The sequence below is a fragment of the Ramlibacter sp. WS9 genome (genome assembly GCF_003797765.1).
Classification (GTDB): Bacteria; Pseudomonadota; Gammaproteobacteria; order Burkholderiales; family Burkholderiaceae_C; genus Ramlibacter.
Genome location: NZ_RKMB01000009.1, coordinates 1 through 115343, shown reverse-complemented (window position 1 = coordinate 115343; position 115343 = coordinate 1). Strand labels below are relative to the sequence as shown.

General features: G+C 66.2%; 95 protein-coding genes (1 of these 95 running past the window's edge). 52 read left to right on the top strand and 43 right to left on the bottom strand.

Features of this window, described 5'->3' with window-relative positions; all coding sequences use genetic code 11:
* The 6 genes in view from EEB15_RS15370 to EEB15_RS15345 are tightly spaced (at most 41 nt apart) and all read right to left on the bottom strand, a layout consistent with a single transcriptional unit that may run on beyond the window.
* On the bottom strand, nt 1–199 hold the 5' portion of the coding sequence (locus EEB15_RS15370) for an ABC transporter substrate-binding protein (RefSeq protein ID WP_141510752.1). Its footprint begins 1130 nt before the window's first position; the window shows 199 of its 1329 coding nt (coding positions 1–199); its start codon is at nt 197–199; its stop codon lies beyond the left edge, outside the window.
* Nucleotides 196–1251, bottom strand: coding sequence for a branched-chain amino acid ABC transporter permease (locus EEB15_RS15365; RefSeq protein WP_370283637.1), 1056 nt, complete (start codon nt 1249–1251; stop codon nt 196–198). Before EEB15_RS15365 ends, EEB15_RS15370 begins: the two co-directional genes overlap by 4 nt.
* Nucleotides 1167–2090, bottom strand: a complete 924-nt coding sequence (locus EEB15_RS15360; RefSeq protein ID WP_141510750.1) for a branched-chain amino acid ABC transporter permease — start codon at nt 2088–2090, stop codon at nt 1167–1169. Before EEB15_RS15360 ends, EEB15_RS15365 begins: the two co-directional genes overlap by 85 nt.
* A 4-nt stretch (nt 2091–2094) precedes the next feature.
* On the bottom strand, nt 2095–2868 hold the full coding sequence (locus EEB15_RS15355) for an ABC transporter ATP-binding protein (RefSeq protein WP_141510749.1): 774 nt from the start codon (nt 2866–2868) through the stop codon (nt 2095–2097).
* Entirely contained in the window at nt 2865–4328 is a 1464-nt protein-coding gene (locus EEB15_RS15350; RefSeq protein WP_141510874.1) for an aldehyde dehydrogenase, read from the bottom strand. Before EEB15_RS15350 ends, EEB15_RS15355 begins: the two co-directional genes overlap by 4 nt.
* Before the next feature lie 41 nt (nt 4329–4369).
* The gene (locus EEB15_RS15345; RefSeq protein ID WP_141510748.1) at nt 4370–6055 is read right to left on the bottom strand and encodes a tannase/feruloyl esterase family alpha/beta hydrolase; all 1686 of its coding nucleotides are present in this window, start codon (nt 6053–6055) and stop codon (nt 4370–4372) included.
* 200 nt (nt 6056–6255) lie between these two features.
* Between EEB15_RS15345 and EEB15_RS15340 the strand changes: the two genes are divergently transcribed.
* The gene (locus tag EEB15_RS15340; protein ID WP_141510747.1) at nt 6256–6891 is read left to right on the top strand and encodes a helix-turn-helix domain-containing protein; all 636 of its coding nucleotides are present in this window, start codon (nt 6256–6258) and stop codon (nt 6889–6891) included.
* Nucleotides 6892–6907: 16 nt separating this feature from the next.
* On the opposite strand, the gene EEB15_RS15335 is transcribed toward EEB15_RS15340, so the two are convergent.
* Nucleotides 6908–7885 carry a tripartite tricarboxylate transporter substrate binding protein gene (locus EEB15_RS15335; protein WP_141510746.1) on the bottom strand — a complete coding sequence of 326 codons (978 nt, stop codon included), beginning with the start codon at nt 7883–7885 and terminating at the stop codon, nt 6908–6910.
* A 211-nt stretch (nt 7886–8096) separates the two neighbouring features.
* Between EEB15_RS15335 and EEB15_RS15330 the strand changes: the two genes are divergently transcribed.
* From EEB15_RS15330 to EEB15_RS15320, 3 genes are read left to right on the top strand one after another with little or no spacing between them, the layout of a single operon-like run.
* Nucleotides 8097–8975 (top strand): SDR family oxidoreductase, encoded by an 879-nt coding sequence (locus tag EEB15_RS15330; protein ID WP_141510745.1) that lies wholly within the window; start codon nt 8097–8099, stop codon nt 8973–8975.
* Nucleotides 8972–10498, top strand: coding sequence for a class I adenylate-forming enzyme family protein (locus EEB15_RS15325; RefSeq protein WP_158290122.1), 1527 nt, complete (start codon nt 8972–8974; stop codon nt 10496–10498). Before EEB15_RS15330 ends, EEB15_RS15325 begins: the two co-directional genes overlap by 4 nt.
* Nucleotides 10498–11889, top strand: a complete 1392-nt coding sequence (locus EEB15_RS15320) for a CoA-binding protein (protein ID WP_141510743.1) — start codon at nt 10498–10500, stop codon at nt 11887–11889. The genes EEB15_RS15325 and EEB15_RS15320 overlap by 1 nt, the downstream gene beginning before the upstream one ends.
* A 22-nt stretch (nt 11890–11911) precedes the next feature.
* On the opposite strand, the gene EEB15_RS15315 is transcribed toward EEB15_RS15320, so the two are convergent.
* Together EEB15_RS15315 and EEB15_RS15310 are read right to left on the bottom strand one after the other, a co-directional pair.
* Nucleotides 11912–12550, bottom strand: a complete 639-nt coding sequence (locus tag EEB15_RS15315; RefSeq protein ID WP_158290121.1) for a TetR/AcrR family transcriptional regulator — start codon at nt 12548–12550, stop codon at nt 11912–11914.
* A gap of 10 nt (nt 12551–12560) precedes the next feature.
* Nucleotides 12561–13478 (bottom strand): LysR family transcriptional regulator, encoded by a 918-nt coding sequence (locus EEB15_RS15310; protein ID WP_141510741.1) that lies wholly within the window; start codon nt 13476–13478, stop codon nt 12561–12563.
* Nucleotides 13479–13582: 104 nt separating this feature from the next.
* On the opposite strand from EEB15_RS15310, the gene EEB15_RS15305 reads away from it, so the two are divergent.
* The 14 genes from EEB15_RS15305 (at nt 13583) to EEB15_RS15240 (ending at nt 26640) form a co-directional block, all read left to right on the top strand.
* Nucleotides 13583–14443 carry a MaoC family dehydratase N-terminal domain-containing protein gene (locus tag EEB15_RS15305; RefSeq protein WP_141510740.1) on the top strand — a complete coding sequence of 287 codons (861 nt, stop codon included), beginning with the start codon at nt 13583–13585 and terminating at the stop codon, nt 14441–14443.
* 8 nt (nt 14444–14451) lie between these two features.
* The gene (locus EEB15_RS15300; RefSeq protein ID WP_141510739.1) at nt 14452–15612 is read left to right on the top strand and encodes an acyl-CoA dehydrogenase family protein; all 1161 of its coding nucleotides are present in this window, start codon (nt 14452–14454) and stop codon (nt 15610–15612) included.
* 99 nt (nt 15613–15711) lie between these two features.
* Nucleotides 15712–16866, top strand: coding sequence for a CaiB/BaiF CoA-transferase family protein (locus tag EEB15_RS15295; protein WP_141510738.1), 1155 nt, complete (start codon nt 15712–15714; stop codon nt 16864–16866).
* Nucleotides 16863–18227, top strand: a complete 1365-nt coding sequence (locus tag EEB15_RS15290) for an MmgE/PrpD family protein (protein ID WP_141510737.1) — start codon at nt 16863–16865, stop codon at nt 18225–18227. The genes EEB15_RS15295 and EEB15_RS15290 overlap by 4 nt, the downstream gene beginning before the upstream one ends.
* The gene (locus EEB15_RS15285) at nt 18224–19066 is read left to right on the top strand and encodes a CoA ester lyase (protein WP_141510736.1); all 843 of its coding nucleotides are present in this window, start codon (nt 18224–18226) and stop codon (nt 19064–19066) included. The genes EEB15_RS15290 and EEB15_RS15285 overlap by 4 nt, the downstream gene beginning before the upstream one ends.
* A 56-nt stretch (nt 19067–19122) precedes the next feature.
* Complete coding sequence (locus tag EEB15_RS15280) at nt 19123–20184, top strand: CaiB/BaiF CoA-transferase family protein (RefSeq protein ID WP_233259493.1); 1062 nt, start codon at nt 19123–19125, stop codon at nt 20182–20184.
* 49 nt (nt 20185–20233) lie between these two features.
* Complete coding sequence (locus EEB15_RS15275; protein WP_141510734.1) at nt 20234–21256, top strand: AraC family transcriptional regulator; 1023 nt, start codon at nt 20234–20236, stop codon at nt 21254–21256.
* Nucleotides 21257–21618: 362 nt separating this feature from the next.
* Nucleotides 21619–23133 (top strand): class I adenylate-forming enzyme family protein, encoded by a 1515-nt coding sequence (locus tag EEB15_RS15270; protein ID WP_141510733.1) that lies wholly within the window; start codon nt 21619–21621, stop codon nt 23131–23133.
* Entirely contained in the window at nt 23130–23558 is a 429-nt protein-coding gene (locus EEB15_RS15265) for a PaaI family thioesterase (RefSeq protein ID WP_141510732.1), read from the top strand. Before EEB15_RS15270 ends, EEB15_RS15265 begins: the two co-directional genes overlap by 4 nt.
* The gene (locus EEB15_RS15260; RefSeq protein WP_141510731.1) at nt 23555–24526 is read left to right on the top strand and encodes a tripartite tricarboxylate transporter substrate binding protein; all 972 of its coding nucleotides are present in this window, start codon (nt 23555–23557) and stop codon (nt 24524–24526) included. Before EEB15_RS15265 ends, EEB15_RS15260 begins: the two co-directional genes overlap by 4 nt.
* A gap of 4 nt (nt 24527–24530) precedes the next feature.
* Entirely contained in the window at nt 24531–25340 is an 810-nt protein-coding gene (locus EEB15_RS15255) for an SDR family oxidoreductase (RefSeq protein ID WP_141510730.1), read from the top strand.
* Complete coding sequence (locus EEB15_RS15250) at nt 25337–25762, top strand: PaaI family thioesterase (protein WP_141510729.1); 426 nt, start codon at nt 25337–25339, stop codon at nt 25760–25762. Before EEB15_RS15255 ends, EEB15_RS15250 begins: the two co-directional genes overlap by 4 nt.
* A 39-nt stretch (nt 25763–25801) precedes the next feature.
* Complete coding sequence (locus tag EEB15_RS15245) at nt 25802–26134, top strand: hypothetical protein (RefSeq protein ID WP_141510728.1); 333 nt, start codon at nt 25802–25804, stop codon at nt 26132–26134.
* Between the two features lie 101 nt (nt 26135–26235).
* Nucleotides 26236–26640 (top strand): phosphopantetheine adenylyltransferase, encoded by a 405-nt coding sequence (locus EEB15_RS15240; protein WP_141510727.1) that lies wholly within the window; start codon nt 26236–26238, stop codon nt 26638–26640.
* A gap of 183 nt (nt 26641–26823) precedes the next feature.
* Here EEB15_RS15240 and EEB15_RS15235 read toward each other — a convergent pair whose 3' ends face one another.
* The 20 genes from EEB15_RS15235 to EEB15_RS15140 form a co-directional block, all read right to left on the bottom strand.
* The gene (locus tag EEB15_RS15235) at nt 26824–28182 is read right to left on the bottom strand and encodes a sigma-54 dependent transcriptional regulator (RefSeq protein ID WP_141510726.1); all 1359 of its coding nucleotides are present in this window, start codon (nt 28180–28182) and stop codon (nt 26824–26826) included.
* Nucleotides 28179–29960: an ATP-binding protein gene (locus EEB15_RS15230; RefSeq protein WP_233259492.1), complete on the bottom strand. Its 1782-nt coding sequence runs from the start codon at nt 29958–29960 to the stop codon at nt 28179–28181. The genes EEB15_RS15235 and EEB15_RS15230 overlap by 4 nt, the downstream gene beginning before the upstream one ends.
* A gap of 56 nt (nt 29961–30016) precedes the next feature.
* Nucleotides 30017–31012, bottom strand: coding sequence for a cytochrome d ubiquinol oxidase subunit II (locus EEB15_RS15225; RefSeq protein ID WP_141510724.1), 996 nt, complete (start codon nt 31010–31012; stop codon nt 30017–30019).
* Nucleotides 31013–31070: 58 nt separating this feature from the next.
* Nucleotides 31071–32432 (bottom strand): cytochrome ubiquinol oxidase subunit I, encoded by a 1362-nt coding sequence (locus EEB15_RS15220; RefSeq protein WP_141510723.1) that lies wholly within the window; start codon nt 32430–32432, stop codon nt 31071–31073.
* A 41-nt stretch (nt 32433–32473) separates the two neighbouring features.
* Nucleotides 32474–33157 (bottom strand): DUF6781 family protein, encoded by a 684-nt coding sequence (locus EEB15_RS15215; protein WP_141510722.1) that lies wholly within the window; start codon nt 33155–33157, stop codon nt 32474–32476.
* Nucleotides 33158–33170: 13 nt separating this feature from the next.
* Entirely contained in the window at nt 33171–33917 is a 747-nt protein-coding gene (gene phbB, locus EEB15_RS15210; RefSeq protein WP_141510721.1) for an acetoacetyl-CoA reductase, read from the bottom strand.
* 123 nt (nt 33918–34040) lie between these two features.
* Entirely contained in the window at nt 34041–35222 is a 1182-nt protein-coding gene (locus tag EEB15_RS15205) for an acetyl-CoA C-acetyltransferase (protein WP_141510720.1), read from the bottom strand.
* A 49-nt stretch (nt 35223–35271) separates the two neighbouring features.
* Nucleotides 35272–36867, bottom strand: a complete 1596-nt coding sequence (locus EEB15_RS15200; RefSeq protein WP_141510719.1) for an alpha/beta hydrolase — start codon at nt 36865–36867, stop codon at nt 35272–35274.
* Nucleotides 36868–37221: 354 nt separating this feature from the next.
* Nucleotides 37222–38574, bottom strand: coding sequence for an NAD(P)/FAD-dependent oxidoreductase (locus EEB15_RS15195; protein ID WP_141510718.1), 1353 nt, complete (start codon nt 38572–38574; stop codon nt 37222–37224).
* 23 nt (nt 38575–38597) lie between these two features.
* On the bottom strand, nt 38598–39992 hold the full coding sequence (locus EEB15_RS15190; protein ID WP_141510717.1) for a dicarboxylate/amino acid:cation symporter: 1395 nt from the start codon (nt 39990–39992) through the stop codon (nt 38598–38600).
* Nucleotides 39993–40024: 32 nt separating this feature from the next.
* A complete protein-coding gene (lipA, locus tag EEB15_RS15185; protein ID WP_141510716.1) occupies nt 40025–40963 on the bottom strand; it encodes a lipoyl synthase in 939 nt (312 codons plus the stop codon).
* 7 nt (nt 40964–40970) lie between these two features.
* On the bottom strand, nt 40971–43265 hold the full coding sequence (locus EEB15_RS15180; protein WP_141510715.1) for an NADP-dependent malic enzyme: 2295 nt from the start codon (nt 43263–43265) through the stop codon (nt 40971–40973).
* A 32-nt stretch (nt 43266–43297) separates the two neighbouring features.
* Nucleotides 43298–44104, bottom strand: coding sequence for an alpha/beta fold hydrolase (locus tag EEB15_RS15175; protein WP_141510714.1), 807 nt, complete (start codon nt 44102–44104; stop codon nt 43298–43300).
* A 13-nt stretch (nt 44105–44117) separates the two neighbouring features.
* Nucleotides 44118–45911 carry a dihydrolipoyl dehydrogenase gene (gene lpdA / locus EEB15_RS15170; protein ID WP_141510713.1) on the bottom strand — a complete coding sequence of 598 codons (1794 nt, stop codon included), beginning with the start codon at nt 45909–45911 and terminating at the stop codon, nt 44118–44120.
* A gap of 13 nt (nt 45912–45924) precedes the next feature.
* On the bottom strand, nt 45925–47535 hold the full coding sequence (gene aceF, locus EEB15_RS15165; RefSeq protein WP_141510712.1) for a dihydrolipoyllysine-residue acetyltransferase: 1611 nt from the start codon (nt 47533–47535) through the stop codon (nt 45925–45927).
* A gap of 160 nt (nt 47536–47695) precedes the next feature.
* Nucleotides 47696–50377, bottom strand: a complete 2682-nt coding sequence (aceE, locus tag EEB15_RS15160; RefSeq protein ID WP_141510711.1) for a pyruvate dehydrogenase (acetyl-transferring), homodimeric type — start codon at nt 50375–50377, stop codon at nt 47696–47698.
* 229 nt (nt 50378–50606) lie between these two features.
* Nucleotides 50607–52937 carry an NADP-dependent malic enzyme gene (locus EEB15_RS15155; protein ID WP_141510710.1) on the bottom strand — a complete coding sequence of 777 codons (2331 nt, stop codon included), beginning with the start codon at nt 52935–52937 and terminating at the stop codon, nt 50607–50609.
* A gap of 18 nt (nt 52938–52955) precedes the next feature.
* Complete coding sequence (locus tag EEB15_RS15150) at nt 52956–55661, bottom strand: CoA-binding protein (protein ID WP_141510709.1); 2706 nt, start codon at nt 55659–55661, stop codon at nt 52956–52958.
* Between the two features lie 51 nt (nt 55662–55712).
* Nucleotides 55713–56501 (bottom strand): substrate-binding domain-containing protein, encoded by a 789-nt coding sequence (locus EEB15_RS15145; protein WP_141510708.1) that lies wholly within the window; start codon nt 56499–56501, stop codon nt 55713–55715.
* Between the two features lie 11 nt (nt 56502–56512).
* Complete coding sequence (locus EEB15_RS15140; RefSeq protein ID WP_141510707.1) at nt 56513–57787, bottom strand: ATP citrate lyase citrate-binding domain-containing protein; 1275 nt, start codon at nt 57785–57787, stop codon at nt 56513–56515.
* A 214-nt stretch (nt 57788–58001) separates the two neighbouring features.
* Between EEB15_RS15140 and EEB15_RS15135 the strand changes: the two genes are divergently transcribed.
* The 5 genes from EEB15_RS15135 (at nt 58002) to cax (ending at nt 63146) form a co-directional block, all read left to right on the top strand.
* A complete protein-coding gene (locus tag EEB15_RS15135) occupies nt 58002–58973 on the top strand; it encodes a tripartite tricarboxylate transporter substrate binding protein (RefSeq protein ID WP_141510706.1) in 972 nt (323 codons plus the stop codon).
* 62 nt (nt 58974–59035) lie between these two features.
* Nucleotides 59036–60013 carry a tripartite tricarboxylate transporter substrate binding protein gene (locus EEB15_RS15130; RefSeq protein WP_199236542.1) on the top strand — a complete coding sequence of 326 codons (978 nt, stop codon included), beginning with the start codon at nt 59036–59038 and terminating at the stop codon, nt 60011–60013.
* On the top strand, nt 60010–60498 hold the full coding sequence (locus EEB15_RS15125) for a tripartite tricarboxylate transporter TctB family protein (RefSeq protein WP_141510705.1): 489 nt from the start codon (nt 60010–60012) through the stop codon (nt 60496–60498). The genes EEB15_RS15130 and EEB15_RS15125 overlap by 4 nt, the downstream gene beginning before the upstream one ends.
* A 1-nt stretch (nt 60499) precedes the next feature.
* Nucleotides 60500–61999 (top strand): tripartite tricarboxylate transporter permease, encoded by a 1500-nt coding sequence (locus tag EEB15_RS15120; RefSeq protein ID WP_141510704.1) that lies wholly within the window; start codon nt 60500–60502, stop codon nt 61997–61999.
* A 58-nt stretch (nt 62000–62057) separates the two neighbouring features.
* Complete coding sequence (cax, locus tag EEB15_RS15115; RefSeq protein WP_141510703.1) at nt 62058–63146, top strand: calcium/proton exchanger; 1089 nt, start codon at nt 62058–62060, stop codon at nt 63144–63146.
* 48 nt (nt 63147–63194) lie between these two features.
* On the opposite strand, the gene EEB15_RS15110 is transcribed toward cax, so the two are convergent.
* Together EEB15_RS15110 and EEB15_RS15105 are read right to left on the bottom strand one after the other, a co-directional pair.
* Nucleotides 63195–64103 (bottom strand): amidohydrolase, encoded by a 909-nt coding sequence (locus EEB15_RS15110; RefSeq protein WP_141510702.1) that lies wholly within the window; start codon nt 64101–64103, stop codon nt 63195–63197.
* 336 nt (nt 64104–64439) lie between these two features.
* Nucleotides 64440–65513 (bottom strand): ABC transporter substrate-binding protein, encoded by a 1074-nt coding sequence (locus EEB15_RS15105; RefSeq protein WP_141510701.1) that lies wholly within the window; start codon nt 65511–65513, stop codon nt 64440–64442.
* 110 nt (nt 65514–65623) lie between these two features.
* Between EEB15_RS15105 and EEB15_RS15100 the strand changes: the two genes are divergently transcribed.
* Entirely contained in the window at nt 65624–66304 is a 681-nt protein-coding gene (locus EEB15_RS15100) for a response regulator (protein ID WP_141510700.1), read from the top strand.
* On the top strand, nt 66288–67670 hold the full coding sequence (locus tag EEB15_RS15095) for a sensor histidine kinase (RefSeq protein WP_158290120.1): 1383 nt from the start codon (nt 66288–66290) through the stop codon (nt 67668–67670). The genes EEB15_RS15100 and EEB15_RS15095 overlap by 17 nt, the downstream gene beginning before the upstream one ends.
* 51 nt (nt 67671–67721) lie before the next feature.
* On the opposite strand, the gene EEB15_RS15090 is transcribed toward EEB15_RS15095, so the two are convergent.
* Nucleotides 67722–68699 (bottom strand): tripartite tricarboxylate transporter substrate binding protein, encoded by a 978-nt coding sequence (locus EEB15_RS15090; protein WP_233259491.1) that lies wholly within the window; start codon nt 68697–68699, stop codon nt 67722–67724.
* A gap of 258 nt (nt 68700–68957) precedes the next feature.
* On the opposite strand from EEB15_RS15090, the gene EEB15_RS15085 reads away from it, so the two are divergent.
* The 14 genes from EEB15_RS15085 (at nt 68958) to EEB15_RS15020 (ending at nt 82971) form a co-directional block, all read left to right on the top strand.
* Entirely contained in the window at nt 68958–70142 is a 1185-nt protein-coding gene (locus tag EEB15_RS15085; RefSeq protein WP_199236552.1) for a lipid-transfer protein, read from the top strand.
* A 7-nt stretch (nt 70143–70149) separates the two neighbouring features.
* Nucleotides 70150–70593, top strand: a complete 444-nt coding sequence (locus EEB15_RS15080) for a MaoC family dehydratase N-terminal domain-containing protein (protein WP_141510697.1) — start codon at nt 70150–70152, stop codon at nt 70591–70593.
* 117 nt (nt 70594–70710) lie between these two features.
* Nucleotides 70711–71136: a MaoC family dehydratase gene (locus EEB15_RS15075; protein WP_199236541.1), complete on the top strand. Its 426-nt coding sequence runs from the start codon at nt 70711–70713 to the stop codon at nt 71134–71136.
* A 47-nt stretch (nt 71137–71183) separates the two neighbouring features.
* On the top strand, nt 71184–72011 hold the full coding sequence (locus EEB15_RS15070; RefSeq protein ID WP_141510695.1) for an SDR family NAD(P)-dependent oxidoreductase: 828 nt from the start codon (nt 71184–71186) through the stop codon (nt 72009–72011).
* Complete coding sequence (locus tag EEB15_RS15065) at nt 72008–73165, top strand: acyl-CoA dehydrogenase family protein (RefSeq protein WP_141510694.1); 1158 nt, start codon at nt 72008–72010, stop codon at nt 73163–73165. Before EEB15_RS15070 ends, EEB15_RS15065 begins: the two co-directional genes overlap by 4 nt.
* Nucleotides 73162–74853, top strand: a complete 1692-nt coding sequence (locus EEB15_RS15060; RefSeq protein ID WP_141510693.1) for a long-chain-fatty-acid--CoA ligase — start codon at nt 73162–73164, stop codon at nt 74851–74853. The genes EEB15_RS15065 and EEB15_RS15060 overlap by 4 nt, the downstream gene beginning before the upstream one ends.
* Entirely contained in the window at nt 74850–75689 is an 840-nt protein-coding gene (locus tag EEB15_RS15055) for an enoyl-CoA hydratase/isomerase family protein (RefSeq protein ID WP_141510692.1), read from the top strand. The genes EEB15_RS15060 and EEB15_RS15055 overlap by 4 nt, the downstream gene beginning before the upstream one ends.
* 11 nt (nt 75690–75700) lie before the next feature.
* Entirely contained in the window at nt 75701–76606 is a 906-nt protein-coding gene (locus EEB15_RS15050) for an SDR family NAD(P)-dependent oxidoreductase (protein ID WP_141510871.1), read from the top strand.
* Nucleotides 76607–76737: 131 nt separating this feature from the next.
* Entirely contained in the window at nt 76738–77124 is a 387-nt protein-coding gene (locus EEB15_RS15045) for a Zn-ribbon domain-containing OB-fold protein (RefSeq protein ID WP_141510691.1), read from the top strand.
* Nucleotides 77121–78296 (top strand): thiolase, encoded by a 1176-nt coding sequence (locus EEB15_RS15040; protein WP_141510690.1) that lies wholly within the window; start codon nt 77121–77123, stop codon nt 78294–78296. The genes EEB15_RS15045 and EEB15_RS15040 overlap by 4 nt, the downstream gene beginning before the upstream one ends.
* Nucleotides 78293–79447, top strand: coding sequence for an acyl-CoA dehydrogenase family protein (locus EEB15_RS15035; RefSeq protein ID WP_141510689.1), 1155 nt, complete (start codon nt 78293–78295; stop codon nt 79445–79447). Before EEB15_RS15040 ends, EEB15_RS15035 begins: the two co-directional genes overlap by 4 nt.
* Before the next feature lie 11 nt (nt 79448–79458).
* Nucleotides 79459–80985, top strand: coding sequence for a class I adenylate-forming enzyme family protein (locus tag EEB15_RS15030; RefSeq protein WP_141510688.1), 1527 nt, complete (start codon nt 79459–79461; stop codon nt 80983–80985).
* A 22-nt stretch (nt 80986–81007) separates the two neighbouring features.
* Nucleotides 81008–81994, top strand: coding sequence for a tripartite tricarboxylate transporter substrate binding protein (locus tag EEB15_RS15025; protein WP_141510687.1), 987 nt, complete (start codon nt 81008–81010; stop codon nt 81992–81994).
* An 8-nt stretch (nt 81995–82002) separates the two neighbouring features.
* Nucleotides 82003–82971, top strand: a complete 969-nt coding sequence (locus EEB15_RS15020; protein WP_141510686.1) for a tripartite tricarboxylate transporter substrate binding protein — start codon at nt 82003–82005, stop codon at nt 82969–82971.
* An 881-nt stretch (nt 82972–83852) separates the two neighbouring features.
* On the opposite strand, the gene EEB15_RS15015 is transcribed toward EEB15_RS15020, so the two are convergent.
* From EEB15_RS15015 to EEB15_RS14990, 6 genes are all read right to left on the bottom strand, one after another.
* Nucleotides 83853–84569: a DUF4214 domain-containing protein gene (locus EEB15_RS15015; protein WP_158290119.1), complete on the bottom strand. Its 717-nt coding sequence runs from the start codon at nt 84567–84569 to the stop codon at nt 83853–83855.
* Between the two features lie 32 nt (nt 84570–84601).
* Nucleotides 84602–84889, bottom strand: coding sequence for a hypothetical protein (locus EEB15_RS15010; protein ID WP_141510684.1), 288 nt, complete (start codon nt 84887–84889; stop codon nt 84602–84604).
* 39 nt (nt 84890–84928) lie between these two features.
* Nucleotides 84929–86089 carry a Fic family protein gene (locus EEB15_RS15005; protein ID WP_141510683.1) on the bottom strand — a complete coding sequence of 387 codons (1161 nt, stop codon included), beginning with the start codon at nt 86087–86089 and terminating at the stop codon, nt 84929–84931.
* 62 nt (nt 86090–86151) lie between these two features.
* A complete protein-coding gene (locus EEB15_RS15000) occupies nt 86152–88161 on the bottom strand; it encodes a sensor histidine kinase (RefSeq protein WP_158290118.1) in 2010 nt (669 codons plus the stop codon).
* A 53-nt stretch (nt 88162–88214) separates the two neighbouring features.
* The gene (locus tag EEB15_RS14995) at nt 88215–96527 is read right to left on the bottom strand and encodes an RHS repeat domain-containing protein (RefSeq protein ID WP_141510681.1); all 8313 of its coding nucleotides are present in this window, start codon (nt 96525–96527) and stop codon (nt 88215–88217) included.
* Between the two features lie 20 nt (nt 96528–96547).
* Entirely contained in the window at nt 96548–97450 is a 903-nt protein-coding gene (locus tag EEB15_RS14990; protein WP_141510680.1) for a hypothetical protein, read from the bottom strand.
* A gap of 267 nt (nt 97451–97717) precedes the next feature.
* Between EEB15_RS14990 and EEB15_RS14985 the strand changes: the two genes are divergently transcribed.
* The gene (locus EEB15_RS14985) at nt 97718–98464 is read left to right on the top strand and encodes a response regulator transcription factor (protein WP_141510679.1); all 747 of its coding nucleotides are present in this window, start codon (nt 97718–97720) and stop codon (nt 98462–98464) included.
* A 105-nt stretch (nt 98465–98569) separates the two neighbouring features.
* Here EEB15_RS14985 and EEB15_RS14980 read toward each other — a convergent pair whose 3' ends face one another.
* Nucleotides 98570–98983 carry a nuclear transport factor 2 family protein gene (locus EEB15_RS14980; RefSeq protein ID WP_141510678.1) on the bottom strand — a complete coding sequence of 138 codons (414 nt, stop codon included), beginning with the start codon at nt 98981–98983 and terminating at the stop codon, nt 98570–98572.
* Nucleotides 98984–99189: 206 nt separating this feature from the next.
* On the opposite strand from EEB15_RS14980, the gene EEB15_RS14975 reads away from it, so the two are divergent.
* Genes EEB15_RS14975 through EEB15_RS14955 form a run of 5 tightly spaced genes read left to right on the top strand, consistent with a single transcriptional unit; the run spans nt 99190 to nt 103749 of the window.
* The gene (locus EEB15_RS14975; RefSeq protein ID WP_141510677.1) at nt 99190–100377 is read left to right on the top strand and encodes an amino acid ABC transporter substrate-binding protein; all 1188 of its coding nucleotides are present in this window, start codon (nt 99190–99192) and stop codon (nt 100375–100377) included.
* Nucleotides 100378–100396: 19 nt separating this feature from the next.
* Nucleotides 100397–101266 carry a branched-chain amino acid ABC transporter permease gene (locus EEB15_RS14970; RefSeq protein WP_141510676.1) on the top strand — a complete coding sequence of 290 codons (870 nt, stop codon included), beginning with the start codon at nt 100397–100399 and terminating at the stop codon, nt 101264–101266.
* Nucleotides 101263–102198 (top strand): branched-chain amino acid ABC transporter permease, encoded by a 936-nt coding sequence (locus EEB15_RS14965; protein WP_141510675.1) that lies wholly within the window; start codon nt 101263–101265, stop codon nt 102196–102198. The genes EEB15_RS14970 and EEB15_RS14965 overlap by 4 nt, the downstream gene beginning before the upstream one ends.
* Complete coding sequence (locus EEB15_RS14960) at nt 102191–103000, top strand: ABC transporter ATP-binding protein (RefSeq protein ID WP_141510674.1); 810 nt, start codon at nt 102191–102193, stop codon at nt 102998–103000. The genes EEB15_RS14965 and EEB15_RS14960 overlap by 8 nt, the downstream gene beginning before the upstream one ends.
* A 17-nt stretch (nt 103001–103017) precedes the next feature.
* Nucleotides 103018–103749, top strand: coding sequence for an ABC transporter ATP-binding protein (locus EEB15_RS14955; protein ID WP_141510673.1), 732 nt, complete (start codon nt 103018–103020; stop codon nt 103747–103749).
* 30 nt (nt 103750–103779) lie between these two features.
* On the opposite strand, the gene EEB15_RS14950 is transcribed toward EEB15_RS14955, so the two are convergent.
* The 3 genes from EEB15_RS14950 to EEB15_RS14940 all read right to left on the bottom strand — a co-directional run bounded on the left by EEB15_RS14950 (nt 103780) and on the right by EEB15_RS14940 (nt 106205).
* Nucleotides 103780–104463 carry a GntR family transcriptional regulator gene (locus EEB15_RS14950; RefSeq protein WP_141510672.1) on the bottom strand — a complete coding sequence of 228 codons (684 nt, stop codon included), beginning with the start codon at nt 104461–104463 and terminating at the stop codon, nt 103780–103782.
* Nucleotides 104464–104531: 68 nt separating this feature from the next.
* A complete protein-coding gene (locus EEB15_RS14945; RefSeq protein WP_141510671.1) occupies nt 104532–105074 on the bottom strand; it encodes a cupin domain-containing protein in 543 nt (180 codons plus the stop codon).
* Nucleotides 105075–105092: 18 nt separating this feature from the next.
* Nucleotides 105093–106205 carry an alcohol dehydrogenase catalytic domain-containing protein gene (locus EEB15_RS14940; protein WP_141510670.1) on the bottom strand — a complete coding sequence of 371 codons (1113 nt, stop codon included), beginning with the start codon at nt 106203–106205 and terminating at the stop codon, nt 105093–105095.
* A gap of 223 nt (nt 106206–106428) precedes the next feature.
* On the opposite strand from EEB15_RS14940, the gene EEB15_RS14935 reads away from it, so the two are divergent.
* On the top strand, nt 106429–107598 hold the full coding sequence (locus EEB15_RS14935; RefSeq protein WP_158290117.1) for an ABC transporter substrate-binding protein: 1170 nt from the start codon (nt 106429–106431) through the stop codon (nt 107596–107598).
* 372 nt (nt 107599–107970) lie between these two features.
* Here EEB15_RS14935 and EEB15_RS14930 read toward each other — a convergent pair whose 3' ends face one another.
* Nucleotides 107971–108549, bottom strand: a complete 579-nt coding sequence (locus EEB15_RS14930; RefSeq protein WP_141510668.1) for an NADPH-dependent FMN reductase — start codon at nt 108547–108549, stop codon at nt 107971–107973.
* Nucleotides 108550–108644: 95 nt separating this feature from the next.
* Here EEB15_RS14930 and EEB15_RS14925 point away from each other — a divergent pair, with 95 nt between their 5' ends.
* From EEB15_RS14925 to EEB15_RS14900, 6 genes are all read left to right on the top strand, one after another.
* Nucleotides 108645–109505, top strand: a complete 861-nt coding sequence (locus EEB15_RS14925; protein ID WP_141510667.1) for a fumarylacetoacetate hydrolase family protein — start codon at nt 108645–108647, stop codon at nt 109503–109505.
* 23 nt (nt 109506–109528) lie between these two features.
* Nucleotides 109529–110110, top strand: coding sequence for an amino acid synthesis family protein (locus EEB15_RS14920; protein ID WP_141510666.1), 582 nt, complete (start codon nt 109529–109531; stop codon nt 110108–110110).
* A 55-nt stretch (nt 110111–110165) separates the two neighbouring features.
* The gene (locus EEB15_RS14915; RefSeq protein ID WP_141510665.1) at nt 110166–111731 is read left to right on the top strand and encodes a bifunctional 3-(3-hydroxy-phenyl)propionate/3-hydroxycinnamic acid hydroxylase; all 1566 of its coding nucleotides are present in this window, start codon (nt 110166–110168) and stop codon (nt 111729–111731) included.
* A complete protein-coding gene (locus tag EEB15_RS14910) occupies nt 111728–113158 on the top strand; it encodes an aldehyde dehydrogenase family protein (protein WP_141510664.1) in 1431 nt (476 codons plus the stop codon). The genes EEB15_RS14915 and EEB15_RS14910 overlap by 4 nt, the downstream gene beginning before the upstream one ends.
* A 23-nt stretch (nt 113159–113181) precedes the next feature.
* Nucleotides 113182–113721, top strand: a complete 540-nt coding sequence (locus EEB15_RS14905) for a VOC family protein (protein WP_141510663.1) — start codon at nt 113182–113184, stop codon at nt 113719–113721.
* A 177-nt stretch (nt 113722–113898) separates the two neighbouring features.
* Nucleotides 113899–114966, top strand: a complete 1068-nt coding sequence (locus EEB15_RS14900; protein ID WP_199236539.1) for a calcium:proton antiporter — start codon at nt 113899–113901, stop codon at nt 114964–114966.
* Nucleotides 114967–115343: the final 377 nt, after the last annotated feature.

Here is a 115343-nt window from a genome sequence, read left to right as displayed (position 1 = left end):
TGATGCCGCCCTGGCCGTTCACCAGCTTGAAGTAGTCCACATAGCCGTTGGCCATGGGGATGCCGTTGGGCGCGTAGGCCCCTGTGCGGTAGGTCAGCACCGGGAAGAACTGCTCCTTGGCCTGCGCGAACGCGGACAGCGAGGCCGTGGTGACGCAAGCGGCCGCAACCGCGTTGAGGACGAGGGATCTGATTTTCATGCTTGTCTCCTGGGGATTCGGGATGCCAGACGCGCCAGGCCATTGGGCTCGGCAATGAGGAAGAAAACGATCAGCCCGCCGAACGCCACCAGTTCCAGGTGGGACACGGTGGCCGTGGAGATCGGCAGGCCCAGCCACGCCGGCACCTGGTTCAGGGCCAGCGGCAAAAGCACCATAAACGCGGCGCCGAGGAAGCCGCCCGCGATCGAGCCCATGCCGCCGATGATCACCATGAACAGCAGCTGGAACGAGCGGTCGATAGAGAATGCCGCGGGCTCCCATGCGCCCAGGTGCACGAAGCCCCACAGCGCGCCCGCGACACCGACGACGAACGAGCTGACGGCGAAGGCGCTGAGCTTGGCCGCGACCGGCCGGATACCGATCACGCTGGCGGCGACATCCATGTCGCGGATCGCCATCCATTCACGGCCGGCGCGGCCCCGCACCAGGTTGGCAATGGCGAGGGTGAACACCGCGACGACGCCCAGGCACAGCCAGTACTTTTGCGCCGGTGTTTCGATGGGCGAGCCGAGGATGCGAAGGTCACCTACGCTCACGGATCCGGTCGGCGAATCGTGCGTCAGCCATTTGATGCGCAAAAACGCCCAGTCGGTGAAGAACTGCGTGGCCAGCGTGGCGACGGCGAGGTACAGGCCCTTGATGCGCAGACTGGGAATGCCGAAGATCACGCCGACGGCCGTGGCGCAGACGCCGCCCAGCAGCAGTGCCAGCAACAGCGGCATGCCCTCGACGCGAACGTGGAAGTTGAACGCGGCATAGGCGCCGATCGCCATGAAGGCGCCGGTGCCCAGCGATATCTGGCCGCAGTACCCCACCAGCACGTTCAGGCCGAGCGCCGCCAGCGAAAGGATCAGGAACGGAACGAGGATCGCGCGCAGGAAGTAGTCGCCCGCGACCATGGGCAGAGCCAGCGCGGCGGCGACAAGAAGAGCGAGGGCGATTCGCTTCATACGCGCTCGATCAACTTCTCGCCGAACAGGCCCTGCGGCCGCAGCAGCAGGAAGGCCAGCGCCAGCACATAGGCAAACCAGATTTCGATGCCGCCGCCCAGCGACGGTCCGAGGTACACCTCGGACAGCTTCTCGCCCGCGCCCACCACGAGCCCGCCCACAATGGCGCCGGGCACGGACGTGAGGCCACCGAGAATCACCACCGGCAACGCCTTGAGCGCAACGAGCGACAGCGAGAATTGCACGCCGAGCTTGCTACCCCAGATCACGCCCGCCACCACGGCGACGAAACCCGCCACGCACCACACCACAACCCAGACACGTTCCAGCTCGATGCCGACGGACTGCGCCGCCGGCGCGTCGTCGGCCACGGCGCGCAGGGCGCGGCCCAACGCCGTCTTCTGGAAGAACAGCGCCAGTACAGCCACCAACACCGCCGCGATGAGGGCCGCAACCACGTCTTCCGTCGAGAGCAGCAGCCCGCCGTCGAACCATTGGCCCAGCACCATGACCGGGTCCTTGGGCATGCCGACGTCGATCTTGTAGATGTCGCTGCCGAACAGCAGCTGGCCGACGCCGTCGAGAAGGTAGGCGATGCCGAGCGTGGCCATGAGCAACGATGCGCCATCCTGGTTGACCAGGTGACGCAGCACAAACCGCTCGACCGCAACCGCAACCCCGCCCATGAGCAGCAAGGCCCCTACAAAGGCCAGTAGGTTGGCGACGATCAGGCTGCCCGTCCAAGGCAACAGCCAGCCCGAGAACCGCGCCATCGCCAGCGCCGCGAACAGCATCATCGCGCCCTGCGCGAAGTTGAAGACGCCCGATGCCTTGTAGATCAGCACGAAGCCCAGCGCGATGAGTGCGTAGAGCATGCCGGCCATCAGGCCGCCGGCGAGTGTTTCGATGAGGAAACCCATGAGCTTAAGCCGGCTCCGGCGTACCGAGGTAGGCGCGGATCACCTCCTCGTTGCCGCGCACCTGTTCGGGCGAGCCGTCCCCGATCTTCTTGCCATAGTCCAGCACGACGACGCGATCGCTGATGTCCATCACCACGCCCATGTCGTGCTCGATGAGAACGATGGTGGTGCCGAACTGCGCATTCACATCCAGGATGAAGCGGCACATGTCGCGCTTCTCTTCGTGGTTCATGCCGGCCATGGGCTCGTCCAGCAGCAGCAGGCGCGGCTCCATCGCCAGCGCCCGGCCCAGGTCGACGCGCTTTTGCAGGCCATAAGGCAGCTGTGCCACCGGCGACTTGCGCCAGGGCTGAATTTCGAGGAACTCGATGATGCGTTCGGCCTCTTCGCGGTGCGCATGCTCTTCGCGACGCGCCGGCCCCCAGTGCAGCGCCTGAAGGAGCAGGTTGCTGCGCATGTGCAGGTTGCGCCCCGCCATGATGTTGTCCAGCACGCTCATGCCCTTGAAGAGCGCCAGGTTCTGGAACGTGCGCGCCACGCCCATGCATGCGACCTGGTGCGGGCTCATGTGATGGAAGGTCCGGCCGGCCAGCGCGATGGTTCCCGCTTGCGGCCGGTACACGCCGTTGATGCAGTTGAGCATCGAGCTCTTGCCGGCGCCGTTGGGGCCGATGATGGAACGGATCTCGCCCTCGCGCACGTCGAAGCTGATGTCGGTGAGCGCCGAGACACCACCGAAGCGCAGCGAGATGTTCTCCACTTCGAGTACCGCATTCATTGGAGCGTGAACGGATTGTTGATGGCGGGCCGCGGATTGATGAAGACGCTCTTGGGTTCCAGGTACTCGCGGATCGCATCGATGCCGTTCTCGCGGCCGATGCCGGACGCCTTGAAGCCGCCGAAAGGAGCCAGGTAGCTCACCACGCGGTAGGCGTTGACCCAGACCGTGCCCGCCTTCAGGCGGCGCGGCATCTCGGTCGCGCGCGCGAGGCTGCTGGTCCACACGCCTGCCGCCAGGCCGTAGGGCGTGTCGTTGGCGATGGCGACGGCTTCCTCGTCGCTGTCGAAGCTGATCACCGACAGCACCGGGCCGAACACCTCCTCCTGCGCGATCCGCATGTCGTTGAGCACGCCGGTGAAGATGGTGGGCTCGACGAACCAGCCGTTGCCGCATTCGGGCCGCGTCGCGCGCTCGCCCCCCAGCACGCATTTCGCGCCTTCGGCCTTGCCCATGGCTATGCAGCCGAGGATGCGGTCCAGCTGCGGCTCGGTGGCGATGGGCCCCACGTCCGTGTCGGGGCTGTTGGGGTCACCCAGCCGCGCGGTCTTCATGCGCTCGAGCAAACGGGAGACCACCTCATCGTGCACATTGCGATGCACCAGCAAACGCGAGCCCGCCATGCAGGTCTGTCCGCTGGCGGCGAAGATGCCGGAGATCACGCCTTTCACCGCCGCGTCGAGGTCGGCATCTTCGAACACGATGTTGGGCGACTTGCCACCCAGCTCCAGCGACACCCGCTTGAAGTTGCGCGCCGCGGCTTCCGCGATGCGCCGGCCACCGACGTTGCCGCCGGTGAACGCAATGCGCGCGACCAGCGGATGCTCCACCAGCGGCTCCCCCGCTTCGTTCCCGAAGCCCGTGATGACGTTGATCACGCCCTTGGGAAAGCCCGCCTTCTCGAACAGCTTCGCCAGGCCCAGCATGGAGGCGGACGCGAATTCCGACGGCTTGACCACCACGGTGTTGCCGGCCGCGAGCGCGGGCGCGAGCTTCCACGCGGTCAACAGCAGCGGCGAGTTCCACGGGGTGATGGCTGCCACCACGCCAAGCGGTTCGTGCGTGACGTAGTGGAACATCCCCTTCTTGTCGATCGGCGTCACGGTGCCTTCGATCTTGTCGGCCAGGCCGCCGTAGTACTGGAACCAGCGCGGCAGGTAGCGCATCTGGCCCAGCATCTCCACGCGCAGCTTGCCGTTGTCGCGTACCTCCAGGCTGGCGAGCTCCTCGGCGTTTTGGGCGATCAAATCGGCGAGGCGGTGCAGCAGCAGGCCCCGGTCGCTTGGGTGCATTTCGGCCCACGCTCCCCGCGTGAACGCCTCGTGCGCGGCGCGCACCGCGCGGTCCACATCATGGGCATCGGCGCGCGGAATGCGGGCCCAGACTTCGCCGGTGTAGGGATTCTTGGTGTCGAACCACCGCCCGGACCAGGACTCGGACCAGTCCCCGTCGATGTGCATCAGAAACTGCTCGGTACTCACTGGGTGCTTCTTCGCTTCATTCAGTTGAGGTAGGCGCCGCGCGGGCCGTCGACACAGGTGAAACTGGCGGCGTCGCTCGTGTTCCCGCTGCCCTTGTACTTTGGCAAGCCGGGATAGACGCACAGTGGCCGCGACAACTTCACGCCCTGGGCCGGGTCGTCGTTGTTGTACTTCGCGCCGACGATCACGTCGGGTGCGGCGCCCGTCTCGACCCAGGCCTCCAGCGCCGAGATCACGTCGTGTTGCGCGTCCTTGACCGTGGAAGGATTGCCGAAGGGGTTGCCGATGCCCGATGCACCCATTGCGCCGGGACCCGCCAGGTGCCCGCCACCGGGGATCATGAACAGCCGGAACGTGTCGCGCGCCGCGCCGATGTTGTTGTTGAAGGCGGGGCCCGCGACCACGCTCTCGTAGTACTCGATCACATAGCGTGGCGGCACGACCGGATCGCCCCAGCCAGTGGTCAGAATGATCTTGGCTCCGCGGCTCTTCACGCCCGAAAAGTCGGTGCCTCCGGCATCGACGATGGAAGCGATCGACTCGTTGCCGATCTTGGTGCTGATCGCCGCCGCCACGTCGATGTCGAAATTGATCGTGGTGAAGTCGAAGTTGAGCGGTGCACCGGTGCCGCGCACGAAGTCACCGAACCAGCCGTTGCCCAACAGCCCGTCGGAGTTGAGCACGCCGAAGAGCGAAGGGCCGCTGATGTAGCTGACCCAGTCGGGCGTGTTCACGCCGTGCGGCTCGTAGCCCGGAAACACGCGCTTGCCGGTGCTCGGGCTGCGCGGACCGTCCAGCACGCGGTTGAGCGATGCGATCTGCGGCGCGGTCAGGCAGGCGTCGGTTTCCGCGCCGGTGCACAGCAGTGCCTGTGCATTGAAGTTGCATGACCGCGGGTCATTGACGATGCCGTCGGTGACACCATCGGCCGCATCGCACTGCGCCAGCGCCGCTGCCTGGATCGCGGGCAGCTTGTTCTGGCCGAACGTCGACGCGGCGTTGGTGAATTGCGCCTGCTCGGTGTTGACCCAGCCGGCGGAAAGGCGGTTCCAGTTGTTCGCGGGGCCGTCGATGATGTAGCCGTCGAAGTCCTGCGGGAAGCGCTGCGCGGCCATGAAGCCTTCACGTCCGCCGTTCGACGCGCCCAGGAAGTAGGAAAACTTGGAGCCCATGGCGGTGTGTTTCGCGATCACCAATTTGGCGAAGTCCGTCGTGATCTTGTGGGCGCGCCAGCCCCAATCGACGATCTTCTCCGGATGCCCGGCCGCCCACGCCGCCAGGTCCGGCACCGCCAGCGCGTGGCCGGTGTCTGTGGATGCGATCGCGTAGCCGCGCTTCAATGCGCTGGCCATCGGGCCGTACTGATAGAACCCGGCATACGCAAGCGTGCCGACCTGCATGTACTTCTGGTTCCAGCCGGCGGCCGGGATCCAGACTTCGATGCCGATGTTTGAATCGCTGCTGGGCGTGGCCTGGGCCACAACGCGGCAGAACGCCGGCATACCGGCCAGCGTCTGGGCTGGAATGAGGCCTTGCGCCGGTGCGTCGAAGCTGCCGGCGGGCACAGCCGTCGCCGACAGTACGGTGGCGCCGGCGAGCGTCGTGTTCTTGAGGTCCGCACAGGCAACGGGGCCGGGACTCGAGCCGCCGCAGCCGACGAGGACGGCACCCGCGACGGACGCCGCGGCGATGAGGTATCGGATCATGTTGTCTCCTAATCTTCTTTCGCAGATATATGTCTACGATAGAAGAATAGTAAGAGGCAACTATCAAAACCTCAAGACGAAAACTCTTGGGGTTTTCCCTTTACTTCTCCAGAAGGAGCCCGGCAGCAAGTGGGCTGAACATGGAATGTTCTCTACTATCGTAGATAATAGGCCGGTCTTCAGGGAACTTCAAATAATCGATGAGTAAAGCCGCTATTGCCAGCCGGGCCCGGGACAACACAGCACGCGACGACGACGACGAATCCGACGAGTCTGACCAGGCCGTGGCCGCCCTGGCCGCACGCATCAAGCAGTTGCGCAGCCAGACCAACATGACGCTGGAGCAGCTGGCTGCGCAGTCGGGCGTCAGCCGCGCCATGCTGTCCAAGGTCGAACGGGGCGAGAAGAGCCCGACGCTCGGCGTGATCGTTCGCATCGCCGGTGGATTCAACATGTCACTGTCGAACTTTCTCGGCGCGCAGCCCGATCCGTCGGACGTGGCCGTGATCCGCGCGAGCAAACGCCTTTCGTTCAAGGATCCGGAGACCGGTTTCGAGCGCTCGGTGCTCTCGCCCGCCCATCTGGATAACGGCGTCGAAGTGGTGCTGCACCGCATCCCGTCCGGCCAGTCGTCCGGGCTGTTGCCCGCGTACAGCGCGCCGACCGAAAAGTACCTGGTGGTACAGGAGGGGCAGCTCACCGTGTTCGTCGATGGCAAGCCGCATGTGCTGCAAGCGGGCGACTCCATGTACTTCGAGGTCAAGGGCCCGTACAGCTTCCTGAACGAAGGCAAGGCGTCATGCGCCTATTACATGGTGATCGTCCGCAAACGCTAGGCCGCCCAGCAGCGCCCTAATCCCAAGTGGCGCCGGTTTTCTGCACGATCGGGCCCCACTTACGCGACTCGAGGTAGATCAGCGCGGTGAGCGCTTCGACCGACGACCCTGCCGTGTCGATGCCGAGCTTGGCGAACTGCTTGCGCAATTCCGCATGGCCGAGGGCCTTGTTCAAGTCGCGGTTCAGCGCGTCGACGATGTCGGTCGGCACGCCTCTCGCCGTGAACATCGCGAAGAACGCCTTCACATCGAACCCTGGCACGGCCGATTCGCCGACGGTCGGCACGTCCGGCAGCAGCGGTGAACGCCTGGCCGACGTGACGGCGATGGGCCGCAGTTTGCCGGCGCGCACATGCTCGATCAGGCCCGGCAGGTTGCCGACCATCACGGGGACGCGGCCGCCCAGCACGTCCTGCAGCGCCGGCGCGTCGCCGCGGTACGGGATGTGCCGCATCTTCACGCCCAGCGAGTCGCAAAGCATCTCGGCCGCCAGGTGCACCGATGTTCCGGCACCGGGCGTTGCGTAGGCGAAGTCGCCCTTCTTCGCCAGCGCAACCAATTCTTTCAAAGTGCGGGCCGGAACGTCGGGGCTGACGACGACCATGTTCGGAACGCTGCCCACGAGCGTGAGCGGCTGCACGTCCCGCGCGACGTCGTACGGCAGCCGCTTGGTGAGGAGGGGATTGATGGCGAACGAGTTCATCGCCGTGATGCCGATGGTGTAGCCGTCGCGCGGCGCCTTCAGTACTGCATCGACGCCGATGTTGCCGCCCGCGCCGGCCTTGTTCTCTACCAGGACGGTGATGCCGGAGAGCTCCTGCAACTTCTGTGCAATGACGCGAGCCTGGATGTCGGTGGTGCCACCCGGCGGGTACGGAACGACGAGGTGGACGGGTTTGGCGGGAAAGCGGGCCTGGCCCCAGGCCGGCGCACCGATCAGCGCGGCGGCGCCCAGAAGCCTGCGGCGCGAGATGCGGTTCAGAGTGGCATTCATCCTTGTCTCCAAAAAACAGGCGCGGCATCGTGCACCGGCCGATGCTGTTTATCTTATCGCCGATCAGATATAACACAAGCCCAGTGCGATGCGTGCAAACCCTATAGCGGATTCGATATCAGGCTTCCCTCAATGGGCTTTAATCTTGACACCGATCAGTTTGTCATTAGAATCGCTTCGACACCGATACAGCCTTGCGGAGACAACATCCATGTTCAAGAATGACCTGCTCGAGGGCAAGCGCATCCTCGTCACCGGGGGCGGTTCCGGCCTGGGGCGCGAGATCACCGCGCGCTACCTGCAACTCGGAGCGCAGGTCTATATCTGCGGGCGCCGCAAGCCCGTGCTGGATGAAGCCGCGGCCGAACTGATGGCCGAACACGGCGGCAGCGTGAAGACCTTCGCCCTCGACATCCGCAACGCCGACGACGTGCAGCGCATGGTCGACGGCATCTGGGCCGACGGCGGCGCGCTTGACGGCCTGGTCAACAACGCGGCCGGAAACTTCATCAGCCGCACGCAGGATCTGTCGCCGCGTGGCTTCGATGCCGTGGCCAACATCGTGCTGCACGGCACGTTCTACGTCACGCAAGCTGTGGGCAAGCGGTGGATCGCGGAAAAACACAAGGGCTCCATCATTTCCGTCGTGGTCACGTGGGTGCGCACCGGCGCTCCGTTCGTCGTGCCCTCGGCGATGTCCAAGGCCGGCATCGATGTGATGACCAAGTCGCTGGCTGTCGAGTGGGGACCGTATGGCATCCGCCTGAACGCGATTGCGCCGGGCATCTTCCCGACCGAAGGCGCCAACAAGCGCCTCAGCCCCACGGAAGACTGGAAAGATGGCATCGTGCGCAACCCGATGCACCGCGTGGGCCGTATGAGCGAGTTGCAGAACCTGGCGGTATTCCTGATGGCCGACGGCGTGGAGTGGTTGACCGGCGAAACCATCGCCATCGACGGTGCGGGCCACTACCAGAACGGCGCTTCGTTCACAGACCTCGCAGAGCTGAGCGACGAGCAATGGCAAGCGATGCGCGAGGCCATCCGCCGCAAGGACGAACAGGACAAGACAGGGAAAATCAGCGCATGACTGCGTTGCGCGTCGATCGTTTCGTCGATGCCATCGCCGCTACCGACGCGGGCGGCGCCACCGTCGCGCTGCTCGCCGAAGACGGCGAGGCCCTGACTTATGCCGATCTTGCCGCCCGGGTGGACGCGTGCGCGCGGTCACTGGCGGATGCGGGACTCGCCGCCGGCCAACGGGCGGTGCTGGTCGGCGAGAACTCGGTGGACATGATCGTCGTGCTGCTGGCCGCGATGCGCTTGGGCGCCTGGGCCGTGCCGCTGAACGCACGCATGTCCGCGTCGGAGATCGATGGCATCTGCGCCCACTGCGCGCCTCGCCTCGCGTACTTCTCGGCCGGATCGCCCGAGGCAGTTGCTCACGCGCTGAGACACGGCGCGATGGCCGGCTCGGCGGACGGCCTGTCGCGCGGACTCGTCGCGCTGCGCGAAGACGGCACGCAGGCCGATGGCGGCGACGACGTGGCCGTGATGATCTACACCTCGGGCAGCACCGGCACGCCCAAGGGCGTGATGCTGACGCACGCCAACCTCGACTTCGTGACGCAGGCCTCATTGGCGCAGGAGGTGCTCCTGCCGGGCGACCGCATCTTTCATGCGTTGCCCATCTCGCACTCCTTCGGATTGATCTCGGCGCTGCTGTGCGGGCTGCGCGCGGGCGCCACCTTCCAGCTCGCCACACGATTCAGCGCGGAGCAGCTTGGGCACGCGATCCTGCATGACGGCATCACCGTGTTCCAGGGCGTCCCCGCGATGTATGCACGGCTGGTCGAATGGTCCACGCAGGCGGGCGTGCCGCTCACGCCCAATCGTTTGCGCATGGCGTACATCGGCGGCTCGCAGATCGACGCCACGAAGAAGGCGCAGACCGAGGCTTTGCTGGGCATCCGGCTGCACCACGGCTATGGCTTGACCGAATCCGCCCCGGCCGCGACGCGCACCTTCGGCCACCCGCCACCCTCCGATGTGACGGCAGGCTGGCCGATCCCGGGCATCGAAGTGGTGCTGCGCGATGAGTTGGGCCATGACGTCGCACCCGGCGCCCGCGGAGAAGTCTGCATTCGCGGGCCGAATGTGATGAAGGGCTACTTCCGCGATCCGGAGCAGACGCGCGCGGCCATCGACGCCCACGGCTGGCTGCACACCGGCGACATCGGCGTGTTCGGGCCGGAGGGCGACTTGACCATCGTCGGCCGCATCAAGGACATGATCATCCGCGGCGGCTTCAACGTGTATCCGGCGGAAGTCGAAGCGGCGATCGGCGGTTTTGCGGGTGTGGCGCAGTCCGCCGTGCTCGGAAGGCCGCTCGATGGCGATGAGGAGGTTGTCGCCTTCATCGAGCCGCAAGCCGGCGCGCGGATCGATACCGAGGCGCTCGAGCGCTTCCTGCGCGGCAAGCTTGCCCCGTACAAGATTCCCCGGCGCTACGTGCTGATGGAGCGCCTGCCGGCCTCCGGCACGGGCAAGCTGTTGAAGGCCGCGCTCAAACCGTTGCTGGAGCCGGGCGCGGCCATCGAGGCGAGCCGTTGATGCGGTCGCTGCTGAATCCGCGCTCGGTCGCCATCGTCGGCGCTTCGGACAACATCCAGAAGATCGGCGGACGCCCTCTGCACTACCTGCTGAAGCACGGATTCGCGGGACGCGTGTTTCCTGTGAACCAGCGGGGCGGGGCGGTGCAGGGCGTGGCGTCCTATGAAAGCCTGGACGCCCTCCCCGAAGCGCCGGACAGTGTCATCCTCTCCGTCCCGGCGGATGCGGCCCTGGAGCAGGTGAAGGCATGCAGCCGCGTCGGCGCGGGGAACGCCATCCTGTTTACCTCCGGCTTCGGCGAAATGGGCCCCGACGGTTTGCGCCAGCAGCACGAACTCGTCGCCGCGGCAACGGCGGGCGGTGTGCGGCTGCTCGGCCCCAACACCATCGGTTCCGCGAATTTTTCCAGTGGCGCGATCCTGTCGTTCGCCTCGATCTATCAGGACTTCGCGCCGCAAGACGGCCCCGTCGCTATCGTCTCGCAAAGCGGCGCGGTGGGCGCTTCGGCCTACGCGATGCTGCGCCAGAACGGTATAGGCGTGCGTTACGTCTGCACCACGGGCAACCAGGCGGACGTGGAAGTGTGTGATTTCCTCGGCGCGGTGCTGGCCGATGCCGCCGTGCGGCTGGTGCTGCTGTACCTCGAAGAAGCGCGCGATCTGCAAAAGCTCGAAGCGACCCTGGCGCTCGCGCACACGCGCGGTGTGCCTGTGCTCGTGCTGCAGGCGGCGAGCAGCGAGTTGGGCGCACGCATGGCGGCATGCCACACGGGCGCGGCCGGCACGCGCGGCCCGGCCCTGGCAAGGTTGCTGCGCGACTACGGTTGTCGGCGAGCCAACAGCCTGGCGCAGCTCAGCGCCGGCGTTCCGCTCTACCTTGCCGACAGCCCACCCGCTCCAGGCGCAATGCGAGTCGGCGTTGTCAGCAACAGTGGGGCGTCTTGCGTGCTGTCGGCAGACGCATGCGAACTGCTGGAACTGAATCTCGCCGAACTGTCGGCACCCACGGTCGCAAAACTCGACGCATTGCTCCCGCCCTTCTCGCGCAGCCGCAACCCCATCGACCTCACCGCCATGCTGCTGATGGAGCCAGGCCTGCTGGGCAGCGCCGTCGACACCGTGCTGCGCGATCCGGGATGCAACGCCCTCTCACTCAGCCTGCTGGCACTGGCCGGCGCCGGCTACGACGTGCCGCGATTCGCGCGGGACACGGCGCGCGCTGTCCGCGACTGCGGCAAGGCCGCGGTCTTCAACTCGCCCGATGCGCGTGTGAGGGGCGCGTTCGCGGCCGAAGGGATCGCGGTGTTCGCGAGCGAATACGAGGCGCTTTCGGCGCTGAAGGAGCATCGGATTCATCGCGTCGGCATGGATGCCGGATCGAGTCCCGCATGACAACCCTCTTTGCGGAGCAGGCTCAACCGGCCGGCCGCCCCAGGCCCGCGATGAAGATCTCGAAAATCGTGCGCGCGATGCCCATCGGGTCCTTGCGCAACACGTAGCGCGGCGTGTTCTGCGGGTTGATCAGGATGGTGGCCAGGCCATGGCAGGCGGTCCATGCCGCCAGCGTTGCTTCGCGGCTGCGCTCCATCGAGCCTTCGCTCGCCAGCAGGAAGTCGGCGACCGACGTTTCCAGGATGCTATAGGAGCGGGTCGCCGCTTCGTTCAGCTCCGGGTACTGTGTCTTGTCGGGGATTTCCGGGCCGTGCATCAGGTGGAACAGCGCCGGGTGCGCCAGCGCGAACTCGGCATACGCGAGCATCACCGTCATCAGCCGCTCGCGCGGATCGCGCTTGTCCTTCAGCGCCGACATGCGGAATTCAAACAGCTTGCGAAAGCCCAGCGCGGCGATCGCCGCCAGCAGCCCGGCCTTGTCGAAGTGGTGCAGCGGCGCCGTCTGCGTGACGCCGATGCGCCGCGCGATCTCGCGCATGCTCAGGCTGCTCTGGCCTTCCTTTTCCAGCATGGCCATGCCCTCCAGCACCAATGCGTCGCGCAGGTTGCCGTGGTGGTAGGCGGTCTTGACGGCGCGCTTCTTGGCGGGAGTGGCTGGCATCGTGACGATGTTAATCGACGGTGGAAGGCTTTGCCCCGCCGCGGAAGTGGCCGCACACGGTATCGATGAGCGACTTGGCATACGCAGGCAGCAACTCGGCGTCGCGCACGAGGATGTAGCGCTCGCGCACCCGCCATTCATCGGTGAGTTCGATCTGCGCCAGCTTCATCGCGGCCAGGTTGCGGCCTGCCGCGCTTTCGGGAACGATGGCCACACCCACCCCGCCGCTCACCATACGGCACATCGCGTCGAAGCTGCCGAGCTGGATGCGCAGTTTCATCGGCTTGCCCAACTTCTCGGCCTGCAGTTCCAGAAAGCTTTGCAGCGTGCTGCCGTGATGCATGCCCACCATGTCCTCTGCCAGGGTGTCGGCAAAGGCGATGCGCTTGCGCCTCGCGAAGCGGTGGCCGCGCGGCGTGACCAGTACCAGCCGGTCGGTGCTGAAGTGGATCGCCTGCAGCCCGAGCTGGTCGATGGCACCGGCCACGATACCGATGTCGGCGCGGCCATCCAGCACGCCGCGGGCGATCTCAGCGTTCGGTTTTTCCTGAAGGTCGACGTTGACACGCGGATTGGCCGCGAGAAATCCCGGCAGCACTTCCGGCAGGAAATCGGTCACGGCCGTGGTGTTGGCGAACACCCGCACGTGGCCGCGCAGCCCACCGCCGTAATCGTGCAAGTCGCGCCGCAGCTGGTCGGCCTGGCGCAACACGCCGCGGGCATGGTGCAGGAAGGCTTCGCCCGGAGGCGTCAGCCGCACGCCACGCGCTTCGCGGTAGAGCAGTGGCAGGCCCGACTGCGCTTCCAGCGCCTTGATGCGCGCGCTGGCCGCCGCCAGCGAGAGGTGCTGGCGCGCGGCCGCCCGCGTCAGGTTGGCCTCCTCGGCCACCAGCACGAAAAGGCGCAGGTCCGTCAGGTCGAAATGCATGAGCCCCATGCTAGCGCAAAACGCCCCAGCCTTCGGCAATACCGAAGGCTGGGTTCCGGATTCGTGCATTGTGCGGCGAGCCGCATCACGCGACCATCCTTGGCATGAGCGAAATTTCCCTGGCTGCCTTGCAAGAGTGGGTCGGTAAAACCGAAGTCCACCACGACGACCTGACGGCATCACCCCTGCGCGGCCTTGCTGCCACGCTGGGCCGCAAAGACCCGCCGCCCGAGCGCGGCACACCGGTGCCGCCCCTGTGGCACTGGCTTTACTTCCTGCCGCAACACGACGCGGCCGAGATCGGCCCGGACGGCCATCCGGATCGCGGCGGCTTTTTGCCGCCGATCGCGCTGCCGCGCCGCATGTGGGCCGGCAGTCGGCTCACCTGGGAGCCAGGCAACCTGCCCCGCGTTGGCGACTCGGCCAAGCGAATCTCCCGGATCGCATCGGTCACGCACAAGGCGGGCCGCACGGGCGATCTGGTGTTCGTCACGGTTGCCCACGATCTGCACAACGCGCAAGGGCTCTGCATCGCCGAAGAACACGACATCGTCTACCGCGGCCTGGCTCGGCCGGGCGATCCCGCGCCGGCACCCACCGCTGCGGAAACGCAGGCGGAGTGGCAGCGCGAACTCACGCCCGACGAAGTGCTGCTATTCCGCTATTCCGCCCTCACCTTCAACGGCCACCGCATCCACTACGACAAGCCTTACGTCACCGACGTGGAAGGCTACCTCGGCCTCGTGGTGCACGGGCCGCTGATCGCCACGCTGCTGGTGGATCTGGTGCGCCGCAGCGCTCCCGACGCCTTCGTGCGCCGCTTCGAGTTCAAAGCCGTGCGGCCGAGCTTCGCCGGCGACGTCCTCCATCTCAAGGGCCAGCCGCAAGCCGACGGCAGCGTGCGCCTTTGGGCCCATTCCCCTGAAGGCTGGCTCGCCATGCAGGCCACCGCGCACATTGAATGACTGAATCCATGAATACACAAACCGACAAATACCAGGACATCCGCGACGCGGTGCGCGCCTTGTGCACCGAATTTCCCGATGAATACCACCGCAAGGTCGACGAGAAGCGCGCCTACCCCGAGGCCTTCGTCGACGCGCTGACCAAGGCCGGCTGGCTGGCCGCCCTGATCCCGCAGGAGTACGGCGGCTCGGGCCTCGGCCTGGCGGAAGCCTCGGTGATCATGGAAGAGATCAACCGTTCGGGCGGCAACTCCGGCGCCTGCCACGGCCAGATGTACAACATGGGCACGCTGCTGCGCCACGGCTCCGATGCGCAGAAGAAGAAGTACCTGCCCAAGATCGCCACGGGCGAGTGGCGCCTGCAGTCGATGGGCGTGACCGAGCCCAGCACCGGTACCGACACCACCAAGATCAAGACCACGGCCGTGAAAAAGGACGGCCGCTACGTCATCAACGGCCAGAAGGTGTGGATCTCGCGCATCCAGCACTCCGACTTCATGATCCTGCTGGCCCGCACCACGCCGCTGGCCGACGTGAAGAAGAAATCCGAAGGCATGTCGATCTTCATGGTGGACCTGCGCGAGGCCGAGCAGTCGGGCATGACGGTGCGGCCGATCCTGAACATGGTGAATCACGAGACCAACGAGCTGTTCTTCGAGAACCTCGAGATTCCGGCCGAGAACCTGATCGGCCAGGAAGGCCAAGGCTTCAAGTACATCCTGGACGGGCTGAACGCCGAGCGCACGTTGATCGCCGCGGAATGCATCGGCGACGGCTACTGGTTCATCGACCGCGTGACCAAGTACGTGAAAGACCGCACCGTGTTCGGCCGCCCGATCGGGCAGAACCAGGGCGTGCAGTTTCCTATCGCCGAGGCCCACATCGAGGTCGAAGCCGCGAACCTGATGCGCTGGGAAGCGTGCCGTTTGTTCGACGCTCACCAGCCCTGCGGTGCGCAGGCGAACATGGCGAAGTACCTGGCCGCGAAGGCGAGTTGGGAAGCGGCCAACGCCTGCATCCAGTTCCACGGCGGATTCGGCTTCGCGTGCGAATACGACGTCGAGCGCAAGTTCCGCGAGACGCGCCTGTACCAGGTCGCGCCGATTTCGACGAATCTGATCCTTTCTTATGTGGCGGAACATGTCCTTGGCTTGCCGCGCTCGTTCTGACGGTTTCCTGGTGGGCACGAGTGCCCATCCTACGCCGGCACTGCATCCTTCCCCCCGTAGGGTGGGCACTCGTGCCCACCGGCAATCGCGGAGCTCCTCATGACCAGACCCCTGGACGGGATCACCGTCGTTTCCCTGGAGCACGCGATCGCGGCACCGTTCTGTACGCGCCAGCTCGCCGATCTCGGCGCACGGGTGATCAAGGTGGAGCGCCCGGGTGCGGGCGACTTCGCGCGGGCGTATGACGGCCGCGTGCGAGGCCAGGCTTCGCACTTCGTCTGGACCAACCGTTCCAAGGAAAGCCTGGCGCTGGACCTGAAGGAGCCGGCCGCGCTGGCCGCGCTCAAAGCACTGATCTCTAAGGCCGACGTGCTGGTGCAGAACCTCGCCCCCGGCGCTGCTGCGCGCATGGGCCTGTCGTTCGAAGCACTGCACGAAGCGCATCCGCTGCTGATCGTGTGCGACATCTCGGGGTATGGCGAAGACGGCCCCTACCGCGACAAGAAGGCCTACGATCTCTTGATCCAGGCCGAGGCTGGCATGTTGTCGGTGACGGGCACGCCCGACACGCCTTCCAAGGCCGGCAACTCGATGGCCGACATCTCGGCGGGCATGTATGCGTACAGCGGCATCCTCGCCGCGCTGCTGCAGCGCGCGCGCACCGGCAAAGGCAGCCACATCGACGTGTCGATGCTGGAATCGCTGGCCGAGTGGATGAACTACCCGCTGTACTACGCGTTCGATGGCGCGCCGCCGCCGCCGCGCACGGGCGCGTCGCATGCCAGCATCTATCCGTACGGCCCGTTCGCGACGCGCGATGGCGCCGTGCTCCTGGGCATCCAGAACGAGCGCGAATGGGCGGGCTTTTGCGACAAGGTGCTGGGCAACGCGGCGCTGGCGGGCGATCCGCGTTTCGATTCCAATGCGAAGCGCAATGAGAACCGTGCGGCGCTGCAGGCACTGATCCTCGAGGTGTTCGCGACACTGGGCACCGCGCAGGTGGAGCAGCGGCTCGACGAAGCGCAGATCGCCAATGCGCGCATGAACGACATGGCGGGCCTGTGGGCGCATCCGCAACTGAAGGCGCGCGAGCGCTGGTGCACGGTGGGCTCGCCGGCGGGCGACATCCCGGCCCTGCTGCCGCCCGGCCGCAACAACAGCTTCGACTACCGCATGGACGCCGTGCCCGCCGTGGGCGAGCACACGCAGGCCATCCTGCAGGAGTTGGGCATCACGCTGGAGAACACCCGATGAACCCAGGCGCCGAACTCGCCGGCTTCGCGGCCGGCCTGCGCTTCGAGCACATCCCCGAACCGGTGGTGCGCAAGACCGAAGACCTATTGGTCGACTGGTTCGCATCGGCCGTCGCGGGCCACGGCTCGCGGCCGGTCGAAAGCATCTCCCGTTTCGCGAAGGCGATGGGCCCGCAGCACGGCGATGCCGAAGTGATCGCCAACCGCCAGAGCAGCAGTCCTTCCAGCAGCCCTTACTTTGCTGCGATGGCGAACGCCGCGGCGTCGCACGTGGCCGAACAGGACGACGTGCACAACGGCTCCGTCTTCCACCCGGCCACCGTGGTGTTCCCGCCGGCGCTGGCCGTCGCGCAGGCGCTGGGCGCCAGCGGCAAACAGTTCCTGGCAGCGTGCGTCGCCGGTTACGAAGTCGGCATTCGCGTCGGTGAATTCCTGGGCCGCTCGCACTACAAGGTGTTCCACACCACCGGCACCGCGGGCACCTTGGCTGCGGCTGCCGCCGTGGGCAACCTCCTGGGACTGGATGCGCAGCAGATGCGTCACGCCTTCGGTTCCGCCGGAACGCAATCGGCGGGCCTCTGGGAGTTCCTGCGCACCGCCGCCGACTCCAAGCAATTGCACACGGCCCATGCCGCCGCCGCGGGACTGATGTCCGCATACCTGGCGAAAGACGGCTTCACCGGCGCCGACCGGATCTTCGATGGCCCGCAAGGCATGGCGGCGGGCATGTCCAGCGATGCCGACGCGGCGAAGCTCGCCGACGGGCTCGGCACGCGCTGGGCCACGGCGGAAACATCGTTCAAGTACCACGCGTCCTGCCGCCACACCCATCCGGCCGCCGACGCGCTGGCGCAAGTGATGCGTGATCACGCATTGACGCCGAGCGACATCGCGCGTGTGGTCACGCACGTGCACCAGGGCGCCATCGACGTGCTGGGTCCCGTGGTCGACCCAAAGACCGTGCACCAGAGCAAGTTTTCGATGGGCACCGTGCTCGCGCTGGTCGCGCATTACCAGCACGCAGGTTTGCCCGAGTTCGAAGCGCACTTCCGTGACGACGCCATCATGCAACTGCGCGACCGCATCGAGATGGCGCTGGACGCAGAGGTCGATGGCGCCTACCCGCGCCGCTGGATCGGCAAGGTCACCGTGCACACCACGGACGGGCGCACGTTGCATGGCCGCGTGGACGAGCCCAAGGGCGACCCGGGCAACACGCTCAGCCGCGAAGAGATCACCGCCAAGGCGCTGCAGCTCGCGGCGTTCAGCGGAGGCGCGTCCGAAGCAGAGATGCGCGCCGCGGTCGAGCGGCTGTGGCAGGTCGCGCAGTGGCCGCGCGTCGGCGCCTTGTTGAACACATGAAGCCCGCCGCCTCCGTGCTGGCAAGCGCCCGCTCCTTCCTGTTCGTGCCCGCCGACCGGCTGGACCGCCTGCCCAAGGCGCTGGCCAGTGGGGCCCACGCCGTGATCATCGACCTGGAAGACGCTGTCGCGCCGGAGCACAAGGCCGACGCGCGCCGCGCGCTGGCGCGCGAATGGACTGCCCTGCCCGCCGAGCAGCGTGCGCGCACCGCGCTGCGCATCAACGCCGCGGGCAGCGCGCATCATGAAGACGACCTCGCCCTGCTGCGCCAGCTTGCGCCGAACCCGCCGGGCGCGGTGATGCTCTCCAAGGCCGAAACCGCCACGGCCATCGAGCGCGTGGCGCGCAGCGCCGTCGCACCCGTGTTGCCGTTGATCGAGTCCTCACAAGGCCTGCATGCCGTGGACATCATCGCCCGCGCGCGCGGCGTGTTGCGCATTGCATTCGGCCACCTGGACTTTCAGGGCGACCTGGGGATGCATTGCAGCGCCGACGAGCGCGAGCTGGACTCGGTGCGCCTGGCCCTGGTGCTGGCCTCGCGTCGCGCCAACCTGCCGGCCCCCATCGATGGCGTCACCGCCTCGCTGGACGACGAAGCGCGGCTTGCCGCCGACATCGACCGCAGCCGCCGCTTCGGCTTCGGCGCCAAGCTGTGCATCCACCCCAAGCAAGTGGGCGCCGTGAACGAAGCGCTTGGCCCCACGCCCGCCCAGCGCGAATGGGCGCAGCGCGTGCTCGCGGCCAGCCAACTGAACGGCGCCGGCGCGTTTCGCCTCGACGGCGAAATGGTCGATGCCCCCGTGCTGCAGCGCGCGCGAAGCCTGCTGCAACCCGCCTGATCCCACCTCACCCGATGACCTCGCCAACCCATTCTCAAGACGCCCCGCTCGCGGGCATGCGCATCCTCGACCTCACCCGCCTCTTGCCCGGGCCTCTCGCGACGCAACACCTCGCCGATCTCGGCGCCGAGGTGATCAAGGTCGAAGACACGGGCGCCGGCGACTATGCCAACCCGGCAGTGCGGGCCCTCGTCAATCGCGGCAAACGCGCGATTCGCATCGACCTGAAGCAGCAAGAAGGCCTCGCCACGCTGCTGCGCCTCTGCCGCGGCGCGGACGTGCTGGTGGAAGGGTTCCGACCCGGCGTGATGCAGCGCCTGGGCGCGGGCTATGACGCCGTGGCGGCCGTCAATCCGCGCCTCGTCTATTGCAGCATCAGCGGCTTCGGCCAGACCGGCCCACTGGCACAGGCGCCGGGGCACGACATCAATTACACCTCGCTCACCGGCGTGGCGGACCAGGTCGGCAACGCGCACGGCCCCGCGCTGTCGAACCTGCCTTTGGCGGACCTGCTGGGCGGCACCATGGTGGCGGTGAAGGACATCCTCGCAGCGCTGCTGGGCGCGGCGCGCACCGGCAAGGGCCGGCATGTCGATGTCGCAATTGCCGATGGCGTGCTCTCGCAGGCCGTGCTGCCGCTGGCGGCGCTGCATCAGCATGGGCGCGTGCAGCCCCTCGGCGAAGGAAGCCTCACCGGCGCCCTCGCCTGCTACGGCTTCTACCGCACGGCGGACGGCCGCCACATGGCCGTCGGCGCGCTCGAGCACAAGTTCTGGGACGCGTTGTGCAAGCGGCTGGAGCGCGCCGACCTCGCGCCGCTGCACCGCACCGGCGACTCCGCGACCGAGGAGCGCGTGCGCGAAGAACTGCGCGCGACGTTCGCGGCGCGGCCGCTGTCGCACTGGGCCGCGCTGTTCGCCGATGGCGAGGCTTGCGTGACGCCCGTGCTCCGGCTGGACGAGACGCTCGCGCATCCGCACTTCCAGGCGCGCGGCTTTCGCGTCGATTCCGCCGGCGGCGCGCCGCAACCCGGCGAACACACGCAAGAGGTCCTGCAAGCAGCCGGCTTCCACGCGGACGAGATCGCGGCCTTGCGCGCGGCCGGTGCCGTCGCCTGACGGGACAGCAAGCGCTCCTACAATGGTCCGGCTCCTCGCCCGAACACGGATGCCCGCACCTCACCACACCGTCGCCATCCAGCAGGTGCACAGCATCCTGCTGGGTGCCCGCGCGCGCGGGTTCGACATCGCGCCGCTGCTGGCGCGCGCGGGCATCGCGCCCGTGCTGCTGGAGTCGCCGCTGGCGCGCGTATCGCAGCAGCAATATGCCCTGCTGATCCGCGCATTGCGCCGCACGCTGCGAGACGAACTGTGGGGCCTGGGCGGCCGGCCGTTGCGCCCCGGCAGTTTCGGCCTTTGCATGCAGCAGCTCGTGCGCTGCACGACGCTGGGCGAGGCGCTGCGCAGCGGCTTCGCCTTCTACGACTTGATGATCGACGACTTCGTCGCGCGGCTGTCCGTGCACGGCGACAAGGCGCTGATCCAGTTCGTACTGCGGAGGCCCGGTGACGCGCGCCTGGACTATGCGATCAAGGCCTTCATGCTGTTCACCTTCGGTTCGGCCTCGTGGCTGGTCGCACGGCGCATCCCCCTGCAAGGCATCGACTACACGGCAGGCATGCAGTCCAGCGAAACCTCGCGCGTGTACCAGGCACCCATCCGCCAGAACCAGCCGCACGTGGGCATGTGGTTCGAGGCCCACTGGCTGGACCTGCCGATCGTGCAGACCGCGCAAAGCCTGCGCGAGTTCCTGTCCGGCGCGCCCGCCAACCTGATCGTGAAATACCGCGACACCAGCAGCCTCACCGACCGCATCCGGCGCTTGCTGCGTCGCCGCCTGGGCAGTGAGCTGCCGTCGCTGGAAGAAGTGGGCGACTCACTCGCCGTCACGCCGCAGACGCTGCGCAGGCGCCTTCGCGAAGAAGGCCGTGGTTTCCAGCAGATCAAGGACGAGCTGCGCCGCGACACCGCGATCGAGTATCTCGCTCAGACGCGCCTGCCCCTCATCGAGATCGCCAATCGCGTGGGATTTTCCGAAGCCAGCACGTTCCACCGCGCGTTCAAGAACTGGACCGGCGTCGCACCAGGGGAATACCGCAGTTCGATCGAAGAGATGTCATCCCGGGCCTGACGCGCCGTCCACGTACCGACATGGCGGCGGGATCGGGGCGGCGGGGCACTCTGCGCTGCGAATGTCCCCCGTCGCGGCAAGCCGCTCCCTCCTCCTTTATTTCGCTGCGCAGAGCGCCCCACCACCCCGATCCGGGAGACGTTGTCGGTATTCGACCGTCGCGCGCCAACTCGGTCCCCCATGGATGCCGGGTGGCCGATGCGGCGAAATAAAGGAGGCGGGAGGCCGGAGGCCGACGGGGGACATTCGCTGCATCGGCCACCCGGCGTCCATGGCTGCGCACATGGCAGCGACAAATCCGCCAATCGCTTTGGCATTTCCGGCCATTGGTGCATGGGACCTGGCGCCGCACACTGCGGGCCATGTATCTGACCCAAGGACTGCACCGCTCGTTGCAGCGCCACCCCGACAAGACGGCCCTCGTCCACCTCGACGATTCGGGCGAGCGCCGGCTGAGCTTCGCCGAGATGATGGACCGTGTCGCCAAGCTGGCCGCCGTGCTGGCGCGCCGCGGCGTGAAGTGCCGCGACCGCGTCGCCATCCTCGCGCCCAACAGCGATCAGCTGGTGCAGGCCATCTACGCCTGCTGGTGGCTGGGCGCGGTGGCCTGCCCGCTCAACACCCGCTGGAGCGCGCCGGAGCTCATCCATGCGCTGGACGACAGCGAGGCGTCGCTGTTGCTGGTCGATGCTTCGCTGGCGCAGTCCGTGCCGGACGCGACCACGTCGCGACTCACATTCGACGAGCTTGCGCAACTGGCCGAAGCCCAGTCGCCGATGGCGGACACGCGCACCGGCGGCAACGCGCTGGCGGCGATTCTCTACACCGGCGGGACCACCGGCCGCTCCAAGGGCGTGATGCTGAGCCACGCCAACTTCTGGTCGGCGTCGATGACGCGTGGCGCCGAGCTGAACAATTCGCCCGATGCGGTGTCGCTGCTCGTCGCGCCGCTGTTCCACGTCGCCGGCCTCGGCCGCCTCGTGGGGCAGACGCTGGTAGGCGGCGGCTGTGTGACGATGGCCCAGTTCCGCACACCGGCGGTGCTCGGCGCAATCGAACGGCATGGCATCGGCGACATCGTCGTCGTGCCCAGCATGCTGCAATCGCTGCTGGACGACCCGGGCTTCACGCCCGCGCGCGTGCAGAGCCTGAAGCGCATCGCTTTCGGCGCCGCGCCCATGCCGCCCGACCTGCTGGACCGTGCACTGGCCGCCTGGCCCGAGTCCGAGTTCTTCCAGGCTTACGGCCTCACCGAAACCGCGGGTGCCGTGTGCATCAACCTGCCTGCGAACCACCGTCCCGAAGCACGCGCCCTCGGCCGCCTCAACTCGGTCGGCCGCGCCGGCCTGGGCGCCGAGATCATCGTCGCGGACCCGGCCGGGCGCGAACTGCAGCGCGGTGAAGTCGGTGAAATCCTGGCCCGCGGGCCGATGGTGATGGAAGGCTACTGGCGCCAAGCCGAGACCAGCGCCAAGGCGCTCGAAGGCGGCTGGCTGCACACCGGCGACGCCGGCCGCATGGACGCGGACGGCTACCTGTTCATCGTCGACCGGCTGAAGGACATGATCATCAGCGGCGGCGAAAACGTCTATTGCGCCGAAGTGGAAGCAGCGCTGCGCAGCCACGCCTCGGTCGCCCAAGCCTCGGTGATCGGCATCCCCGACCCGCTGTGGGGCGAGGCCGTGCACGCCGTCGTCGTGCTGCGCCCGGGCGTGACCTGCGGCAACGAGCGCATGACCGACGAATTGCGCGCCTGGTGCCGCCAGCGCCTCGCCGGCTACAAGTGCCCGCGCGGCATCACCTTCGCGGAAGAACTGCCGATGTCGGCCGCCGGCAAGGTGCTCAAGAACGTGCTGCGCGAACGGGTCACGGCATGAAGCCGGTCGCCGCTGCCGATCCTCGCACGGTGTTCGGCCAGGTGCCCTTCATGCAGCTGCTGGACATGCGGCGCGAATTCTCCGAAGGCGGGCGCGCGCGGCTGGTCATCGACGAGCGAGCGGAGATCGGCAACGTGATCGGTGCCATCCATGGCGGAGTGGTCATCACGATGCTCGACGTGGTGATGGCCAGCGCCGCCGTCTCCAAGCTCGAGTTCACGCGCACCGCCGTCACGCTGAACCTCAACACCAGTTTCATCGAGCCTGGCCGCGGCCGGCTGACCGCCGACGGCGAAGTGCTTTCCCACGACGACAGCGTGGCCTGGTGCCGCGCCGCGGTCACCGACGGACGCGGCCACGTCATCGCGCAGGCACAAGGCTCTTTCCGCTACCTGCCCCTCCCCATCCCCCAGGAGACAACATGATGCTCACCTCTCTTTCGCGCCGCGCGGCGCTGGCCGCGCTCATGGCGTTCGGCGCCTGCGCTACGCCGGCGTTTGCCGCCGACCCGTTCCCTAGCAAGCCGATCCAGCTGGTGCTTCCGTTCCCGCCCGGCGGCTCGTTCGACCCGATCTTCCGCTCGCTGGCCGAAGCGGCCGCCAAAGACCTGGGCCAGCCGGTCGTGCTGATGCACAAGCCCGGCGCCGGCGGCGTGACCGGCACCGCCAGCCTCGCGACGATGAATGAGGCCGACGGCTACACGATCTCCGTGATGCACAACTCCGTGATCCGCGCGCCACTGGTGACGAAGGTGAGCTGGGATCCGCTGAAGGACTTCACCTACCTCATCGGCCTGGCCGGCCTCACCACCGGCATCGTCGTCGCCACCGACGCGCCGTGGAAGACGCTGCCCGACCTGCTGGCCGACGCGAAGAAGCGCCCGGGCGCCATCAGCTGGGGCAATGTGGGCGCGATCAGCATCAACCGCATCTACGGCGAGCGGCTCGGCAAACTGGCGGGCACCACTTTCAACATGGTGCCGTTCAAGGGCGGCAGCGAAGCCTTCACCGCGGTGATCGGCCGCCATCTCGACGTGTATGGCGACCCGGGTTTCGGCGCGCAGGTGCAAGGCGGCAAGGTGCGGCTGCTCGCCACTTTCACGAATGAACGCTTGAAGAACTACGGCGCGCCCACCGTCAAGGAACTGGGCTACGACCTGGTGATCGATTCGCCCGTGGGTTTGGTCGCGCCGAAGAACCTCGACCCGAAGGTTGCAGCGCGCCTCACCGCTGCGTTCCGCAAGGCGGCCACCGATCCGGCCTACCTGCGCCAGCTCGAGCTGTTCGACATGCAGTCAAACGTCATCAGCGGCGAGGAGTATCACAACTACGCCAGGGCCCAGTACCAGCGCGATGCCAAGATGCTGCAGGAAATCGGCTTCAAGCCGGAGTAAACACATGGACATCACCCAATTCAAAGGCCGTCACCTGTTCGTGGCCGGTGGCTCCAGCGGCATCAACTTCGGCATCGCGCAAGCGTTCGCCCGCGTCGGCGTCAACGTCACGCTGATCAGCCGCTCGGCCGACAAGGTGGCCGCGGCGGCCACGCAGCTGCAGGCGCTGGGCACACAGGCCATGGGCATCGCAGCCGACGTGCGTCAGCCCGAAGCGCTGCAGGCCGCATTCGCGCAAGCCGAGGAACGATTCGGCCCTATCGACATCCTGGTGTCGGGTGCGGCCGGCAACTTCCTGGCCACCGCGCTCGACATGTCACCGAACGCGTTCAAGACCGTGGTCGACATCGATCTGCTGGGCAGCTTCAACGTGGCCCGCATGGCGCATGCGCACCTGCGCAAGCCCGGCGCCTGCATCGTCCAGATCTCCGCCGGCCAGGCCTTCACGCCCACGCCGTTCCAGGCGCACGTGTGCGCCGCCAAGGCGGGTGTCGACATGCTGACGCAGGTGCTGGCCATGGAATGGGGACCGCAGGGCATCCGCATCAATTCCATCGTGCCTGGCCCGATCGCCGACACCGAAGGGCTCAAGCGCCTCGCGCCGACCGAGGAGACACTCACCGCCATGGCCGAGCGCGTGCCGCTCAAGCGCCTGGGCAAGATCGAGGACATCGCGCGCATGGCCATGCTGCTGGCCAGCGACTGGGGCTCGTACATCACGGGCGCGATCATTCCGGTCGACGGCGGGCTGGCGATGAGCGGCCCGCGCGATTTCACCGCGGCCGCCGCCGCTTCGCGCCGGGAGAAAAAATGAGCTTGCACGTTGTGGCCAAAAACGACACCAAGCCGCGCAGCGGCCGCGACCGCCATGTGCCGTTCACAGTCGAGGTGGGCGTGAAGGTCGAGAGCGCCGAAGCCGGGGTATCGGTCGTGTCGGTGGAACTGCGGCCCGAGCTGTTGAACAACCACGGCGCCGGCCATGGCGGCGTGGTGATGACGCTGCTCGACTGCGCGATGGCCAACGCCGCCCTCTCACGGGTGAACTACGAGCGCGAAGTCGTCACCATCGACATGCACATCGCCTTCATGCGCCCCAGTTCCGGCCGCCTGGTCGCAACCGGCCGCGCCACCGGCGGCGGGAAATCGGTGTGCTTCTGCGAAGCCAGCATCGTCGACGCCGACGGCGAGATCGCGGCCCAGGCGATGGGGACTTTCCGCTACCGTGATCCGGTCTAAGCTCATTGCTTTCGGCCACGCCAGAAAGGACCCCACCCCATGATCACTCGCTACGCCCTTTTCGAAGGCTCTGTCCACGAGGGACAGACAGAAGCCTTTCGTGCCGCCGTCCTGGCCGAAGTCCTCCCTCACTGGAATGCGTTTCCAGGCGCTCTCGCAGTTCGGGTCAGTTTTTCCAATGAGCGCGACGACGGCGCCCCGGAGCTGCCTTTGATCCTTGCTATCAGCTACGCGGATCGAGCCGCAGTTGACACGGCTCTGGCCAGTCCGGAACGTGCAGCGGCAAAGGCGGCGACCGAGTCGGTTCTGGCGCGCTACTTCGATGGCCGCATTCACCACCACATCACCGAGGCGCACGACTATCCGCACTGAGTTGCGAGTGTGAGTCGAAGACCCTGTTCCTTTACCTCCCAGGTCATCGCCTTTCGCGAAGGCTCGCGGTACAACCCAGCATCGCTTCGAAGGGTTGAACCATGCGCTTTGTCGTCCCGGCCGTCCTCATCCTGGTCGCAGTTATCCACGCATTGCCCGTCCTCGGCATGCTTGGGGCCGCCAAGCTCTCACAACTCTACGGCATCACGGTTCAAGACCCGAACCTTGAACTGTTGCTGCGGCATCGAGCCGTTCTCTTCGGGCTCCTGGCGGCCTTGCTGGCGTACGCGGCCATCCGCCCGGAACTGCAGCGCCTTGCCTTGGTGATCGGGTCCGTGAGCGTCGCCTCCTTCCTGGTGCTCGCGCAGTTGTCCAGTTCCTACAACGACGCCTTGGCAACGGTCGTCCGCGCGGACTGGCTTGCGCTGGCGCTACTTTTGATTGCGGCGGTCGCCCACGCGGCCACAGCGACGGCGGCCTTATCGGTCGAAAGACCTGTGCGCTGATAGCTCGCACCGCGAGAGCCTGCCGGACGATTTGGCGGACAGTGTCTCCCGAATCTGGGGGTGGGAAAAATGGAACTGGCGAAAGCGCCGCAGTTCGCATGCCGGCGCCGGCCATGAGCCGCTCGCCTATGGCGAGATCGCGGCGCGGGCGATGGGCACGTTCCGCTACCGCGATGCGCAACCTCAGCTCTCCAGCTTGAAATCTTCCGTCGAAATTCCCAGCCGCCGCATCTTGTCGTAGAGCGTCTGCTTCGGAACACCAAGCGCCTTGGCGCTCGTGCCCACATCGCCCCGGTGGCGCCGAAGTTCCTCCTGGATCATGGAGCGCTCGAACTGCTCGACCTGCTCGGGCAGGCTGCTCGCCGCGGCGTGGCTGCCCGCCGTCAGGTTCATCCGGTCGCCGAACAGCCCCAGCACGAAGCGGTCGGCGACGTTGCGCAGTTCCCGAACATTGCCGGGCCAGGCATGGGCCATCAGTTCGCCGAGTTGAGCGCTGGTGAGCATGGGGGCGGCTCGTTGGTAACGGCTGGCCGCCAGCAACACGAAGTGCTCGAAGAGCAAGGGGATGTCTTCCCGGCGCTCGCGCAGCGGCGGCAGCTCGATGAAGGCGACGCCGATGCGGTAGTACAAGTCGGCCCGGAATTTCTGCTTGTCGCTCAGGACTTTCAGGTCCTCCTTCGCGGCGGCGATCACGCGGCAATCCACGGCGATGGGCTTGTTGGAGCCGACGTGCTCGATGCTGCGCTCCTGCAAGGCCCGCAGGAACTTGATCTGCACCGCGATGGGCATGCTCTCGATTTCATCCAGGAAAAGCGTGCCGCCATGCGCGTGCTCGAACTTGCCGATGCGCACGCGGGTCGCGCCGGTGAAAGCGCCGACTTCGTGGCCGAACAGTTCGCTTTCGGCCAGCGCTTCGGGCAGGCCGCCGCAGTTCAGCGGCACGTAGTTGGCGCGGCGCCGGTCGCTGTGATCGTGCAGGCAGCGGGCAACCATGTCCTTGCCGGTGCCGGTCTCGCCATAGATCACCACGTCGGCCGAAGTAGCCGCCAGGTTCAGCACCATGCGCCGCACGTTCTGCATCTGCGCCGAGCGCCCGAGCAGGACCGCCTGGATGCCGTGCCAGTTCTCCAGCTGGTCGCGCAACGCCTGCACTTGCAGCACCAGGTGGCGCTTCTCGGCGGCGCGGCGAACCACCGTGACGAGGTGCTCGGAGGAGAACGGCTTCTCGATGAAGTCATACGCGCCCTGCCGCATGGCCCGCACCGCCATTGCGATATCGCCGTGCCCCGTGATCAAGATCACCGGGAGCTCCGCGTCGATGGCGCGGACCTCGTTGAGCCAATCGGTGCCCGCCATGCCGGGCAACCGGACGTCGCACACGACCACCGCCGGAACGCCCGCATGAACGCTCGCGCGCGCTTCCTCGGCGCTCGCGAAGCCGTCCACTTTCAGCCCCGCCAGTTCCAGCGCCTGGGTGCTGCCCAGCCGCATGTCGCTGTCGTCGTCGACAAAGATCACCCTGATCTGCTTTGCATCACTCATTCAAAAACTTCCTCTTGCGTCACCGCTTGCGTCAATTCGATCGCGAAGCATGCGCCCCCGTCGTCCATGTTGTGGGCTCGCAATGTGCCGCCCCACTCGCGCAGGATGTGCGCCGAAATCATCAGGCCCAATCCCAGCCCCGCGCCCGCTGGTTTGCTGGTGATGAACGGCTCGAACAAGCGCGGCAGGATGTCGGCGCGGATTCCGGGGCCGGTGTCGCACACCTGGATCCTGCAGTTGCCGCCTGCGATGTCCGAAGCAGCGGCCACGACCCGCACGCGCCGCGCGGCAGACGTGGACACGGCATCGATGGCGTTGCCCAGCAAGTTCACGAGAACCTGCTCCAGCCGTGCATCCTCTGCCATCACGGCCAGCCCGTCCGGCACCTCCACGATCATTTCGACACCGTTGTCGCGCAAGCGCTGCGACACCAGGAACTGCGCATTGGAGATCACCTGCCGCACGTTCACGGCCTCGCCCGAAGGGCCGCCCTTGTGCGCGAAGGCCTTGAGCTGGTGGGTCAGACGCCCGAGGCGATCGACGAGGTGGGCGATGCGCTCGAGGTTGCTGCGCACATCGTCGAGCCTGTCGTGTTCAAGCAGCACACAAGCGTTGTCCGACAGCATGCGCATGGCGCCCAAAGGCTGATTGAGTTCATGCACCATGCCAGCCGACATCTGGCCCAGCGCCGCCATCTTGCCAGCATGCACCAGCTCGGCCTGCATGGCGCGCAGCTCGGCGGTGCGGGCCACGACCTTGGTTTCAAGGCTGTCGTGCGCGGCCTGTAGGGCCGCGCGGTTGGCCAGCTTGTAGCGCACGGCCCGCTGCCGTTGCCACAGCACCGTGACCAGCAGCAGCAGCACCGACGTGCCCAGCGCGGCTGTGATCGCAAGGTTGCGCGCTTCGGCGGCGACAGGGGCCACGTCGTCCAGGGCGATCAGGCGCCAATCGGTGCGGCGCAATGGCCGTTCGGATGTGAGGTAGCCGGCGCGCCAATCGAGCGGCCTGAGCGCCGCGTCGCCGTAGGGCCGCGTGCTCGCGATCTCCGCCAGGACGGAGGACGCCAGTGGCGCCAGCGGCCTGAACTTCCACTCGTCGCGGGACGACAGGATCACGACGCCGCGTTCATCGACCAGCACCACGTCGCCGGGAAGGTTCTTCCACGCACGCTCTGCTTCCTCCAGGTCGACCTTCACGGTGGCGATCCCTCGCGGGAGGCCCTGCTGCCGCAGGGCGTAGGACAGGTAGTATCCGGCGCGCTTGCTCGTGATGCCCACGCCATAGAAGCGGCCGCGTCCCTGCGCCAGGGCCTGCTTGACATAGGGGCGGAACGAGAGGTCCGTGCCGACCGGCGTGCCCGACTCTTTCCAGTCCGACGCGGCCAGGGCCATGCCGGAGCGGTCCAGCACATACAGGTTGGAAGCGCCAGCCGTGACGTTGACGCCCTGCAGGTAGCGATTGACCTGATCGCGCAGCGCGGGGTTGGCGGGCGCGTCGAGCAGCGCGAAAACGCTGGGCGTCATCTCCAGCAGCGACGGCAAGTACTCGAAGCGCGCCAGGTCGCTCTCCAGGCCCGCGCCCACCATGTCGAGCCGATGGCCGGCTGCACCGCGCAGGCGATCGATGCCCGAACGCATGGCCGCATCGTGGGCCGCAAGCGCGGCGGCGCCGATGATCGCGAGCGATGCGATCCAGGTCAGGGTGCGGGTAAGCCAGCGCTTCACGCCGGTCTCGCCCCGGCTGGCGGCGTTCGGGGTGATGATTTTGGCTCCAGGCAAAGTCGGAGCCAGTGTGCCACGAAGCATGCCCCGTTCTCGGGGCAACAAATACGCATTCATGCGTACTTCAGCTCCGTCGCCTTGCCGCGAAATACGCGGTACGCGAACACCGTATAGGCCGCAATCACCGGCACTGAAATGCAAACGCCGAACAGGATGACCTTCAGCGCTGCCGGGCTGCTGGCAGCCTGCCAGATGGTCAGGCGATCGATCACGACGTACGGATACAGGCTGTAAGCGAGCCCGAGAAAGCCCAGGACGAACACGCCGATCAGCAGCACGAAAGGCAGCCAGCACAGCGGGCCACGGACCATGCGCGTGTCAAGCAGGCGGCGCACCGTCAGCAGAGCCGCCACCGTGACCAGCGGAATGGCCATCAACGCGATCACCGCCGGCAGCGTGAACCAGCGCTCGCGCACCGTGGCGCTGATCCAGGGCGTGGCCAGCGAGATCAGGCCCAGGCCGACCACCATGGGGCCCCACGCCAGCTTGGCCCAATGGATGGCCTTTTGCTGCAACTCGCCTTCTGTCTTCATCACCAGCCAGGCGGCCCCGAGCAGAACGTACGCCATCGGCAAAGCCGCCGCGATGGCCGCGGCGAAGAGCGGGTAGTTCCAGCCTTCGCCGAACCCGCTGATGTAGCGGCCGAGCATCCAGCCCTGCGCCACGGCGGCGAGCGTGGAACCGGTGAAGAACATGCGGTCCCACATCGGCTTGTGGTCGGCCTTGGCCTTGACGCGGAAGTCGAACGCCACGCCGCGCAGCGTGAGACCCACCAGCATCAACGCCACCGGCAGGTACAGCTCGCCCAGCACGAGGCCATGCGCCTTGGGGAAAGCGACCAGCAGGATGCCGACGCCCAGCACCAGCCAGGTTTCGTTGGCATCCCAGAACGGCCCGATGGAGGCGATGAGCACGTCTTTCTCGGCGGCTGTGGCGCGCGGCAGCAGCATGCCCACGCCGAGGTCGTAGCCGTCGCTGATCACGTACAGCAACATCGCGACGCCCATCAGCGCCATGAAGATGACCGGCAGGGATTCGTCGAAAGTCATCAGGAAACCTCCGCCCTGCGGGCTGCGGTGCTATGAGCCTTGGGAGCGGCCCGGCGGCTCATGCCATGCTCCCACCGACGACCGCGACCGGAACGTCGGTCGCCGGGTCGAGCACATCCCAAGGTTTCTCGGCCATGTACTTGATGACCGCGACGTAGGCGAGTATCAACGCGAGGTACATCGCGATGTAGCTGGCAAGCGTCAGCGCGATCATCGGCGCCGGCACGGCGGAAGCCACATCGGCCGTGCGCAGCAGGCCAAAGACGATGTAGGGCTGGCGCCCGATCTCGGTCACGTACCAGCCGGCCAGCGTCGCCACCCAGCCCGAAAAGGTCATGCCCGCCAGGCCCCAGAGCAGCCAGCGCGGCAGCCGCTGCGCCTGCCACCCGCGGCGGCGGTAGAGCCACCAGCCCGTCCAGCTGGCCGCCAGCATCAGCATGCCCATGCCGACCATGGTGCGAAATGCGAAGAACATTGGCGCAGCCGGTGGGTGGCGGTCACGGAAATCGTCCAGCCCCTTGATCTCGCCGTCGGGGTCGTGCGTGAGGATCATGCTGGCCAGCTTCGGGACGGCGATCTCGAAGTGATTCGTGCGCGCCTGCCCATCGGGCAGCGCGAACAGCAACAGCGGCGCGCCGCGGGTGGTCTGCCACACGCCTTCCATCGCGGCGATCTTCTGCGGCTGGTGCTTGAGTGTGTTGAGGCCATGCAGGTCGCCGACGAAAATCTGCACGGGAATCAGCAAGGCCCCGAGCGTGAGGCCCACGCGCAGCACCTTCGGCGTCGAGATGTTCATGCAGCCGCGCAGCACCTGCCACGCACTGATGCCTGCGAGCAAGAAGGCCACCGTGAGCGCCGAGGCCAGCAGCACGTGCACGAGCCGATAGGGAAATGACGGATTGAACACCACGTCGAACCAGCTCTTCACATGGAATTGCCCGGCGATCACTTCATGCCCGGCCGGTGTCTGCATCCACGAGTTCAAGGCCAGGATCCAGAACGCGCTGAGCGTGGTGCCGAAGGCAACGAAGAAGGTCGCCAGCAGGTGGACGCGCTCGCTCACTCGCCCATGGCCGAACAGCATGATGCCCAGGAAACCCGCCTCGAGGAAGAAAGCCGTCAGCACCTCGAAGGCGAGCAGCGGCCCGGCGACGTTGCCCACCTGCTCCATGTAGCCCGGCCAGTTGGTGCCGAACTGGAAGCTCATGGTGATGCCAGAGACCACGCCGAGCGCGAAGGTCAGCGCGAACACCTTGGTCCAGAAACGATAGGCCACGAGCCAGTCGCCCGCATGGGTAGCCAGCCAGCGCCAGCGAAAAAACAACAGCGTCCAGCCGAGCGCGATGCTGATGGTCGGGAACAGGATGTGGAAGCTGATGTTGGCCGCGAACTGCATGCGCGCCAGGAGGATGGGGTCCATGCGGCTTGTCCCTTATCTATCTCACCTGGCGCGCGATGACTTTAGCGGCGGCGTGCGCTGCCCGCGGCCGCCTTGGCCTGCGGCTGCAAACCCTCGGACATGCCGATCAGCACACCGCTCACCAGCGATGCATAGCTGTCCATCATGGCCTGCGCCGCATTCATCCCGGAGGTGCGGCCCGCGCGCACTGCCGTGCGAGCCTGCTCCACCAACTGTTCGACCGCCGCGCCGGCCTGAGTGCCCGTGTCGGTGCCCTTGCCCTTCATGGTCTGTAGCACTTGCTGCCACGGCGCTTGCAGCGTACCGCCGGCGCCCTGCGTGGCCTTGGAGACCGTGGTGAAGAAGACGTCCTCCATCTTCTCCAGTTGCGCCACGGCGGCTTTCATCTTCCCCTCCTTCAAGTCCAGGCCCTGGGCAACGAACCCCTGCAACGCCTTGCGCTGTGCTTCCACGGCTTGCAACAAGGCGGCATCCATGCCGGTGAAGGCCTTGCCCAGCATCGCTTCGACATCCACGGCCTTGGCCGGGTTCTGCGCCGCACCGGCGGAGGCGGCCTCGGTCACCGTCTTGAGCACCTTGCGGATGTTGTCCAGCGTCAGCTCGCGGCCCTGCAGGGCTTTGAGCGTGGCCTCGCTCACCGTCTTGCGCAAGGTCTCGCTCTGCTTGGTGGTGGCCTGTGAGAACGCCGCGATCAGCGCGTCCTGGTCGATTCCGGATTTGATCATTGTGTCTTGCCGTTCATTGCATGTGTTGGCCGCCGTTGATGGCGATATTGGCTCCGGTCACGAACGCGGCTTCTTCGGAGGCGAGGTAGATGATCAGGCCCGCGACTTCCTCGGGCTTGCCCAGCCGGCCGACCGGGATGTTCGGCAGGATCTTGGAGTCCAGCACCTCTTGCGGAATCGCCGTGACCATCTTGGTCCCGATGTAGCCGGGCGAAATCGTGTTGACCGTCACGCCCTTCTTCGCCACTTCCAGCGCCAGTGCCTTGGTGAAGCCGTGCACGCCGGCCTTGGCCGCCGAGTAGTTGGTCTGGCCGAAAGCGCCCTTGGAGCCGTTGACGGACGACACGTTGATGACGCGGCCCCAGTTGCGCTCGACCATGCTGTCGGCCACCTGCTTGGTCATGTTGAACAGGCTGTCGAGGTTGGTGCGCAGCACCGCGTCCCAGTTCACCTTGTCCATCTTCTTGAAGGTCATGTCGCGCGTGATGCCGGCGTTGTTGACCAGCACGTCGACCGCGCCCAGCTTTTGCTGGACGGCGGCCACAGCGGCATGGCAGGAATCGATGTCGGCCACGTCGCAGGGCACGGCCAGGATCTCGTAGCCCTTGGACTTCATCTGCGCCACCCACTCGGCGTGCTTGGCATTGCCGGGCGAGTAGGTCACCGCCACCTTGTAGCCGGCATCGACCATCTTGGTGGAAATCGTCTCACCCAGGCCGCCCATGCCGCCGGTGACCAGAACTACGCGTTGCTTGCTCATTTCATTGCTCCTTGTTGAAACTGTGTCTTGATCTGTTCCAGCGAACACCGCGGATCCGGCTTTGCCGGGCCGCTGGTGTTGCCCCCTGAGGGGGAGGCGCCGAAGGCGCTTCGAGGGGGAGCGTCATACTCGCTCGACGGCGAGCGCGACGCCCATGCCGCCGCCGATGCACAGCGAGGCGAGGCCCTTGTTGGCGCCGCGCCGGCGCATCTCATGCAGCAGCGTGACCAGGATGCGGCAGCCGGAAGCGCCGATCGGATGGCCGATGGCGATGGCGCCGCCATTGACGTTGATCTTGCTGGTGTCCCAGCCCATCTCCTGGTTCACGGCGCAGGCCTGGGCGGCAAACGCCTCGTTGATCTCCATCAGGTCGAGGTCTTGCGCCGACCAGCCCGCCTTCTTCAGGCACAGCTGCGAAGCCGGCACGGGGCCCATGCCCATGATGGTGGGGTCCAGGCCGACGCTGGCGTAGGCGCGAATCACGGCCATGGGCTTCAGTCCCAACGCCGCCGCGCGTTGCGCAGTCATCACCAGCACCGCTGCGGCGCCGTCGTTCAGGCCCGATGCGTTGCCGGCGGTGACTGTGCCCGCCTTGTCGAAGGCCGGACGCAGGCCCGACAAGCCTTCCGCGCTGGTCTTGCGATTGAGGAATTCATCGGCCGAAAAGACGATGGGGTCGCCCTTCTTCTGCGCGATGGTGAACGGCAGGATTTCGTCCTTGAACTTCCCCGCGTCCTGCGCCGCGGCGGCCTTCGTCTGCGAGGCCAGTGCCAGCGCGTCCTGCATCTCGCGCGTGACGCCATACTTCTTCGACACGTTCTCGGCCGTGGTGCCCATGTGGTACTGGTTGTAGACGTCCCACAGGCCGTCGGTGATCATCGAGTCGACCATCTTCCAGTCGCCCATGCGCTGCCCGTCGCGCGAGCCCAGCAACACGTGGGGGGCGGCGCTCATGTTTTCCTGCCCGCCCGCCACCACGATGTCGGCGTCGCCGCAGCGAACGGCCTGCGCGGCCAGCATCACGGCCTTGAGGCCCGAGCCGCACACGGCGTTGATGGTCAGGCCCGGCACGGCTTGCGGGAGGCCGGACTTGATGACCGTCTGGCGGGCCGGGTTCTGCCCTGAGCCGGCGGCCAGCACCTGGCCCATGATGACTTCGCTCACCGCGTCGCCGGGCACGCCCGCCGACGCCAGTAAGCCTTTGATGACGTGCGCGCCCAGGTCGGGGGCTGCAGTCTTGGCCAGGGTGCCGCCGAAGCGCCCAACGGCGGTTCGGGCGGCGGCGACGATGACGATGTCGGACATGGATATCTCCTCTTTCAGTGGGTAAGGGTGGACAACGGGGGCGGTGGCCTCATGGCGCTTTTTCTTTCACGTAGCGCCCGGGTGCCGGCTCGAGAGCGGGGAACTTGCGGCTGCCGGGTTTCTTCGGCGCCGCGATCTGGGCGCCGGCATGCTTGGCGAGCCATTTGCTCCAGGCCGGCCACCAGCTTCCGGGCACCGACTCGGCGGCGTCGAGCCAGGCCTGCGGCTCGTCCCGCACTTTCCCGACCCAGTGGTTGCGCTTACCCTTGGCGGGCGGGTTGATGACACCGGCGATGTGTCCGCTGGCGCCCAGCACGAAGGTGATGTCGCCACCGAGCAAGCCGGTGCTCTGGTAGGCCGTCTGCCAGGGCACGATGTGGTCGTCGCGCGATGCATAAAGGAACGCCGGAACGTCGATGTCGCCAAAGTCCACCGCCTGCCCGCACTGCACCGTGGCGCCCGGCTCGCACAGCTTGTTTTCCAGGTAGGCGTTGCGCAGGTACCAGCAGTACATCGGGCCCGGCAGGTTGGTGTCGTCGCCGTTCCAGAACAGGAGGTCGAAGGCAGGTGGCGCCTTGCCTTTCAGGTAGCCGTTGACGACGTAGGGCCAGATGAGGTCGTTGGCGCGCAGCGCCGCGAACACTTGTGCCAGCTCACGCCCTTTCAGCAACCCGCCCTGGCCGATGGCCGCTTCGCGCCGGGCCACCAGTTGTTCGTCGACAAGCAGGCCGATCTCCCCGGTGTCGGTGAAGTCCAGCATGGTGGTGAGCAACGTCATGCTGGAAACCTTGTCTTCGCCGCGCGCCGACAGCACCCCCATCGCGCAGGCCAGCAAGGTTCCGCCGACGCAAAAGCCGAGCGCGTTCACCTGATCAGATCCACTGATCGCGAGCGCGGTGTCGATGGCCGCGATCACGCCCTGCTCCAGGTAGTCGTCCCATCCCAGATGTCCCTGCGCAGCCGAAACATTGCGCCACGAGACCAGGAACACCGTGTGCCCCTGCGCCACGGAATGCGCGACCAGCGAGTTCTCCGGCTGCAGGTCGAGAATGTAGAACTTGTTGATGCAAGGCGGCACGATCACCAGGGGACGCTGGTGCACCTTGGCGGTGGCCGGCGTGTACTGGATCAGCTGCATCAGCTCGTTCTCGAACACGACGCTGCCGGGCGTGGTGGCGACGTTGCGGCCGACTTCGAAAGCCTGGTCGTCGGTCATCGAGATGCGGCCTTTGGCCACGTCCTGAATGAACTGCTGCATCCCCTCGGCCAGGCTCACGCCGCCCGTCTCCAGCGCAAGCTGCAGCGCCTCTGGGTTGGTGGCCAGGCAGTTGGCCGGGCTGAGCGCATCCAGCACCTGGCGCAGCGCGAACTGCGCCTGCGCCTTGGAACGGGCATCGGCCGGCGAGGCATCGATCGAGTCGCACAGCACCTTGGCGTACGACAGGTAGTTGCGCGCCATCGCGTCGAACCCGGGGTGGTTGCGCCATGCGTCGGCCGCGAAGCGGCGGTCGGTTCCCGGCGCATCGTTCGCCGCCTGGAAGAACGATGGCATCGGCGTGGCGAACGCATGCAGCATGCCCTGCTGCGCCTTCGCCAGCTCGGTCATCCAGTTGGCAGGATCCCACGGGGACGGAGGTGCGGTCATGTTCGTTGCTTCCTGGTCTGTGGTGTCGAGAGGGGGTGATCCATTGCGGGGTGCGCGCCGCCAAGGACGCCGGGCGGACGACTCCGCTCGTGTCCCCCGGCGCGGGAGGCGCCTCCTCCTTTACCTCGCTGCATCGGCCACCCAGCGCCCTCGGCGGATTCGGTGTCGGGGTGCATCCGGCGACCAAACAACCACGCCGTGTCCGGATCAGGACGGTGGGGCATTCTGCGGAGCGAAGTAAAGGAGGAGGCGCCCTCCCGGCGCCGGGGGACATGAGCGCAGCAGAGTGCCCCGCCGTCCTGATCCCGCCCACGCTGCCCGCGAGTTATTTCCATGAAGGTGGTGGCGTTCATGTCAATGCAGCTTCACGTGCGGTTCGGTGCGTCGAACGATCAGGCGCGCCAGGGTGTCCAGCGCCACCTTCGGAAAGCCGTGCAAGGCCAGCTCGTGCATCTTGTACAGCGAGACATACATCAGCCGGGCGAACAGGCCCTCGACCATCAGGCTGCCGCCGATGAGCCCACCCATCATGTTGCCCACCGTGCTGAATTCACCGAGCGAGACGAGCGAGCCGAAGTCGCGGTAGCGGTACTCGCGCAAGGGCTTGCCGGCCAGGCGGCGCCGGATCTGCCCGGCGATGTGCGAGGCCTGCTGGTGCGCGGCCTGGGCGCGCGGCGGCACCCAACCACCCTTGCCTTGATTGGCTTCGGGCCATGCGCAGGCAGCGCAGTCGCCCATCGCGAAGATGTTCTCGTCACGCGTGCACAGCAGCGTCGGGGCGACCACCAGCTGGTTGATCCGGTTGGTCTCCAGGCCCGCGATGTCCTTCAGGAAATCCGGGGCCTTGACCCCGGCCGCCCACACCACCAACTCGGCCGGCAGCACGCGCCCGTCCGCCAGGCGCACGCCGCCCGGATGGACTTCGGCCACCTTGGCATCCGTGTGCACCTCCACGCCCAGCTTGCGCAACAAGTCCAGCGTCGCCTGCGACAGGCGCGGTGGCAGAGCGGGCAGCACCCGCGGCGCGGCTTCGATCACCGTGACCTTGATGTCCTTGTCCGCATCGACGCGGTCCAGGCCGAATGCCACCACTTCCCGGGTGGTGCGGTGCAGTTCGGCGGCCAGCTCGACCCCGGTGGCGCCCGCGCCGATGATGGCCACGTGCAACTGCTCCGGACGCAAGGGCGTGGATTGTGCATGGGCGCGGATGCAGGCGTTGACCATGCGCGAGTGGAAGCGCAGCGCATCCGCCGCGCATTCCAGCCGCATGGCGTGCTCGCGCACCCCGGGCGTTCCGAAGTCATTGCTCTGGCTGCCCACGGACATGACCAGGGTGTCGTAGCCGAACACACGGCGCGGCGTGACTTCCTGGCCGTCCTCATCGAGGTAGGGCGCCACCAGAACCTCGCGCCGCTCGCGGTCCAGCCCGATCATCTCGCCGACGCGATAACGGAAGTGGTGCCAGTGCGACTGCGCGAGGTAGCCGACTTCGTGCGCGCTCATGTCCATGCTGCCCGAAGCGATTTCATGCAGCTTGGGCTTCCAGACATGCGTGCGCGTCTTCTCGATCAGCGTCACCTCCGCCGTCCCGCGCCGGCCCAGCGTGTTGCCCAGCCGGGTGGCGAGTTCCAGTCCGCCCGCCCCGCCGCCGACGATGACGATGCGGTGTGGCGAAGCGGTGGCTGAACGGGAAGAGGATGCACTCATGCTCGAAGGTTCCGGAAGATGAATCAGCGCGTCGCGGGCAACGGCATGGTCGGGCCGCGCTGGTCGGTGCGCGCCGCGTTCGCTGTCGTGGCCGGCATGTGATGCTCGACCTGGTCGAGTACGGCCTCGGGCTCCTCCGCCTCGGCCTCGGTCTCGTTGTTCAGCTGGCTGTGCATGCGCTTCATGTCCAGGTCACCAGTCCAACGGGCGACGACCACCGTGGCCACGCCATTGCCGATCAGGTTGGTGAGGGCACGTGCCTCGGACATGAAGCGGTCGATGCCCAGGATCAGCGCCAGGCCGGCGACAGGCACGCCGCCCACCGCCGAGAGCGTCGCGGCCAGCACGATGAAGCCGCTGCCGGTGATGCCGGCGGCCCCCTTGGACGTGAGCAGCAGCACGCCCAACAGCGTCAACTGCTGCGTCAGTGACATCGGCGTGTTGGTGGCCTGTGCGATGAACACCGCCGCCATGGTCAGGTAGATCGACGTGCCGTCCAGATTGAACGAATAGCCGGTGGGAATGACGAGGCCCACGACGGACTTGCGTGCGCCCAGGTTCTCCATCTTGGCCATCATGCGCGGCAGCACCGACTCCGACGAGGACGTGCCCAGAACGATCAGGAGTTCTTCCTTGATGTACTTGATGAACTTCCAGATCGAGAAGCCGTGGACCCTGGCGATGAGGCCCAGGACGATGAAGACGAAGAAGAAGCAGGTTGCGTAGAAAGTGCCCATCAGCTTGCCCAGCGAGAGCAGCGAGCCGACACCGTATTTGCCGATGGTGAAGGCCATCGCGCCGAAGGCACCGATCGGGGCCACCTTCATGATGATCCCCACGATAGAGAACAGCACGTGCGAACCCTTCTCGATCAGGTCGAACACCATCGTGCCGCGCCCACCGAACTTGTGCAGCGCAAACCCGAACATCACCGAGAACAGCAGCACCTGCAGGATTTCGCCTTTGGCGAAGGCATCGACGACGGTGTTCGGAATCACGTTGAGCAGGAAATCCGTCGTGCTCTGCATCTTGCCGGGCCCGGTGTAGGCCGCGATGCTCTTCGTGTCGAGAGCATTCGCGTCGACGTTCATCCCCACGCCTGGCCCGACCAGGTTGATGATGACCAACCCGATCACCAGCGCCACGGTGCTGACGACCTCGAAATACAGCAACGCCAGGCCGCCGGTCTTGCCGACCTTCTTCATGTCTTCCATGCCCGCGATCCCCACCACCACCGTGCAGAAGATGATGGGCGCGATGATCATCTTGATCAGCTTGATGAAGCCGTCGCCCAGCGGCTTCATCGCAGCACCCGTCTCCGGGTAGAAGTGGCCCAGCAGCACGCCAATGACGATGGCTGTGATGACCTGGAAATAGAGCGACCTGTAAAAGGGCTTGGGGATCGGGTCTTTGTCCATGATGTCTTCCTGGTTGGTTGGGGTGGGGGCGGCTAGATGCCCGCCGCCTGGGCTTGGCTGTCGGCGTGGTAGCTGGAGCGCACGAGCGGTCCGCAGGCCGCGTGGCTGAATCCCATTTCCTTCGCCTGGCGTGCCAACGTTTCGAACGCCTGGGGCGCTACATAGCGGCGCACCGGCAGGTTGCCCGGGCGCGGTTGCAGGTACTGGCCGACGGTCAACATGTCGACGTCATGCGCGCGCAGGTCGCGCAGGACCTCGAGCACTTCCTCGTCGGTCTCCCCCAGGCCGAGCATCAGGCCCGACTTGGTGAGGACCGAGGGATGCGTCTGCTTGAATTCGCGCAGCAACCGCAGGGAATGTTGATAGTCGGCGCCGGGACGCGCTTCGCGGTACAGGCGCGGCACGGTCTCGAGGTTGTGATTCATCACGTCGGGTGGGCTCTCCTCGAGCGCATGCAGCGCCGCCTCGAGCCGGCCCCGGAAGTCCGGTGTCAGGATTTCGATCTGCGTGCGGGGCGACTGCTCGCGTACGGCGCGAATGCAGGCCGCGAAATGCCCGGCGCCGCCGTCGCGCAGATCGTCGCGGTCCACACTGGTGATGACCACGTACTTCAGGCCGAGCTGCGCGACCGTGCGTGCGAGCTTGAGCGGCTCTTCGCGATCCGGCGGCTGTGGCCTCCCATGCGCCACGTCACAGAAGGGACAGCGCCGCGTGCACAGGTCGCCCAGGACCATGAACGTGGCCGTGCCCTTGCCGAAGCACTCGCCGATGTTGGGGCATGCCGCCTCTTCGCACACCGTGTGCAGGCCCTGCTCGCGCAGCACCTGCTTGACGCCGCGGAAGGTTTCGCTGTGCGACAGGCGCACGCGGATCCAGTCGGGCTTTGGCAGTGCCGCATCCGCTTCCACCTTGATGGGGATGCGGGTCTTGGCGCCGCCTCGCTGCGCTGCGGACGTGACAATCGCATTCATAGCGTGCTCAGTCCGGCGTCCACGTCTTGGCCCGCTGCGCGGCGGCGTCCACCGTGGCGAGTGCGGTCATGTTGACGATGCGTCGCACCGTCGCGGACGGCGTGAGGATGTGGACCGGCCGGTCCGCGCCGAGCAGGATGCCTCCCACCGTGATGCCGCCGCCGGCCGCGATGCGCAGCAGGTTGTACGAGATGTTGGCGGCGTCGACGTTGGGCATGACCAGCACGTTGGCTTCGCCCGCCAGCCCCGAGTCCGGGAACTCGCGATCGAGGATCTCCTTGGACAGCGCCGCGTCGCCTCGCATCTCGCCTTCCACCGCGAGGCTGGGGTCGCGCGCCTTGACCAGCGCCAGGGCCTCGCGCATCTTCACGGCCGCCGGCGCGTTCGAGCTGCCGAAGCTGGAATGCGACAGCAGCGCGACGCTGGGGACGATGCCGAAACGTTTCACGGCTTCCGCCGCCATCAACGCGATCTCGGCGACCTGTTCGGCCGTGGGCTCGATATTGACGTGGGTGTCGCAGATGAACAGCTGGCGGCCGGGCAGCATGAGCATCTGCATGGCCGCGAATGTGCGGCTGCCCTCACGCAAGCCGATCACGTCGCGCACATAGTGCAGGTGATCGGCGTAGCCGCCCACGGTGCCGCACAGCATCGCGTCCGCCTGGCCGCTGCGCACGAGCATGGCACCCAGCAGGGAGCTGCGGCTTCGCATTTCGGTGCGCGCCGCGGCGCGCGAGACGCCGCCGCGGCGGGCGAGCTGGTAGTAGGAATCTGCCGCGCTGCCGTACACCGCGGGATCCAGCAGGTCCACGCATTCGCAATCGACACCAGGCTTCAGGCGCAACCCGAACTTCTCGATGCGCTGGCCGATCACATCGGGCCGGCCCACCAGCAGCGGGCGCGCCAGGCCTTCATCCACCACAACCTGTGCGGCGCGCAGAACCCGCTCGTCTTCGCCTTCCGCGTAGATGACCCGCTTGGGCGCGCGCTTGGCGGCGGCGAACACCGGCTGCATCGCACCGCCCGACTGGTAGACGAACTGGGAGAGGCGCTGGCGGTAGGCCTCCATGTCCGCGATGGGCCGCGTGGCCACACCGCTCATAATCGCGGCTTGGGCGACAGCCGGGGCGACCACTTCGATCAAGCGCGGGTCGAACGGCTTGGGTATCAGGTAGTCGGCGCCGAACCGCAGGCCCACGGCGCCATAGGCCTGGGCGACCACTTCGGGAATTTCCGCATGCGCCAGTTCGGCGATGGCACGCACAGCCGCCAGTTTCATCTCCTCGTTGATGGTGGTGGCGCCAACGTCCAGCGCACCGCGAAAGATGAACGGGAAACAGAGGACGTTGTTGACCTGGTTCGGGTAGTCCGAACGGCCCGTTCCCATGATCGCGTCGGGACGAACTGCCAGCGCGTCTGCCGGCTCGATCTCCGGCGTCGGGTTGGCCATGGCCAGGATGATCGGGTCGCGCGCCATCACCTTGACCATCTCGGGCTTGAGCACGCCGCCGGCCGACAGGCCGAGGAAGATGTCGGCGTCGCCGATGATGTCGGCCAACTTGCGCGCCGACGTTTCCTGCGCGTAGCGGGCCTTGTTCGGGTCCATCTGCTCCTTGCGTCCGGCATAGACCACGCCGGCGCTGTCGGACACGAAAACATTGCGCATCGGCAGGCCGAGGTTGACGATCAGGTCCAGGCAGGCCAGCGCCGCGGCGCCGGCGCCCGACGCCACCAGCTTGACTTCCTTGATGTCCTTCTTGACCAGCCGCAGTGCGTTCAGGATGGCGGCCGCCGCCACGATGGCCGTGCCGTGCTGGTCGTCGTGGAACACCGGAATCTTCATGCGCTCGCGCAGCTTCTTCTCGATGTAGAAGCACTCGGGCGCCTTGATGTCTTCCAGGTTGATGCCGCCGAAAGTCGGCTCCATCCGTGCGATGGTGTCGATCAGCTTGTCCGGGTCGAGCTCGTCCAGTTCGATATCGAACACATCGATGCCGGCGAACTTCTTGAACAGGCACCCCTTGCCCTCCATCACCGGCTTGCCGGCCAGCGCGCCGATGTTGCCCAAACCCAGCACCGCCGTGCCGTTGGTGATCACGGCCACCAGGTTGTTGCGAGCCGTGAGGTTGCCCGCCTCGCGCGGATCCTCGGCAATGGCCAGGCAAGCCTCGGCGACGCCGGGCGAATAGGCAAGGCCCAGGTCACGCTGGGTGGCCATCGCCTTGGTAGGCGTCACCGAGATCTTGCCCGGCGTCGGGTAGCGGTGGTAGTCGAGGGCGTCTTGGCGCAAGCTGTCTGACATATCTTGTCTCCGTGATGGGGTTGGTATCGGTATCAGTTGGTCGCCGAGGTCGCTGGTTGGGCGACCGTGTCGCCCAGCCACTCGCGCAGCGCATTCAGCAACGCCTGGGGCTCGTCGGCATGCACCCAGTGCCCGGCATCGGCGATGTGCTGCAGCCGCGCGCGGGGGAAAAGTCGGACGATGCCTTCGCGCGATTCGGCGCGGACGTAATCGGAATGCTCTCCGGCAATGAACAAGGACGGCCCCGGGTAGTGCCGGCGCAGCAACTGCTGCGGGAAACCGCACAGGTCGCGCATGCAAACGGCCGTGGCCATGAGGTTCAGGCGCCAATCGAATCGCTCGTCCTGCCGCTGCAGGTTCTGCATCAGGAAGTCGACGGGCGCATCGCCACCGAGGTGGCTGGCCAAGGTCTGCCGGATCTCCCTGCGGCTGGTGGCGGCCGCGACATCGAGCCCGCGCATGGCGGCGACATAGGGCGAGAACTGGTCCGCGTAACTCTCGGGCGCGATGTCGATCACGGCGATGCCCGCGATCGCGTGCGGATGCTCGAGTGCCAGGGCCATGGCCGTCTTGCCGCCCATGCTGTGCCCGATCACCACCGGCCGCTGCAGGCGTTCGCGGTCGATCAACGCCAGGACGTCGTGCGCCATCTCCGGATACGACATGGTCTCGGCCCAGGGCGATGCGCCATGGTTGCGCGCATCGGGCATATAGAGCCGGTAGGTGTCGGCCAAGGCTCGTGCGATCGGCGCCCAGTTGCGGCCGGCGCCGAAAAGGCCGTGCAGGATCACGACGGGCGGGCCGTCGCCGATCGCTTCGAACGCCAACTTGACGGACATGGTGGTGCGGCCCCTACTTCTTCTTTTGCGGCGGCAAATCGGTGCACACGCCTTCGAACAGTTCGGCGGTCATGCCGATCGATTCGCCGAGGGTCGGATGCGGATGGATGGTCTTGCCGATGTCGGCGGGCTCGCACCCCATCTCCACCGCCAGGCACACCTCGCTGATCAGGTCACCGGCATGGGTGCCGACGATGCCGCCACCGATCACGCGGTGCGTCGCCTCGTCGAACAGGAGCTTGGTGAAGCCTTCGTCGCGGCCATTGGCGATGGCGCGTCCGGACGCGGCCCAGGGAAACACCGCCTTGCCGAACTTGATGCCTTCGGCCTTGCATTGCTCTTCGGTCTTGCCGGCCCAGGCGATCTCCGGGTCCGTGTACGCGACCGAGGGAATCTGGCGTGCGTCGAACGAGGATGGCTCACCGTGGGCGACCTCGGCCGCCACATGGGCCTCATGCACGGCCTTGTGCGCCAGCATTGGTTGCCCGACGATGTCGCCGATGGCGAAGATGTGAGGCACGTTGGTGCGCATCTGCCGATCGACGTTGATGAAGCCGCGGTCGGTCACCGCGACGCCGGCCTTGTCTGCGCCGATCTTGTTGCCGTTGGGGCTGCGGCCCACGGCCACCAGCACCAGGTCGTAAAGCTGCGCCTCCTTGGGTGCCTTCTCGCCTTCGAAGCTCACTTCGATGCCTGCCTTCGTCGCCTTGGCGCCGACAGTCTTGGTCTTGAGCATCACGTGGCCGAAGCGCGGCGCGTTGAACTTTTCCCAGACCTTGACGAGGTCGCGGTCGGCGCCCGGCATCAGCCCGTCGAGCATCTCGACCACGTCGATGCGGGTGCCCAGCGTCGAATACACCGTGGCCATCTCCAGCCCGATGATGCCGCCGCCCACCACCAGCATTCGCTTGGGGATGGACTTGAGCAGCAAGGCCCCGGTGGAGTCGACGATGCGCTCGTCCTTGGGCATGAAGGGCAGCTGCACCGCCTGGCTGCCCGCCGCGATGATGGCCTTGGCGAACTTCACGACCGTCTTCTTGTCACCACCGGCCGAAGACACCTCCAGGTGGTGCGGATCGAGGAAGCTGCCCACTCCGGTGAGCACTTCCACCTTGCGCGCCTTGGCCATGCCGGCCAGGCCACCGGTGAGCTTCTTGATGACGCCGTCCTTGAATCCGCGCAGCTTGTCGATGTCGATCTCAGGCGGGCCGTACTTGATGCCGTGGTCAGGCAGGTGCGCAACTTCGTCCATGACGGATGCGGTGTGCAGCAGCGCCTTGGAGGGGATGCAGCCGACGTTCAAGCAGACACCGCCGAGCGTGGCATAGCGCTCGACCAGCACGGTCTTCATGCCGAGGTCGGCGCTGCGGAACGCCGCGGAGTAGCCGCCGGGGCCTGCGCCGAGGACCAGCACTTCGCATTCGACGTCGGCCTTGCCGGCGTAGCTGGAGGCGGCGGGCGCCGGAGCACCCTCACCCCCCGCCCTCTCCCGCGCGGCGGGAGAGGGAGCCTGAATTGCCCCCTCGCCCCTTTGGGGAGAGGGCTGGGGTGAGGGGCTGGCTGCCGCCGCTTCCACGACCAGCAACACCGATCCCTCACTGACCTTGTCATTCACCTTGACCTTGATCTCCTTGATCACGCCGGCATGCGTAGACGGGATCTCCATCGAGGCCTTGTCCGACTCGACCATGACCAGGCCGGTATCGACGGCAATGGTCTCGCCGACCTTCACCATCACCTCGATCACCGCGACATCCTTGAAGTCGCCGATGTCGGGGACTTTCACTTCCACGAGTTGTGCTGCCATTTTGTTTTGAGCCTTAGAACATCACGCGACGCATGTCGGCGAGCAGGTTGGCGAAGTGAACGTTGAAGCGGGCCGCGGCGGCGCCGTCGATCACGCGGTGGTCCCATGACAGCGACAGCGGCAGCGTCAGGCGCGACGTGTAGGTCTTGCCGTCGCTGGAGTGCTGATTCCAGTAGCTCTTGCAAACGCCCATGATCGCCACCTCGGGCGCATTGATGATGGGCGTGAAGTACCTGCCGCCGATGCCCCCCAGCGAGGAGATCGTGAAGGTTCCGCCCTGCATCTGGTCGGGCTTCAATTTGCCATCACGCGCCAGCTTGGCCAGCTCGCCCATCTCCTTGGCGATCTCCGGCACGCTCTTCTTGTCCGAGTCGCGGATCACCGGCACCATCAAGCCGTTGGGCGTGTCGGCGGCAAAGCCGATGTGCCAGTAGTTCTTCAGCACCAGGGCGTCGCCATCGAGGCTCGCGTTGAATTCGGGGAATTTCTTCAGCGTGGCCACGGCGGCCTTGATCATGAAGGGCAGCATGCTGATCTTCACGCCCGACTTGTCCAGCTCCTTGTTCATCTGGACGCGGAACTGCTCGAGATCGGTGATGTCGGCCTCGTCGTGCGTGGTGACGTGTGGAATGACCACCCAGTTGCGATGCAGGTTGGCGGCCGAGATCTTCTTGATGCGGCTCTGTTCCTTGCGCTCGATCGGCCCGAACTTGGCGAAGTCGACCTTGGGCCAGGGCAGCAGGTCCAATCCACCGCCGCCACCGCCGGAAGCCGCTGCCGCCTTGGCCGGTGTGGCCGCTGCAGCCGCCGCCACGCCGCCGTTCTTGGCAAACGCCTCGACGTCTTCACGCACGATGCGTCCATGAGCGCCGCTACCCTTCACGCGGCCCAGGTCCACGCTCAGTTCGCGCGCCAGCTTGCGCACCGCCGGCCCGGCGTAAGCCAAAGCAAACGCCTTCTCGTCGATGCCTGCCTTCGCTCCATCTGTCGCAGCTGGGGCAGCAGCGGTTTTCGCTCCCTCTCCCGCAGCAGCGGGAGAGGGCTGGGGTGAGGGTGCACTCACCGCCCCCGTCGACAGCATGATGATGACGCTGCCCTCCGAAACCTTGTCCCCCAGCTTGACGCGGATCTCCTGCACCACCCCGCCCAGCGGCGCGGGTACGTCCATCGTCGCCTTGTCCGATTCGAGCGACATCAGCGGGTCCTCGGCCTTCACCGTGTCGCCCACCTTCACGAAGATCTCAATCACCGGCACGTCCTTGAACTCGCCGATGTCGGGCACGCGCACCTCGGCCAGCCCGGCCGGCGCGCTGACGGGCGCGGGCGCGGCACTGACACTGGGCTTGGCGGCCTCGGCGGGGGCAGCGGCTGTAGCAGCACCGGCCGCGCCATTGAACTGCATCACCACACTGCCCTGGCTGACCTTGTCGCCGACCTTGACGTTGATGGCCTTCACCACGCCGCCGTGCGGCGCGGGCACGTCCATCGTGGCCTTGTCGGATTCGAGCGAGAGCAGCGGGTCCTCGGCCTTCACCGTGTCGCCGACCTTCACGAAGATCTCGATCACGGGCACGTCCTTGAAGTCACCGATGTCGGGCACCGGGATGTCTGTTAGTTGACTCATTTGTTGTCCTTGGATTCAGTTCGCCATGACGCCGCATTCACCTGCAAGGCTCGAAAGCCGCGATGGAACACGTGGGCCGCCGCGGAACCGGCTTCGCCGGGCCGCTGGCGGCGCCCCCTGGGGGGAGGCGCCGCAGGCGCATCGGGGGGGGTCATTTTTTTCAAACGGTCCATGGCGCGGCGCGCTCGGTGTCCAGGCCGTACTTGGCGATGGCTTCCGCCACGACCTGCGGCTTGATCGCGCCTTCGTCGGCCAGCGCCTTGAGCGCAGCGACGGCCACGTAGTGGCGGTCCACCTCGAAGAACTTGCGCAGCTTCACGCGGTAGTCGCTGCGACCGAAGCCGTCCGTGCCCAGCACCGCGAAGCGCCGTCCCGCCGCCTGCACGTACTCGCGCACCTGGTCGGCGTAGCTGCGCATGTAGTCGGTGGATGCGATCACCGGGCCTTCGTGGCCTTCCAGGCAGGATTCGACCCAGCTCTTGCGCGGCGCCTCGGTCGGGTGCAGCAGGTTCCAGCGCGCAGCGGCCATGCCGTCGCGGCGCAGTTCGTTGAAGCTGGTGGCGCTCCAGATGTCGGCCGTGACGTTGAAGTCGGTCTTGAGCAACTCCGCCGCGGCGATCACTTCGCGCAGGATGGTGCCGCTTCCCATCAGCTGCACACGCAGGCCCTTCTTGGCCGTCTTGCCGCCGTCCTTGAGCTTGTAGAGGCCCTTGAGGATGCCGGCTTCCGCGCCCTCCCCCGCTTCAGCAAGGCCGGGGTGCGGGTAGTTCTCGTTCATCAGCGTGAGGTAGTAGAAGACGTCCTGCTGCTCTTCGTACATGCGGCGCATGCCCTCGCGCACGATCACCACCACCTCGTAGGCGAAGGTCGGGTCGTAGGAGATGCAGTTGGGAATCGTGGCGGCCAGCAGGTGGCTGTGGCCGTCTTCGTGCTGCAGGCCTTCGCCATTGAGCGTGGTGCGCCCGGCCGTGCCGCCCAGCAGGAAGCCGCGGGCGCGGATGTCACCCGCCAGCCAAGCCAGGTCGCCGACCCGCTGCAGGCCGAACATCGAGTAGTAGATGTAGAACGGGATCATCGGCACGTTGTTCGTGCTGTACGAGGTGGCCGCCACGATCCAGCTGGACATCGCGCCGCCCTCGTTGATGCCCTCCTGCAGCACCTGCCCGTCCTTGGATTCGCGGTAGTACATCAGCTGGTCGGCGTCCTGTGGCTTGTACAGCTGGCCGAGCGACGAATAGATGCCCAGCTGGCGGAACATGCCTTCCATGCCGAAGGTGCGCGACTCGTCGGGCACGATGGGAACGATGTGCTTGCCGATCACCTTGTCGCGCACCAGCGTGCCCAGCATCTGCACGAAGGCCATGGTGGTGGAGATCTCGCGCTCCGCGGAGCTGGCCAGCAGGCGCTGGAATGTGTCCAGCGGCGGGATCGCCAGTGCGGCCGACTTCTGGCGGCGCTGCGGCAGGTAGCCGCCCAGGGCCTCGCGGCGGGCCCGCAGGTACTTCATCTCGGGGCTGTCCTCGGGCAGCTTGATGAAGGGGATCTTCGGCAGGTCTTCGTCAGACACCGGAATCTGGAAGCGGTCGCGAAATCCGCGCAGCGCATCCTGCGTCATCTTCTTGGCCTGGTGCGCGATCATCTGGCCTTCGCCCGATTCGCCCATGCCGTAGCCCTTGACGGTCTTGGGCAAGATGAGGGTGGGCTGGCCGGTGTGCTTGACGGCGGCAGCGTAGGCGGCGAAGACCTTCTCCGGGTCGTGGCCGCCGCGCGTCAGGCCCCAGATCTCGTCGTCGCTCATGTCGGCGACCAGCACCTTCAGTTCTTCGTACTTGCCGAAGAAGTGCTCACGCACATAGGCGCCGCTCTTGCTCTTGAAGTCCTGGTATTCGCCGTCCACGCACTCTTCCATGCGCTTGAGCAAGAGGCCGCTCTTGTCCTTGGCGAGCAGCTTGTCCCAGCCCGTGCCCCACAGCACCTTGATGACATTCCAGCCGGCGCCGCGGAACACCGACTCGAGCTCCTGCACGATCTTGCCGTTGCCGCGCACCGGGCCGTCGAGCCGCTGCAGATTGCAGTTGATGACGAAGATCAGGTTGTCCAGGCCCTCGCGGCCGGCCAGCGAGATCGCGCCCAGCGATTCGGGCTCGTCCATCTCGCCGTCGCCCATGAAGGCCCAGACCTTGCGCGGCGAGGTGTCCGCGAGGCCACGGCCCTGCAGGTACTTCAGGAAGCGCGCCTGGTAGATCGCCATCAGCGGGCCCAGGCCCATCGACACCGTGGGGAACTGCCAGAAGTCGGGCATCAGCCACGGATGCGGATAGGAGGGAAGCCCCAAGCCTTCGGTCTCCTGCCGATAGCCGAGCAGTTGCTGCTCGGTCAAGCGTCCTTCGAGGAACGCGCGGGCATAGATGCCGGGCGAGCAGTGGCCCTGGATATAGAGCAGGTCGCCGCCGTGCTGCTCAGTGGGCGCGTGCCAGAAGTGGCCGAAGCCGATGTCGTACAGGGTGGCTGCCGACTGGAAGCTGGCGATGTGGCCTCCGAGCTCGGACGAATCCTTGTTGGCGCGCAGGATGATCGCCATCGCGTTCCAGCGGATGATGGAGCGCAGGCGGTGTTCGATCTCGCGGTCGCCGGGCGACTTCGCCTGGTCTTGCGGCTCGATCGTGTTCTTGTACGCCGTGTTCAGCGAGCGCGGCACGTACACGCCATCTTGCCGGGCCAGGTCGACCAGGCGGTTGACGAGATGGTTGGTGCGCTGCGGGCCGCGATGCTGCGCAACGGCGCGCAATGCATCGACCCACTCGGTGGTCTCGATCGGATCGAGATCGTCGTTCACATTCATTTCGTCTCCTTTTTGGTCTGGCGTATGTCGCTTCACCCGCCACACGCATGCCAAGTAGTTCGCAATCGGCATGCCAGGGCGTGTGGAGGGGTTGACTCGTTGCTAAGTCCTTGTTTTCTCAGGACATTCACAGTCCCAGCGGGTGGGACCCTGAACGAAGTGCCGGAATGACGCCGCGTGCGGCGTATGGTTTGTCGCGCGCGTGATTGCGGGTTACTACGGAGGCGCGCTACGCAAGCTCATCCGCACCGGCCCGGATCTTCGAGAGCACGGAAGTCGCCGTGCGGCTGGACCATTCCGATGCGCAATCCACTGAAGCCAGCGCCGACATGTTGACGATGCGCCGGACGGTGGCCGTGGGCGTGAGGATGTGGGCCGGCTTGGCCAGGCCCAGCAGGATGGGCCCCACGGTGATGCCGTGGCCCGCAGTGGCCTTGAGCACATTGAATGTGATGTTGGCCGCGTCCAGTGTGGGCATCACCAACAAGTTGGCGTCACGCGAGAGGGCCGAACCCGGATGCATTTGGTCCAGCAATTCCTTGGACAGGGCCGCATCGCCGTGCATCTCGCCTTCGACTTCGAAGCGGGGCTTGAGCGAGCGGATCAACTCGAGCGCGCGGCGCATCTTGCGCGCACTGGGCGTGTCGTCGCTGCCGAAGCTCGAATGCGACAGCAGGGCCACGTGCGGCACCACGCCGAAGCGGCGAACTTCGTCGGCAGCCAGCACGACGATCTCGGCGAGCTGCTGCGGGCTCGGATCGTAGTTGACGTGGGTGTCGCAGATGAACAGCGTGCGCTCGGCCAGCATCAGCATGTTCATCGCCCCCAGTGTCTCGACGCCCGGACGTTGCCCGATGACGTCGCCCACAACGTCGAGGTGGCCGCGAAAGCCGCCCCACATGCCGCACAGCAAGGCATCGGCCTCGCCGCGGTGCACCAGCATCGCGGCCAGCACCGTGGGATTGCGGCGCAACGCGGACTCGGCCGCGAGCGGCGTGACGCCCTTCAGTCGCGTGAGCTGGTAGTAGGCTTGGGCGGCCTGCGGCAGGCGGGGGTCGGTATCGGGATCGACCAACTCGAAGTCGCGGCCCGGCGCCAGGCGCAACCCGTAGTCCTGGATGCGCTGTTCCACCACCGACGGGCGGCCCACGAGGATCGGCCACGCCAGGCCCTCATCGACGACGATCTGCACCGCGCGCAGCACGCGTTCGTCTTCGCCCTCGGCATAGACCACGCGCTTGGGCGCTTTTTGCGCGGCGGCGAACACCGGCTGCATGGCCGAGCCCGAGCGGTAGACGAACCGCGCGAGGCCGGCGCGGTAGGCCTCCATGTCGGCGATGGGTCGCGTGGCGACACCCGAGTCCATGGCGGCCCGCGCCACGGCGGGCGCCACTGCTTCGATCAGCCGAGGATCAAAGGGCTTGGGGATCAGGTAATCGCGGCCGAAGCGCAGGCCCGCGCCACCGTAGGCCTTGGCCACGGATTCCGGGATTTCGGCGTGGGCCAGGTCGGCGATGGCGCGCACTGTCGCCAGCTTCATTTCCTCATTGATGGTCGTGGCGCCGACGTCCAGCGCGCCGCGGAAGATGAAGGGAAAGCACAGCACGTTGTTGATCTGGTTCGGATAGTCCGAACGCCCGGTCCCCAGGATCGCGTCGGGACGCGCCCCCACCGCCGCTTCGGGGCTGATCTCCGGGTCCGGGTTGGCCATCGCCAGGATGATCGGGTCGCGCGCCATGGTCTTGACCATCTCGGGCTTGAGCACACCGGCGGAAGAAAGGCCCAGGAACAAATCGGCGCCCTCGCAGGCATCGGCCAGGGTGCGAGCGCGGGTTTCCTGCGCGTAGCCCGCCTTGCTGGCGTCCATCCCTTCACGGCCGGCGAACAACACGCCCTTGCTGTCGACCACAAGAACGTTGCTGCGCTTCAGGCCCAGGCTGACGATCAGGTCCAGGCACGCGATGGCCGCGGCGCCGGCGCCGGAGCACACCAGCTTGACCTCGGCAATGTCCTTCTTGACCAGCCGCAGCGCGTTCAGGATCGCTGCCGCCGCCACGATGGCCGTGCCGTGCTGGTCGTCATGGAACACCGGGATCTTCATGCGCTCGCGCAGCTTCTTCTCGATGTAGAAGCACTCGGGCGCCTTGATGTCTTCCAGGTTGATGCCGCCGAAAGTCGGCTCCATCCGTGCGATGGTGTCGATCAGCTTGTCCGGATCGAGCTCGTCCAGTTCGATGTCGAACACGTCGATGCCCGCGAACTTCTTGAACAGGCAGCCCTTGCCTTCCATCACCGGCTTGCCGGCGAGCGCGCCGATGTTGCCCAGGCCCAGAACGGCCGTGCCGTTGGTGATGACAGCGACCAGGTTGTTGCGGGCCGTGAGGTTGCCCGCCTCGCGCGGATCCTCGGCGATGGCCAGGCAGGCTTCAGCCACGCCCGGCGAATACGCCAGCCCCAGGTCGCGCTGGGTGGCCATCGCCTTGGTGGGCGTCACCGAGATCTTGCCCGGCGTCGGGTAGCGGTGGTAATCGAGGGCGTCTTGCTTCAGTGTGTCACTCATGATTTTCTTCTCGCGAAGTCAAGCCAAAAACCGCACGGCCGAGGCAGCCGTACGCGTGTCCATGTTGCGGCCGCGGTTGAGGTGGTCGTCGATCTCGGCCGCGCAGCCGAGCATGCGGGCATAGAGAAAGATCGTGAACGCCGCCGTCTCCAGCGCATCGGCCTTGATCGTGCCGGCGCGGTACGCCGGCCACACGGTCTTGAGCAATAAGGCCGCGATCACCGCGTCGATGTTCACGCAATACACATTGCGCGACACGCCCTCGTCATAGAGCTTCTGGACCAACGCGCGATAGAACTCGTGAAAGACGTTGTACTCGCCGCGCTTGCCCATCAACTCCGCGATGAACACCTCGCGCGGATCGTGGTTGACCGGCTTGTCCTTGAATACGGGATGGTTCACGCCCGGAATCTTCTGGATGTCCAGGTTGCCGCTGTTCTTCTTGTCGGCCTTGTAGCGTGCATAGGATTCGACATAGCGCGCCGCCAGCGCGCCGACATCCGCGCCGTGCGACTTGCTGCCCGGATCGGTGAGGCCGCTGTCCCTGAACTGTTCCAGCAGGAAGGCCACGCCTTCGTAGCCGTTGCCCCCATGGGCGTATCCGCAGTGGGTGAGGAAACCGATCATCCCTTTATTGAGCTGCACGCGTTCGGGCTGCTCCGGCCCGTCGGATGACACGGCCCCCTTGGCACCTTGAGCGGAGATCGTGCCCGGACCGTTCGACAGCAGCAGGCCCACCAGCGTCTGGAAGGCGAACAGGTCCCCGGGGCGCGGTTGCTCATGCAGGAGCGCGACGCAAGCGACTTCGGTGAGCGAGCGGGCACCCAGCAGATCGGCTTCGGAGATCCCGCAAAAGCGCGTCGCCTCGTGCCGGGACGCATCGACCGAGGCGCCGATTGATGTGCCGAACAACTGCATCCACGCCGGCAGGCATTCCACTGTCAGGCGTGACACACGCTTGCGCATCAGAGGGCCCCACCCCAGCGTGGTGGTGATGGCGGCGAGCACCGCGTCTGCGGTGGGGTGTCCACCCAGGCGCTCGAGAAAGCGCAGGAACACCGAGCGCGCGCCGCGCACACGCAGTCCTTCGAGCATGGCCTCGGCGCGCGGATCGGGTGCGGCCCCCAGCATCGAAGCGGCGCCGGCTTCCAGCACGCCACCCAGCGCGAAGCTTTCGTCCAACGCGTCCTTCAGGCCCGCCGCCGAGAAGCGCGCGATCAGTTCGTGCGCGATCGCGCGGGCCGGATCGGTGCGCCGTGGTCCCATGATCGCCAGCGCCGCCGCCAGCACGGCGTTGGGTGCGTTGCCGGCCTCGCGGGCGGCCTGCGCGGCCGCCAGCGTGACCTCGCCATGCAGGTTGAGGTATGCGCCCACCGCGACGCTCACCAGCATCCGGTCGTTCTCTCCGCCCGGCTCCTTCAGCAGGGCCAGCCCGACGTTGCCTTCCAGCGTGTACTGCGCCGCGTCGAGCACCGACACGCCATTCAGGCGAGTCACCTGTGTCTTGGCGTCCATCTGTGAGACGCCCGATGCGTCCTTCAACGCCTCGCGTGCGAACGTGGCCCCCACCTGCAGCGCCAGTGCCTTGACCTGCACGTCGTACGGCGCCACCGCGCGCACCGTGGGCAGGTCCAGCTCGGAAGGAATCTTTGCGCCCGCATTCGAGCCGAACCAGGCCTTCAACTCCATCGTGCCTTCCGGCGCGAAGTCGGGTTTGACCCCGTTGGCGGCCATCACCGCCGTGAGTGCTGCGGGAATGTCGGCGATGTTGGTCACCACCGCGCCCTTGGCCGAGCAGACCGGACGCTCGGGCGTGTACAGCGCATCCACGCCGAACTTCTCCATGAACCAGCGCTCTTTCGAGGCCGCGTCATCGCCGCCGCCCGACATCGCGCCGGCATGGCCGACCGCGCGTGTGAGCTTGCTCTTCCAGCGCCCCACCACGCAGGCCACCACGGGCTTGGTGAACTCGGCGTCGAGTTCGTAGTAGCCGCCGGGTTCGCAGTACAGCACCGCCGCCTTGCTGCGATCGTCGTTGCCCAGTGCGAAGGCGAACTCGGGCGCGGCGTAGTGGATGTAGACGTCCTTGCCCGACGAAACCAGTGTGGTGGTGCCCCAGCCGCCCATGCGCAGGTATTGCGCGATGGTGGTGGTGAAGCCGCCCGAGTTGGACAGGATGGCGACCGTGCCCTTCTTCAGCGAGTCGCCCGGGCTGTCGCCGCCCAGCGCGCCGCCGATGCGAACCTGGTTCCACGAGTCGGCCACGCCCAGGCTGTTGCCGCCAAAGATGTCGATGCCGCGCGCCTGCGCCATCGCGCGGATCTCGCGCGCGTCGTGCACGCTCATCTTCTCGGTGGGAATGAAGATCTTGGTGAGCTCGGGATTGACGCGGATCAGCTCGACCACGCCGTCGTCGGCCGCGCTCGGCGGCAGGTAGACCACGCCGCAATTGAAACTGTGGCCGGCTTCCAGGCCCTCGCGCACGTTGTTGTAGACCGGGATGCTTCCGTGAGGCGTCTCCAGCACCTGGCCACTTCTGCCAGGCGAGGTACCGAACACCACGTTGCCGCCGCTCCAGGCGTGGCCGACCGGCGTGACCTCGCTGGATTCCCCGCCCAGGATGTTGAGCACGCACACACGGTCTTCGCGGGTCGCGATCTGGGCCAGCGACTCGATACCGGTGAAGTACTTGAAACCGCCCACACTTTTTCTAAAGGGATTCATGTCGCTCTCGCTTTCGTTCGCTTGAATGTCCGAATAGTGTCCGCACCGCGGTCATTGAGGTGCTGGCTCCAGCCCGCTCTTGACGATCGTCGGTACCGCCGCCGGCGCTCTGAAAAAGGCGATCAATTGCCGCGCCGCTTCGGGCTCACGCGCCTTCACGGTGATGCCGACGGAGAACACCGTGACCCGTTGCACCTCGGCCGGCAGCACGCCGATGAACTGGATGCCTTCGATTGGCAGCAATTCGCTGACCTGCTGCAGCCCGAGCGCGGCGTCGCCCCGCGCTACCACGGTGCCGACGCGCTCGCTCAGAACGCGCCTGCTCTTGGGTTTCACCCGCTCCTCGATGCCCAGCCGCTTCAACAGCTCGGTCTCGTAATACACGCCGCTCGCGCTCGCCGAATAGGCGACTGACGGCGCATCGAGCAGTGCGCGCTTGAGCGCTTCGACGCTGCTGATATCGGGCTTCGGCGCTCCGGTGCGCACCGCGAAGCCGATCAGGGAGCGCACCAGATCGACCTGGCTGCCCGCCACCACATGGCCCTGCGCCACGAGGGCGTCGAGCGCGGGCCGGGCGAGGATCACGAGGTCCGCGGGCTCGCCGCGCCCGAGTCGGCTCGGAATCGAATCCGCCGCCGCGCCCATCGACGCGCCATAGCCGGTGTTCACCTTGTGCCCGGTGTCGCGCTCGAACCGTGGCACGAGTTCGTTGTAGGCCGCGGTGAAGCCGCCCGAAGTCATCACATGGAGGGTTTTCGCCTCGGGCTTGGCAGGCAGGCCGCTACAGGCCGCCAGCGCCAACACGGCGAACAGGAGCGTGGCGCGTCGAAAGAGGGACATAGCGTTCACTCTCAGGCGGCGATGTTCATCGCGGTCGCCACCTGCTGGCGCCCGCCGGCCTTCATCCAGGCGTCCACCCGGCGTGCGTAGTCAACCACCTCGCTCATCGCCGAATCGAAGCCGAAGATCCGGTAGGGGATGCCGAGCGCGTCGCAGGTGTCGCGCAGCACACCCATGCCGCGCACCAGGTTCGGCCCGCCGCGCCCGACCACCAGGTACAGCGGTTGCGGTCCGTATTTGCCGAAGTGCTCGCGCAGCGCATCGGCCATGGCGCGGAAGGTCTCGAAGATGTCGGTGTTGTTGCTCTTGCCGCCGATGATGAAGAGCACGTTCGACTGCTTGAGCCAGTGCTTGAAGCAGATGCGTGCCACCGACTTCATCTTTTCGTACGGCGGGTTGCCGCCGAAGTCCGAAGAGATGATCGCGTCGTCGCCGAGCATCTGCGTGACCAGCGAGTTGGCGCCGCCGCCGAAGGTGGGCGCGAGGATCGTGCCCTTGTCGTTGATGATGTAGACGTCGCTCTGGCCCTGGTAGGTGCGCAGTTGGTTGATCTCCTGCTCGAAGTCGGAATAGTCGGCGGCGAACAGGTCGGCCGGCAGGTCCAGCCGCTGCCAGCGCGGGTCGTCGCGGTCGAATCCGCACTTGAAGTCGCAGGCCACCGGCGTGAGCCGGCCCTTGGCATCGGGCCGCAGCCGGATCGGGTTCAGCTCCAGCGTGGTCATGCCGTAGTCGTGGAACAGGTCCCACAGGTTCGGCAAGTGCTGGACCAGCGGCGAGATGATCTGCTTGGGCGCCTTCAGCTCGGACAGCGCGTTGGCCACGACAAAGGCCTTCAGCCCGGTCAGCGGGTTGAACGGCACGCTGACGATCTGCGTCTTGTCCAGCTCCTCGATGTCGACGCCGCCGTGGTGCGTCAGCGTCATCGTCGGCGCGCGAAAGCGCGTGTTGTCGGTGAGCGAGAAGTACACCTCGTGGTCGGCGGGCACGCCGGCCTCGAAGGTGACGCCGTTGGACTTGGCGAACTGGTGGCCATGCCGGTGTTCGCAAAAGTACAGCCGCTCCTTCTCCGCCAGCGCGGTCTTCAGGTCGGTGGCCCGGCCGATCAGCCCGGCCTTGCCCTTCTTGCCGACGCCGCCCTTGAAGACCGGCTTGACAAAGACCTGCCCGTGTTTGGCGATCAACGCCTTGATGGCCGATTCGCTCGCGTCGGGGCCCAGGATTTCCGGGGTGGGAAAGCCCGCCAACTTGAGGAGACGGGCGCCATGCAGCATGCCGGTGACGTTCATTGCTGTCCTTCGTTCTGAGTGGCTTGATGTGAGAGCGGATGCTAGGAGCCGGCTGCGGCGGGCCGCTTTCGAAACTCTTTCATCCGGTCCTATCGATTACCCGACTCGGGAAACCACTGAGATTGCAGCGGGCAATTCGAAAGCGCAGCGAAAGCTTGGCGCCGCGCGGCAGCAGCAAGATCGTCCGGCCACCCTTTCCATGGAGACAAGCCAAATGAAGATCGCTCAAGCAACGCGGCAGCTCTTCGCCGCCATCGCCGGCAGTGCGCTGCTGCTCACCGCCCCCAGCGCGATGGCGCTGGACAGCCTGAAGATCCTGGTGCCGGCGGCGCCGGGCGGCGGATGGGACCAGACCGGCCGCGCGCTGCAGGCCGCGTTGCAGGCCGACAAGATCGTGCCCCGCGTGACCGTGGACAACAAGGGCGGCGCCGGCGGCACCATCGGCCTGGCGCAGTTCATCAATTCGAGCAAGGGTGACGCCAACACGATGATGATCGGCGGCATGGTGATGGTCGGCGCGCTGATCACCAACAAGTCGCCGGTCAGCCTGTCGCAGGTGACGCCGATCGCGCGCCTGACCGGCGAGTACCAGGTCGTGGTGGTGCCGGCGGCATCGAAGCTACAGTCGATGAAGGAACTCGTGGCCCAGGTCAAGGCCAACCCGGGCAGCGTGGCCTGGGGCGGCGGCTCCGCCGGCGGCAGCGACCACCTGCTGGCCGGCATGATCCTGCAAGCCGCCGGTGTCGAACCGGCCAAAGTCAACTACATCGCCTATGCCGGTGGCGGCGAAGCGCAGGCCGCGATCATGGGTGGCCATGTGGCGGCCGGCATCAGCGGCTACGGCGAGTTCGCCGGTCAGATCAAATCGGGCAAGCTGCGCGCACTGGCGATCTCGGCGCCGAAGCGGCTCGCCGGCGTCGACATCCCGACCCTGCACGAAGGCGGCATCGATGTCGACATGGTGAACTGGCGCGCGATCTTCGGCGCGCCCGCCATCACCGATACCCAGAAGAAGGCACTGCAGGATGTGGTCGCGAAGGTGGTGAAAACTGCCTCGTGGCAGGAGACGCTCAAGCGCAACGACTGGGCCGACATGTACCTGCAGGGTGACGAGTTCAAGGCCTTCCTCGAGAAGGACTCGGCGCGCATCGCCAAGGCTGCGACTGAACTCGGCTTGAAGAAATAGTCCCGGCCGGCACAGGTATATCCGCCTGCGTCCGGCATCTACCCTGACCCGGAGTTACCAAGATGACCAAGACCCTGTCCATGCGCCGATGGATCACCGGCGCCGCCGTCGCACTCGGCACCCTCGCGTCGCTCGCCGCACCGGCCCAGGCGGCCGACTACAAAATCATCGTACCGGCGGCGCCGGGCGGCGGCTGGGACCAGCTCGGCCGCGCGGTCGGCCAGTCCATGCAGGGCGCGAAGCTGGCCGAGCGTGTGCAGATCATCAACGTCGGCGGTGCCGGCGGCACGATCGGCTTGGCGCAGTTGATCAACAGCAACAAGGGCGACGGAAACGCCATGATGATCACCGGCAAGGGCATGGTCTCCGCGGTGTTCATCAACAAATCGCCGGTCACGATGACCCAGGCCACGCCGATCGCGCGCCTGACCGGAGAGTACGAAGTGCTGGTGGTATCCACCGCTTCGAAACTGCAGACCATGGCCGACCTGGTCGCGATGTACAAAGCCAATCCTGGGAACGTGTCGTGGGGCGGCGGGCTGGCCGGCGGGGTCGACCAGTTGACCGCAGGGATGATCGTGCAGGCGATCGGCGGCGAGCTCGGCAAGTTCAACTACGTGGCGTTCAACAGTGGCGGCGAGGTGCTGGCGCAGACGATGGGTGGCCACATCACGGTCGGCCTGGGCGGCTACAACGAATACGCGGCGCAGATTACCGCCGGCAAGTTGCGCGCGCTGGCGATCACCGCGCCGAAGCGGCTCGCCGGCGTGAACACCCCAACCTTGAAGGAGCAAGGCATCGACGTCGAGTTCGTCAACTGGCGTGGCCTGATGGCCGCGCCGGGAATCAGCGATGCGCAGCGCCAGGCGCTGGTGAAAGCCGTGTCGGACATGGTCAAGAGCGACGGCTGGAAGGCCACCGTGAAGAAGAACGAGTGGCTCGACCTGTACATGGCCGGCGACGAGTTCAAGACCTACGTCGAGGCCGAGCAGAAGACGGTGCTGAAGACGGTGACCGATCTCGGGTTGGTGAAGAAATGAGCACGCTTCGGCCAAACTCGGTTCACATCGGCGAGATGATGCTCTCGCTGGTGCTGGTGCTCATCGGCGCATTCGTCATCTACGAGACTCAGGGCATCGCCGAGACCCAGGGCTACTCGCAGGTCGGCCCACGGCTGTTCCCGTACATCATTGGCACCGGCCTCACGCTGTGCGGCGCGGTGCTTGGTTGGCACGCGCTTGTTGGCGGCTGGCGCGACGTGCCGCTCGACCAGCCCGGGCACGACGCCCCGGACTGGATGGCGTGGGCGATCATCAGCGGCGGCATCGTGCTGCACATGGTGCTGATCGGCTGGGCCGGATTCATCATCGCGTCGACTTTGATGTACGTGCTGATTGCGCGCGGTTTCGGCAGCACGCGCGCCGCGCGCGACCTGGCTGTCGGGCTGGCGCTTGCGGTCGCGGCCTACTTCCTGTTCACACGGGCGCTGGGCTTGCGACTGCCTCCCGGCCCATTTGGAGTCTGACATGGGAACCTTCGAAGCATTGATGGCCGGCTTCGCCGTCGCGCTGACGCCGATCAACCTGATGTGGGGCCTGATCGGCGTCACCCTGGGCACAGCCATCGGCGTGCTGCCTGGCGTCGGTCCGGCCCTGACGATCGCGCTGCTGTTGCCGGCCACCGCGGGCCTGGACCCGACCGGCGCGCTGATCATGTTCGCCGGCATCTACTACGGCGCAATGTTCGGCGGCTCGACGACGTCGATCCTGCTCAACACGCCGGGCGAGTCGGCCACCATCGTCACGGCGATGGAAGGCAACATGATGGCCAAGCGCGGCCGCGCGGGGCCGGCGCTGGCGACCGCGGCGATCGGCTCGTTCGTTGCCGGCACGATCGCGACGATCCTGCTCACGGTGATGGCGCCGCTGGTGGTGCAGGTGGCGCTGAAGTTCGGGCCGGCCGAGTACTTCGCGGTAATGGTGCTGGCTTTCACGACCGTGTCCGCGGTGCTCGGCGCTTCGGCCGCGCGCGGGCTGGCGAGCCTGTTCTTCGGCCTCACGATCGGTCTGATCGGCCTGGACAGTCAGACCGGCCAGGCGCGCTTCACGCTGGGCATCCCGGAACTGCTCGACGGCATCGACGTGGTCGTCGTCGCGGTGGGCCTGTTCGCGGTCGGCGAAACACTGTACGTGGCCACCTACCTGAACAAGGTGGAAGACAAGATCGAGAAGATGAAGGGCTCGATCTGGATGACCAGGGCCGACTGGGCGCGCAGCTGGAAGCCTTGGCTGCGTGGCACCGCGCTGGGCTTTCCGTTCGGCACCGTCCCGGCCGGTGGCGCCGAGATCCCGACCTTCCTGTCCTATTCGATCGAGAAGAAGCTGAGCAAGAACCCGGAGGAATTCGGCAAGGGTGCGATCGAAGGTGTTGCCGGACCCGAGGCCGCCAACAACGCGTCGGCCACCGGCACCCTGGTGCCATTGCTGACGCTCGGGCTGCCGACCACCGCCACCGCGGCGATCATCCTGGCCGCGTTCCAGCAATGGGGCCTGCAACCCGGGCCGCTGCTGTTCGAGACCCAACCGCTGCTGATCTGGGGACTGATCGCGAGCATGTACGTCGGTAACGTGCTGCTGCTGATCCTGAACCTGCCGCTGGTGGGCATCTGGATCAAGCTGCTCGAGATCCCGCGCCCGCTGTTGTATGCCGGCATCCTGGTCTTCGCCACACTCGGCGCCTATGGCCTGCGCAACTCATGGTTCGACTTGGCGCTGCTGTACGGCATCGGCGTGATCGGCTTCCTGATGCGGCGCTACGACATTCCGGTCGCCCCGGTGCTGGTCGGCATGATCCTGGGCCCTCTCGCGGAGCAGCAGTTCCGCCGTGCGCTCGCGATCAGCCAGGGCGATCTGACGATCTTCTTCACACAGCCGATTTCGGCCGGGGTGTTCGCAGTCACCGCGCTGGTACTGATCGGCCCGCCCATCTGGAAGCGGCTCCCGGGCCGGAAATTGGTTGTGGCGTGAAGCCTTCACCTTGGCACCTAGAACAACCCGCCGGTTCTGACCGGCGTACGGGGGACTCATGAAGAAGTTTTTGACGCCAGAGAACATCCTCAACGTGCTGTTGATCTTCGTCCCTATTGCGATCGTGCTGGAGCTGATGCACGCGAGCGCGACTCTGATCTTCATAGCCTCCTGTCTCGCGATCATTCCTCTGGCTGGGGTGATGGGGAAAGCAACCGAGCACCTCGCGGAGAAGGTCGGCGAAGGTATCGGCGGTCTGCTCAACGCGACCTTCGGTAACGCGGCCGAACTCATCATCGCGATCGTGGCCCTGCGTGCCGGTCTCTACGACGTGGTCAAGGCCTCGATCACCGGCTCGATCATCGGCAACATCCTTCTCGTGTTCGGGTTGAGTGCGGTGCTCGGCGGCGTCAAGTATTCGACCCAGAAGTTCAACAAGACCGCCGCGAGCATGGGCACCACGATGCTCACGCTCGCCGTGATCGGGCTCGTCATTCCAGCCCTCTTCCACTTCGTGGTGGAGGGAAAGCCCAACGCCGGCGAGCAGGAGCTCAGCCTTGAGATCGCGGTGATCCTGATGCTGACCTACATCCTCAGCCTGTTCTTCACCCTCAAGACGCATAAGCATCTCTACGCGGGCGGACACGGCGACGATGCAGACGATGCGATCGGAACCGAGGGCTGGTCGATCCGCAAGGCGACCACGGTGCTGCTGGTTGCCACCGCATTCGTCGCCGTGATGAGCGAGTTCTTGGTGGGTGCGGTTCAGGCAACGGCCAAGACCTGGGGCATGACCGAAGTCTTCGTGGGCGTGATCCTCGTCGCCATCATCGGCAACGCGGCCGAGCACTCGACCGCCATCCTGATGGCCCTCAAGAACAAGATGGACATCGCGGTCAACATCGCGGTGGGCTCGTCGATCCAGATCGCGCTGTTTGTCGCCCCGCTGCTGGTCTTCTTGAGCTACGTGATCGGTCCGCAGCCGATGGACCTGATCTTCACCAGCTTCGAGGTCGTGGCCATCGCCCTCTCGGTCTTCATCATCACCACCGTTTCGCAGGACGGCGAGTCGAACTGGATGGAGGGCGTCCAGTTGCTCGCTGTCTACGCGATCCTGGCGCTAGCGTTCTTCTTTCTTCCCGCGTGAGCGGGTCCGTGCGTCCCGACGCTGCGGACCCCCGCTGGGACGGACGCCCTAGCTGGAGAAGGCGAACAAGCGCGCAGGCGTTTCGCGCAACACAGTCATCCGATCGGCGGCCTCCGGCAACCACTCATCGAGAAGCCGGCGTTGGGTCGAATAGTCGACGGTTTTCTCGAACAGCGTGTGGGGCCAGTCGCTGCCCCACACGAGTCGATCCAGCCCGAAGGAACTCCGCAGCAGCGGCATGGCGGCGAGCGCGGTGGCCTCGCCTCGGCCGGCGGAGCCGTTGCGGTATGCGGCCGACAATTTGACCCAGACCTTGCGAGAAGGCCCCAACGTCAGCAGGTACCGAAAGCCAGGGTCGTCGACACCGAGCCTTTCGTCGGGGCGCCCGAAATGGTCGACCACGACGTTCAGTCCCTCCGCGATCAGCGGATCGACCACCGGACGCAATTCACGGGCAGATCGATGCACTTCGACCTGCCAATTGCGCTGGCGCACTTGAGCGAGCAGCCCTCTCCAAGACGTCGATGCGAAGTCCGGCGTGGGCAACCCGATCAGATTCAAACGGATGCCTACAACGCCGGCATCCTGCAGGACCTGAAGCTGTTCGCTTGCGATGCTTGGATCGACGACGGCAATGCCACGAAAGCGATCAGGGTACTTTCTCAGCGACGCAACGAGATAGCTGTTGTCGGTACCCAGGAAGCTTGGCTGCACCAGCACGCCTTGGGTCATGTCATTGGCTGCCAGCGTGCGCACATAGTCCTCCGGGGTTGCGTCGTACCCGGCTGGGGCGCGTCGCTTGTCCGGCATCGGCAAATCACGATGAAAAACGTGGGCATGGCAGTCAATGGCCGCGAGCCGGGTGGCGACCAAGGGCTTTGCGCAGCCGGCGAGGGCGAGCGCAGCGCTTCCGAAAAGCGCCCGGTTGAAGCCACGCCGTGTGACCGGGGTTCTCATGCGACGACCTGCACTGCGATGCCGGCGTGCGTGTGTCCATGTTGCGCCCGCGGTTTAGGCAGGAGTCGGGCGCCATGCAGCATGCCGGTGACGTTCATTGCTGTCCTTGGTAGTGGCTCGAAGATGCCAGCGAATGCTAGGAGCGGCTGCGCCGGGCCGCTTTCGAAACTCTTTCATCGGACCCTATCAATTACCCGATTGGGGAAACCACTGAGATCGCCGCGGGCAATTTGAAAGCGCACCGAAAGCTTGGCGCCGCGCCGCTGCAGCAAGATCGTTCGGCCACCCCTTCCATGGAGACAAGCCAATGAGGTGTACCGCGTGCCGGCACCCGGCCTAACTGGGACGCACCGCCTGATTCCAGCGCTTCAGAAAGGCTTCCCGCCTGCTGCGGTCAAGGTGAGCCAGCAGCCCCGGCCCCAACGCAATCGGCCTGAGCGCCCTGCCCAGTCGGGACTCGAGCGCGGCGGCCGAATGCGGCCGGGCGGAATCGGCCCGGATCCCATACAAGCCGCCAGAGGCAGCCAGCAATTGCTGGCCCGGAGCCGACAGCATGTAGTCGAGCCACAAGCGGGCGCCCGGTGGGTTCGGCGCGGTGCGCGCGATGAAGGCGACGCGCGATACGACCAGCGTGTAGTCGTCGAAGTACGAAACCGCGATTTCGGACCGCTTGCGCGCGAATGCCTCCGCGTAGCTGCCCAACACGTTGTAGGCGAGCAGCGCGTCTCCGGCGGCCACTCGTTCCAGCATGCTTTGCGTGTCCTCGTGCAGGCTCGCGTCGCATCGGCCCAGCGCGCGCACAACATCCCAGGACTTTGGCGTGGCCATCGCGTCCTGGGTCGCGATCAGGAAACCGAGGCCGGCCCGCGCAATATCGTAAGTGGCGGCGCGGCCGCGCCAGTGCGGTATATCGGAAAGCAGCAGCGCGGCCAGGGCAGCCCGCGTGCGCGGCACTTCGGTTGCGGCGAGCAACCGGCGGTTCACGGCGATGCCGACCGGTTCCTGCGTGATGCCATAGGCTTCGTGCTTCCAGACCGCCCATTTCGGCAGCTGGTGCGCATGCGGGCTTTCGTGCCGTTGGGCATAGCCGTCGTTGACCAGCTTGATCTGCAAGTCCATCGCCGAACTAAACAGCACGTCAGGACGTTCTGGCGCGTCTTCCCGCTGGCGCACCGACTGCTCGTAAAGCGCCAGGCTCCCCGCATCGACGTAGTCCACTCGCAGGCCGGGGTGCCTGCGCTCGAAGTCGTCGATCAGCGGCTGTACCACGTGACGGTCGGTCGCCGCGAAAACCCGCACGAGACTGGCGCTGGAGGACCGAGCGGCCGTGCCAGCCACGGCCGGAGACGTCACGGAACTAGCCGCGAGGCCCAGCAAGCCGGCTCCGATCACCCTGCGGTTCAATGGCATTTTTTGTCTCCTGAGCAGTATTATCAGTGTGCGCGCGTACGCTTTTTGCGTGAATCCTGCATTGGCCACACCGGGCCGGTCCCGTTTGACAGAGATTTTTCCAGCATGCCATGCGTATCTTGTTGATTGAGGACCATCTGCAACTGGTGCAAACGCTCAAGCAGTCGCTCGGCGTGCTGGGCATCGAGGTCGAGTCCTGCTCCGACGGAGTGCTGGCCGATGCGGAGTTGCAGCAGCACAGCTTCGATGCGGTCGTCCTGGACCTCGCATTGCCCCGCATGGGCGGCTTCGAGATCCTGCAACGCCTGCGCCACCGCGGCAACAAGGTCCCGGTGCTGGTGCTCACCGCCAGCGGAGATACCCACGACCGCGTGCAGGGCCTGAACGCCGGCGCCGACGACTACCTCGCCAAGCCGTTCGACCTTTCCGAACTCGAAGCCCGCTTGCGCGCCCTGCATCGGCGCTCGGTCGGCGCGGTGGATTCGGTGCTGCGCGTGGCCGAACTGGAGTTCAACACCGTGTCACGCCGCTTCGCGCTCGGCACGCGGCACCTGGACTTGCCTCCGCGCGAGCACGACCTGCTGGAAGCCTTGATCGTCCACGCCGGCCGGCCGGTGAACAAACTGCTGCTGACCCAGCGCCTGCGCACCAGTGACGCCGTCCTCAGCAACGACGCGCTGGAACTCTACGTGCACCGTGTGCGCCGCCGCATCGATGGCAGTGGCGCGGCCATCCGCACGCTGCGCGGGCTCGGCTACGTGCTCGAAGCTGCCAATGACACGCCTGCGTAGCCTGCTGCTGCGCTGGCTGCTCGTCCCGACGCTCGGGCTGTGGATACTGGCTGCCACCATCGGCTACCTGCGCAGCCTGGCCCAGGCCCACGAGGCCTACGATCGCACGCTGCTCGGCTCCGCGCTCATGATCGGCGAGACCCTGGGCGTGGAAGACGGCCAGGTCGTGGCCGACCTTCCCTCCGCTGCACTGGAGATGCTGCGCACAGACGCTCACGACCGCATCTTCTATCGCGTTGCCCGCGCGGCTGACGGCGGCCACATCACCGGCTACGAGGACTTGCCGCCGCCGGCCGAACCGCCGGGCGCCGAGCCGGTGTTCTACGACGCGGTTTATAAGGGCCAGAACATCCGTGTCGTGGCGCTGGCCCGCACGGTGGTGGATTCGCCCGCGCCACGGCCGCTGGTCATCCAGGTGGCCGAGACGATGGACGCGCGGCGCCAGCTCACGCGCCGCATGGTTTCCGAGTCCGCGGTGATGCAGTTGCTGCTGATCCTGGCGGCCGCCGGCCTGATCACTTTCGGCGTCCGGCGCGGCCTGGCGCCACTCAAGCGTCTGCGCGACGAGGTGCGCTCGCGCGGCGTGAATGACCTGACGCCGATCGACACGCGCAGCGTCCCGCGCGAGGTCGCGCCGCTGATCCATGCGATCAACGCGCATACCGAAAGGCAGCGCCAGCTCAGCGACGCACAGCAACGCTTCGTCGCCAATGCATCGCACCAGTTGAAGACGCCGCTGACCCTGTTGCGCGCCCAGGTCGATCACGCCTTGCAGCAACCTGACCTGGACCGCATGCGCGCGGTGCTCAATCGCATGCACTTGTCCACCCAATCGACCCAGAGGCTGGTCAGCCAGTTGCTCAGCCTCGCCCGCAGCGAGCCCGGCCGCACGCTCGACATCGACGAGGTCGATCTCGCCGAACTCGCGCGCGAGCAGACCTTCGAGCTGCTCAACTTGGCCCGCGCGAAGTCGATCGACCTGGGCTTCGAGGGCGAGGTGGCCGTGCCGGTGCGCGGCGAACCGGTGATGCTGCGCGAACTCGTGGCCAACCTCGGGCACAACGCCGTCAGCTATACGCCGTCCGGGGGCCACGTCACCGTGCGGGTGGACACGTACGACAGGCGACCCCGCCTGTGCGTGATCGACAACGGCCCGGGCATTCCGCCCGATGAGCGGGCCAGGGTGTTCGAGCGCTTCTATCGCGGCAGCAGCTCGGGCGATCAGGGCACGGGGCTGGGCCTGGCGATCGTCCAGGAGATCTGCGATCGCCACCAGATCCAGATAGCGCTGGACGACGGCCCGGATGGCAAGGGCCTGTGCATTCAGCTGCTTTGGCCTGCGACGGAAGAGTCGCCCTCACGTTGAGAGATGCGACTCCGGCTTGGCAACACCGACCCGAAGTTGCCTGAAGGCCGTTCACTCCATCTTGATGTTGGCGGCCTTGATGATCTTCGCGTACAAGGCTGAGTCACCTCGCACGGTGCGCGCGAACTCCTGGGGCTTGTTGCCCACTGGCGTGAGGCCCAGCGCTTCCACGCGCGCCTTGTGCTGTGGCTGCTTGAGGATGCGGGCCGCCTCATCCGAAAATTTCATCACCACGGCCGGCGGTGTCCCGGCCGGCATGAACATGCCGAACCAGCCATACGCTTCGAAATCCTTGTAGCCAAGCTCCGAAAACGTCGGCACGTCCGGAAGGATGCGGCTGCGCTGGGCACCGGTCGCGGCGAGCACGCGGACTTTTCCGGTCTTGAGGTGAGGCGCCAGGGTTGCGGCGTCGACGAAGCCGGCGGTCACCTGGCCGCCAAGCAGGTCCACGATCAAAGGCGCCGAGCCCTTGTAGGGCACATGCACGATATCGAGCCCCGCCTGCATCTTCAGCAATTCGCCCTGGATGTGCGCCGATGTGCCGTTGCCGTAGGAGCCATAGCTGTACCTCTGTGGGCTGGCCTTGGTGATCGCTATGAACTGCCGGATGCTGGAAGCGAGGGAGTCCACCGGAACGACCAGGAAGCTGTTCGATCGAGCCACCTCGACCACAGGCACCAGGTCCTTCAGCGGATCGAATGGCATCTTGGCCATCATGGCCGGCAGTTGCGCGAGTGCCGTGATCCCCATCAGCACCGTATGGCCATCGGCAGGCGCCTTCGCGACGAGTTGCCCACCGATGTTGCCGCTGGCACCCGGCTTGTTGTCGACGATCACACTGCCGCCCCAGGTGTTTTGCATTTCCTGCGCGATCATTCGTGCCAGCGTGTCGGTCGCGCCCCCCGCGGGATAGGGAACGACGATGCGAATCGGCCCGCTGGGATACTTCGCTTGAGCTGCCGCGAATCCGAAAGGGAATGCCGCGGCCGCAGCGACGAATGCACGGCGGCTTGTCTTCGGTGTAGTCACGATGTCTCCAGTTCTTGTGTGTTGTGCTGGGCGCAAGAGTGCTTTGGACGGACAACGCGGGCAATCGCATTTCCCGCCATTCGGCTTGGCATAAACGATCAAGCGGCGTCGGCGTCAACCTTCAGGCGCACCTTTCCAGCGCCGGCCTGCCTGATCGTTTTCGCCAACTGCTTTGGTGCGTTTGGCGATTGAGCGCGGGTGACCTGCGAGGGAGACTACGGGCATCGGCAACACCCCAGGAGTTCCCCCATGACGCGAATGCAGCGCGCCGTCCACGTAGTGGGCGTCGGCATGATCCCCTTCACCAAGCCGGGCCAGAGCGACCCGTACACCGTCATGGGCGCGCGGGCTGCCAAGCTCGCGCTGGAAGACGCGGGCGTCGCCTACTCGCTGGTCCAGCAGGCCTATGTCGGCTACGTGTACGGCGATTCCACCGCCGGGCAGGCCGCGATCTACGGTGTGGGCCTGACGGGCATCCCCGTGTTCAACCTCAACAATAACTGCTCGACCGGCTCCAGCGCCCTGTTCCTGGCGCGCCAGGCCGTGGAAAGCGGCGTGGTCGAGTGCGCCATCGCCCTGGGTTTCGAGCAGATGCAGCCCGGTGCACTGAAGGGTGCGTACGAAGACCGGCCCTCGCCGATGGCGCGCTTCGCCGATGCGATGACCGAGAAGCAAGGCTACCTGGCCGATGCGCCCCGCGCGCCGCAGTTCTTCGGCGGTGCCGGCCGTGATTACATCGCCCAGTACGGCATCCGCAAGGACACCTTCGGCCGCATCTCGGTGAAGGCTCGCCAGCACGCGGCGCGCAACCCGCTGGCAGTCTTTCGCCAGACGTTGACGCTGGACGAGGTGATGGCATCAGCGCCGGTGTTCGATCCGCTCACGCGTTTCCAGTGCTGCCCGCCCACCTGCGGCGCCGCCGCTGCCATCGTGTGCTCCGCCGACTTCGCGAAGAAGCACAACCTCGACATGAGCGTGGTGATCGCGGCGCAGGCGATGACCACCGACACGCCCTCCACATTCGACAGCGGCGACATGCGCAAGGTCGTGGGCTACGACATGACTGTCGCCGCCGCCCAGCAGGTGTACGAAGCCGCAGGCATCGGCCCGGAAGAGCTGGACGTGGTCGAGCTTCACGACTGCTTCACCGCCAACGAGCTGATCACCTATGAAGCGCTGGGCCTTACGCCCGAAGGCACAGCCGAACGCTTCATCGTCGAGGGCGACAACACCTACGGCGGCCGCGTCGTCACCAATCCCTCCGGCGGCCTGCTGTCCAAGGGCCATCCGCTCGGCGCCACCGGCCTCGCGCAATGCTCGGAGCTGGTATGGCAACTGCGCGGCCAGGCCGACCAGCGCCAGGTGGAAGGCGCACGGCTTGCGCTGCAGCACAACCTGGGCCTGGGTGGCGCCTGCGTCGTGACGCTCTACCAGGCCGTCTGAGCAAGCCATGATCGACCGCCGCTACATCGGCCACACCCTGCCCGCCTTTTCGGTGGACGTGGAGAAGGGCCGGCTGCGCTTCTTTGCGAAGGCAATCGGCCAGACGGATCCCACTTATGTGGACGAAGAAGCCGCGCGCGCCGCGGGCCATCCCGGCCTGCCGGTACCGCCCACCTTCCTGTTCTGCATGGAGATGGAATCGCCCAACCCCGCCGCGATCCGCGACCTGCTGGGCATGGACTACAAGCGCCTGTTGCACGGCGAACAGGGGTTCACGTATCACGCCATGGCCCATGCCGGCGACACGCTGACCTTCTCGCAGCGCATCGAGGACATCTACGACAAGAAGAACGGTGCACTGGAGTTCGTTGTGCGCAAGACGCATGTCACGAACCAGCGAGATGAACTCGTCGCCGAACTGCGTTGTGTGACGGTGCTGCGAAATGGCTGAAGTGACAACCCGCCCCCCGGCTGTCATTCCGGACTTGATCCGGAATCCATGCCTCATTGACCAACGTTTTTGCCGGAGTGAGATGGATTGCGGGTCGAGCCCGCAATGACAGCCGCTATGAACAAGACACTACCCGTTTGGGAAACCCTCAACGCAGGCGATACGCTGCCGCCGCTGCAGCTGCCGCCCATTTCGCGCCTCGCGCTCGCGCTCTACTGCGGCGCATCGGGTGACCACAACCCGATCCACGTCGACACAGACTTCGCGAAGTCCGCCGGCGTGCCCGACGTCTTCGCCCACGGCATGTTGTCGGCGGCGTGGCTGGGCCGGTTGTTGACGAACTGGGTCCCGCAATCGGCGATCCGTTCGTTGGATGTGCGGTTTGCCGCGATCACCCAAGTCGGCGAGACCATCACCTGCACGGGCAAGGTCACCGAGAAATTCGAAGACCAGGGCCAGCGGCTGGCCCGACTGCAACTGACAACATCCAACCAGGACGGCACCGTCAAATTGAACGGCGAGGCGCTGGTCGCCTGGCCCTGACATCCCTGGTGGGCACGAGTGCCCACCCTACGCAAAAGGAATTGGAAATGAACAGAAAACTCGAAGGCAAGGTCGCACTGGTTTCTGGCTCCGGCCGGGGCATCGGGCGCGAAATCGCACTGAAGCTCGCCAGCGAAGGTGCGCGCGTCGTCATCAATGACCTCGACGCCGAACCGGCGCAGCAGACCGTGGCTGACATCGTGGCCGCGGGTGGCCAAGCCGTGGCTTGCGTGGGCAGCGTGACGGACGCCGGCTTTGCCGACCGCTTCGTCGGCGCGGCACTGGAAAGCTACGCCGGCGTCGACATCATCGTGAACAACGCCGGCTACACCTGGGACAACGTGGTCCAGAAGATGACCGACGAGCAGTGGGATGCGATGCTCGCCGTGCACTTGACGGCGCCGTTCCGGATTCTCCGTGCCGCATCGCACTACATCCGCGAAGCCAACAAGCGCGAAGTGGCCGAGGGCCGCGACGTGTTCCGCAAGGTCGTCAACATTTCCTCCACGTCGGGCGTGTACGGCAATGCCGGGCAAGCCAACTATGCGGCGGCGAAAGCCGGCATCAACGGCCTGACCAAAGCGATGGCCAAGGAATGGGGCCGCTACAAGGTCAACGTCAACAGCGTTGCCTTCGGGCTGATCAAGACCCGGCTGACCGAGGCGGACGCCGATGCGGGCGCCAGCATCGACATCGAAGGTCAGAAAATCCGCGTGGGCGTGAACCCGCAGATCCTGAAGAACGCCGAAGCGATGATCCCGCTGGGCCGTGGGGGCACGCCCGAGGAGGCCGCCGGCGCCGTCTACATGTTCTGCATCCCCGAATCCAACTACGTCAGCGGCCAGGTCTTGGTGTGCGGGGGCGGCCGGCCATGACCCGTGCGGCACGGGCCTGGATGGACGCCGACTTGGAGATGCTGCGCGACACCGCGCGGCGCTTCTTCGAGCGCGAATGCGCGCCGCGTGAAACGCGGTGGCGTGCCCAGCACCATGCCGACCGCGACATCTGGAACAAGGCGGGCGCCGCTGGTCTTCTGTGTGCCAGCATCCCTGAGGAATATGGCGGCAGCGGCGGCAGCTTCCTGCACGAAGCGGTGATCTGCGAAGAGCAGATGTACTCCATGTCGCAGGCGTTCAGCAACAACGTGCACAGCGGCATCGTCGCCCACTACATCCTGGCGTACGGCAGCGAGGCGCAGAAGAAGCGCTGGCTGCCGCGCATGGCCACCGGCGAGCTGGTGGCCGCCATCGCCATGACCGAACCCGGCGCCGGCACCGACCTGCAGCGCATCAAGGCACAAGCGAAACTCGAAGGCGACCACTGGCGCATCAACGGCGCCAAGACCTTCATCACCAACGGGCTGCACGCGGGCCTGGTCTGCGTTGCCGTGAAGACGGGTGCCGAAGGCGGGGCCAAGGGCATCTCGCTGCTGATGGTGGAGACGGAAGGCACACCAGGCTTCCGCCGCGGCCCGCTGCTGGACAAGATGGGCCAGAAGACGCTGGACACGACCGAGCTGTTCTTCGATGACGTGCGTGTGCCCGCCACCAACCTGCTGGGAGGCGAGGAAGGCAAGGGCTTTCCCCAGCTGATGCAGCAATTGCCGCGCGAGCGGTTGCTGATCGCCGTCGGCGCCGTCGCCACGATGCGCCGCGCCATCGACGACACGCTGGCCTATGTGCGCGAGCGCAACGTGTTCGGCAACCCGCTGATGGCCCTGCAGAACACGCGCTTCAAACTGGCCGAATGCGAGACCCAGGCCCGTGTGGCGCAGGCCTTCCTGGACGACTGCATCGCCCGCCTGATGCGCGGCGAGCTCGACGTGCCCACCGCCGCCATGGCCAAGTGGTGGACCACGGATACCTGCTGCAAGATCGTCGACGAGTGCCTGCAACTGCACGGCGGCTATGGTTTCATGAACGAATACCCGATCGCACGCCTGTACACCGACGTGCGCGTCGGCCGCATCTACGGCGGCGCCAACGAGGTGATGAAGGAAATCATCGCCCGCTCACTGGACAAGCAATGACGGTTCGGGAAGGCGCTCCCCACTTCCGCTTCTGGCCGAAGGGCGTGGCGCGCGAACTGCGCGTGCCCCAGGCCACCTTGCCGGAGTACCTGGACACGGCAGCGCGCCGTTACCCGGACAAGCCCGCGATCGTCTACTGCGGCAGCGAGACGACCTATGCGCAGCTCAAGCAGCGAGTGGATGCGCTGGCCGGGTTCCTGCAGCAGCGGCTGGGCGTGATGCCCGGCGACCGTGTGTTGCTGGCCAGCCAGAACTGCCCGCAGTTCGTGATCGCTTTCTACGCGATCCTGCGCGCGGGCGCTGCCGTGGTTCCCGTCAACCCGATGAGCAAGGCCGTCGAGGTTCGCTATTACGCGCAGGACAGCGGCGCCCGTGTCGCGTTCGTCGCGCAGGAACTGCTGGAAAACTTCGAGCCGGGGTTGTTCGAACACATCCTGGTGCATTCGTACAGCGATGCGGCCGGTACTTTTGATGACGACACTCCGGACTGGGTGCGGGAACCGCTGCGGCCCATGACGCGCAGCGATTGCCAGACCTGGCCCGTCGCCGTCGCCGTCTCGGTCATCCCCGCTGCCTCCGTCCGCGGGGATGACGCCAAGCCCGGCGATCTCGCCGTCGTGCCCTACACCTCCGGCACCACGGGCCACCCGAAAGGCTGTGTCCACACCCACGCCACCGTGCTGGCCGCGCTGGCGGCTTCGCAAGTGTGGAAGGGCCTCAACGTCGAATCCGTGGTGCTGACCGTGGCCCCGCTCTTCCACATGCTGGGCATGCAGAACGGCATGAACATGCCGATCGTGCTGGGCGCGACGGCGGTGATGATGCCGCGCTGGAACGCTGCCGTGGCGGCGTCCCTGATCGAGCGCCATCGGGTCACGGTCTGGACGGCGCCTCCGGCCATGGTGCTCGACCTGTTCTCCCACCCCGACACCGAACGGCGCGACCTCACGAGCCTCGCGCTGCTGTCCGGCGGCGGTGCGGCGATGCCCGAGGCCGTGTCGGCCATGCTGGCGCAGCGCTACGGCCTCTCGTACAACGAAGCCTATGGGCTCAGCGAAACCGCCGCCTTCCTGCACGCCAACCCGCTTGCACGCGGCAAGCGCCAGTGCCTGGGCGTCCCGACGCAAGGCGTCGACTCGCGCATCATCGACCCGGTCACCCTGAAGGAACTGCCGCAAGGCGAAGTCGGCGAGCTGGTGACGCACGGCCCGCAGGTGATGAAGGGCTACCTGAACAAGCCCGAGGCGGACCGCGAGTCCTTCATCGAGCTCGACGGCAAGCGGTTCTTCCGCACCGGCGACCTGGCGCTGATGGACGAAGACGGCTACTTCTTCATGCGCGACCGCTTGAAGCGCATGATCAACGCGTCCGGCTACAAGGTGTGGCCGGCGGAGGTGGAAAGCGCGATGTACGAACACCCCGCGATCCATGAGGCGTGCGTCATCGCCGTCCCCGACGGCAAGCGCGGCGAGAGCGTCAAGGCGCTGGTCGTGCTCAAGCCCGCCTTTCGCGGCAACGTCAGCGAACAGCAGATCGTCGACTGGGCGCGCGAGCGCATGGCCGTGTACAAAGCCCCGCGCGTCGTCGAATTCATGAGCGCGCTGCCGAAGTCCGGCACGGGCAAGATTCTCTGGCGTGAGCTGCAGGAAGCGCAGCAGGCCGCCGCACAACAGGAGCAGGACGCATGAGCGAATCACCCGTCAAACTGGAACGCCAGGACGCCACCGCGGTCATCACGCTGGACAGCCCTGCCACTCGCAACGCGTTCTCCGCGGCGATGAAGGATGCCCTCGAGCGCGCCGTGAACGAAGTCGTCGCGGACGGCAGCGTTCGCGCCGTCGTACTCACGGGCAGCGGCGGGCAGTTCTGCGCCGGCGGGGATGTTCGCAGCATGGCTTCCGCGCAGCGCACACCGGCCGAGTGGCGCGCCCGCATGCAGGAGACGCACCGCTGGCTGCGCGAGCTGATCGCGTTGGACAAGCCGCTGATCGCGGCGGTGGATGGCGCGGCGTATGGCGCCGGGTTCAGCATGGCGCTGGCGGCCGACTTCGTGCTGGCCACGCCCCGCGCGCGCTTTTGCATGTCGTTCATGAAACTCGGCCTGGTACCCGACGCCGGCGCCACCTACACATTGCCGCGCGTCGTGGGCGCACAGCGCGCAAGGGAGCTGATGCTGTCGGCGCGTGAAGTGCGCGCGCCGGAGGCGTTGAGCCTGGGCATTGCGATGGAACTGCACGAACCCGACCGGCTGCTTGCGCGGGCCCTGGAACTGGCCGCCAGCTTCGCAGGCGCCTCGGCTTTGGCTGTGAGCCTGCTCAAGCGCAACACGCTCGATGCGGGTGCGCTGGACGCGGCGCTGGATGCCGAAGCCAACGCCCAGGCGCTGGCCTTCCTCTCGCCCGAATACCGCGAGGCGGCCCGCCGCTTCATCGAAAAGGAACCGTCGGCATTCCAATGGCCGAGCCCTCACCCCAGCCCTCTCCCGCAAGCGGGAGAGGGAGCAAGACAAGGAGAAACGAAATGAGCAACACCCCCATGCTGGCCGAGAAGGTCGTCGTCGTCACTGGTGCCGGCGGCGGCATCGGCCGCGACATCGCCCTGGCCATGGCGCGCGAAGGCGCCAAGGTCGTCGTCAACGACATCGGCGCGTCGGTTGCCGGTGAAGGCAAGGATGAAGGCCCGGCACAAGCCGTGGTCAACGAGATCAAGGCTTTCGGTGGGCAGGCCGTCGCCAACACCGACAGCGTCTCCGAATCCGCTGCCGCCGCCCGCATCGTCGGCACCGCGGTCGAAGCCTTCGGCCGCATCGACGTGGTCGTCAACAACGCGGGCATCCTGCGCGACCGTTTCTTCCACAAGATGAGCCCGGAAGAGTGGGACGCCGTGATCAAGGTGCATCTGTACGGCAGCTTCTACGTCAGCCGCGCGGCCGCGCCGCACTTCAAGGAACAGGAGAGCGGCGTCTACGTGCACATGACTTCCACGTCCGGCTTGGTGGGCAACCTCGGCCAGGCCAACTACTCTGCGGCCAAGCTGGGCGTCGCGGCGCTGTCGAAGTCCATCGCGCTGGACATGCAGAAGTTCAACGTGCGTTCCAACTGCATTTCGCCTTTCGCCTGGAGCCGCATGATCGGCTCCATCCCCACCGAGACGCCCGAGGAACAGGCTCGCGTGGACCGTTTGAAGCAGATGACGCCCGCCAAGATCGCGCCGCTGGCCGTGTGCCTCGCTAGCGACGCGGCCAAGGACACCAACGGCCAGATCTTCGCCGTGCGCAACAACGAGATTTTCCTGATGAGCCAGCCGCGCCCGGTTCGCTCGGTGCATCGCAGCGAAGGCTGGACGCCGCAAAGCGTCGCCGCGCAGGCACTGCCCGCGCTGAAGGCGAGCTACTTCGACCTGGACCGCTCCGCCGATGTTTTCTCCTGGGACCCCATTTGATGGTGGGCACAAGTGCCCACCCTACGCAACCTGATGTGTCATTGCGGGCACGACCCGCAATCCATCTTGGCCAGCGCGCCGCCATGGATGCCGGGTCAAGCCCGGCATGACAACCATATTTGGAGATCGCAATGACTGAACCTCAAGGCGTGCAAGCCTTTCACCAACTCGAGCTCGACGCCGGGCGCTTCCTCATTCAGCGCTGCACGGCCTGCGCCAAACACGTGTACTTTCCGCGTGAAAGCTGCCCGCATTGCGGCAGCGGCGCGCTGGAGTGGACGGCGCCCAAGGGCACCGGCACGGTTTACGCCGTCACCACCGTGCGGCGCAAGCCGGCGGAAGGCGGCGATCTCAACGTCTCGCTCATCGACCTGGACGAAGGCGTTCGCCTTATGAGCCGCGTCGAGAATCTGGCGCCGGGCACCGTGCGCATCGGGCAACGCGTGCAGGCGCGCGTGCAGCTGAAGGAAGGTCGCGGCCTGGTGCTGTTCGACGCCATCGAAGGAGCCGCGGCATGAGCAGCTTGAAAGACTTGCGCGGCAGTGCCGCCATCGCCGGCGTGGCCACTTTCGGCTGCGGCGAAACACCCGGCTTCACCGACATGGAACTGCTGGCCCGCTCGGCCCGCGCCGCCGTCGCCGACGCCGGCCTGAAGATGACGGACATCGACGGCCTTTGCACCGCCAGCGCCTCGGCCGCGATGTGGGCGATGCCCGTCGTCGAGTACCTCGGCCTGAATCCCCGCTACATCGACGGCACCATGCTCGGTGGCAGCAGCTTCATCGCGCACCTGCTGCCCGCCATGCAGGCGATCCGCTCCGGCCAGTGCAGCGCCGTGCTGGTGTGCTATGGCAGCGCCCAGCGCAGCTCCGCGCTGGGCCGGCGCGAGATCAGCATGGCCCGGCGCCATCTCGACCCGCAGCCGTACGAGCACCCATACGAGCCGGCCATGCCCGTCGGCGCGTACGCGCTGGCCGCATCGCGCCACATGCACGAGTTCGGCACCACGCGCGAGCAGCTCGCCGATGTGGCCGTGGCCGCGCGCGCCTGGGCCCAGCTGAATCCCGAAGCTTTCATGCGCGGCCCGCTCACGCGCGAAGACGTGCTCGCGTCTCGCATGATTTCGGACCCGCTGTCCGTGCGCGACTGCTGCCTCGTGACCGATGGCGGCGGCGCCTACGTGCTGGTGAGCGCCGAGCGCGCAAAAGACTTGCCGAAAAAGCCGGTGTACGTGCTGGGCAACGCCACCGCGGTCTGGAACCGCCAGATCTCGTCGATGCACGACCTCACCGTGACCTCGGCCAGCCAGTCCGGCCGCGAAGCGTTCGCCATGGCCGGCCTTGCTCCAAAGGACATGGACGTGGTGGAGCTGTACGACGCGTTCACGATCAACACCATCCTGTTCCTGGAAGACCTGGGCTTCTGCGCCAAGGGCGAAGGTGGACGCTTCGTGGCAAACGGCGCCATCGCGCCGGGCGGCAAGCTGGCCGTCAACACCAACGGCGGCGGCCTCTCCTGCGTGCACCCCGGCATGTACGGCATCTTCGCGTTGATCGAGGCGGTGCGGCAGTTGCGCGGTGACTGTGGCGAGCGCCAGGTGCAAGGAGCCAAGACCGCTCTCGCCCACGGCAACGGTGGCATGTTGTCGAGCCAGGCGACCGCGATTCTGGGAACGGAGGAGGCACTGTGATCAGAGACCAAGAGACACTGACCCAGCTGCTCGACGCCGTCAACCGCTTCGTGCGGGAGCGGCTCGTCCCCAACGAAGCACTCGTCGCCGAGACCGACGAGATTCCCGAAGACATCGTCCGCGAGATGAAGGAGCTGGGCCTGTTCGGGCTGACCGTCCCCGAGCAGTACGGCGGCCTGGGTGTCACGATGGAAGAAGAAGTCATGGTGATGCTGGCCATGGGCCAGACTTCGCCGTGCTTCCGCTCGCTCTTCGGCACCACGGTGGGCATCGGCTCGCAAGGCATCCTCTTCGACGGCACGGAGGAACAGAAGCAGAAGTACCTTCCGCGCCTAGCCACCGGCGAGCTGATCGCATCGTTCGCGCTGACCGAGCCGGAAGCCGGCTCCGACGCTGCCTCGCTGCGCACCACGGCCGTCCGCGAAGGCAGCCACTACATCGTCAACGGCACCAAGCGCTTCATCACGAACGCGCCGCACGCAGGCATCTTCACGCTGATGGCGCGTACCAACCCGGAAGACAAGGGCGCCGGCGGCGTCTCCGCCTTCATCGTGGAGGCGAACACGCCTGGCATCACCATCGGCAAGAAGGACAAGAAGATGGGCCAGCGCGGCGCCCACACCGCCGACGTGATCTTCGAGAACTGCAAGGTTCCGGCCACCCAGCTGATCGGCAACCTCGAGGGCCAGGGCTTCAAGACGGCCATGAAGGTGCTGGAAAAAGGCCGCATTCACATCGCCGCCATCTGCGTCGGCGTGGCCGAGCGCATGCAGCGCGATGCGTTGAACTACGCCATCGAGCGCAAGCAGTTCGGCCAGCCGATCGCGGAGTTCCAGTTGGTCCAGGCCATGCTCGCCGACAGCCAAGCCGAGATCTATGCGGCGCGCTGCATGGTGATCGACGCGGCGCGCAAACGCGACGAAGGGCTGAACGTCGCCACCGAAGCCTCGTGCTGCAAGTTGTTCGCCTCCGAGATGTGCGGCCGTGTGGCCGACCGGGCGGTGCAGATCTTCGGCGGCGCGGGCTACATCAGCGACTACGGCATCGAGCGCTTCTACCGCGACGTGCGACTGTTCCGCCTGTACGAGGGCACGAGCCAGATCCAGCAAATCGTCATCGCTCGCAACCTCGTACGTGAAGCCAGTCGCTGAATGACCGCCCCATGAACACCACCCGCATCCACTCCCTGTTCGACGACTGGCTGGCGCGCGAGCCGGGCCGGGTGTTCATCCACCTGCCGGACGCGCAGTGGACCTTCGCCCGGTTGGGCGCGCTGGTGGACGCGGCTGAAGCCGAGCTGCGCGCCGACGGCGTGGGCCTGGGCGACCGTGTGCTGATCGTCGCCGAGAACTGCCCGCAACATGTGGCGCTGATCCTCGCGGTGAGCCGTGTCGGCGCCTGGTCGTGCGGTGTCAACGCGCGCATGGCACCGGGCGAAATCGATGCCTTCGCGGCCAAGGCCGATGCCAAGGTCTGCTACTTCACCTCGGCGGTCTCGTCCGCCGCGGCCGCGCACGCGCAACGCCTGCACGCGCGAGCTTCGCAGGTGCCCGGCCTCCACCGCACAGCGCTGCGGCTGGATGCGCAGCCGGAAGGCGAGCCGCTGGCCGGCAGCGTCGGCGCGATCATCTTCACGTCCGGCACCACCGGTTCGCCCAAGGGCGTTCTCATGACGCATGACGGCGTCACGCACTTCGGCCGGGTCTCGGCCGAGTCGCGGCAACTCGGCCCCGACGACCGCTCGTATGCCTGCCTGCCGATGACCCACATCTTCGGGCTGGGCACGGTGCTCACGGCCAGCCTGCATGCGGGTGCCAGCCTGGTGATGCGCAGCAAGTTCGATCCGGCCGACGTGCTCGACGCCATCGCCCACCATGAGGTGTCTCAGCTGCAAGGCCCGCCGACATTGTTTGCGCGGCTGGTGGCGTACATGGAGGAGCGCGGCATCGCTTTGCCGCCGGCGCCAAAGCTGCGCTACCTGTACGCCGGGGCTGGGCCCCTGGACATCACGCTCAAGCGCCGCGTCGAAGCCGCATTCGGAATGCCGCTGCACCACGGTTATGGCCTGTCCGAGTACGCGGGCTCCGTCTGCGTGACGCGGCTGAACGAAGGCCGTGCGGACACCGCAGCCGGCCACTTGCTCGAAGGCGCGGAGTTCCGCATCACCGACCCGGCCACTGGCGCGGAACTGCCGCCCGGCCAACGCGGCGAGATCTGGATGCGCGGCCGCGGCCTGATGCCCGGCTACTTCCGCGATGCCGAAGCAACGCAGGCCGTGATGCGCGAAGGCGGCTGGTACGCCAGCGGCGACATCGGCGAACGCGGCGCGGACGGTGCGCTGTTCGTGGTCGACCGGTTGAAGGAAATGATCATCCGCTCCGGCTTCAATGTCTACCCCGGCGAGGTGGAGTCCGTGCTCAACGCATTTCCCGCCGTGCAGCGCGCCGCGGTCGTGGGCCGCCCCGAGCCCGACGGCAACGAGGAAGTGGTGGCCTTCGTGCAACTGCGTGAAGGCGCCGCCCTGGACAGGGCTGCGCTGCAGGCGCACCTGCGCGCCAACCTCGCGCCCTACAAGCAACCCGCCCAGGTGCACGCCGTGCCGGAGTTCCCGATGACGGGCAACGGCAAGGTGCTCAAGCGCGAGCTGCTGCGGCTGCACGCAACCCCGCAGGCCCTACCGATCACCTGACAAGACCCACTGGAGACCTCCCATGACAAAACCTTCGATGCTTCGCCGCCTCTGCCTTGCAGCAGCCTGTGCCTTGATCTGCGCGCCCGCGCTGGCGCAGAACGCGCCGCCCGCTCCGTACCCCAGCCAGCCGATCAAGCTGGTGGTGCCCTACCCGGCCGGCGGCGCCACCGACACGCTGGCGCGCACCATCGCGCAAAAGCTGCAGGAGGCCTGGAGCCAGACCGTGATCGTGGAGAACAAGCCGGGCGCGGCCGGCACCATCGGCAACAACTTCGTGACCAAGGCACCGGCCGACGGCCACACGGTGCTGGTGGCGATCACGGCGTTGATCCAGCAGCCGCCCATGATGGACAAGTTGCCCTACGACCCGTTGAAGGAGCTCGCACCGGTGACAATGATCGCGCGCAGCCCCAGCATGCTGGCCGTGCCGTTGGACTCGCCGGCCAAGAACCTCAAGGACTTCATCGCGATGGTGAAAGCCAACCCCGGCAAGCACAACTTCGGCAGCTATGGCGCGGGCACCTCTTCGCACATCCAGGGCTCGCTGTTGAACCAGCAGGCAGGCATCGACCTCGTGCACGTGCCGTTCCAGGGCGCGGCGCCGCTGGTGACCAACCTGGTGGGCAACCAGCTCAGCTCGGCTTTCATCGACAGCGCTTCGGCGCGGCCACACCTGCAGAAAATGCGCCCGCTCGCGGTGACCGGCACGCAGCGCATCCCCGGAATGCCCGACGTGCCCACGTTCCAGGAGCTCGGCTACAAATCGTTCGAGCCCTACGGCTGGTTCGGCATGCTGGTTCCGACCGCAACGCCCTCGCCCGTGGTGCAGAAATTGTCCGACGAAGTCAATCGCATCCTGAAGATGCCCGACGTGGTCGCGAAGATCGAGGCGCTGGGCCTCTGGACAGCCGGCAACAAGCCCGCCGAGTTCGCCAAGATCATGCAGGACGACTACGCCATCTACGCGCGCATCGTGAAGGACGCGAACATCCGTCTGAGCCAGTGAGGTTTGCCATGAAGACTACCGCCCTGACCCGTCGCACCGCACTTGCCGGTGCCGCGCTCCTGCTGCTCGCCTCGCAGGCAACCGCCCAGATCAACACGCCTGTTCGCCTCGTCGTTGGCTATGCCGCGGGTGGCCCGGTCGACACCACGGCACGCCTGTTCGCACCGGTCTTCGCGCGCGAACTCGGCACGCAAGTGATCGTCGAAAACCGCCCCGGTGCTTCCGGCAACGTGGCAGGCGCCTCGGTGGCCAAGGCCGCACCCGACGGCCTCACGCTGTTCTTCGCGGCGAGCCCCACGCTCACCATCAGCCCGAATATCTACAAGAAGATGCCGTTCGACCCGGCGACGGATCTCACGCCCGTGGCGCCGCTGGTGAGCTACGCCAACGTGCTGGTGGTCAACAAGGATCTGCCGTTCAAGAACGTGAGCGAGTTGCTTGCCTACGCCAGGGCCAACCCCGGCAAGCTGGGCTACGGCTCGGCGGGCACGGGGGCGTCGAACCACTTGAGCGGCGAGTTGCTGGCAGCGCAATCGCAGACGCAGCTGATGCACGTGCCGTACAAAGGCAACGCGCCCGCGATGACGGACGTGATCGGCGGACAGATCGGGATGATGTTCGACATCGTCAGCACCGCGCGCGGCTACGTTGCCGGCGGCCGCGTCCGGGCGCTGGCCGTGACGTCGCGCGAGCGCAACTCCGCCCTTCCGGAAGTGCCCACCATGCGCGAGGCCGGGCTGCCGAACTTCGAAGTGGTGGGTTGGTACGGCCTGTACGCACCTCCGAAGCTGCCGGCGGCGCTGGCCACCCGCTACGCGGAGGCCGCACGCAAGGCGCTCGCCAGCGACGAACTGAAAGTGCTATGGACCGACCAGGGTTATGACCGCTGGCCCGGCACCGCCGAAACGATGGCGGCGCAGGCGAGCCGGGAGCGCGCCATGTGGTCGACGGTGACCAAGGGCATCAACGTGGAGTAGCCGGGAGGCGATGGGCGCTCAGTAAAGGGTTTCGACGTCGCTCGCCGGCCGGTAGCCGGTAGCCGGTAGCCGGTAGCCGGTAGCCAGTGTCCTGTCCTGTCCTGTCCTGTCCTGTCCTGTCCTGTCCTGTCCTGTCCTGTAAGTTCTTCGGCGTTGCGTTTCGAAGAGGCTGGCGTTCGGGGACCTCGCGGCAACGCCGTGCACGGCCGGGCCGCGGCGCGATGGCTACGGCGTCCGGCATCGCTTGCTCTCGCAAGCTCCTGCCGGAGTCCCCGCGCTGAACGGTCTTGCGGCCCGCGCGGCACAACTCACCGCGCCTTGCGCGGTTCAAACAAGTGCCGCGAGCATGAGACAGTCGCGTCGCAAGCGACGCTGGGCCGCAAGACCGTCCACCGCGGGCGCCTGAGCTTTATTCGCGCCGCGGCCCGGCCATGCACGGCGTTGCAGTGAGATGGTGGCGTGCGGCGCAGGCGTGCCGAGATCCTGGCGGACGACCAAAGCGTTGGCCTTCCACCGGGGGCGCGCCAACAGTGTCTCTGCGAAGCTGTGCGTGGGCGGGCTGCGGCGCGAATAAAGCCCAGGCGCTTGCGGCGGGTGGCCTCGCGACCTAGTACGGCTTCAGCCGTGCGACCGTCTCATGCTCGCGAAAATTGTTTGAGTCGCAGCGTAGCGGAGGCGAGTTTTTTCGCGCGGGTCGCGGGGTCTCCCGGCGCAAGGGATTCGGCAGGAGCTTGCGAACGCAAGGCGATGACTAACGCCGTAGCCATCGCGCCGCAGCCCGCCCACGCACAGCTTCGCCGCGAAGTCGCACCGAGCTACACCGAGCGAGGCCAACAAGGCGCTCTTCGAACTTGCGTCACAGCAGGCCAGGCCCCTGCGCCTCAAAGCAAGCTGAACCCATCGTTCACGCCGATCAACGCGATGGCTTGGGCGGTCGATGCTGGCGTGATCGCGGCTGCGATCTCCATGCCGTGCGTGATGCTGTCTGCGCCGGTGTTGTAGACCAGGCCCTGCGCGATGGAGAACAGCTTTCCGACAGCGACCTTGTTGTCCAGAAGGTCCGCCACGTAGCCATACGTCGCGTCGCCCTTGAAGGTGTGCGCCGAACCGAGGATGTTCGCGACGAGCGTGCCGCGGCTCGAATGGCCCGTCGCCAACTCGTCGCTCCAGTAGGCCAGGCCGCCGGCATCGGGCTCGGAACGGCCCAGCACGTTGCGGTAGACCAGCGTCACGAAGTCGCCGTTGCTCATCGAGGACGAGTAGCCGGTGAGACCGCTGAACGCGACGGCGGAGCTGTAGAACGCCTCGCCGATCTGGTCGAGCGTCTGCCCGGCCTTCAGCTGGTTGATCCAGTACGCCATGCCGTCGGCGTCGGGCACACGGTTGATGTAGGCGATGTACAGCTCGATGATGGAGTCGAGCTGCGCGGTGGAAATGGTGCCGGCGAGGCTGCCCACCGTGAGGTTGACGCTGAGATCGGTGAACTGCGCGCGCTCCACGTCGGCCAATGTGTCGGAGCCGTCGCGCGCGCCGTTGGAATCCGTGACGCCGTAGCTGGCCGCGCCCTTCTGCATGCTGTAGGCGGCGCGCGATCCCACGAAGACCGCACGATCGTCGCCGCCCTCCCCCGTCAACAAATCATCGCCACGCCCGACAGCACGTAGTTTTTCACGGCCACGGCGCTCAGCGAAAGCCCGGTGATCGAGTAGTGCTGGCTGTAGTTGGTCGACTCGGTGTAGCTGAAGAGCGTGCCGCCGACCAGGTCGTTGTTGGCGTAGCTGAACGAGCCGTTGTACGAGGCCGAGCGGCCCGCGTTGTCGCTGATGGTGATGTTGCCCGGCGAGGCGTTGGTGATGTAGCCGGCCCAGCTCGCGGTGAGCGACATGTCGATCGGCTTGTAGAAGGTGAACGTGGCCACTTGCCGGCTCCAAGGTTGAATGTAGGCCGGAAGTCTACTTTACGTGCCAACGCCGTGCGACCACCCTGGCACGTTGATGAAGTAGCGCAAGCCTTTGCCTTGGCCCTGGGTCCACAGGAGCCCTTCGGCGAGCATCTCGGCCAAATCTCGCGTAGCCGTCGCTTTCGACACCGCCGTCATCTTGATGTACTTTTCGGCGTTGAGCCCGCCCTCGAAACCCCCGTCGCCATCATCGAGAAGACGCTGTAAGACCTTCCGTTGGCGCGGCTTCAAATCGGTCCTGGCGTGGCTGGCCCAGAACCGGCTCTTCTCGATCGCGCGGTCAATCACCTCGCTGGACCGTTTGCACGCAGCGCCGATTTGCTGGACGAACCACGCGACCCACTCCGTCACATCCCCGCTACCGCGTTGTGCCTGGTTCAGCGCGTCGTAGTAGGCAGCCCGGCATTCCAGCAACTGCCGCGAGAGGCTGTAGAGCCGTAAGGGGCTGTCTTGGTCTTGTGCGATGGCCATGTCGCTGATGGCGCGCCCAATGCGGCCGTTGCCGTCCTCGAAAGGGTGGATGCTTTCGAACCAGATGTGCGCGACGGCGGCCCGGGCCAAGCCGTCCATCTTCGGGGCTTTGCCCTGCGCCGGCGTGGTGCTGGCAAACCACTTGAGGAAGCTCCGCATCTCAATGGCCATCCGGGCCGATGGCGGGGCTTCGTAGTGCACCTTCTCCTTGCCAGGGCGACCGCTCACGATCTGCATGGGGTCGGAATGATCGCGGTACCGGCCCACGGCGATGCGCGTGATGCCACGCGTGCCGCCGGGGAACAGGGCCGATTGCCAACGGTAGAGGCGGTCGTGGTCCAGCGGCATCTGGAAAGCCGTGCCAGCGTCGCCGATCACCGCGACCAGGCCGTCGACATGGCGGTCGAAGGGGCCGTTATCGCCCAGGCCCAAGTGGCGCATGACGGACGACCGAACCGCCGTCGGGTCGAGCTTCTCGCCTTCGATGGCGGCAGTGGCGATGACTTCCTGAGCCAGCACCTCCGCATCGACCTCGCCCTTTTGGTCGAGGCCGATCGCCCCGGCCTTCCCTTCCACCTCGCCTTGAAGGCGGCGGGCAGCGGCAATGTGCTGACTCACGACCGCAGGGTCGAAGGTCAGTTTTGGCCATTGCTTGTGTTGCCAGATATAGGGTTTGGACGGAGGCATGAGCCGGATTTTACCAAATACGGCTCATGCCTTGAGCCGTATTTAGAAGAATACGGCTCAACTCAGCCCACAGCCCCCAGCACCACCCCTCGATCTGGTGCTTCAGGTGACGCGGTGCGGATGGGCAATTCGATCACCATCACGGTTCCCTTCGGCAAGTTGTCCAGGGCATAGGCATTGCCTCCATGAGAGCGCGCAACCGAATACACAATGGACAGCCCCAATCCATTGTTATGCCCGCCCCTGGAGCTGAAAAAGCGCTCGAACACGCCTTCCTTGTCCGCGTCCGCAATGCCCGATCCATGATCGGCAACACGAAGCTCCACCTTGCCGCCGGTTTCAACCAGAGTGATGCACACTGCGCCATCCCGTGCTTCGTTGTGGCGCAGCGCGTTGTCGATCAGGTTGTGCAGCGCGACCGTGATGAGCACAGGGTCAAATGAAAACTGCACGGCGTGATCCGGTAGCCGCGCCTGCAGCTGCGCATCCGCCGGGTAGATCTGCACAACGCCGCAGACCAGCTCACGCAGATCGGCTTCGCTCATTTTGGGATTGATCGACAGCTCCTGCAGCCGGTCGTGCGACAGCAGGTTGTTGGCCAGGTCATTCAGGCGCATCGAAGCCTTGCCGATGTTGTTCAGGCGCTGCGCGATTTCAGGCTGGATCGCATCCTTCAGGTACGCAAGCGAGTCCAGCGAGGCCTTGATCATCGCCGCCGGCGTGCGGAATTCGTGCGAGGCCATCGACAGCAATTGGCGTTGATCGGATTCGGCCTTTTCGACTTCTTTCAACGCGCGTACGAGGTCTTGTGTCCGGGCGCCGATTTTTTCTTCAAGCCGCTGGTTCTCCTGGCTGAGCAGGCTCAGCATATGGGCCCGCTCTTTGGCGTAGTCCTGCTGGGTCTGACGCACCCGCTTGTAGATCGAAAATTGCAGCGACAGGAAGTTCAGCATGCCCGCGATCTGCCAGCCATACAACGATTCGTTGCTGTAGTCGGTCCAGCCAAGATTGCTGGTCGTGTTGTATGCGGCGGCAGCGAGGTATACGAGGAACAGCGGCCCGTGCAGGATCGCCTCGCGGTTGCCGCGCGCGATTTGCAGCAGGATGGCCAGCGAGGAAATCAACAGGATCGGGCCGCCCGACATCATCAACGTGCCAACCACTGCCGGGTAGGGGAAGATTGCCAGCAAGGGGAGGCAGCCGGCAACGACGACGGCCCATCCTACAAATAGCTGGTGCAGCCGGATCGAAAGCGATTTGATGTCGAACGCGACGGCGATGAACAGCGTCCACGCGGCGAAGCCAGAGATCGTCAGCAGCCCGGAGGCTGAATTGACGATCGAAGTATTCTGCAAGGGCAGATACCGATAGGCCAGTCCGTCTATGAAGAACCAGAGGGTCGCTGTGGAGGCAACGAACAGCAGCCAGGCCAGGTAAATCGGTTGGCGCATCAACAGGTAGAGGCCCAGTGCGACCAATACCATGATCGCGTTGAGCATCAGGATGCCGCCCAACACCAGGCTCTCGGTGCCGACCACTTCGTGAAACGCCAGCGGCCTGTACATTCGCAAGACGGCCGCGATGGTACTGGTGGTGGTGATATGCACCAGCACGGTGGTGCGCGGATTGCCGCGCAGATTGAGAACGAAGCTTGGTTGGCGTGCCAGCACCCTGGTTTCATCTCGTGGCACCTGGTCGCCGGCGCGGCCACGACTTTGCAGGCTGCCGTCGGGCGCGGTCTGGAACACGCTGACACTGTCCAGAAAAGGCGGGCCCACTTCGAGGATCAGGAACTCCGGGGCGCTGTCGGTGCCGTCGGCGCTGTACACGTCGAATGCCAGCCAAGCCTCCCTGTCGTTGTAGCCGCGCCCCAGATTGCCGGGCACCAACTCGAACTTCCCATCGCGAAACGCGGCCAGCGCTTCGTCGGCGCTGCTGAATTTCGATTGCCGCGGAGCGGCAGACACCGCCCCCGCCAGGGCCAGGTCGTGGAAGCCCGGGCCGATTTCAATCGGCGGCGGTGCGCAAAGGGCGAGCGATGGAAAGAGCGGGCTGGTCAGTAGCAGTGCCAATCCCGTGAGCCAATTTATGCGCATCGCGTGGGTCGTCAATGATGATCAATGAATCAATATTGTCTTCCAGGGGTCCACTTCATGGGTTGCAGCTCCGACTCCGACCAGGCTTTGGAGGCGCGGGTCAGAAGGGTGTCCGACTGGTTCTTGGGGATCTCTCGCTGCGCGGTCACGAAGGCCTCCTTGGATGCATCCATGGTGAGCTGGGTGGTGAACAGGGTCGCCCCTCCTCCGGTGAGCAGGCCCACCACGCCTGTCATGACTTGACCCTTGGTGATCTGGTTGCCTTCGGCCGCGTTCACGACCACTTGGGCCACCATGTTGCCGACAGCTTGCGCGCCCGCGGCCGCCGCCACTTCCGATGCAATGCGCACCGCCCGCCCCAATCCGGCGGTCCAGGACAGGAAGGCCGCCGACGTGGCCGGTGCCGCGATGCCCGTCGCCAACGCCCAGGTCCCGGCGCCTCTGGCCAGGGCCAGTCGATAGTCACCCCATTGGGCGTGGGAGCCGTTCTTGATGCTGTAGCCGATACTCGAAACCGCCGCGCCCATGGCGGCGCTGGAGGTGGTCTGCATCACCACATTGGCGCCGAACTTGACCACCTTCCCGGCGGTACTCAGGCCTCCCGCCGCATTGGCGGCTCCTTCGCCTGCCGCCGCTTCGCCCACCACCTCTTCGCCTTCGGCGGCTCCCGCCAACAGGCTTTCGAAGGAACTGGCGATGGCGTCGGAGGCCCCTCCCGAGAACATGGTCAGGACGGCGCCCAGGATGCCGACCAGGGCCATCAGGAAGCCCATGCCGACCTGGGCTCCGACGGACATGGATTTGTTGCCGGTGGGGTCGGCCAGATTGAGCGGGTTGTTGCCCACGAACACGTAGGGGCTGGCGTACTGGGCCTGCTGATCGGGGGTCAGGAACCGTCGCACGGCAGGGTCGTAGAGGCGGGCGCGGAAGTTGTATACGCCCAGCGATGGCAGCCATTCCCTGCCGCCGAAGCGGTACCTCCAGAGATCGGCATCGGTGCCGGTAGCCGACAAGATCCCTCCGAAGGGCGCGTAGTCGAAGTTGGCCACGACTTCGCCGGTTTCGCCCGCCACCACCCAGACGGTTCCCAAGGCATCCTTGACCGGGTAGCGGGTCGCGTCCGACACGCTGGCGACGATCTCGTTCTGGTCCAGGGCGTTGGCGGTGGCCACGCCGTTGAGCCAGCTCACCAGGGCGGTGGCTCCGGCGCCGCAGAAGTCGATCTGGATCCCACGCTCGTCGCTGTGCATGGCCTGCACGTTGGCGAGGCCGTACACCCAGCGGTGTTCGCCACCGGCCGATTTGGCGCCCGAGGCCATTCCCAGTCCCAACTGGTATTCGATCTCGATGCCCCGCCACTGCGTGGGGCGGCCGTCGGATCGGTACGCGTACGTTGGGTCCGTCTCGCCGTCCAGGCTGCTTTGGGCCAGGCAATCGGTGCCTGACTTCAAGGTCAGGCCAAAAGTCTTGCCGTCCTGCACGCCCGAGAGGATGTTGCCGTTGAGGTCGTAGGCGGTCAAACTCAAATTGCCCGGGCCTGTCGAGACGGTGGCCGAGGTCAGGCGCTGCGATCCGTCATAGCCATAGCCCGTGTTGACGGTCGGGTTCTGTCTCGAAGGTCCTTGGGTGGTGCGGGTCGCGACATTGCCGTCGGGGTCGTGGGTGTAGCTTTGCGAGAAGATCTCCCCCGCGGCGTTGCTGGCGGCGTGGAGGTCCACCAACGAGCGCGAGTCGTACCGCCAGGTTTCCGAAAGCGCGCCGCGCGTGCAGGTCTCCAGCAAGCCATTGGGCGTCCAGGTATAGGTCGCCAGGCCCTCGGGGTTCTGGGGCGTTCCCAGCGACACCAGTTGGGCTTGCTGGTTGTAGCCATACACCACGGCCTCCAGGGGCGAGCCTGGGGGGTAGTCGATACGCTCGATTTCGTTGAGGGTGTTGTAGGTGTAGCGAGCCACCAGGGGGGAAGGGGTCAGGCCGGGAATCTCCATCGAGCCGGTCACGATGCGTCCCAGCGCGTCGTAGCTGAACGTCTGGACCACCGTGTAGTCGGTCTGGTCGGTGGCCAGGGTCGGGGCGGGATTGTAGGTTTCGGCCCGTACCAGCTTGCCCAGCGAGCAGGGATCGGTGCCGTCACCGTCGAAGGTGTAGCGGCGCGAGGGAACCGCGCCGTCCTGGGCCCCAGGGAACTGCAGGTCGTCAGCCTTCGATTGAAGCAGGGCCGCGTCCCACTGCGCTTGGACGAGGCCTTCTTCCACCAGGCGGCCCAAGGTGTCGTAGGTGCTGTAGGCAAAGAAGTTTTCACCTGGTTCAAGCGGCACCTGGGTGAAGCGGGTGTGGCCCTTGCCGTCGCTGATCAGGGTGTTGCCGCCCGAGCTCGGGTCGGAGCTGTAGCTTGGATTTCCCACCGGGTCCTGGGCCAGGTTCCGGAAAAACGAAGTGGCCGGTTCAGCGGTTGCGCCGAATGCATTGGGAAGATTGATGTTGAACATCTGGGCCGGATTGCCCAGGAAGTTCTTGTAGGTGGGCGTCACCGACACTCTTCCCAGCAGCGTCTGGGCACTGTCGGTTGACATCAGCGCGGCCAGGCGCTTGCTGGTGTCCTTGAGGGAGCGGTTGCGGGTGCCGCCGGGGCTGGTGTTGTCCTGGGCGTAGAACTGTCCGGCGGGAAAGGGATCGGCGGCGTCGGTGGTTCCATAGGCGATTTTTGCCGTCAGGCCCTGGGAGTACGGGCCGGCTTCCACGCCGTACATGGCGTACGGTTTGCCCGGCAGACCGCGCTCGATGGGTCGTTTGCTGGCGCCCGTCTCGTAGCGCGTGCCCTGGTAGGGATAGCCCTGGTCGTCCGAAGGGGATGTGGCGCTGTCACCGCCCGCGTAGTAGTCGGCCGCGTCGCCCTCCATGGCGGCCGTGGCATCGCGGCTGGCCAGGAAATTGGCGACATCCACCAGGCTCGATCGGTATTGGAGGATCTCGGCGTTTTGGTTGGCACCGAAACTGCCGGGGATGGATTTGGTCTGCGCCACCGGGCGGTCCAGGCCATCGTAGATGATCTCCATCACCGACGCATCGGCGCGGTCGAGCTGGTGCGCCTGGCGTTTGCGCGAAGCGCCATCGGTGTAGCAGATGCCCAGTCGGGGAGCGAGGCCCCAGCTCAGGTTCTGGATGGCGAGCGCGTCGGTGCCGGCCACCAGGGCGAAAGTTCCGTCCAGTTGGGAGGGCGTGCGCTTGCTGAACAGCAATTGCCCGTCGGCGAGGAACAAGACGATTCCCTCGCCCTGCACCAGCAGCCATTTGGTCGCCATCGCCGGGGGATGGGCCAACGCGGCCTGCACCGTTTGGCCCGAAGCATCGAGCCATGTCCAGCCCTGCGCGGGAACCCAGCCGATGCTCTGCCCACCGCCGAATTGGATGCGCACCGGTTGGGTGGGTTGCAAGGGGGTGGGCTGGCATTCGAAGAACCAGGCCACGGTCTGCCCGGCCAGCGAAGGGCCGCAATAGCTCAAGGTCTGGGAGTCGCTGCTGACGGGTTTGCACAGTGCGCCGTTGGCGGCTGTCCAAGTGGGGTCCACGCTCCAGCGCAGCTTCCAATCCTGGCCGTCGCGGAAGCTTTCGGCATGGCCGCCCCCGGGCGTCTTGAGATCGATCTGGGCGCCGGGCGAAGCGTCTGAAAAATTCCCCGCCGGGTCGCCGGTGGGCGACACAAAACTGTACTGGAGTTCCTGGAGTTGGTCGTCGGCGCCCACCGAGCCCAGGCTGGAGCGAAACAGGTCGTAGAAGGTGCGGCTGGCGCCGCCGCTGGTCCCCATGGTGGCCAGGGGCAGGCGGGTTCCGTCCAGCCAGGTCTGGATGGTGGCTTCGGTCCCGAAGGGAACCAGCAGCACGCCTTCGAGCAAGAGATCGGAGGTGCCCGTGTTGGTGGCCAGCAGCGACAGGCCGGGGCATCCCGCGGGGAGGTCGATCGGCAGGGTGGCGTAGGTCCACTTGCCCTGGGTATCGCCGAACGCAAGGGTGGCGGCGGTGCCACCCGTGACCGCAATGCCCGAGCCCTGGGCCTGGTAGCCGGCGGTGGTCTTGTAGCGGCATCCCAGCAGGTACCGGGTCCGATCGCCGCCGGGCACCACGCTGGTAGCGACGCTGGCGCCGGCGCCGACAGGCAAGCGCAGGGATTGGGTGCCCAGGCAGGCGTCATCGAGGCAAACCGAGGTTCCGACCAGGGTCCAACCCACGCCCTGCTCACAACTCTGGAATCCGTTCCACGCGCACTCGGCCAGGGCAGCTCCGGTGAAGCGGGCGATGGGAAGGCCCAGTGCCGGATCGATCAAGGTGGATTGGACGGTTCCCGAACCGTCCAGCTGTTCCAGCGGCGAGCCGTTGGCAGCGCGGGCACGCACCTCGGTGGTACGGTTCCATCCACTGGTGTCGGAAGCGTCGAAATCCGTGGCGCCGTTCAACCAGCCGTAGTCCTGAAATTCGCCGGGCACCAGGACCTGGTCGCCCCAAAATGACTGGCAACCGTGGGTGACCACCGCGCTGGCGCTGATGGCGACGCCATCGACGAAGGTGGCCTGGCGCAGCAGGCTGGTGCGGTCATTGAGGATCCGCGAGGCGGGATCGAGTTCGGCGGCATAGGCGCTGGTCTGCACCAGGGTTTCTTGCGCGCCGCTGCCGCACCAGCGCTGTGTTGTGACCCGGGCGGGCTGGCCCGTGAAGGTGTAGGTGTTGAGGGCTGGCGAGTAGTCCTTGGCCACATTGGAGACCACCCCGTCGCGGGTGGTGGTCACGGCCGTTTGCAGCACGTAGGCGCCGTTGGTGTTCAAGACCGCGGCCGGGCCCGAGAGCGCGGCGGCAGCCGGGCCGGAAGACCGTTGCGTGAAGGCGGTCCACACGTAGGTCACGTCGACCAGCGTCGCACCGTTCTTGTCGAGGCTGGTGATCGAGTGCAGCAGCCCGTCCAGGGCGTTGTGCAGATTCTGTCCCTGCAGATCGGCAGGCAGGGCCTTGCCGTTGAGATAGCACGAGACCACCGATCCGTTGTCGCGGGTTCCGGGGGCGGAGTCGGGAATGACTTCGCTGCTGAAGTACTTGGTGAAGTTCCCGGCATCATCCCAACGGGCATTGGTGGGGTCGAAGTTGTAGGTGGTGGTCGTCGCATCCGAGAGCCCATCCAAAATCTGGATGGCGGTCACCGTCTTGGCCTCCACCGGTCCGCCCACCGCCTCGTCGGCGTAGCGGTTGATGCGGATGCTTTGGGCGTTGACAAAGCCCTGGGCTTCAGACGGGTAGGTCACGAAGCTCCTGGGGCCGGTGGGCACCACGCCGGGAACCTGGGCGCCTTCGGCCGGAGTCCACATGCACTGCCCGGCGATCACCTGGGCATCGGGAGCCTGGTTGACCAACTGGCCGTTGCGCAGCAGCACCGCGGCGCAGTCGCCGACCGGGTTCTGCGAGCTCAACTCCATGGCGGCGAAGCTCAAGAAGGCAGGACCCTGGTTGGAGAACGTCTGGGTGTTGATCTGGTACTGCGTCTCTCCCTGATTCACCAGCGTGTTCAGGTCGGCCAAGGCCGTGCCCAGCACCGCCTGGCCCCAGTCGGTCTGGGTGCCGCGGAAGAAAACCTGGGTGCCGATCACCAGGTAGTCCTGGGTCCCCGCCGTGGGCCAGTTGGCGAGTGCCTGGTTGTCATCGAGCGGGGTGCTGGGGTACCCGGTCGGGTTGACGGGTTGGGCATTCAGCCAGGCGGCATCGTCGGTGGATGCGTCGTAGGCCAGCACTTTGACGGTGGGCGATCCGCTTTGCAGCTGGACGAGCACACCGTAGTCGGGCCCATAGGCGTAGCGTTTTTCCGAACTGTCGTTTGCCACGAGCGGTGGGACCAGGTTGGCATTGAGCAGCCACGAGCTCCCATTGAAGCGGAACAAGGAGCCGCCCACCGCGACGAACGAGTCGGTGACGACCGACGGGTCCCAACTGGTGTTGCTCTTGCCGAAGGATTCCTGCAGCCCCAGAAAGGAAGAGGCCTGGGCGGGCAGGACGTAGTCGCGGTTCCAGGCCGCCAGGTAGACGTCGGCGGTCCAGTAGGTTTTCTCCTTGGTGCCGTTGACGATGACCACCATCGAGGAGCCGAGCCCGATCTCCAGGTTGGCGGGATCGCTGACATACAGATTCGGGATCTGGAGTGCCACGAGGCCGCCGACCCAAGCCCCGAGGGGATCGAGATGCCAGAGATTCAGGGCTCCGCTGGCCCCCAAGGTCACGTAATACTCGGCCTGCCCCGCGAACCAGGTCTGGCCGGAATAGTTCTGCGTGTCCAGTATCCATTGGGCCGTTTGCCAATCCCAACGGATGCGGTCGCAGCTGGCGGTTTGGTGAAAGCTGTCGTTCTGAGGGGCCAGCACAAAATTGTCGCCGACCACGAATTGGATCGGTCCATTCTGGAGGTCCCAGCTGCGGGTCGGGTTGTTGAGGACTCCCGCGGCGCCGCCCAGGTCGGCGGCCACCCATTGGCCGGGCCGAGCCGGGTCCTGTCGGTACAAGCTCAGGTTGGTCTTGTTGGCGGTCTGGTAGGTGATGGCCACAAAGGATTCGCTGATCGAAACATCCAGGGTGTTGAGATCGGGACCGGTTGTGCCGTCGAGGATCAGCATGTCTTCGGATGCGGTCCAGATGGTCCACTGGCCGTCCCAGCTCGCTATCTGCAGGGCCACCTGGCTCAGGAGCGGGTACAGCCACAGGACCACGGCAAAGTCCTTGCCGAACCAGACCCGCGGAGACCAGTCGCCTTGACCTTGGGTGCTTGGGGCTTTCAGGTCCAGGCCGCGCTGGCAGATTTGCAGTTCATTGCTGGCGTACGAATACAGGGCTTTGCCACCCGAGGGCCATTGGATGCTTTCGAGGGCGCCGGGAAAGGTCGGGGTCACCGCGTCGTCGCCGATACCCAGGTACCCAAAGCGATAGCCGGGCAGCGCCAGGCCGTCACGGTTCTCCAGGTGGATTCCGGTGAGCATGCGCTTGCAGGTGTCGCCCGTGAGGCCACCGGAAACATTGGGCGCGTAGTTGGCCACGGCGGGATAGGCGCTGCCGGGCGAAGGCGCGTATTCGAACTGGATCCCCAGCATCCGGGTGGTGCCGTCGCGCTCCAATACCTCGATGCGGTCCAGGTACTTGGTCTCGTACCGGTCCTGGAATCCGTTGGGAAGGGTGGAGGGCTTGGCCTTGTGCGGGTCTGCGTATTCGCGGGGATTCGCGGGTGCGTCGTCGTTCCAGATCTTGTCGTTGTATTGGAACTGGACCTCACGTCCGAAGACATCGGTGATGCTGGTGAGATAGCATGCCTTGGTGTAGGGTTGCCCGCCTGCCGCGACCAACTGCTCCACATCGACCAGCGCGCCGTCGGCTCCCCGCGCGGCGAATTCGTTGTAGCCGAAGTGGACGGCTTCGCCGTAGCGGCTCCACGCCGATTCCTGGTGCCACACGGTGGCGAACTGGATCTGGTCAGACGGCGCCTGGCTGCTGTTGCCCTGCCAGGCCGGCGCACCCGAGGCATCCTTCCAGCACACGCCCCATTCCACCGAGTTGCCGCGGCTGGTGGCGAAGGTGTTGGTGCCGGGCGCCACGCCGCCGCCGAACGACAGCTGCTGCCCGGAATCAGTCAGCAGCATCCAGCGCTGGTAGCGCTCGAAGTAGACGATCCTCCAGAACAGGTAGTGCACGGCCTGGTACGACTCGCCGCCGTCGAACACGTCCGCCAGGGACGCACCCACCGCCAGGCGAAATTCACGCTCGCCCTGGTCGTCGCGCAGCAGCCAGTATGTGGTGGAGGCATCGGAGGGCACAGGCAATCCCGATCCATCGTCTGGAATGGCCACGGCGGATGGCGACAGCGGCAGTCCCAACGAGCCCAACAAGCGGGTCCATCCGCTCAGGTCCGAGCCGGAATCGAGCTCGGCCTGGAGCTGGGAGGTCATGGGGGTCTGGAAGAGTGCCGTCGGGGTTTCGCGCACCAGCTGGGAAACCGTTTTGGCGGTGGTCAGGGTGTAGCTGCGCGCGCCCCTGGCGATGGCGGTGCTGTTCAGCGAGATCAGCGAGAGGGGAAGGTTCCAACCCATGCCCAGCACGCTGGTGGGCTGGTCGCGGTTCCAGGTCCTGGATATCTGATCGACATTGCTCTGGTACTGCACCGCCAGATCGATCTGAAGGCCGTCCTTGTCCATTCTTCCCGGCAGCGTCAGCAACGGGTGGCTGAGATTGACCTCGCCTCGGAACAGGTTGACGCTGCTCTTGAGCAGGCCCACTGTGCTGGCGTCCAGCTCGAAACTGCGGATGGTGGGAAGGGACGAATCGGACATGGTTGGCTCCAGCGCTGGGATCAGTTGCAGATCACGAGTCCCGAGACCCAGGACTTGCTCGGGTCGGACTTGTTCCCGCTGGAGTCCTTCATGGAGATCGCGCTGTTGACAAGGACGCCGTAGGTTCCTGGATCCGAAACGGCACTGACGGCGGTCACCGAGGTTGCCAGTTCTATGGCCAGAACGTGGTGGTCGGACCCGCTGTACGACACGTCGAAGCCCTGGACCAGCGTGGCGAATACCGGGCTGGTACTCCTGCTGGCCAAGGTGCCGGTGAGCAGGCCGGATTGCGAGTTGAAGGCGGTGGTGCTGAAGAAGCCGGCGCTCTGGTAGCTGCCGTTTTCGGCGATCACGCCCGCGTCCAGGGTGGGATTGACGACGCTGCGCCCGCCACCGTCAACCATGGTCGCCTGGCCGGTCACGGTGGCCGAGGTTCCGCTGGTCGTGGTCGAGGTGATCCCCACGCTGATGTGGATGTCCTTGACATGGTGGTCGACATCGCTGCCGTAGCTCATGTTGAAACCCGAGACCACGGCCGCCTTGAAGACGGGATTCAACGGAAGATCGTTGACGGGGGTTCCCTGCTGCCCGCTGGGAATCCCGTTCACGTTGGACAGCAGCAGGCCCGGCTGGGCATCTTTGGTATTGGCCAGCAACACCACGTCGATGTACGACTTGCTGTTGTCCAGGCCACGCCCTCCGTTGTCGACCATGATTCCCTTGGCCAGGACACTCACCACGTTGGGGCTGGGCTGGTTGACCTGCAGGTCGATGATCAGGTCGCGGATATGCTCGTCGTTGCCGGAGCGTTCGAAATTGAATCCGGACATGCCGACCATGTAGTTGAGGACCGGGTCGTCGAAGTTGAAGTACGCGACCGTGCCGACTTTGACTCTGGACTGCGCTTGGATGTTGAAGGCCATGGATGTTCCTCTTGGGTTTGGACGCCTCGGTCCACATGCTTGTTTTCACTATGGGGTGATGGGCGCGCGGAAGAAGGCGTCCGCTGCCTGCGTATCGCCATGAGGCACGGCGGCCTTCATGCGATGGCGCGATAATATTTTTTGAGGAGGCGGATATTTCTCTCAAAAACTCTCACCTATGAGAGCGCTGCGCGCGCTCGATCGGATTGCGCCAATGGCCACGCGCGCGGCGGAGCATCCTCAAAATTTCCAGGGGGGAAGCAATTCGTGATTTCTTCTTTGCCGTCAAGAGCCGGCTACACGGTCTCGCTGGTGGAAGACGAACCGGTGCTGCGCGAGGAGATGGCGTTCCAGTTGCGGCATCTCGGGTTCAAGGTCGAGCCCTTCGAGAGCGCCGCGCAGTTCTATCGGCACTTGGCGGTGGCGCCCAGCACTATCGCCGTACTCGACATCGGGTTGCCTGCCGAAGACGGCTTGGCGATCTGCCGGCATTTGCGCGAACACGACAACCAGATGGGGATCGTGTTCGTGACGGCCCATGGCTTGCGGAAAGATCGCCTGTGCGGCCTGAGCGCAGGGGCCGATGCCTACCTGACAAAGCCGGTCGACATGGAGGAACTGGTCTTGATTCTGGAGCGCCTGGCATTGCGCTGCGCCAGCCGGCCAGACGCAACGAGCGTGCCTCTATCCGAAAAACGCGCCGGCGCCTGGTGGCTGGATCTGGGGTCGGCGCTACTGGTTGCGCCGAACGACGTCAGGTTCCGCGTGACCGCCAACGAAAGCATCTTCCTGCAAAAACTGATGCACAAAGCCGGCGTCACTTGCACGCATGTCGAACTGGCCGCGGCGATCGGCATCTACCCGGACGACCTCGACAAGCACCGCGTCGAGGTCATCATCAGCCGACTGCGCGGCAAGGTGGAGCGCGCGGCCGGCGCGCCACTTCCGGTCCGCGCGGTACGCGGCGTCGGGTATTGCTGGAGCGAGACCGCGGTAGAACACGTCGCGCGTTGAGCTCTCTGCGGCGGGCACGAGCGGGTCCGAACTGGAAAACACGTTGAGGGACCAAGCCTGCGCAAGGTACCGCTGCGCATCCAACGTGGCCCGGCCCGGTCGCCGTCAGTTTGCAGGCGAGACGGCCATTTCGGTCGGCGTCGTCTGAAAGGCGGTCTGCCGCCACAGCGTCCCCTCACGCACCCATACTTGAATCACTTGCGAATCGATCCGCACATGCTCACCGCCGATCTTGCGGATCGCCGTTAGCAATTGGCGGCCAGTCATCAAGGCCGCGTCCCCGAACACGCGAACTCGCAAGTCGCCGAAACGTTCGACCCTGGTGTAGTCGACCTTGAATCCGCCCGAGGCGAAGTAGCTCTCGAACGTGTCCACCTGGCCCTTGGCGTGGACATGGATCAGGTCTGGATGTAGCAGCTGCTTGAGCCTCTCGCGATCGCCCGCCATCATCGCGGCGCACCGCTCTTGCTCGAGACGGACAAGCGTTTCTGACGCCCGGTCAGCTGAATCTTCATGCATGGTGACTCCTGGTTTTCCCCAATGAGACGGGGCAAAGTGTTTCTTGTGTGCTTGCTCATTTTATGCATAATTCTGGTTCTATGCATCATATGCTTCGCATGCACAAAGCGCCCGAGCCCGGAATCTTCCCCTCGGGCGACTGCGCGGCCGCCGGACCGACACCCCCCTTCAACAAACGCCCGGATGGTCCGGGCAAAGGAAGTCACATGCTCTCGAACACCCTCCTGAAGTGCATCCTGTCCCTCGGGCTGGCAGCCGCCACGCTCATGCCCGTGTCCGCGCAGGAGCCGCCCGTGCGCATCGGCTACGCCATCTCGCGCAGCGGCCCCTTCGCCGCCGGCGCGCAGACCACGCAGGAGCCCAACTACATCCTCTGGGCCGAACAGGTCAACGCCGCCGGCGGCCTGAACGTGCAGGGCAAGCGCCGCAAGATCGAGCTGGTCGGCATCGACGACCGCAGCGACGTCGAGACGATGATGCGCAGCTACGAGAAGCTGATGGGCAGCGACAAGGTCGACCTGGTGCTGCCGCCCTGGGGCACGGGCAACAACTTCGCGGTGATGCCGCTACTGGCCAAGCACGGCTATCCGGTGATCTCGCCAACCGCCACCGGCCGCTCGCTGCTGGAGATGAAGAACCAGTTCTTCTTCCCGATCCTGCAGCAGCCCGACCGGCTGATGGTTGCGCTGGCCGACATGCTGGCGGCGCAGGGCGTGAAGACCGCGGCCGCCATCCATGTGGACGAAATGTTCGGCCTGGAGAACACGCGCGCGCTGGAAGAAGCGCTGAAGGCCAAGGGCATCCGCCTGCTGGAAAACAAGAGCTACCCGATCGGCGTGAAGGACCTCGCGCCCGTCCTCAACGAACTGAAGGCCAAGAACCCGGATGCCTTCATCGGCATCACCTACCCGCCCGATACCTTCCTCGTCACCGCGCAGGCCAAGCAGGTAGGCTTCAACCCCAAGGTGTTCTATGCCGCCGTCGGCACCTCCTTCCCCGCATACCGCGACCGCATGACGCCAGCCACGGTGGAAGGCGTGATGGGCATCGGCTCCTGGAATGCCAAGTCCAACGCGGCCTCCAAGGCCTACTTCGATGCCCACGTCGCGAAGTTCCAGAAGGAGCCCGACTCGTGGGCCGGCGCGCACGCCTGGGCCTCGCTGCAGATCCTGCAGAAGGCGATCGAGACGGCCGGCCTGGACCGCAAGAAGATCCGCGACTACATCGCCAACACCGAGCACGACACCCTGATCGGCAAGGTGCGCTTCAAGGACGGCGAGAACGTCTCCACCCCAGGCATGGTGATGCAGTGGCAACGCGGCAGCTTCGAGGTGGTCTGGCCCAAGGACCGCGCAACGGCGACCGCCGTAGTCCCCAAGCCAGAGTGGAAGTGACCGCCTGAGCGGACCCCACATGACTCACATCATCGAGCTGATCGCGGGGGGCCTCATCGTCGGCGGCATCTATGCCGTGGTGGCGATGGGCCTGAACCTGCAGTACGGGCTGATGCGCATCATGAACATCTCGCACGGCGAGTTCCTGATGGTCGGCGCCTATCTCACCTGGCTCGGCCACACCATGCTGGGGCTTAACCCGCTGGCCACGCTGCCGCTGGTGGCCGCCGCGCTCTTTCTCGGCGGCCTGGGCATCTACGCGCTCTGCTTCCGCCGCGTGGTGCGCGAAGCCCCCAGTGTGGAGATCATCGAATCGCGCAGCCTGCTCATCGGCTTCGGCCTGATGTTCCTGGTGCAGAACGCCGCCCTGCTGATCTGGGGCGCGGACCTGCGCGGCTACTCCTTCCTGTCGGATTCGGTGCAGGTGGCCGGCGCGCGCTTCGGGGCCAACCGCCTGCTGGTGTTCGGCTTCGCCATCGCCGCCAGCCTGGCGTTGCTGGGGGTGTTGCGCTACACGTTGCTGGGCAAGTCCGTGCGCGCCATGATGCAGTCACCAGTGGGCGCGCAACTGGTCGGCATCGACACGCGGGTGCTGCACCCGGTGGTGTTCGGCGCCGGCCTCGCCCTGGCCGGCGTCGCCGGCTCCCTGATCTCCATGGTGTACGAGCTCAGCCCCTCGATGGGCGAGCCCTACACCGTGACGGCCCTCATCGTGATCACCCTCGGCGGGCTCGGTAGCGCCATGGGCTGCCTGGTCGGCGGCCTGCTGCTGGGCCTGGTCGAGGCGCTCGGCATGTACTTCTTCAGTCCCTCCATCAAGATGCTGCTCTCCTACGCCGTGTTCATCACGGTCCTCCTGGCACGCCCACAAGGCCTGTTCGCGCGATGAATACCCGCCGCCCCTTTCTTGCGCTGGCCGCGGCCGGCGTGCTGCTGGCACCGGCCCCCTGGCTGCTGCCCGACTTCTACCTGTCGCTCGCGCTGACCTGCCTGATGTACGCAGGCCTGACCACCAGCTGGGCCCTGTTCTGCGGGCCCACGCGCTATCTCTCGCTGGCCACCTCCGCCTTCTTCGGCATCGGCGCCTACGCAACCGCGTGGGGGATCGGCAGCTTGCCCTACCCCGTGGTCGTGCTGCTGGGAGGCGTGTTCGCCGCCGCGTTCGCGGCGCTGGTGGGCGCGGCCGTGTTGCATTTGCGAGGCGCCTATTTCGCCGTCATCACCTTTGGCCTGGGTGAGTTGGTGCGCCATGGCATCACCGCCTTCGAGAAGAGCTACTTCAAGAAGGCCGGCCGCGTGCTGACCCAGGTGCCGGATTCCGAGATCGTGTACCTCACCGTACTGGTGGTCGCCTTGGTCACCGTGGCCGTGGCGCTCGTCGTTCGCGGCAGCCGTTTCGGCCGCGCGCTCTCCGCCATCGGCGCCGACGAGCAGCGAGCCCAGACGCTCGGCGCCAACACCCGCCGCATCAAGATCGCCGGCTATTCGCTCTCTGCGTTCTTCGCCGGTGCGCTGGGCGCGGCCATCGCCGTGCGCTGGACCTACCTGGACCCCTCGACCGTGTTCAACCCCTTCATCGGCTTCCAGACAGTGCTGATCGCCATGGTGGGCGGCGCGCACTCGATCGTGGGCGTGCTGGCCTCGTCGTTCATCTTCAGCCTGCTCACGGAGTTCCTGCGCCTGAAGTTCCCCTACGCCTTTCTCATCATGCTGGGCTTCATCCTGATCCTGCTGGTGCTGTACCTGCCCGGCGGCCTGGCGCAGCTGTGGGAGCGTCGCAAGGCGCGAAGCGCGAAAGCCGAGGAGCCCGTCCATGTCTGAGATCCTTATCGCTGCGCCGTCCGCGGCGACCTCCGCGGCAGGCGGCCCCGCAGCTCCCTCTGCCGACCCTCGCGTCGTGCTGTCCGCGCGCGATGTCAGCGTGCGCTTCGGCGGCCTCACCGCTGTCGATGCCGTTTCGCTCGACGTGCGCGAGCGCGAACTGGTCGGCGTGATCGGGCCCAACGGGGCCGGCAAGACAACCTTCTTTCACACACTCTCGGGCGTGCTGGCGCCCACTGAAGGGCAACTGCTCGTCTCGGGAGACGACCTCACGGGCGCACCCGCCCACCGGTTCGCCATGCATGGCGTGGCTCGCACCTTCCAGACGCCGCGCGTGTTCCGCGAGATGAGCGCGCGCGAGAACGTGCAGTTCGGCCTGGACCATGCCGGACGAGGGCGGCCCCACGCGCATGACGCCTTCGACGACGCGCGCTCCATCCTCGCCTTCCTGGGCCTGGGCTCGTTCGCCGAGACGCCGGCGGGGGCGCTGACGCCCTCGCGCCAGCGTCTGCTGGAGATCGGCATGGCGCTCGGTGCACGTCCCCGCGCACTGCTGCTGGACGAAGTGGCCGCGGGCCTGACCGAGGCCGAGATCGAATCGACGGCGCAGCTGATCAGGCGATTGCGCGATGACCTGGGCCTGGCCGTGATCTGGATCGAACACGCGGTGCGCGTCTTGATGGACTGCGTTGAGCGCGTGGTCGTGCTGCACCAGGGCCGCAAGATGGCCGACGGCACGCCCGCCGAAGTGGCGCGCGACCCGGCCGTGATCGAAGCGTACCTGGGCCAGGAAGTGGCTTGATCTGAAAACCAACTGACATGACAGCAAACCTCACCATCCGAAAACTTCGCGCCGGCTATGGCGGTGTTCACGTCCTGCACGGCATCGATCTGGATGTGCCCGCGGGCCAGCTCACGGTCGTGGTCGGTCCCAACGGCGCCGGCAAGTCGACGTTGCTCAAGACGCTTTCGGGCTTGATGCCGCACGAAGGCGAAGTGCGCTATTGCGGCGCGCCACTACCGGCCTCGCCCGCGGGCATCGTCAAAGCCGGTCTCGCCCACGTGCCCGAAGGGCGTCTGTTGTTCGCGCAAATGACAGTGGAAGACAACCTCGAACTCGGCGCTTACCTGCGTCCGGCCGCCGAACGCGGCGAACGAATGGAAAACGTGTTCGATCTCTTCCCCAAGCTGCGCGCGCGCAGACGCCAACTGGCCGGCACGATGTCAGGCGGCGAGCAGCAGATGCTGGCCGTGGGACGCGCGCTGATGGGTCAGCCCCAGTTGCTGATGCTCGACGAGACATCGCTGGGCCTGGCGCCCAAGATGGTCGACGAGTTGCTGGCCATCGTGCGCCGCGTCTGCGACGAGGGCGTCACCGTGCTGTTGGTCGAACAGAACGTCGGCAAAGCCCTGGCCGTGGGCGACCGGGCCTACGTCATGGAGCGGGGCCGCGTGGTGATGCAGGGCTCGGCACGGGAGGTGCTGGAATCTGAACACCTGCGCGCCGCTTACCTGGGTGTTCACGCCGCACCGGCAGCGATCGCCGCGTGAGATTGGGAGCCGGTGAATCGGCTCCCCTGATCAGGCTTGTGGGCTCTGGCCGATCGACTTGAGCACCGTTTCAACACTGCGCTGGGTGCCCTGGATATGCTCTGCGAGCAACGCGCACGCGATCTTGGCGTCGCGCTTGAGCGTGGCCTCCATGATCTTCTTGTGTTCGTTCGACTTGCGCCGCGAAGTCTTGCGGTAGCGGGCGGAGTAGCGGCGGTAACGCTCGGCCTGGTCGAACAGACTGAGGCTCCAATTGCGCTGGCGCTCCGACGGGCATGCGGCCAGCAGGGATGCATGGAACTCGCGATGGAGCGCGCTCCATTCCTCGTCCAGGATCAGCGGTCCTTCGCCCAGCCGCGATTCAACCTTCTCCAGCCGGTAATAGGCCGAGACGATGGCCGCCTCCCAATGGTCGTGGCCGTGCTGCATGGATTCCGCAAGCGCCTGCACGTCCAGCATCAGGCGCATGCGCGTGATGTCCGCGAGGTCCTCCGCGGTAATCGACGCGACCCGGAAACCGCGGCGCTCGTCCGCGCGTACCAAGCCCTCCTGCGCCAGGCGGCTGAGCGCCTCGCGCAGCGGGCTGCTGGAAAAACCATAGGCTTCCTGGAGTTCTTCCACTTTCAGCTTCGTTCCGGCGGCAAGCGTTCCTGTCAGGACATCTTTGCGCAAACGGCTGAATGCCTGTTCGACGAGTGGCGGACTGTCGGCCATGGATGACTGCTTTCTCTGCGTTTTCATATTTTATGCACAGAATCGCCGCCGCGCCCGCGCCGGGGCGGTCAGCGCCGTGCCGCGCCAATCAGGACGAACAGCATCGTGGCCGGCTTGTCGGTCTTGTTGCGCCAGGCGTGCCGAGTGCCATGCTGCACGCAAATGTCGTGGCGCCGCAGCACGACTTCCTTGCCGCCGTCCAGTTCCAGCGTGATCTCGCCGTCCAGCACGACGTCGTAGTCGATGCTGTCGGTGGTGTGCATGCCGGGCGCTTCCATCTCGAACCGCTCCGCCAGGCCGGGTGCGTTCTGCCCGAACTCGGCACCGAACGCCGCCGGATCGAAGTCGGCGCGCATCATCACCGAGTCGGGAGGAAAGGTCACCGTCATCAGCCGGGTTTCCCCCGGGCCGGGGACGAAGTTCACCTCCGGGGTGGCGTCGACCGCCGGCACCGCGGCGCCCACCGCCGGCGCCGCCGGGGTGGACCACAGCAGCGCCGAGGCGAAGCCGGGAACGCTGCGGTATTCCACGGCGCGCGGGGCGGCGCCGTCCGATTGCACCTGGCTCTTGCCGCCGGCGCCGTTGTTCACGACCACGCGTCTGACTTTCATGGTGGTTTCCTTCTCGGTTCAGGGTTGGATGACGAAATTGCTGAAGCCGCCGTTGCGCTGGGCGATGCCCGAGATGGCCTCATTGACATTGTCCAGCGGGCTGCACACATGCTCCAGGACGGACAGGTCCAGCGTGCCCGCTTCCGCCATGTCCGCCATGTCCTGGCCCTCGGCGGCGGTGAACCAGGCCGAGCCTTCGATGCTCTGCTGGTCGTCCATCATGGTGTGCAGGTCCATGCCCACCATGCCCATGATCGCTCCGATGTTGACGGCCCGGCCGCCGCGCCCCAGTGCGCGCACGCCCTGCTGCATCGTCTCGTGCTTGGCCCCGGGGCCGGTCGCGTCGATGAACACGTCCACGCCCAGGCCGTTGGTCCTGCTCTTCGCCCAGGTGTCGATCGGCTCGTTGTCGGTGACCGAGAACACCTCGATGCGGTCCGGCGCCAGTGCCTTGACCTTTTCCAGAAGACCCTTGTCGCGCCCGGTGCCCAGGATCTTCGTGACGCCCATGGCCAGGCCGAACAGCGCGCCGCCGATGCCCAGCGTGCCGCTGATGCCGTTGACCAGCATGCTCTTGCCCGGGCCCAGGTTCGTCTTGCGCATGGCCGAGTACATCGTGCCAAGATAGCCGAAGCGCGCCGCCTGCTCGTACGTCACGTTGTCGGGCAATTTCACCAGCGCGTACTGGGGCGCGGTCATGTACTCGGCCAGGCCGCCGCCGGGGTAGTTCTCGTACAGCTTGAGCGAGTTCTGCGAGAAGCCGAAGTAGCCGCGGAAGGCGTAGTGAGTGCAGTTGATCAGGTCGCCCTTGCGGCAGGCGCGGCAGCCGCCGCAGTACAAGCCGGGGTTGACGTAGACGCGGTCGCCCGGCTTCCACGTGTGCACATGCGAGCCCACCGCCACGATCTCGCCGGCCGGGTCCAGGCCGAAGATCGCCGGCAGCGGCGGCAGCGGCAGCTCGGGGAACCAGGTGGTCCAGTTCGCCAGGATGTTGCCCAGGTTGGGCACGATGCCGCAGGCGCGCACGCGCACCAGCACGTCGTGCGACCCCGGCGTCGGGACCGGCACTTGCTCAATCTTCATGGTGTCGCCGACCTTGTGCAGGCGGGCCGCTTTCATCATCGAGGTCATCGTAGCTCCTTTGTGCATAGAAAGATATTTATGCACAGTTTAGGCAGGGAACGTATCACCGCCATCAGTGTAAACCCGATGCGCAAAATCATTTCTTGCGCACAAACTGTCTTTTATGCACAAATGCTGATTGGCGGCCGTGTGCTATCCGCCTGGAGCTTCAGGCTCCGGCATGACGTGGTTCCCACCATCCAAGACGAGGTGAAACATGGCGATCTCCCACATGGCTATATCCCCCATGGCTATCTCCCGGCGCGACCTGATCATTTCATTGGGCGCGGCAAGCGTCGCGATGCCCGCCGCGGTGCTGGCGCAACCGCCCGCGCAGGGCGCCCCCTCCGACCGGGAAGTCCTGATCGGCCGCACCACGCCCGCCAGTTCGCCCTTCAGCGAGATGGCCCGGCAGCGGCGCACCGGCGCCGACGCCTGCATCGCGAAGCTGAACGCAGCCGGCGGCGTGCACGGCCGGCGGGTGAAGATCATCGATCGGGATGATGGCTACCAGGCCGAGAAAGCATCGATCGCTGTCAAGGAATTGCTGGACCAGGAAGGTGTGTTCGCGATGCTGGGTGCCTTCGGCACGCCGACCTTGCCGGTGGTGATGGCCAGGACCGAAGAGGCCGGTGTGCCGCTGATCGGCGCGGGCAGTCTGTCGAACGAAGCGCGCCACCCGTTCAAGCGCCATGTGTTCCCGGTGCGCGCCGCGTCCGTGGCCGAAACCGCCCATGCGATCAAGCACCAGCGCACGCTGGCGGTCGAACGCTTTGCCATCGTCTCCAGCAAGGAGGCCTACGGTCCGGCCGGGGCGAATGCTTTTGCGGCGTCGCTGCAATCGGCCGGGCTGAAGCCGGTGGAAACAATCGCGTTTTCGGCGAGTGACGATGCGCGAGCCGTCGCCGACAGGCTGCGGGCCAGCGGCGCCCAGGCACTGCTGGTGTCCGTCCTGCCTAAGCCCTTTTCGGCAGTGCTGTCGCATTACCGGAAGATGGGAGGGGCCGCGCAGGTCATCGGCTTTTCCGCCATTCGCATCGAAGACCTGGTCGAATCGCTCGGGCCGATGGCCGTCGGTGTCGGCTTGTCGCAACCGGTGCCGGTCCCCACGCGAACCACGGTACCGCTGGTCAAGGCGTATCACGCCGCCCTCGCGGCCCATGACGGTCAGGCCACACCTTCGTACCATGGGCTGGAGGGGTACCTGGAAGCCCTCGTCATGGTGGAAGGGCTGCGCCGCGCCGGACGCAATCTCAGCAGGGAGCGGCTGGTGAGCGCGCTCGAGTCGATGACCGGCCATGACTTTGGCGGTGTCCTGGTGAAGTACGGCCCCAACGATCGCACCGGTTCGGCCTTCGTCGACATCGTGATGCTGAACGCCAAGGGCGGCGTCGTGTACTAGCGTCCGGTCCCCCAAGTGCCCCCGCACACCGAACGGTTACTCGGTTGTCATGCCGGTCTCGATCCGGCATCCATGGCGGGGCGGGATCGGAGCGGCGGGGCACTCTGCGCTGCGAATGTCCCCCGTCGCGGCAAGCCGCTCCCTCCTCCTTTATTTCGCTGCGCAGAGCGCCCCACCACCCCGATCCGGGAAGGTTGTTGGTATTAGGCCGTCGCGCGCCAACTTGGTCTCCCATGGATGCCGGGTGGCCGATGCGGCGAAATAAAGGAGGAGGGAGGCCGCAGGCCGACGGGGGACATTCGCTGCATCGGCCACCCGGCGTCCATGGCTGCGCACACGGTCGCTGTGCAGCGCTTCGACGCGACGCGCACACTACCCGGCCCCGTTGACGGCCTGCTCGCGCCGGATCAATCGCTCGAGCGCCGTCATCTGGTCTCCGATGAACTTGAGGGTCGTCTCATCGACCAGTTTGCCCTCGTCATCGAACTTGGCCTTGGCGTTGCCGATGAAGATCTCGGGCTTCAGGAGCACCTGGGCATCCAGGAATTGCAGGATGCGCCGCAGGTCGTATTGCATGCGCGCCGTGCCCACCGGCCCTGTGGCTGCGCCCATGATGGCCACCGGTTTTCCCTTGAACGGTTGCCTCGGCAGGCGGGAGAGCCAGTCCAGCGCGTTCTTCAGGCCGCCCGGCACGCTGAAGTTGTATTCGGGACTGCAGATGAGCACCGCATCGGCTTGCGCGATGGCGTCGCCCAGCGCCAGGACTGCGCTCGGCCAGGCTCGTTCCTGCTCGTCCGCGCAGTAGATGGGAATCTCCACGAACGAGGCGACGCGCAGATTCATTCCCGCCGGCATGAGCTGCCCTGCGGCCTGCAGGGCGGACCGGTTGTAGGAAGCGGCGCGAAGGCTGCCGCACAGCCCCGCCACCTCGAGTTGTCCAGGATCAGTCATTCTCATTTCTCCGCAAATTTGTATTTGTGCGCAATCTCTTTTTTATGCATAATAATCCCAACACCTCGACTTGTCACCCAACCTGGAGCAGATACATGAAGCTGATTTCTTTCAAATACAAAGGGCGCGAGTCCTGGGGCGCCGTTGCCGGCGACCGCGTGCTCGACCTGGCGGCGGCCACGGGCTGCGCCACCCTGGCGGACTTCATTGCCAGCCCGTCATTCGGTGAGCGCAACGCGGTCGTGGCCGGCGCCGCGCCGGGGCCTCTGCTGGCGGACGTGGAACTGCTGCCGCCCATCCCGCGTTCCGAGAAGATCATCTGCGCCGTGCGCAACTACATGGACCACCATCAGGAGGTGCTGGCTGCCGGTATGCACCGCGAGCTGTCCGAGTTCCCGCCGATCTTCCTGCGCGTGTGGCGCTCGCAAGTGGCGCATGGCGAGCCAGTCGTGCGCCCGCGGGTCTCCGAATCGCTGGACTGGGAAGGCGAACTCGCCGTCATCATCGGCAAGCCCGGTCGCGACATCCCGGAAGCCGATGCCTGGAAGCACGTCGCCGGCTATAGCTGCTACAACGACGTCAGCGTCCGCGAATGGCAGTTCCACGCCAAGCAGATCGCCTCCGGCAAGAACTTCGAAGGCACGGGTGCCTTCGGTCCCTGGATGGTGACCGCCGACGAGATCGAACCGGGCCGCGTGCTGAAGCTGCAGACGCGGCTGAACGGGGAAGTGGTGCAGAACAGCGACACCAGTCACCTGATCTTCTCCATCCCGTGCCTGATCAACTATGCCTCCACCATCTTCACGCTGGTGCCGGGCGACGTCATCGTCACCGGCACGCCGGCCGGTGTGGGCTGGAGCAAGAAGCCGCCGAAGTTCATGAAGCCCGGCGACGTGGTCGAGGTGGAACTCGAAGGCATCGGCGTGTTGCGCAACCCCGTCGTCGCGCAGGCCTGATCGGTCCGGGCCAAGGAAACCTCATGTCACCGATCGCCATCCGCAAGCGCAACCTCACGGTGGAAACCGTCTTCCACGAAGGCGGCCCGCCGCCGGCCCGGCCGCTGCGTCTGGCCGCGGCGAGCGCCGTCATCCGCAACCCGTACGCCGGACGCTATGAGCCGGACCTGCTGCCCTTCATGGCGGAACTTCGCGCGCTGGGCACGTCGCTCGCCGAGGAACTCGTCGCGGCCCTCGGCGGCAAGGACCAGGTAGAGGCCTACAGCAAGGCGGCGATCGTCGGCGTCAACGGGGAGCTCGAGCACGGGGCCGTGTGGCACGAAGCCGGAGGCTGGGCCATGCGCCAGGCACTGGGCGAACCCAAGGCCATCGTGCCGGCCGCGAAGTGCGTGGCCAACGCGGGCTACCGGCTGATGGTGCCCTTGCACTACATCCACGCCGCTTATGTGCGCAGCCACTTCAACAGCTTCGAAGTCGGCATCCAGGATGCACCGCGGCCCGACGAAATCCTGTTCGCACTGGTCATGGCCGACGGCGGGCGCATCCACTCGCGCCTGGGCGGTCTCGCCAAGGAACAAGTGTCGGTACACGACGGCCAGCGCTGAGAACACGGACTCTTCGTGCTTCACTGATTGCAAGAAAATGGATACTGAAACCGCCATGAACCAAGTCGACGTGATCATCACGGGCCTCGGCCCCACGGGCGCCACGCTCGCCGGGTTGCTGGGCCAGCGCGGCCTCAGCGTCGCCGTGTTCGACCGCCTGTCCGACCTCTTCCCCCTGCCCCGGGCCGCGGGCCTGGACCATGAGGTGATGCGGATCGCCCAGGAACTGAGAATCGCGGACCGCGTCGCCTCCCACGTCGCCCCTTACCGGGCCAGCGAATACCGCGGCACGCAAGGGCAACTCATCAAGCGGCTGGACTCCGCCCCGCCGCCGTTTCGCCTGGGGTGGGCGCCCAATTTCGTCTTCGAGCAACCGGCGTTCGAGCGTGCGCTGCGCGCGCGCCTGGCCGAGTTGCCGTCGGTGCGCGTCGAATGCAGCGCGGAAGTTGTCGCCGTGGGCCAGGACGAAGCTGGCGCCTGGGCAGATGTGCGCTTGGCCGGTGAGACTGCTACAACGCGTTGCCACGGCCGGTACCTGATCGGTTGCGACGGCGGTTCGAGCCCGGTGCGCAAGCAGCTGGGCATCGCGCTCGACGACCTGGGCTTCGACGAGCCCTGGCTGGTCGTCGATGCCATCGTCAACGACGACAAGCTGGCGGAGTTGCCGCAGACCCAGGTGCAGTACTGCGAGCCCGAACGGCCCTGCACTTACGTCGTCGGCGTGGGCAATCATCGCCGCTGGGAAATCATGCTCAACCCGGGTGAGAGTCTGTCCGCGGAATTCCCGGAAGAGGAGCTGTGGCCGCTGCTGCAGCGCTGGCTGAAGCCGGGTGAAGGCCGGCTCTGGCGTGCTGCCGCTTACCGCTTCCACGGGCTGGTCGCGAAGGAATGGCGGCAGCGGCGCATCCTGCTGGCCGGCGACTCGGTGCACATGACGCCGCCCTTCATGGCGCAAGGCATGGTGCAAGGCATGCGTGACGCACTGAACCTGGCCTGGAAGCTGGAGCGCGTGATCAAGCAAGGCGCGCCCGACGCTTTGCTGAACACTTACCAGCAGGAGCGCCGGCCCCACGTGACCGCCACCACGCTCGCGGCCATGGCACTGGGCCGCGTGATCTGCGAGCGCGACCCTGCCCGCGCGGCGGAGCGCGACGCCCGGTTGCTGGCGGAACAGGACGGCGTGGTGAAGACCACGATTCGCCAGAACCTGATCCCCGGCCTGGGCGACGGCCTCATCGCCTCCGCCACGCCGGGTGCGGGCACCATCCTGCCCCAACCCTTCGTTCACGCGTCGGGATTCGCCGGCCGGCTGGACGACCTCACCGGCCCAACTCTCCGCGTCGTTGCCGTCGAACCGCTGGCGCCCGCCGACAAAGCTGCACTGCTGGAAGCACTGATGCCGCTGGGCGGTGTGCTGGTGCAACTGGGCGCTCCCGAAGCAGGCGACGGCCCGCTCGTGAACGCCGTCGAAGACGAAGGCCTCATGGCCGCGTGGCTGAAGGGGCTGGGCCAGCGCATTGCGGTCGCTCGGCCCGACCACTACGTGTACGGCACGGCAGACTCCTCGACCGACGCGGTGGCCTTGCTCGAACAGTTCCGCGACCGGCTTCAACGCCCATGAAACGAAACTACATTGCCGGCGAATGGGTAGCCGGTGCCGGCGCACTCGCCAACGTCAACCCCAGCGATCTGTCGGACGTGATCGGCGAGTACGCGCAGGCCGACGAGGCACAAGCGCAAGCGGCCATAGAAGCAGCTGTCGCGGCCTTTCCTGCCTGGTCCACGTCGGGCATTCAACTGCGCGCCGATGTGCTGGAAAGAGTCGCGGCCGAACTGCTGGCTCGGCGGACCGAGCTGGGAGACCTGCTGGCGCGTGAGGAAGGCAAGACTTTGGCAGAGGCGACGGCCGAGGTCGCACGGGCCGGCCAGATCTTCCGCTTCTTCGCCGGCGAGGTGTTGCGGCTTTCCGGCGACCGGCTGGCCTCGGTGCGGCCCGGCATCGACATCGAGGTCACGCGTGAGCCCATCGGCGTCGTGGGGATCATCACACCCTGGAATTTTCCGATCGCTATTCCCGCATGGAAGATCGCACCGGCGCTGGCGTATGGCAATTGCGTGGTGTTCAAGCCGGCCGACCTGGTGCCGGGCTCGGCCTGGGCGCTGGCAGAAATTCTCAGCCGGGCGGGCCTGCCGCCCGGCGTTTTCAACCTGGTGATGGGGCCGGGCAGCCGCGTGGGCCAAGCAGTGATCGCGGATGCACGTGTCGATGCGCTCAGCTTCACCGATTCGGCCGAGACGGGCGCGCGCGTCATCAGTGCCGCAGCACCGCGGCGCGCCAAGCTTCAGCTCGAGATGGGCGGCAAGAACCCGCTGGTGGTGCTGGACGATGCCGACCTGGGGATCGCGGTCGAATGCGCGGTGCAAGGATCGTTCTACTCGACCGGGCAGCGCTGCACCGCTTCGAGCCGCCTGATCGTGCAAAAGGGCATCCTCGGCGAGTTTGTGCGCGCCATGCGCGAGCGCGTGGAAGCGCTGAAGGTTGGCGACGCGCGCCAGCCCGACACGCAGATCGGGCCGGTCGCAAGCCACGCGCAACTGGACATCGACCTGGAATACATCGCGCTGGGACGGCAGGAAGGCGCCCGCCTCCTGTGCGGCGGGCAGCGCATGAAGCGGGCCACCGATGGCTTTTATCTTGAGCCCGCGCTCTTCATCGACGCCACACCTGAAATGCGCATTTCGCGTGAGGAGATCTTCGGCCCGGTGGCCTGTGTGCTGTCCGCCGACAGCCACGAGCACGCGATCGCGCTAGCCAACGACACGCCGTTCGGGCTGACCGCCGGCATCTGCACGACGTCGTTGAAGCACGCCAGCCATTTCAAGCGGCACGCCCAGGCGGGCATGGTGATGGTCAATGTGCCGACAGCCGGTGTGGACTTCCACGTGCCATTCGGCGGCCGCAAGGCATCGAGCTACGGGCCGCGCGAACAGGGCCGCTACGCGGCCGAGTTCTTCACCACAGTCAAGACAGCCTACACGGCGGCCTGAGCCGCGAGCAAGGAGCAATCGAAATGAATACGAGCGCAGCACCCCAACTCTCCCACTTCGGAATCTTCGTCCACGATGTGGAGCGCATGGTGGCCTTCTACACCACCGTCTTCGGCCTCAAGGTCACCGACCGCGGCGTCGGCAAGACGTTCAAGAACACCCTGGTCTTCCTGAGCGGCCGGCCCGAGCAGCACCACCAACTGGTGATCGCATCGGGCCGACCCGCTGAAGCGACCTTCAGCACCGTGATGCAGCTTTCGTTCATCGTGCAACGCATCGACGATCTGCGCGGTGTCCGCAAGGATGCGCTCGCGCTGGGCGCCTCGCAGATGCGAGGCCTCAACCATGGCAATGCGCTCTCCATCTACTTCTCGGACCCGGAAGGCAATACGGTAGAGGTCTATCTGGATACGCCCTGGTATGTCACCCAGCCGCATGGTGACCCGCTGGACCTGGAACTGGCGGACGAGCAGATCTGGCGAGAAACGGAGGCGATCTGCCGCGCCGACCCGACCTTCCTGCCTCGCGAGGAGTGGGCGCGGCAGTTCGCAGCCCAGGGCTGACCAGGCACCGAAAGAAGCGCGCGTTGCACCCGGCAAAGATGCCGACGCCGCACGCCGACTTCGTGCCCAGGGCTCTCGAGTCTCTTTCACGCTGATCGTCGGGGCCGGGCCCCGGCGGCGGAGGTACAGTCAGCGTTGATTCGCGAGGCAACTTTGAAAATTCAACCGACCTCGGCCATGCTGCCCTATTGGACACTGGCCGCGCCCGTGGCGGCCTGGCTCATCCTCGCGGGAACGCTCGCCGGCCTCGGCGGCTGGTATGCGCTACCCATGACGCTGGCGCTTCTTGCCAGCGTCATCGCTGCCGTGCATCACGCGGAGGTCGTGGCGCATCGCGTCGGCGAACCCTTCGGGACGCTGGTGCTGGCGGTAGCCGTTACCACGATCGAAGTGGGCCTGATCGTCTCGTTGATGGTCTCAGGCGGCGCGGCAACGGCGGCGCTGGCGCGCGATACCGTGTTTGCCGCGGTCATGATCATCCTCAACGGCATGGTCGGCCTGTGCCTGCTGCTCGGAAGCCAACGGCACGGCGAGCAAACCTTCACGCTCACGGGGGTCAGCGCTTCGCTGGCCACGCTGGCCGCCATCGTCGTCCTGACGCTGGTGCTGCCAAACTACACGCTCACCACGCCGGGGCCGATGTACAGCGGCAGCCAGTTGGGCTTCATCGCGTTCGTCTCGCTCGCTCTGTACGGCACCTTCCTGCTGGTGCAGACCGTGCGGCATCGCGACTACTTCCTTCCGGCCGGCGGCGCCGGCGGCCCCGACAGCCACGCGAACCCGCCGTCGCGTCGCACGGCATTCACCAGCGGCGGGCTGCTCGCCGTCTCGTTGGCAGCCGTCGTGCTCTTGGGAAAGGCGCTCGCGCCTTCCATCGGGCACGCCGTCGCGGCAGCGGGTGCGCCGCAAGCGCTGGTGGGCATCATCATCGCGCTGGTGGTGCTGCTGCCCGAGAGCCTGGCCGCCGTGCGCGCCGCGCGCGCCAACCGGTTGCAGACCAGCCTGAACCTCGCACTGGGATCGGCCCTGGCGAGCATCGGCTTGACGATCCCGGCCGTGGCCATCGTGTCGCTGGTGACCGGATGGACGCTGCTGCTGGGCATAGACGCCAAGTCCACGGTGCTGCTCGTGCTGTCGCTCATGGTCGCGACCCTGTCGCTGAGCACCGGCCGCACGACGGTGCTGCAAGGTGTCGTCCACCTCGTGATCTTCGCGGTCTACGTGTTCATCACGGTCGTGCCCTGATTCGAGGGCATTCAGTGCTTGATCGCGGCCGCCACGAGAAGACCGCCGACGCCTACGAAGCGCTGCTGCCCTGGCGGATCAAGCTGCCCGCCTGAGTGCGGCGGCGCACGGCGTGCATCACGCGGGCGCAGTGGTCACCCGAGTTCCTTGCCACGAGTTGCGCAGCCACGCAAGAGGCGTGGTTGATTGATCGCTTAAGAGAAAGCCCCGTCATTGCTGGCGGGTTTTTTACTGGTGTTGAAGAGTGGTGGCGCAAAGCAAAACGCCCAGCATTTCTGCTGGGCGTATGCCGGTTTTAATAGCCTGACGATGTCCTACTTTCACACGGGAACCCGCACTATCATCGGCGCTGAGTCGTTTCACTGTCCTGTTCGGGA

Coding starts and splice junctions, on each gene's coding strand:
- EEB15_RS15040 (WP_141510690.1), top strand. CDS start 77,121: ATGAGCAGCTTGAAAGACTTGCGCGGCAGTGCCGCCATCGCCGGCGTG.
- EEB15_RS15150 (WP_141510709.1), bottom strand. CDS start 55,661: ATGAATCCCTTTAGAAAAAGTGTGGGCGGTTTCAAGTACTTCACCGGT.
- EEB15_RS15300 (WP_141510739.1), top strand. CDS start 14,452: ATGAATACACAAACCGACAAATACCAGGACATCCGCGACGCGGTGCGC.
- EEB15_RS15215 (WP_141510722.1), bottom strand. CDS start 33,157: ATGATCAAATCCGGAATCGACCAGGACGCGCTGATCGCGGCGTTCTCA.
- EEB15_RS15235 (WP_141510726.1), bottom strand. CDS start 28,182: ATGAGTGATGCAAAGCAGATCAGGGTGATCTTTGTCGACGACGACAGC.
- EEB15_RS14930 (WP_141510668.1), bottom strand. CDS start 108,549: ATGACTGATCCTGGACAACTCGAGGTGGCGGGGCTGTGCGGCAGCCTT.
- EEB15_RS15095 (WP_158290120.1), top strand. CDS start 66,288: ATGACACGCCTGCGTAGCCTGCTGCTGCGCTGGCTGCTCGTCCCGACG.
- EEB15_RS14915 (WP_141510665.1), top strand. CDS start 110,166: ATGAACCAAGTCGACGTGATCATCACGGGCCTCGGCCCCACGGGCGCC.
- EEB15_RS14935 (WP_158290117.1), top strand. CDS start 106,429: ATGGCTATATCCCCCATGGCTATCTCCCGGCGCGACCTGATCATTTCA.
- EEB15_RS15175 (WP_141510714.1), bottom strand. CDS start 44,104: ATGTCCGTCAAGTTGGCGTTCGAAGCGATCGGCGACGGCCCGCCCGTC.
- EEB15_RS14955 (WP_141510673.1), top strand. CDS start 103,018: ATGACAGCAAACCTCACCATCCGAAAACTTCGCGCCGGCTATGGCGGT.
- EEB15_RS14975 (WP_141510677.1), top strand. CDS start 99,190: ATGCTCTCGAACACCCTCCTGAAGTGCATCCTGTCCCTCGGGCTGGCA.
- EEB15_RS15335 (WP_141510746.1), bottom strand. CDS start 7,885: ATGAATGCCACTCTGAACCGCATCTCGCGCCGCAGGCTTCTGGGCGCC.
- EEB15_RS14950 (WP_141510672.1), bottom strand. CDS start 104,463: ATGGCCGACAGTCCGCCACTCGTCGAACAGGCATTCAGCCGTTTGCGC.
- EEB15_RS15075 (WP_199236541.1), top strand. CDS start 70,711: ATGAACAAGACACTACCCGTTTGGGAAACCCTCAACGCAGGCGATACG.
- EEB15_RS15195 (WP_141510718.1), bottom strand. CDS start 38,574: ATGAGTGCATCCTCTTCCCGTTCAGCCACCGCTTCGCCACACCGCATC.
- EEB15_RS15135 (WP_141510706.1), top strand. CDS start 58,002: ATGAAGATCGCTCAAGCAACGCGGCAGCTCTTCGCCGCCATCGCCGGC.
- EEB15_RS15310 (WP_141510741.1), bottom strand. CDS start 13,478: ATGCATTTCGACCTGACGGACCTGCGCCTTTTCGTGCTGGTGGCCGAG.
- EEB15_RS14900 (WP_199236539.1), top strand. CDS start 113,899: ATGCTGCCCTATTGGACACTGGCCGCGCCCGTGGCGGCCTGGCTCATC.
- aceF (WP_141510712.1), bottom strand. CDS start 47,535: ATGAGTCAACTAACAGACATCCCGGTGCCCGACATCGGTGACTTCAAG.
- EEB15_RS14945 (WP_141510671.1), bottom strand. CDS start 105,074: ATGAAAGTCAGACGCGTGGTCGTGAACAACGGCGCCGGCGGCAAGAGC.
- EEB15_RS15020 (WP_141510686.1), top strand. CDS start 82,003: ATGAAGACTACCGCCCTGACCCGTCGCACCGCACTTGCCGGTGCCGCG.
- EEB15_RS15045 (WP_141510691.1), top strand. CDS start 76,738: ATGACTGAACCTCAAGGCGTGCAAGCCTTTCACCAACTCGAGCTCGAC.
- EEB15_RS15360 (WP_141510750.1), bottom strand. CDS start 2,090: ATGGGTTTCCTCATCGAAACACTCGCCGGCGGCCTGATGGCCGGCATG.
- EEB15_RS15275 (WP_141510734.1), top strand. CDS start 20,234: ATGCCCGCACCTCACCACACCGTCGCCATCCAGCAGGTGCACAGCATC.
- EEB15_RS15285 (WP_141510736.1), top strand. CDS start 18,224: ATGAAGCCCGCCGCCTCCGTGCTGGCAAGCGCCCGCTCCTTCCTGTTC.
- EEB15_RS15220 (WP_141510723.1), bottom strand. CDS start 32,432: ATGGACCCCATCCTCCTGGCGCGCATGCAGTTCGCGGCCAACATCAGC.
- EEB15_RS15330 (WP_141510745.1), top strand. CDS start 8,097: ATGTTCAAGAATGACCTGCTCGAGGGCAAGCGCATCCTCGTCACCGGG.
- EEB15_RS15140 (WP_141510707.1), bottom strand. CDS start 57,787: ATGAACGTCACCGGCATGCTGCATGGCGCCCGTCTCCTCAAGTTGGCG.
- phbB (WP_141510721.1), bottom strand. CDS start 33,917: ATGAGCAAGCAACGCGTAGTTCTGGTCACCGGCGGCATGGGCGGCCTG.
- EEB15_RS15340 (WP_141510747.1), top strand. CDS start 6,256: ATGAGTAAAGCCGCTATTGCCAGCCGGGCCCGGGACAACACAGCACGC.
- cax (WP_141510703.1), top strand. CDS start 62,058: ATGAAGAAGTTTTTGACGCCAGAGAACATCCTCAACGTGCTGTTGATC.
- EEB15_RS15280 (WP_233259493.1), top strand. CDS start 19,123: ATGCGCATCCTCGACCTCACCCGCCTCTTGCCCGGGCCTCTCGCGACG.
- EEB15_RS15065 (WP_141510694.1), top strand. CDS start 72,008: ATGACCCGTGCGGCACGGGCCTGGATGGACGCCGACTTGGAGATGCTG.
- EEB15_RS14925 (WP_141510667.1), top strand. CDS start 108,645: ATGAAGCTGATTTCTTTCAAATACAAAGGGCGCGAGTCCTGGGGCGCC.
- EEB15_RS15145 (WP_141510708.1), bottom strand. CDS start 56,501: ATGTCCCTCTTTCGACGCGCCACGCTCCTGTTCGCCGTGTTGGCGCTG.
- EEB15_RS15200 (WP_141510719.1), bottom strand. CDS start 36,867: ATGACCGCACCTCCGTCCCCGTGGGATCCTGCCAACTGGATGACCGAG.
- EEB15_RS15120 (WP_141510704.1), top strand. CDS start 60,500: ATGGGAACCTTCGAAGCATTGATGGCCGGCTTCGCCGTCGCGCTGACG.
- EEB15_RS14965 (WP_141510675.1), top strand. CDS start 101,263: ATGAATACCCGCCGCCCCTTTCTTGCGCTGGCCGCGGCCGGCGTGCTG.
- EEB15_RS14910 (WP_141510664.1), top strand. CDS start 111,728: ATGAAACGAAACTACATTGCCGGCGAATGGGTAGCCGGTGCCGGCGCA.
- EEB15_RS15270 (WP_141510733.1), top strand. CDS start 21,619: ATGTATCTGACCCAAGGACTGCACCGCTCGTTGCAGCGCCACCCCGAC.
- EEB15_RS14980 (WP_141510678.1), bottom strand. CDS start 98,983: ATGCATGAAGATTCAGCTGACCGGGCGTCAGAAACGCTTGTCCGTCTC.
- EEB15_RS15070 (WP_141510695.1), top strand. CDS start 71,184: ATGAACAGAAAACTCGAAGGCAAGGTCGCACTGGTTTCTGGCTCCGGC.
- EEB15_RS15320 (WP_141510743.1), top strand. CDS start 10,498: ATGCGGTCGCTGCTGAATCCGCGCTCGGTCGCCATCGTCGGCGCTTCG.
- EEB15_RS14905 (WP_141510663.1), top strand. CDS start 113,182: ATGAATACGAGCGCAGCACCCCAACTCTCCCACTTCGGAATCTTCGTC.
- EEB15_RS15315 (WP_158290121.1), bottom strand. CDS start 12,550: ATGCCAGCCACTCCCGCCAAGAAGCGCGCCGTCAAGACCGCCTACCAC.
- EEB15_RS15295 (WP_141510738.1), top strand. CDS start 15,712: ATGACCAGACCCCTGGACGGGATCACCGTCGTTTCCCTGGAGCACGCG.
- EEB15_RS15085 (WP_199236552.1), top strand. CDS start 68,958: ATGCAGCGCGCCGTCCACGTAGTGGGCGTCGGCATGATCCCCTTCACC.
- EEB15_RS15130 (WP_199236542.1), top strand. CDS start 59,036: ATGACCAAGACCCTGTCCATGCGCCGATGGATCACCGGCGCCGCCGTC.
- EEB15_RS15345 (WP_141510748.1), bottom strand. CDS start 6,055: ATGATCCGATACCTCATCGCCGCGGCGTCCGTCGCGGGTGCCGTCCTC.
- EEB15_RS15060 (WP_141510693.1), top strand. CDS start 73,162: ATGACGGTTCGGGAAGGCGCTCCCCACTTCCGCTTCTGGCCGAAGGGC.
- EEB15_RS15190 (WP_141510717.1), bottom strand. CDS start 39,992: ATGGACAAAGACCCGATCCCCAAGCCCTTTTACAGGTCGCTCTATTTC.
- EEB15_RS15155 (WP_141510710.1), bottom strand. CDS start 52,937: ATGAGTGACACACTGAAGCAAGACGCCCTCGATTACCACCGCTACCCG.
- EEB15_RS15110 (WP_141510702.1), bottom strand. CDS start 64,103: ATGAGAACCCCGGTCACACGGCGTGGCTTCAACCGGGCGCTTTTCGGA.
- EEB15_RS15100 (WP_141510700.1), top strand. CDS start 65,624: ATGCGTATCTTGTTGATTGAGGACCATCTGCAACTGGTGCAAACGCTC.
- EEB15_RS15265 (WP_141510732.1), top strand. CDS start 23,130: ATGAAGCCGGTCGCCGCTGCCGATCCTCGCACGGTGTTCGGCCAGGTG.
- EEB15_RS15245 (WP_141510728.1), top strand. CDS start 25,802: ATGATCACTCGCTACGCCCTTTTCGAAGGCTCTGTCCACGAGGGACAG.
- lipA (WP_141510716.1), bottom strand. CDS start 40,963: ATGAATGCGATTGTCACGTCCGCAGCGCAGCGAGGCGGCGCCAAGACC.
- EEB15_RS15255 (WP_141510730.1), top strand. CDS start 24,531: ATGGACATCACCCAATTCAAAGGCCGTCACCTGTTCGTGGCCGGTGGC.
- EEB15_RS15050 (WP_141510871.1), top strand. CDS start 75,701: ATGCTGGCCGAGAAGGTCGTCGTCGTCACTGGTGCCGGCGGCGGCATC.
- EEB15_RS14990 (WP_141510680.1), bottom strand. CDS start 97,450: ATGGCCTTCAACATCCAAGCGCAGTCCAGAGTCAAAGTCGGCACGGTC.
- EEB15_RS15355 (WP_141510749.1), bottom strand. CDS start 2,868: ATGAATGCGGTACTCGAAGTGGAGAACATCTCGCTGCGCTTCGGTGGT.
- EEB15_RS15260 (WP_141510731.1), top strand. CDS start 23,555: ATGATGCTCACCTCTCTTTCGCGCCGCGCGGCGCTGGCCGCGCTCATG.
- EEB15_RS15225 (WP_141510724.1), bottom strand. CDS start 31,012: ATGACTTTCGACGAATCCCTGCCGGTCATCTTCATGGCGCTGATGGGC.
- EEB15_RS15105 (WP_141510701.1), bottom strand. CDS start 65,513: ATGCCATTGAACCGCAGGGTGATCGGAGCCGGCTTGCTGGGCCTCGCG.
- EEB15_RS15205 (WP_141510720.1), bottom strand. CDS start 35,222: ATGTCCGACATCGTCATCGTCGCCGCCGCCCGAACCGCCGTTGGGCGC.
- aceE (WP_141510711.1), bottom strand. CDS start 50,377: ATGAATGTGAACGACGATCTCGATCCGATCGAGACCACCGAGTGGGTC.
- lpdA (WP_141510713.1), bottom strand. CDS start 45,911: ATGGCAGCACAACTCGTGGAAGTGAAAGTCCCCGACATCGGCGACTTC.
- EEB15_RS14940 (WP_141510670.1), bottom strand. CDS start 106,205: ATGACCTCGATGATGAAAGCGGCCCGCCTGCACAAGGTCGGCGACACC.
- EEB15_RS15325 (WP_158290122.1), top strand. CDS start 8,972: ATGACTGCGTTGCGCGTCGATCGTTTCGTCGATGCCATCGCCGCTACC.
- EEB15_RS15305 (WP_141510740.1), top strand. CDS start 13,583: ATGAGCGAAATTTCCCTGGCTGCCTTGCAAGAGTGGGTCGGTAAAACC.
- EEB15_RS15080 (WP_141510697.1), top strand. CDS start 70,150: ATGATCGACCGCCGCTACATCGGCCACACCCTGCCCGCCTTTTCGGTG.
- EEB15_RS14920 (WP_141510666.1), top strand. CDS start 109,529: ATGTCACCGATCGCCATCCGCAAGCGCAACCTCACGGTGGAAACCGTC.
- EEB15_RS15240 (WP_141510727.1), top strand. CDS start 26,236: ATGCGCTTTGTCGTCCCGGCCGTCCTCATCCTGGTCGCAGTTATCCAC.
- EEB15_RS15250 (WP_141510729.1), top strand. CDS start 25,337: ATGAGCTTGCACGTTGTGGCCAAAAACGACACCAAGCCGCGCAGCGGC.
- EEB15_RS15180 (WP_141510715.1), bottom strand. CDS start 43,265: ATGTCAGACAGCTTGCGCCAAGACGCCCTCGACTACCACCGCTACCCG.
- EEB15_RS15350 (WP_141510874.1), bottom strand. CDS start 4,328: ATGCACATCGACGGGGACTGGTCCGAGTCCTGGTCCGGGCGGTGGTTC.
- EEB15_RS15005 (WP_141510683.1), bottom strand. CDS start 86,089: ATGCCTCCGTCCAAACCCTATATCTGGCAACACAAGCAATGGCCAAAA.
- EEB15_RS15025 (WP_141510687.1), top strand. CDS start 81,008: ATGACAAAACCTTCGATGCTTCGCCGCCTCTGCCTTGCAGCAGCCTGT.
- EEB15_RS14970 (WP_141510676.1), top strand. CDS start 100,397: ATGACTCACATCATCGAGCTGATCGCGGGGGGCCTCATCGTCGGCGGC.
- EEB15_RS15290 (WP_141510737.1), top strand. CDS start 16,863: ATGAACCCAGGCGCCGAACTCGCCGGCTTCGCGGCCGGCCTGCGCTTC.
- EEB15_RS14960 (WP_141510674.1), top strand. CDS start 102,191: ATGTCTGAGATCCTTATCGCTGCGCCGTCCGCGGCGACCTCCGCGGCA.
- EEB15_RS14995 (WP_141510681.1), bottom strand. CDS start 96,527: ATGTCCGATTCGTCCCTTCCCACCATCCGCAGTTTCGAGCTGGACGCC.
- EEB15_RS15055 (WP_141510692.1), top strand. CDS start 74,850: ATGAGCGAATCACCCGTCAAACTGGAACGCCAGGACGCCACCGCGGTC.
- EEB15_RS15030 (WP_141510688.1), top strand. CDS start 79,459: ATGAACACCACCCGCATCCACTCCCTGTTCGACGACTGGCTGGCGCGC.
- EEB15_RS15125 (WP_141510705.1), top strand. CDS start 60,010: ATGAGCACGCTTCGGCCAAACTCGGTTCACATCGGCGAGATGATGCTC.